The sequence below is a fragment of the Kordiimonas pumila genome (genome assembly GCF_015240255.1).
In the GTDB taxonomy this organism is placed as follows: Bacteria; Pseudomonadota; Alphaproteobacteria; order Sphingomonadales; family Kordiimonadaceae; genus Kordiimonas; species Kordiimonas pumila.
Genome location: NZ_CP061205.1, coordinates 2865921 through 2957500, shown reverse-complemented (window position 1 = coordinate 2957500; position 91580 = coordinate 2865921). Strand labels below are relative to the sequence as shown.

The window sequence follows — 91580 nt, the reverse complement described above, 5'->3', positions numbered from 1 at the left end:
AAGGTGTGGCGTGAGCCATGCTGGAGATATCAGAAGTGAGAATGCTGACATGAGTAGCGATAAAGAGTGTGAGAGACACTCTCGCCGAAATCCCAAGGGTTCCTGTGCAAGGCTAATCCGCGCAGGGTGAGTCGGCCCCTAAGGCGAGGCTGAAAAGCGTAGTCGATGGGAAACAGGTTAATATTCCTGTACCTGGTGGAATGTGACGGATACTGTAAGTTGTTCTTCCTTATTGGATTGGAAGGGCCGCGAAGGTGTCCCAGGAAATAGCACCACCATATAGACCGTACCCTAAACCGACACAGGTGGGATGGTAGAGCATACCAAGGCGCTTGAGAGAACTGTGCTGAAGGAACTCGGCAAATTGCCTCCGTAACTTCGGGATAAGGAGGCCCACCATTGAGGCAACTCATTGGTGGGGGCACAAAAGAGGGGGTGGCGACTGTTTACTAAAAACACAGGGCTCTGCGAAGTGGTGAACACGACGTATAGGGTCTGACGCCTGCCCGGTGCCGGAAGGTTAAGAGGAGCGGTGAGAGCTGCGAATTGAAGCCCCGGTAAACGGCGGCCGTAACTATAACGGTCCTAAGGTAGCGAAATTCCTTGTCGGGTAAGTTCCGACCTGCACGAATGGCGTAACGACTTCCCCACTGTCTCCAGCACAGACTCAGCGAAATTGAATTCTCCGTGAAGATGCGGAGTACCCGCGGTTAGACGGAAAGACCCCGTGCACCTTTACTACAGCTTCAGTGTGGTATTAGGGACAACATGTGTAGCATAGGTGGGAGGCTTTGAAGCAGGGACGCCAGTCCTTGTGGAGCCGACCCTTGAAATACCACCCTTGTTGTTCCTGATGCCTAACGACGATCCATGAAACTGGATCTCGGACCCACTGTGGCGGGTAGTTTGACTGGGGCGGTCGCCTCCCAAATGGTAACGGAGGCGCGCGAAGGTAGGCTCAGACCGGTTGGAAATCGGTTGTTGAGTGCAATGGCATAAGCCTGCCTGACTGTGAGACTGACAAGTCGAACAGATACGAAAGTAGGTCATAGTGATCCGGTGGTTCTGAGTGGAAGGGCCATCGCTCAACGGATAAAAGGTACGCCGGGGATAACAGGCTGATACTGCCCAAGAGCTCATATCGACGGCAGTGTTTGGCACCTCGATGTCGGCTCATCTCATCCTGGGGCTGGAGCAGGTCCCAAGGGTTTGGCTGTTCGCCAATTAAAGAGGTACGTGAGCTGGGTTTAGAACGTCGTGAGACAGTTCGGTCCCTATCTGCCGTGGGCGCAAGAGACTTGAGAGGAGCTGCCCCTAGTACGAGAGGACCGGGGTGGACGGACCTCTGGTGGACCTGTTGTGGCGCCAGCCGCATTGCAGGGTAGCTATGTCCGGAAGGGATAACCGCTGAAAGCATCTAAGCGGGAAGCCCCCCTCAAGATTAGGTCTCTCTGAGAGCCGTGGAAGACCACCACGTTGATAGGTCAGGTGTGGAAGCGCAGTAATGTGTGGAGCTAACTGATACTAATTGCTCGATAGGCTTGTAGAGCCTCTCCATAGACAGAGATAAAATATCTTTGAATATAAAGGTTAAACAGCATGCAGCAGCTGAAAAGCTGCAAAACAAAACGCAAAGAACACTCTTTTGTTGATCTGGTGGTTATAGCAAGGTTGTCCCACCCGGTCCCATCTCGAACCCGGAAGTGAAAAGCCTTTGCGCCGATGGTACTTCGTCTTAAGGCGCGGAAGAGTAGGTCATCGCCAGATCTACAAAAGAGTGTTCAAAAACATCATCACAGTTCCAAACAGTTTATGAAACCGGCTCATTGCCGGTTTTTTAATTTAAGGCTTTATGCCTGATCATACGCGCGGGACCGAGCAGCCCGCCTCTTCAAAAGCATCGCTTCTGAAGATACTGTGTCGCCGTAAGGCATCAGAAAATCGCTACCGGCTTAAATACCGGATCACTTTCTTGACGCGGGATGGAGCAGCCCGGTAGCTCGTCAGGCTCATAACCTGAAGGTCGTAGGTTCAAATCCTACTCCCGCAACCAAATAAAGCCAGTTAAGTATATGACTTAACTGGCTTTTTCTTTTTGTTGTTTACAGCAAGATTCTCCCGCGTGTAGCCTTAAATGGCTAACACATTTCTATCACATTTAGCACATCTATCGCAGTCATGCTCATTTGGGGAGAGTTACTGGTGTCAAATGGAGTCCAACATAAAATATTAGGCGACAAAGTCGCCCTTTATCGTCGCCCTAATAGTTCAAGGTGGCATTGCTCAGCTTCTATCAAGGGTAAGCAGTATAGAAGCAGTACAAAGGAAGAAAGTTTAAAGGCTGCTAAAGACGTTGCTCAAGACTGGTACATGGAGCTGCTTAATAAAGACCGTTTTGGGGAACTCTCTTCTGGTAAAACCTTTCGTGAAGCCGCTAAGAAGTTCGAGATTGAGTATGAGGTTATCACAAACGGTCGGCGCAGCCCCAAATGGGTACAAGGTCATAAAGACAGGCTTCGCCTGCACTTGCTCCCTTTCCTTGGTAGTAAACCTCTTAAAGAAATTACATCTGGTGTAGGACAGGAATACTGGACTTGCTTCGGTTTAGTGGAGAGCATTTGATATGATCCTAGACTTTGGAGTTATTACATGTCTTCACATCGAGTATTGTTTACAAAAGAATTTAAGGAAGAAGCAGTTCGTCTTGCGTTAACGAGTGATCGTCAGCGACAGGATATTGCCTCAGATTTGGGCATAGGTAAATCCACTCTTTGCCGCTGGGTTAGCCAGCATCGTCATTCAGTCCAGCCGGATGCTGTTTCAGATGACAAGGATAAGGAGCTTGCCCTTCTGCGACGGGAAGTTCAACTTCTGAAGGCAGAACGCGATTTATTAAAAAAGGCTACAGCTCTTTTCGCCCGGGAAAGTCGGTGAGGTTTTCCCTTATTGATGCGAAGAGGGCCTGTCTGCCTGTTGAGCGTGCCTGTTTGTTGCTGAATGTCAGTATGAGTGGTTATTATGCCTGGAAGAAGAGGTCTGTCAGCAAGCGACAGCGCGATGATATGGTGTTGCTTGTCCATATACGCAGCTATTTTCGCCAGTCAAACGATACGTATGGCAGTCCCCGTATGGCAGCAGAGTTGCAAGCATGTGGGTTTTCTGTTGGCCGTCGGCGTGTTGCCCGTCTGATGAAAGAGACTGGCCTGCAAGCCAGACAAAAAAGGCGGTTCAAATGCACAACAGATAGCCATCATGATAATCCCGTGTTTCCTAACTTGCTGGAGCAAGATTTTACAGCTTCTGCGCCAGACAGGAAATGGGGTGTTGATATCAGTTATATCTGGACAATGGAAGGTTGGCTCTATCTGGCAGTTGTCATTGACCTTTATGCCCGTCGTGTTGTTGGCTGGGCCACAAGCAACAGGCTAAAAAAGGAGCTGGCCCTTGAAGCTCTGGACAAGGCTTTCATCCTCAGACAACCGCCTCCCGGCCTGATCCATCACAGCGACAGGGGCAGTCAATATTGCTCATACGAGTATCGCAAGCGTCTGAAAAAATACCGTATGACCGGCTCTATGTCAGCCAAGGGAAATTGCTATGATAATGCCGTGGTGGAGACATTCTTTAAAACCATTAAAACTGAACTTGTCTGGCGCACAAGTTTTGCAACACGAAAGGAAGCTACAAATATGATTGCACACTATATCGGTGATTTCTATAATCCCAGACGCCGTCATTCGACATTGGGATACTTAAGCCCCATTCAGTTCGAAAAAAGGGCCGCTTAAAACTGAAAATGCTCTCCACTAAACCGAAGCAAGCCCAATCTTTGGCACTATCGAAAATGTGCAGGAAGCCGCAACGACATGGATGTGGACATACAACAACGAACGGCCCAATATGGCCATCGGCGGCATCACGCCAAAGCAAAAACTCGCCAAGGGCATGCCCTTGGCTGCATAACGGTTCAACTTTTGAAACCCTCTATAAATGGGGGTATTACCCTGCCGCTAGATATGACAGTAAAATGAAAGCCAAAGCGCTTTAGCCTATTCCCTTATACAACATTATTTGAAAAGGGGAGATATAGATGAGGTATCAACATCCACTAACCACCACTATGAACGGGAGCCTGTTATTTTTCTTTTTCTTGATAGCAGCTGTTGTTTGCACCAATGTACTAACAAAACCAACCTTCGCACAGAACATAGAAAAACTACAACAAGAAGGCACTAAAAAGCTTGTCATTCAGTATCAGACTGATGTGATAAAGCGGGCAGAGTTTCGAAAATTTCTAGTTGAAAAACAGATGAAAAGCCTTTCAAAGCTCAAAACAGATGGGAAAATTCTCAACTATAGAATTTTATTCAGTTGGTATGCTCAACCTGAAGTATGGGATGCCATGTTGGAGCTAACGTTTGAAAGCCCTACAGACCTCGCACACTGGAAAAAGCTCGAAGAAACCATGCCTGGAGGTTTATCTCCTGAGGGCTTGGCTCTTGGTCACCCGGTATTAACTAGCGCTGCAGACTTGGCATGGGAGGAAGGTGATAATACAACAGTTAAAAACGATACTTCCGTTTATTACGTTATCCCCTATTCCTACAACAATGCAGCAGAATATATCGATTACGCTGCAGCTTACGTTATTCCCCAATACCGTGGCTGGTTAGAAGAAGGCCTTCTTAAAGGCTATGAGCTTTTACTGAACCGTCACCCAGTCGGCAAGCCTTGGGATGCACTAGTTATTCTACGGTATTCTGACATCGAAGCTTTCGGAAAACGCCAGCATGTGCTGGAAAAAGTACGCGAAGGTTTACGCCAAAAACCAAAATGGGTTTCCTATCATGCCCGAAAAGGCGATATTCGTTCTGAAACAGAAAACAGCATCGCTAGCCTTCTTTCAAACTAAAGCAAGAAACCCGATGTTCCATACATCGGGCTGCTACAGGCTGAGCCTGGACTTGCTTCGGTTTAGTGGAGAGCATTTTCAGTTTTAAGCGGCCCTTTTTTCGAACTGAATGGGGCTTAAGTATCCCAATGTCGAATGACGGCGTCTGGGATTATAGAAATCACCGATATAGTGTGCAATCATATTTGTAGCTTCCTTTCGTGTTGCAAAACTTGTGCGCCAGACAAGTTCAGTTTTAATGGTTTTAAAGAATGTCTCCACCACGGCATTATCATAGCAATTTCCCTTGGCTGACATAGAGCCGGTCATACGGTATTTTTTCAGACGCTTGCGATACTCGTATGAGCAATATTGACTGCCCCTGTCGCTGTGATGGATCAGGCCGGGAGGCGGTTGTCTGAGGATGAAAGCCTTGTCCAGAGCTTCAAGGGCCAGCTCCTTTTTTAGCCTGTTGCTTGTGGCCCAGCCAACAACACGACGGGCATAAAGGTCAATGACAACTGCCAGATAGAGCCAACCTTCCATTGTCCAGATATAACTGATATCAACACCCCATTTCCTGTCTGGCGCAGAAGCTGTAAAATCTTGCTCCAGCAAGTTAGGAAACACGGGATTATCATGATGGCTATCTGTTGTGCATTTGAACCGCCTTTTTTGTCTGGCTTGCAGGCCAGTCTCTTTCATCAGACGGGCAACACGCCGACGGCCAACAGAAAACCCACATGCTTGCAACTCTGCTGCCATACGGGGACTGCCATACGTATCGTTTGACTGGCGAAAATAGCTGCGTATATGGACAAGCAACACCATATCATCGCGCTGTCGCTTGCTGACAGACCTCTTCTTCCAGGCATAATAACCACTCATACTGACATTCAGCAACAAACAGGCACGCTCAACAGGCAGACAGGCCCTCTTCGCATCAATAAGGGAAAACCTCACCGACTTTCCCGGGCGAAAAGAGCTGTAGCCTTTTTTAATAAATCGCGTTCTGCCTTCAGAAGTTGAACTTCCCGTCGCAGAAGGGCAAGCTCCTTATCCTTGTCATCTGAAACAGCATCCGGCTGGACTGAATGACGATGCTGGCTAACCCAGCGGCAAAGAGTGGATTTACCTATGCCCAAATCTGAGGCAATATCCTGTCGCTGACGATCACTCGTTAACGCAAGACGAACTGCTTCTTCCTTAAATTCTTTTGTAAACAATACTCGATGTGAAGACATGTAATAACTCCAAAGTCTAGGATCATATCAAATGCTCTCCACTAAACCGAAGCAAGTCCACTTTGGGCTAGGGCGCTTTTTATGTGGTTATTACAATTGAGCATGACCTTGCTGGAAGCAAGTAGCCTTGGAAATATCGAGCTTCGACAAAGCGGCAGTATTCTCAATAATGAAATTATATTATTAAATAAGAAAATATATTTCAAAATAGAAAAATTTGCGCTACATTTCGATATATGATGAATTCAGGTGTTTATACATCAGTCGTTTTGCATGTGGCTCTTATGCTTGCCTCGACGGCTATTTTGACAAGGCAGATAAAGTGACATGTATAAATTGATAACTACGGTTATTTTTTGCTGGCTACTTGGGTTTGGCTGCAATGCAGAAACTCCTGAATTTACAACACCACCGGCACTTGCCTCTGATCAAGCGATTTTGGTGGCATCAACAGATGATATACCTACTCATATAGAAAACCCCAAACTGACCAAGATGGATGTGGATGTTTGGCTCGACGGTTTCGTGCCCTCAAGAATTAAACGTAGCGATGTGGCTGGGGCTATTGTGGTTATCGTTAAGGATGGCTTGATTTTGACCCAGCGTGGTTATGGCTATGCCGATATTGCTGCAGGGTTAAAGGTAGATGCTGAAACCACATTGTTTCGGCCAGGTTCGACGTCAAAACTAATGACATGGACCGCTGTGATGCAACAGGTCGAGCAGAGTACTATTGACCTAGATCATGATATCAACACATATCTGGACTTTGAGGTACCCTCCTTTCACGATGAACCAATCACAATGCGCAATCTTATGACACATACGCCAGGTTTTCAGGAGCAGCTTAAAGACCTGCTTCTATTTGATCCTAGGGGACGAATGGCGCTTGCTGAATTTCTCAAAAATGAAACTCCTCCACGTGTCTATAAGCCTGGTCAGGTGCCATCTTACTCCAATTATGGTGCGGCCCTTGCAGGATACATAGTGCAACGTGTTTCAGGGCAATCGTTTGAGGATTATATCGAGGATCATATTTTTCATCCACTTAGTATGAGCTATGCCAGCTTTCGCCAGCCCCTGCCACCTGCACTGCAAGTCAGCATGTCGCGTGGATACGACCTCGCATCATCATCTCCAAAAGCTTATGAAATGTTTCCGGCACCTGCAGGAAGTGCGGCAATGACAGGGCCGGATATGGCCAAATTCATGATCGCGCATCTACAGGGTGGAGAATATCGTGGCGTGCGTATTCTGAAGCCTGAAACTGCTCGCATGATGCATGATAACCCATTTACCACTATAAGCCCAAAACTAAACCGCATGCAGCTTGGCTTTTATTCTATGGACCGAAATGGGCATCGCATTATTGGGCATGATGGCGACACTCGTTTTTTTCACAGTGCAGTGCAGTTGTTTCCAGAAGATGGTGTTGGTATTTTTGTATCGTTTAACAGTGTGGGGCGAGATGGTGGTAGCCGCGCTATTCGTACTGATCTTTTGCATGGCTTTGCAGACCGTTACTTTCCCGGGTCTATCGGCGGAGATAACGCTGTGCCAGATACAGCGCATCGTGATGGAATGTTGATAGCTGGCCGTTACAGCAGTGCTCAGCGATGGCAGGTTGGGTATGCATCACTGCTTGATCTTGTCACTCAGTCTGTTGTGACAGTTGATGATTTTGGGAGGATTACTGCATCGGCGATAGTGGGTGAAAATGGACAATTAAAGCAGTTCGAAGAAGTTGAACCGTTTCTTTGGAGAGAAGTTGGTGGTACCACCTTGCTTGGTGCTAAAGTCGTTGATGAGAAGGTTACCATGTGGAGTTATGGTGATACTGCACCAATCGGCGCTTTTCTACCGGTTCCCGTATGGCGTAGTGCAGGTTGGATTAACCCCTTGCTGCTACTCTCTATAGGAGTTCTCCTACTAGCACTGCTGCTTCAACCGATTGTGGCACTTTTACGCCGCTGGTATGCTATTAAACCCGCAATAAACGACTTAAGACTGCCAAGGCGTTTGTGGGTACAGGGCAGCATTGCTGGGGCTGTTTTACTTATGTTGGGATGGCTGGGGACTATCGGTTGGATAGTGAGTGAGTTTTCATTTACATCAGCGCTAGACCCGTGGATTTGTGTGCTGCAAATCCTCAGTTTTATAGTGTTCCCTTTAGCTGCTCTTATGTCTCTGTGGTATATGTGTGCTTCTTTTGTCGCATTTAAAGGGTGGCAAAAAGGGCTTGTCTGCGCTTGGAATATTATGCGAATGCTGAGCTGTGCTACTCTTTTATATGTGGCTATAGTCTTCGACCTGATAGGAACAAGTTTGGCATTATAAAGTGCACACCACTTAATACTAAGGATGGATTCAGTCGGTCAGTGCAACACTGTGTCCAACTTATTAGCTGGTGTTTTAAATCCCAAGGTTTTCCTTGGGCGATTATTCAGTTTCTCCGCCATCTCATTGAGTTCGGCTTGAGAATATCCCGACAAGTAACTACCTTTGGGGTATTACCGCAGCAAAAATACTGCTGTGACAAGCATTTCTTGATCACAGCAGTATAGATTAATATTAAGGTTTTGCACTCAGTGCATCAAAGACTATTTGACCGTCAAATACAGTGTATAAAACCTGTGTTTTTAGAATGTCTGTTTTCGGGATTTCCCTGATATTCTTTGACAGGACTATCAAATCCGCAAGTTTGCCTTCTGTTATGGTCCCTTTGATATCCTCTTCATAGGAAGCCCAGGCCGGATTGATGGTGTAGGCTTCTATTGCTTGATCAACTGTTAAGGCTTCTTGAGTGTGCCAGCCGCTGCCTTGAGGGGCATCAAAGTCCATTCGTGTTGTGGCAAGGTATATATTTTCAAGGGGCGAAACGGGGGCGCCGTGATTGCCATCGTAACTGCCTGGCCAATCTGATACAATGTTTAGTCGCCAGCCTTTTTTAACCATGGTTTGCCACGCGAATGCTGTGTCCTTTTGATCGTCGTACAGCTTTTGGGGCATGGACTTTAGTTCACGGATGAGGTGGAAGGGCGTAACGTCTGCAATCATGTGCATCCTGCCCCCTCGGTCTATTTCTTCCATGCGGGGATACCAAGCATGAAGGATACGAAACCGTCGTTCGCGATTAGGATTGGCCTTCAAAGTATCTTCAAACCAGTCAAAGGTCAGTGCGTGACCCTTGTCGCCTGTTACATGCATTGCGATGTCCCAGCCAGCTTTGTCGGCGCCTAACACAGTGTTGCGGAGCTGTGTTACGTCGTGATTGCGGAAGCTAAGCGAACCAGAAAAATGGTCATTATTGGGATAGTGTCTGAACATCAGAAAACCGTCAAGAAACATTTTGACAGCGCCGTAGCTGATCATTTCATCTCCGCCTTGCGGTTTATAACCAAACGCATCAAACCTATTCCACACGATTGCTGGTAAAATGGGGTAAATACGCTGTTTCAGGGAATTTTCTTCCCGCAGGCTTGTGAAAATTGTTAAGTCTGTCATCGAACGCTCTGCATTCGTTTCGAAGACAGTCTTGTCAGATATATCAGGGATACGCACAATATCATGTAGACCGGTTAGGCCGTAGCTTGTTAGTTCTGCCACCATATTGCGGGCGCCAAACATAACTTGCTGGTGTGACCTTGGCGGTAGGGATGCTTTTGCTTTTTCGCCAGCCGTGCCAAACAGCATGCCTGTTAGCTCTCCTGTTTTTGGGTCATGCTGATAATGACCACCAGAAGGATCAGGTGTGTTTTTATCAATATGCAGAAGTTGAAGGCCTGCACTGTTGATAAAATAGGCCCCATCAAAACGTTTTAACAGCACTGGCTGGTTTGGCGTTAACGCGTCTACTGCAACAAGTGACAGTTCGAAACTTATGGACGCTCCATCTTTTCTGGTTGGGGACTTATAAGGATACGCAACATAATCCCCAGACTTCTCAGCCGCCCAGCCAGTTTTTGATGACCAATTGCCTCCTGTTATCCAGTATTCATCCGGGATACGCTCTGCCCGGTCTTTGATAAGAGCTAACATGGCTTCTTCTGTACTAACAGAGTTCAGGCGAAGCTCGTAAAAGGCATTGATGGCATTTTCCATGTGTGTGTGGGCATCAATGAAGCCGGGCAGTACCATTTTGCCATCAAGGTTAATAAGCTTTGTATCTGTGCCTTTCAGGGCCAAAACGTCTTCATTTTTCCCCACCTTAATGATGCGGTTGCCTTCAATGGCAACAGCTTGTGCTTCAGGGTTTGCTGGGTCAACTGTCCAGATAGTTGCATCATATAAGATCAAATCAGCATGGCCTTCAGTACTGAAGGATGGTAATGACAAAACAGAGGCGAGGCCTGTGATTATCGCGATCCTGGACACTATTTGAATGACATTCATCTTGGCCTCCATCAAGGTTTATAGGTTAAGATACGGAAGCTGTTTGCATGAGCAACAGGCTCTGGTGTTTCTGTGCTATTTGCATTAGGTGCTAACTGGGTAAAGTCAGATGTTACCAGAAATATCTTGCCGGTGCTTTGTTCCAGTTGCATGGTACGGGCACCAGGCTGTGTGCTGACATTGCCAAGCAATATAAGGTTGCCGGCTTTATCAAACTCTATAACTGTCAGTGTTGCATCGTCACCGTTGCTGCTAACAATGCGGCGGCGTTTATGGTCAACCGCAAGGCCGTCAACACCACGCCCGATCGGAACAGTATCTGTTATTTTACCTTCAGGCGTTAGGGCCAGCAACATTGGGGCTTTTGTGCGGCCACGGCAGGCAACAATCAGCTTGTTTATCTCATGCAGAAATTCAGCGGCAGCTGGTTGTTCACAGTCACCCAGCATAAAATGGTCTTTTTCCTCCAAAGTATCTGAGTTCAATTTCAGCATCAGGTCGCGGTCGCGCATAGGGGCGAAAACGGTACCGTGACCGTCAAAGGCGGGGTCGTCCATTTTTGTGCTGTTAAAGTCTTTTTGGGTAACTTTCTCACCACTTTTAGGGTCAAACGCATAAAGTGTCATGTGCCCACCTGCGCGGCGCCCGGTACCAATAATTACGTGTTTGGATGCTGGGTCAAACACGGTTCCGTTAAGGCCTTTAGGATCAACTTTTTCACGACTTAACACTTTTAATGAGGAAAGTTCGAGAAGCATAACCGTGCCGTCTGCCATGGCAACAAAAACGCGGTCATATTCTGGTAAAACAAGCGGGCCATTTGCACCAATGGAGTTGGGGATTGTTGTGATGGCTTTTTGGTTGTTTATGTCAAAAACAGTAAGGCCATCATCCCTGCGGGCAATAAACATGCGGCCACTTTTCTGATCAAGGCTCAAATAATCCCAGTCAGGGGTACCCCCGGGCAATGTTACTGAGTTTTCAAAACTGTATAGCAGGTCTTGTTCTTGTATGCTGGTATGTGCTGTTACAGTTATTGCTAAGCTGAGCCCAAGCGTGAGAGCTACTTTTTGTGCTCTTGCTTTGAATGTTGTCATGTTTGTCTCCCCATATAGTGATGCAGTATTTTAAAACCACACCACTATATGGGGGAAAGCTTGCACCTTGCTGACACAGCTCAGAGGGGGCTTGCAAGCACACTGTTTGAAGCAAGGTAGAACATATAGGCCCCGTAAAGTGCCAGCATGACAAGGCCTGATACCCGCCCAATAGACAGGCTTTTATAGCAGTAAGGCACAAGTATGAGCCCCGAACCCAGCATGACCCACATATCAACCGACAAAAAGCTTGGCGGCACTGGAATGTCGCCAAAAAGGGATGAAACCGCCATAATGGCAAGAATGTTGAAGATGTTAGATCCAATAACATTGCCAATCGCTACATCGCTGTGTTTGCGGATAGCCGCCATTAAAGAAGTTGCCAATTCAGGCAGGCTGGTACCAAGCGCTACAAGGGTAAGGCCAATCACCTCTTCAGGGATTTCAAAGTCACGCGCTATGGTGACTGAACCAGATACGAGAATATTAGCGCCAATCGAGATACCTAGCAACCCACCCAGAACAAGGATTGTTGCAAAGCCATAACTATCAGGATTTTGAGGTATCTCTTCAAACCCGATCTCAAAAGATGGGTCATTTTCCATACCAGCTTTTGCTTTGACGGCAGAATACAGCAGGAACAAGACAAAGCATGATAGAAGAATAAGGCCGTGTACCCAGTTAATAATGTCGAAACACGCCAAACTAATGAACAGTAATGTTGCGCCGAGCATCAAGAGCAGGTTCCGTCCGATTCGGGGTACATTACAGCATATGGGGGTAATGAGGGCAGGAAAACCTAACACCAAAAGCACATTGGCAATATTCGAGCCTACAATGTTACCGAGGGCAAGTGTTGGCGCACCGCTGACAACAGCGTCAATGCCAACTACCATTTCCGGAGCTGATGTGCCAAAGGCTACAATTGTTAAGCCGACAACAAGCTTTGAAATGCCAGCTCGTGTGGCGATTGAGGCTGCGCCGCGGACAAGATAATCCCCTGAAACAAGCAGCAAAACTAGTCCTGCAATAACCTGTAGATAAGCCATTATGCTTTAGTCCCTTACATATTTTGAAATATTTTGTGCCAGGCCTGAAACACTGACGATGCCTGCAAAACTACGTCGTTATGGTGTGAACGACGTAGTTTTGGGAGTGTGAAAGAATGGCGGCAAGTAGCTTAAGCGGAAACACCTGTCAGGGTTGGCAGGTTGGTTTCTTGTGTATTCAGATTAACGCTTCTATCTATCCGCACTGTATTGCCTTCAAATATGCAAACCAGAGTGTCACGGAAAGCAGTTTCTACAAACTGCCAGGTAAGTTCCAGTTTATTGGGGTTTAGCCAGCGTGCACCTGCTACTGCCCGCATGTAATCAGGGTGATATTGGTGATGCAGGCGATTGCCAGTTATACTGGTGTCTTGCTCTATATATGTTTCAAACCCGTTTTTGACAGTATGTACGCCGTTTTCATCACTGAAATTATAGATACAGCAATTGTCTATAAATTCGAAAGAAACCCAGTTGGCTGTCTGATCATTGTTCTGAAATTTATAGCGCTTCCCTGAGATGGTATTTTCAATTTTTGCTGGGGTCGTTGGCTTCAGTTCAGGCAGAACACGCAGGCTGGCTATTTTATGTTGCAGAGGCTTGGCACTTCCATCTGGCCACTGTGTGGTTCCAGTAACAAAAGCAGCAGGAAAGTGTTTCCATATGGTTGGCTTAAGCTTTGAACTGCCATCAATGGCAGAAAATATTGCAAGCGTTGCATTGTGTTCTGGGAATACAATAGATAGCTGGGTGAATAGCCCGAGGGCATAATAGGCATTCTTCGGCCCCATCCACCACTGATAGCCATAGCCGTATTCGTCTTCACCGACTGAATGTCTGCGGGTGGCGGCTTTGACCCAGCTCTTAGGCAGTATTTGGTTGCCATTCCACATACCGTTTTGGGCATGTACTGCACCAAGTTTTAAAAGACCAGAGGTTTGCAGGCTCAGGCCGTTTGCGCCCGTACTGATGCCGCCGGGGCTTGTATCCCATTCCCACTGGGTAATTTGAAGTGGGTCAAAGAACCGAGGGACAAGATACTCTTCTGCAGATTGTCCGGTTGTTTTTGAAACAATTGCAGACAACATATAGGTAGCTGCACTGGTGTATTTGAATTTTGTACCGGGTTTGTAAACGACAGGAATTTTGAAAAATTCTGCAACCCAGCTTGTATTAATCGGCCGCCATTTAGAGCCAGATGTTTCAACAGCGTGTCCAGTTTTCATCACAAGGAGATCACGCACTGTCATCTGTTTCATATAGTCGCTTGCATCAGCAGGCACATATTCAGGAAAGAAAGAAACAACCGTATCATCAAGACTAAAGCGTTTTTCTGCAAGTGCCAGCCCGACTGCTACAGCTGTCATGCTTTTTGTAGCGGAATGTGTCATATGGATACGGCTAGGGTTGTATGGCCACCACCAGCCTTCAGCAACAACGTGGCTGTTACGCATTAGCATAAAACTGTGCAATTCAAGCCCTTGCTGCTCTACATCGTTAAGAAAGGCGAGGATTGAATCAGAGGATATGCCCTGGCTTTCAGGGGTTGCTCTTGAAAGGCCATCATCAGGGGCGTGCATTATAGCGGGTTGCATAGCTGATAGAGCGCCTGTTTTACTTGCGCACCCACCGAGTATGGAATATACGGCCGCCCCCATTGCTAATGAACCAAAGTGCCTTCTAGTTAATAATGGCATTATTTTACCCTCCGCATGGCCTACCTACTTCAAAAATACAAAAAGAAGTATAGAAATAACAAAGGTTGCAAATGATAGCTTACATGGCGCTGTCACCGAATGAAAATAACCTATTGTTGTTAGATTATTCCGCGTCTTGCGCGGCGACAGCATGGTGACAGAGATAGGACTGTATACTGTTGTCAGGTTCTATGGGCCTTCCTTGTAATAAGTGAGAAAGAAGGCGTCTTTTGAATAATGCAGAACCGTTAACAACAGGGGAGTTGAAATGATAAAACAAGATATCCGAAAAATATTGCTGGCAACAGTTAGTGGTGTGGGTTTGGTAAGTGTATGTTCTGTGTCTGTTTCTGCGCAGAACAACGAAGGTGGTCTTGAGCTGGAAGAAATTACGGTAACAGCAGAGCGTTCTGGCTTTGGTACTGATGTGGTTCAGGCCGGTAGTTTCCGTGGTGCTCGTGTTATGGATACGCCGCTTACTGTTAGTGTTATCTCTAGGGATATGATTGAGACGCAACAGGCAGAGGGGCTACTTGATGCGCTGAAGAACACCGCAGGTGTTACATCGGCTCAAATTGCTACAACAACATATAGCAATCTTGCCATTCGCGGTATTGATGTTGAGAATCGTGGCAACTACCGCTTGAATGGAGCGCTGCCGATCATTAACTTGATCGACCTGCCGCTTGAAGATAAGGTGAGGGTTGAAGCTCTTAAGGGAGCATCTGCCCTCTATTATGGTTTTTCTGCACCGTCAGGAATTATCAACCTTGTTATGAAGCGCCCAACTGAGGAGCAGTATATGGCTGCCAAGGTTTCTGGTAGCTCACGGGGTGCCTTCACGGGCCATCTGGATTATGGTAATACATGGGGTGATGGCGTTTTTGGCGCTCGTGTGAACCTTGTTTATGGTCGTGTGGATTCAGGGATTGATAATACAAGTGGTAAGCGGTTTTTGGCATCTGGTGCCTTTGATTTTAAACCAACGGATAATCTGACATTCTCGCTTGATGCAGAGCGGATTTATAAAACAGCAGGTGAGCCTGGTGTTTACCGTTTAACGACTAAGCCGCAGCCAACTGTTGATGATCCGACGCCGCAAGTTGAGTTACCTGTTTTCCGGGATCCTACTTTGAATTTTGGCCCAGGTGACTGGGCTGATTATATCTCTGGTGAAACAAACGTATTGCTGGCGGCTAAATGGAAAATTAACCCAGCATGGGAGTTGTCGGCTAGTGCGGGTACATCGCGCCATTCACGTGATCGTAACTTTAACTATATTGATTTTGGCAACCCGTTGCCAGATGATATGTATAACCTGAACGTCGGGAAGGCTGCGGGGGCGCGTCATGTTAATAAGAATATTCGTACAGAGTTGGCTGGTACCTTTGAAACAGGAATAGTGGTGCATAATGTACTTTTTGGTGCAGGTCAGAATGTGCGTGACAGGTATAATTCTTCTACAGTGAACAATGCGGCACCCGATAGTCCATGCACATCAAGAGGTACTCTCTTTTACCAACAAAGCCTTACTAATCCAGTTGAGTTTCCATCTGTACCGTTCTGCGCTCCTAATTATGGTACAAACAATAGTCGTAACTCAAAGATTAACGATATAGGATACTATGTTTTTGACCGTATCTCTTTTGGCGAAATTGTTGATGTTCTGGCAGGGGCTAGGCGTTCTGATTACACAGAATCAGCTTTGCAAACAGGTGAAGTAAAGTTTAGCACTAAAGTCTGGTCGTTCTCTGGTGGGCTTGTTGTTAAGCCGACTGATTGGGTAAGTGTTTATGGTACCTATATTGAAGGGCTCGAAACAACTGCAGGGGCGCCGTTAACCGCTAATAATGCCGGAGAAGATTTGCCACCTACAGATAGTACTCAATATGAACTTGGTGTTAAAATTCAGCCTCATAAGGGCTTGCTTTTTCAGGCTGCTTATTTTGACATAAAGAGGGGATCTGCCTATGTGAATGCAGCTAATTTTTATGTGCTCGATGGCAGCGAGCGGTATCGTGGTGGGGAGATCAGCCTGTCGGGTGAAGTGACAGACCAACTCTCTATTTATGCTTCCGCTCTTCTTCTCAAGGCAAAGTATGATGAGGGTGCTGATACAGTTTTTCTAACAAACTCTGATGGGTCGCCTTTGCTGGGTGCTGATGGTAGTCAGCGCATCAATACTACGCTTGTCGGAAACCGGGTTGAAAATACGCCCAAGGTCACACTTTCCGTTGCCGCAGATTATAAACTGGAAGATCTTGTACCTGGCCTTAGTGTGAATGGTGCAGTTTATCATGTTGGAAACCGAGCTTTAAACCCTTCAAACAACGTTCTTGTGCCCAGCTATACAACGTTTGACCTTGGCGCTGCTTACACAGCAGAAGTTGGTTCTAGGCAAACAGTGTTCCGCATTAACTGGGTTAACGTTGGTAATACACGTTACTGGGCGTCTACCGGTGGTGACCTGCTTGCTCAGGCTGCTCCATCAACAATTAAATTCTCTGTTGGCACAGAGTTTTAAAACCTAACTTTTGCGTGAGGGAGCCCCCCTTACTCTTACTTCTCCCTCTCTCAGTTTTGAGAGGGGGATTTTTTGTCTCTCAATGACTGGAGTTTAACAGAGGCATGTTCGCACGACAGAATCTTGCAAGAATAGTCTGTTAACGTTTGAAGATTCCTGGCGGAATGATTTGTGTAAGGATATGTGATATGGATGTGAAATTTCTGCTGTTACCGGGTGATGGTATTGGCCCAGAGATCAGTGCCGCAACGCGTAAGGTGTTAGAATGTCTCGCTGAGAAGTGCAAATTCACCCTTCACCTTGAACAGCAAGACATAGGTCTTGCCAGTTTAAAGGCGCAAGGTAGCACCTTGCCAGATGACGTTATGCATAACATCTCTGTTGTAGATGGTGTTGTCCTTGGGCCGGTTTCTCATTATGAGTATCCGCCGCGCTCCCAAGGAGGGATTAATCCTTCTGCAGAGCTTAGGGTTGTGTTTGAGCTGTACGCAAATATCCGTCCATGTCGCTCACGGCCAGAACTTACAATTCTACGTAAGCCTATGGATCTTGTTATTGTGCGAGAGAATACGGAAGGCTTTTATTCTGACCGGAATATGTTTGCTGGCACTGGCGAGTTCATGCCTGACGAAAATATGGCTCTTTCTGTCCGTAAAATTACAGCAAAAGGGTCAGCTCGTGTAGCGCGTGCAGCATTTGATCTAGCGCGTGGGCGGCGCAAAAAGGTTACAGCTGTTCATAAAGCGAATGTGTTGAAGTTATCAGATGGCCTGTTTTTGCGCGAAGTACGGAAGGTTGCAGAACAATATCCGGATGTGGAATTGGAAGAAGTTATTGTCGATGCAGCGGCAGCCTTGATGATCCGTACCCCGGAGCGCTTTGATGTAATGGTAACAACCAATATGTTTGGCGATATCCTCTCAGATGAAGCTTCAGAACTGACGGGCAGTTTGGGCCTTGGTGGTTCAATCAATGCTGGAGACGGTATCTGTGTTGCGCAGGCACAGCATGGCTCTGCGCCTGATATTGCAGGGCAAGGTATAGCCAACCCCACGTCCCTTATTCTCTCAAGTGCAATGTTGCTTGATTGGCTTGGCCGTCGTCGGGGTGATGGTTTACTAATTGCTGGGGCCGCTGCACTTGAAGCTGCTGTTGAGCGGGTGCTTGACGATCCTAAAAGCAGAACACGGGATATAGGAGGCAGTCTGGGAACTGCAGGTTTTGCGGATGCTGTATGCGCTGCCATAAAGGCTGCACTGTGATACAGTATTCCTGTAACCCTGCAACAGGCGAGACGTTAGCTAAGTATGACATACAGAGTGCAAGCAATGTAGACATCCGCCTTTCAGCGGCAATTACCGCGCAAGTGGGTTGGCGACAAAAAAGCTTGTCACAAAGAGCTGAGCTTCTGAGAAGTATGGCTGACGTACTGCGTACCTATAAAGGTGAGTATGCGCGGATCATTACCCTTGAGGTGGGTAAGCCTATAAGAGAAGCTGAGGCTGAAATTGAAAAGTGTGCACTGAACTGTGACTTTTACGCAGAGCGGGCGCCTGAATGGCTTGCTGATACAAAAGTTGAAATCGAGGACTTAGAAAGCTTTGTTGTATATGACCCGCTAGGAATTGTTCTAGCAATTATGCCGTGGAATTATCCTTTCTGGCAGGTTTTTCGCTTTTTAGCACCTGCACTTGCTGCAGGTAATGGTGCTGTTTTAAAACATGCGGCAAATGTACCGCAGTGCGCATTGGCAATTGAAAGTGCACTGGGGGAAGCAGGATGCCCAAAAGGACTTTTCACTTCTTTGTTGATTGAAACAGAGCTGGTTGAAAACCTTATAAAAGACCCAAGGATTGCTGCTGTCACACTTACTGGATCAACGGCTGTGGGCAAGATCGTTGCTTCGCAGGCTGGCGCAGCCCTTAAAAAGCAGGTACTTGAGCTTGGTGGGTCTGACCCTTTTATCATTTTCGAAGATGCAGATATTGAGAAAGCAGCGATTGGCGCTGTTAAAGGGCGTTTTCTAAATGCCGGGCAAAGCTGCGTAAATGCAAAGCGCTTTATTGTGGTTGATAAAGTTGCTGATGCATTTGTGACGGCGTTCAAGGCTAAGACTGAAGCTTTAGTGATGGGTGACCCTATGTTACCTGAAACAGATATTGGCCCTATGGCCCGGGCAAACCTCCGTGACCAATTGCATAGTCAGGTTCAGCGTACACTAGCGGCTGGCGCAACGCTCGTTCTTGGTGGTGCACCTGTAGAAGGGCGCGGCTTTTATTATGCGCCAACAATTCTGGATAATGTAACCCTTGATATGGCGGCTTTCTACGAAGAAATCTTTGGGCCAGTCGCCGCCATTATAAGGGTACCAGACGAAGACACTGCCATTCGCTACGCCAACCAGACAGAGTTTGGCCTTGGCGCTTCTTTGTGGACAGAAAATAAGGTGAGCGCGAAAAAAATAGCTCGCCAGATAGATGCGGGTGCCGTGTTTATCAATAAAATTGTGGCATCTGACCCACATCTGCCATTTGGCGGTATTAAGCAGTCAGGATATGGCCGTGAGCTGGCAGATGTTGGCTTGCGGGAATTTGTGAACATTAAAACGCTCTGCGTTGAAAAAACTAAGGGTCGTAAGCTATGAAACATCCGCCTGTTATTTTAAGGCCTGCCATACTGCCATCAAAAGACCGTAGCGGGGGTATTCGTACCACGCCGCTTGTGACTGCCAAGGTTGGATCAGAGCAGATGCTGAACGGCTTGACGGTGTTAGCGCCAGAGGCCGCTGTACCGCTACATATTCATAACTGTGAAGAGAGTGTGCTGGTTGTTTCTGGGGCAGGTAAGGCGACCATAGACGGTGTAGAGCATGATGTTGCATCAGGTGATACAACATGGATACCTGCTGGCATTGAGCATTTTTTCAGTAACCCCTCCACCACAGAACCTATGATAATCTTTTGGACCTACACCTCTATTGACGCAACGCGCACCATTATAGCAACCGGCGTCACAACACGCATCGATGAAGAACATAAGCCGAGCTAAATACTGGATGGTTACGGAGGATAGGTGACATTATGGCAGCTAAGGTTCCTGTGCAGAACGATATCGCAACCAATACTATTGGTAAGCATATTTTTGGCTTAGATACAAAAGGATATCAGCTTGGTCGGCCTGAGTATCCTGAAGGGCTTTATGCGTATTTACGTAACCGGGGTGCTCTTTTTTCAAATTGCAGAGTGTTTGAAGTAGGCCCAGGAACAGGACAAGCAACAAGACGGTTACTGGCTGAAAATGTGGTAACTTTGGCTGCAATAGAACCTGATCCAGCTCTTGCTGGTAATTTACGCCATGCCTGTGGTGATGCACTGGCCCTTAAAGTTATAAATAGTGGCATTGAAAACGCCCCTCTAGAACAGGTTTCTTTTGATTTAGGTGTTGCAGCGACTTCTTTTCACTGGGTTGATCAGGCGAAAGGCTTGGCAGCCGCGATGCAACTTTTAAAGCCAAATGGCTATTGGGCCATGTGGTGGAATATTCTGCATGATCCGGTGCATGACCTTTTTAGTTTTGAAGTACTACCGCTTTTGAAAGGGGTGGATTTGCCGCCATCTTTAAGCGGCGAGATGCATGAACATTATGCACTACAAGTAAATGCTCGTCTGGATGACTTGAGAAATGCAGGCTTTGAAGCCACCGAGTATGAAGTGATAAGCACAGAAGTGCTGATGACTGCCAAACAAATGAGGGCACTTTATGCCACATTTTCCATGATTAGACGCCTTGATGAAACAGCCCGTGAAAAAACCCTTTCTGGTATAGAAGCGGTAGTCGAGAAAAAGTTTGGTGGTCATGTGAAGCGGGTTTTCCTGACGCCATTATATCTTGCTCGAAAGCCGCGTAACGTTTCATGATCTATAGTAACTACAAGTAAGGTATGGCTTTTATGCTTGAAGCACAGATATTGTCGTTGCCGTTGAGCTTAGGTAGTAAACTGGAGCGTATGCCATGGATACACCGTATTCTGGCTGAAAATCTTTTACGCCATGCCTCCATTAATGAAGATGCTTCAGTGGCAGCGCAGCGCTGGCTTGTGGAGGGGCATACAGATGTGGACCTGCCTTTCTACCCCGCTAGAATTATGATGCATGATACAACTTGTGGCCCGGCTCTTGTGGACCTCGCTGCACTACGGTCTACCATTGCGGAGCAAGGCGGTGACCCTGAAACAATTAATCCTGTACTTCGTGTGGATGTATCGACAGACCATTCTCTTGCGATTGACTATTTTGGCACACCCGATGCTCTGCAGCAGAATATGGCAGCAGAAATGCGCCGTAATAGCGAGCGCTTTTCGTTCATGAAATGGGCCAGTCGCACATTCGAAAACATGCACGTGTATCCGCCTGGTACAGGTATCATGCACACCATTAACTTAGAACAATTGGCCTCTGTTGTACAGGAAGGTGTGTGGCATGGTAGCAAGTGGTGTTTTCCGGATACTTTGATCGGTACTGACAGCCATACACCAATGGTTAATGGGATTGGTGTTCTGGCATGGGGGGTTGGTGGGCTTGAGGCGGAAAGTGTTATGCTAGATATGCCTGTAATGCTGCGTGTACCGGAGGTGGTGGGTGTTTATCTCTCAGGGTACTTAAATGAGGGTGTTACAGCAACAGATTTGGCTCTGACTATCACGAAACTCTTGCGAGATACGGCTGTAAATAGCCGTTTTGTTGAGTTTTTTGGCCCCGGGGTGTCCAGTTTGACGGCCGGTGAGCGATCAGTAGTTGCTAATATGGCCCCAGAATACGGCGGGGCGACCGGCTATTTTCCTGTTGATGAAAAAACCATAAAATATCTTCAGTCAACGGGTAGAGACCAAAGTCATATAGTTATGGTTGAAGACTATACTAAGCGGCAAAAGCTATGGTTTGATCCCGAGGCTACCCCTGATTACGACGAAGTGACTGCGCTTGACTTGTGTACTGTGCAGGCAAGTGTTGCAGGCCCGCACCGTCCGCAGGACTTACATCCTCTATCTTCAGCAAGCGAGATATTACCTTTGACTTCGAAAAAGGGGGAGCGTGCTAAATGGCCTCAAAAGCCTATCGTCCTTTCTGCTATTACAAGCTGTACCAATACAAGCGATCCGCGCCTTCTTGTTATGGCTGGCCTTGTGGCAAAGAAAGCCCATAAGCTGGGCCTTAGCCTACCTAAATGGATGAAAACCAGCTTTGCCCCCGGCTCCCCGGCGACTGCCATGTATCTGGAAAGGGCAGGAGTGCTTTCTGATCTCAATGCTTTAGGATTTGGCATTACCGGCTATGGCTGTACGGTCTGTATTGGAAACTCTGGCCCTCTCACAGAAATGTCCGCGTCTGCGATTGATGCAGGTGAGATTGAGCCTGTTGCAGTATTAAGCGGGAATCGTAATTTCTCAGGGCGGGTACACCGTCAAATAGAAAATTCGTTTCTGGTATCCCCTCCTCTGGTCATAGCATATGCGCTTGCAGCAGATTTTTCAGTGAATCTGACCAAAGGTCCAATAAGCCACACACCAGAGGGTAAACCGGTTTACTTGTATGATATCTGGCCAAGTGCAGCAGAGATAGACGCGGCGCTGACAAAAGCCTCTCATCCGGCTGACTATAGTAAAGCCTTTAAAACAGCAGAAGCTTCAATCGAATGGCGCACCTTAAAAACACCGAAAGGTGTACAGTACCCTTGGGACGAGGCGTCAACCTATATCCGTAGGCCACCCTTTGCTGCATACGGTAATAAACCGCGTATTGGCACATACACAGCTTATCCGCTTTTGGTTGTGGGGAATGATATTACAACGGATCATATTTCCCCTGCAGGCACGATTGCACCGACTAGCGATGCAGCGATGTGGCTGCAAGAATACGGCGAAGATATTGCTGACCTTAATGTATATTCAGCACGTCGCGGCAATTGGGAAGTGATGATACGCGGACTATTTAACAACAGGTCTGTTGTTAATATGCTTGCTGAAACTATACCCGCAGGACAAACAGTGCATGCACCTTCTGGTGAACTTATGCCCTTGTGGCTCGCGGCGGACCGCTACCGGCAAGGCGGCGATTCTGTAGTTATTGTTGCGGGTGAGCGCTACGGCATGGGGTCATCCCGTGACTGGGCTGCAAAAGGTGTCTACTTGCTGGGTGTAAGAGCTGTTCTGGCGCTTAGTTTTGAACGCATCCATCGGTCTAATCTTATTAATATGGGGATCATACCGCTCATTTTGCCTGTAGAATTGGCACCCGCTAATATGAAGCTTTGTTCTTCTGACACCATCAGTGTTGGCGCGGCTGAGGCCAATCTTACAACACATGCGGATATAGAATGTCGTATCATTAGCCAAAGTAAAGGCGAAAGAATATTTTTTGCCCGTGCTGCGATCGAAACACAGGCAGAGGTCGAAACCCTGAAGATGGGTGGAATGTTGCCGCGCCTTATTTCTGAAAAGCTTTCAAAATAGCCAAGAATGCAAGACATTAGGACTAACTCTATACCTGACAGCATGATGACAGATAGTTACGTTTACTCTGTTCCTTCAGTGAGTAAAAGCAGCACCAAGATGCTGGGTAACTAAAGGTTTTTAAGATTATGCTTTCAATATTGGCCTTTTCAATGGTCGCGACATTCATGACCTTAATCATGACAAAACGACTTTCGGCCTTAGTAGCCCTAATTCTTGTGCCTAGCTTGTTTGCCCTGCTTGGTGGTTTTGCTGCAGGCCTTGGTGATATGATGCTTGAGGGGGTGAGTAATTTAGCACCAACAGGTGTTATGCTTTTGTTTGCTATCCTTTATTTTGGTGTCATGATTGATGTAGGTCTGTTTGACCCGCTCATCAATGCTGTGGTGAAGCTGGTACATGGGGATCTTGTTAAAATCACGGTTGGCTCTGCTGTTCTTGGCCTTGTCGTCGCAATGGATGGCGACGGTACAACCACATATATGATTACCGTTTCGGCTCTTCTACCCTTGTACCGTCATATGAAAATGGATGTGCGGGTTATGGCCTGTATCTTGATTATGGCTGTTGCAGCAATGAACCTACTGCCATGGGGTGGGCCGACATCACGTGCGGCAACAGCACTTGGTATCGACCCGCGCGAGCTGTTTGTTTCGATGATACCAGCCATTATTGTTTCGGCTATCTGGGTTATCATTGTTGCCTATATCCTTGGGGTGAAGGAGCGGAAGCGTCTTGATTCAGCTGAAGTGGAAAGGCTTAGCAATGTACCCCTTACCCACTCTGAAATTGACGGTGATGATAGCGGTAAAGACATCAGGCGACCCAAATTGTTTTGGTTTAACATGACACTAACTGCTGGCTTGATGGGTACTTTGATATTTGGTGATTTGCCTCTGCCTGTTTTGTTCATGTTGGCCTTTGCAATTGCTATAATGGTGAACTATCCATCAATTGTGGATCAAAAAGAACGTATGGCTGCGCACGCTGGCAATGCCCTTGCAACAGCAGGGCTTGTGTTTGCGGCCGGTATTTTTACTGGGGTTCTATCTGGTACGCATATGGTGGATGCTATGGCAGGAACGGTGACAAATGCCATACCGGAATCTTTCGGGCCATATATGGCACCAATCACAGCATTTATTAGTATGCCTTTTACCGTACTTATCTCAAATGATGCTTTTTATTTTGGTATGCTACCTATCTTGGCCAAAGCAGCGGCAGAATTTGGCGTTACACCAATGGAAATCGCGCGAGCATCTCTTGTGGGGCAGCAGATACACCTTTTAAGCCCGCTTGTGGCTTCCACATACCTTCTAGTCGGGGCATCTGGTATTGAGCTTGGTGATCATCAGCGTTTCACAATGAAATGGGCTTTTAGTGCATGTATTGTATTTTTTATTGCATGCATAGTGTTTGGTATTTTCCCGTGGCGTGTGGGGTGAGGCTTTAAATTACTCACCCTGCATTGCTATTTTCCAACGTTCAAGAAAACGGTGGCGTTTAAGTTGGTCAAGATAAGTAAGCAGTGTTGGACCTATTCGCACAGGGCGCTCTACAATGGAGGCAGGGCGGTCAGCCTGATTAATAGCAACATCTTCACGCCCCAACCCCATGTGAATTTGAGCCAGCTCAGTTTGGCCAGCATGAGACAACAGGAAGTCAAGGAACAACTTAGCGGCATTTGGATGACGTGCTTCATTGGGAATAATGGCTATCCGCGATACAACCAAAGTATAATCAGATGGCAGGACAACTTTTATGTCTTGATTTCGTTCTGCAAGCGCAAGGGCATAAGAGCCAATCACATTATAGGCAATAGCTTGCTCGCCGTTTACCAGTTTATCAAGCAGAACACTACTGGACGCGTAAAGCGAAGGATCGGTAGCCCCAATTGCAGAGATCAAACTCCAGATATCATGATTGGCTTCGTAATCCTGAGTGAGGTGCAAATACCCAGCCCCCGAAAGTTGGGGGTCATATGTCGATATCTTTCCCTTGTAATACTCAGGGTGTTTTTTAAGAAGCTGCATGAAAGAATAATGAGATTGTGGTACATAATCAGAGTCAATCAGTTTGCTGTTATAGGCAAAAACAATTGGCTCTGCTGTAATGCCATAAGCTTCATTTTTCCACATTGCCCAAGGTGGTAGATTGGGCTTTTCAGGAGAAGAATAGGCTTGAGCATGTCCATCATTGACAAGTTTGATTTGCAAATCCATGGCAGAACTCCAGACCAGATCAGCAGAGGCTGTTTGATGCTGGCTAGAGGAAATAATTCTGTCATAGATATCTGTAGATCCAAGCTCGTGGTAGTCAATCTTCAGGAAAGGGTATGTTGTGCGGAAAGCATCAAGGAGTCCTTTAACTTCATTGGCATCTGTTGTCGAATAAATGACAATAGTTTGTTCGCGCTCAGCCGCTGTTATAATATCAGAATAAGAACGTGGATAACCTTTGGGCGTATGGTTTGCGGCTGTTAGAAATACTATTATGATAATAGCTAAAGGGAATTTAAAGAGATTTTGTGCAATGTTAGTAGAGCGATGCATGGTTAGGCCTCTCCCGCATTTTTGAGGATCATACCACAAAATCGTTTAAAGTGTATTTCTGTCGCTGTTCTGTCAAAGGGTTAATAATGGCACGTGTACTTTTGGTTGAAGATGATGAAGCCCTTTCAAGAGGGCTAACAGCCACCTTATGTGCGGAAGGTTACTCTGTTGACCCGGCACTGAACGGTGAAGATGCTTTAATGATGATAGCGGATGAACCCTTTGCAATTGTTATTCTGGATGTTGGGTTACCAGATATTTCAGGCTTTGAGGTTTTGAAAAAGCTACGAAAGAAAGACCATACTGTACCTGTTATTATGTTGACGGCCCGTGACGCCCTTGAGGATCGCATACACGGCCTAGACCTAGGAGCTGATGACTACCTACTTAAGCCTTTTGAGGCTGAAGAATTGTCGGCTCGGTTGCGTGCTTTGCTAAGACGGCCTTTGGTTGACAGTTCTCCAACTGTTTCTATAGGAAATCTGGAGGTTGATCGAGCTCGGTGTGAAGCCAGAATTAATGGTATAGATTTGGAATTGAGACGCAGAGAATGGGTTGTGCTGGAAAGACTTATTGTACACGCAGGAAAAGTCGTGTCGAAAGAACGCTTGGTTTCTGAGGTGTTTGGATATGATGAAGCCGTAGCACCAAATGTGATAGAGGTTTATATAGCAAGGTTGCGGCGTAAACTGGGGCCTACCGGCCCTAATATCCGCACGATGCGCGGGCTGGGCTATGTAATGGACATAGAATGAAATGGAAGTTTGCTGACTTAAGATCATCGTTAACATCAAGGCTGCTTGTTGGCCTGATTATGCCGACGGCGGCACTAGCACTTCTCTTGGGCGTTGGGGGTGCTTTTACTATCCAGAATATTGTTGAAAGCGTGAACGACCGGCTATTGTCTGCCGCAGGGCAGGCAATAGCAGATACTGTTGCACTTGAAGACGGAGAGGTAACGCTCGACTTACCGGTAGCCGCTTTTGGCATGCTGGAAAATGAAGAGCGCGATAATGTTTATTACAGCGTGCGGCGCGGTAAAGATCTTATCACGGGCTATAAGGATTTGCCCGTCATAGACTGGCAACCGACAATAAACAGTGAAACACGGTATATGTATTCCTCTTATCGGGGTCACTCAGTCAGGATTGTGGCAATTTCACGCCGAGTCCCACGGGTGGCAGAGCCTGTAATTGTGCAAATTGCCGAAACGCTTACCGCACGCACAAGCCTCCGAAACCAGATGCTGATTGCCCTGATACTGCTTGAGCTTCTACTTATAACCATTCTGGTATTTTTGCTCCCCGTTGCTGTGAAGTGGGGCTTGGCACCCCTGTCCCGCATCCAAAAAACAATAAATTCACGAGCGCCGACAGATTTTACCCCTATAGGCGAATATGGTGTGCCTATTGAAATGCGTAATTTTATTACAGCATTTAACGGGCTTATTACAAGATTGCAGGACGCCGTACAGGGTATTCGCCGCTTCACTGCAGATGCATCACACCAGATGCGCACCCCTCTTTCAGTCTTGCGGGCACACCTTGAAGTGATAAGGCGTGAAGGCTTGGAGAGCGCGGCCGGGCGAGAATCTTTTGCTGATGTAGAGGCCGCAACAGTTAAGCTACAGCGCCTTTTAACGCAGTTACTAGCACTGGCCCGGGCAGAAGGTGCGAAAGAACGTATTACCTCCTTTATGGAGCCTGTTGACCTTGTTGGTCTTCTGCGTGAGATAGCAGAAACTTATGTGCCCGCTGCCCTGAAGGAAAACGTAGAGCTACAATTTGAAAGTCCAGTGCACCAGCTACAAGTATCTAGTGTTGAGGTTTTTGCCCGAGAGCTCCTTGCAAATCTTGTTGATAATGCGATCAGGTATAACAATGGAAATGGCTTTGTCTGGCTTTCGATAAGGCTGGAGGAAAAGGAAGCAATCATTAGAGTTGAGGATAATGGCCCGGGTATTCCTGCAGAAGCAAGGGTCGACATCTTTAAAAGGTTTAGGCGTGTGCCTCGTGACCAGCAGGCGGAGGGCAGCGGCCTGGGGCTTGCTATTGTAGAAACCCTTGCAGAAGCGATTGGCGTAAAGGTGAGGGTGACAGATAGAGTGCCCGCACCGGGGCTATGTGTGGATGTACACTTTCCAATAATGCTGAAGAAGCCGCTCATGTGACAGCCACATGAAAGGCTGTACCCGTAGCATTAGGGCAAGGATAAATAGTTTCAGGAGAAGGTAGTGGCAAATCTTACTACACCACGGAATGGCTTTGTTTGTGTACTTTTAGCAACCACAATGGCTTTAACAGTTTCTTCTTGTGTTGAAGCAAAACCGCGTGAGGGAGAAGCTCAGTTTCGTGAGCTTTATAAAGAGCTAATTGAAACAGATACAAGCCTTTCAAGTGGCAGTTGTACACTTGCCGCAGAGCGCATGCAGGCGCGCTTGATACAAGCGGGCTTTGCAGACACTGAAGCGCGTGTTGTTGTGCCTGATAGCTTCCTAAAGCAAGGTAATCTTGTTGTTCACTTTGAAGGGGAGAATAAGGCCTTGAAGCCAGTTTTGTTTATGGCCCACATCGATGTGGTTGAGGCAAAACGCTCTGATTGGGAACGTGACCCTTTCACCCTTTATGAAGAGAACGGCTATTTTTATGCACGTGGTGCTGTTGATGATAAGGCAATGGCATCGTCGTTTGTGGATGCATTTGTCAGGTTTAAGAAAGCTGGTTTTAAGCCACAGCGTACCATGAAGCTTGCTCTGACATGTGGTGAGGAAACAGACTCGATTTTTAACGGAATTCAGTATTTGCTAGCAAAACAACCTGAAGCGCTTCAGGCCGAATGGGCTATTAACGAGGGTGGTAAAGGCGCGCTTGATAGCGATGGGAACTTTGTTTCCTTTGGTGTGCAAAGCGGTGAAAAAATCTATCAAGACTTTACACTGGTTACCACGGCCCCGGGAGGGCATAGTGCACGCCCTGTGGATGATAATGCAATCAACCGATTATCAGCAGCATTGGTGCGGATTGGTGACTATAAATTCCCGGTTGACCTGACACCGGCCTCCAAAGGTTTTTTTGGCCGCTCAGCAGTATTGTGGGACGGTGAACGCAAGGCTGATATGGCAGCAATTGGTGCAGGTACTGCAGATGCAGCCGTGTATAACCGTATCGCGAAAGCTAACCCGCTTTGGAATGCATTTCTGCGCACAACATGCATCTCAACACTTGTAAAAGGTGGCCATGCCCCAAACGCCCAACCACAGCATGTAGAAGCCAATATAAACTGCCGTATTATTCCAGGCGAGAGTATTGATGCAATAAAAGCGCAGCTTGAAAAATTGATCAATGACCCACTTATAGAAGTGAGCCTTGCTGATGCGCCCGGCCCACAATCAGATGCACCACCGCTTTCGCCAAAAATTATGGAGCCGATCGAAACAATTACAGCTGACATGTGGCCAAACGTTCCTGTTATCCCGACGCTTAGCAGTGGCGCGACAGATGGGCGTTTCCTTAATGCAGCCGGAATACCGACATACGGTGTTTCAGGCGTTTTTGTAAACCCAGATGGTAATGGTGTGCACGGTCTTAATGAACGGATCAGGGTTAGGTCACTACTGGATGCACGTGACTTTTTATACCGCCTGATGAAATCGTATGCTGTTACTGAATAAGTAAATATCATTATGATGACACGTAAAAGATTACTGCAGCTTCATCGTTGGTCAGGTGTTGTTTTTGGGGTTTTGCTACTTGTTCTGTCTGTTACGGGCACAAGCCTCGTTTTCAGGGACGAGATCGAGGGGCTTATTCATCCTTCTTTGACTGTTATCAAAGGCCCCAAAACGGTGCCTATACAGGCGGTTATTGCTAAATCTTATGAGCAGTATCCAACTGCAGCTATTCGCCGTGTGGTTATGCCTGATGACCCGGAAACTGCCATAATAGTACACATGAAAGACAATATGTCAGGTGACACCATTTTGCTCGCTGTTGATCCATATACAGCAAATGCTATTCGGGGTGGTGGTCTTTCAGCTTGGCCGATGGAGCTTTTATTCCATACTCATGATAGCTTACTCGCGGGCAGTATGGGCGAGTTTATTGTTGCTATTGAAGGCATTGCTCTTTTGTTTATGGCAATTACAGGCTTGTTTATTTGGTGGCCCGGCAAGAAGCGCCTGAAAAATGGTTTTAAGGTTTTCAAGAATGCAGGTATAGAGAGATTTGTGCGATCACTGCACCGTTCGGCTGGCGCCTGTGTTGCAGCTATTCTGATTATATCTGCTGTTACAGGTAGCTTGATGCTCTTTAAAGCAGACCTATACCCGGTTGTTGGTGCAGTTGCTAAGATTGTACCCCGTCCAAAACCTTCCATTGCTGCACAGCCAGAGCAAACTATGATGGATGTGGACACGTTCATTGCCAAGTCATTGCAGAACTATGGCTCGTCACGTGTGAGAGAGATCAGGCTTTTTGGTCAGTACGGGCAGGTTGCTGCTGTTTATTTACAAGACGAAAGTGTGCATCGCAAAAATGCTGCAAAGCAGATTTACTACAACCGCTATACAGGGGATGAGGTTGACCACTATATGCCTAAAGACCTGCCCGCCGCGACCACTTTCTTTGACTGGCTTTTCACTGTTCACACTGGTGAGGCTGCAGGTTTTTTAGGGCGTATGCTTATTTTTGTTGGCGGTTTAGGGTTAGTGTTTTTCGCTGGTAGCGGGCTGTGGTTATGGTCGCTCGGGATTGTTCAGAAACGGTCACGGAAGTTAAGGTCGTCATCTAGTAGGACCTGACACAGCTGATATGTAGCCAGAATGCAGGGATTAAATTATGAAAAATAGGATCACAAAACCCATTACGGTCGTTTTGGGTATGGCGATACCTGTTATAATGGGGCTAGGGCCTGCGACAGCCGGGCAACCTAGCTCTATGGGTGACATTACTCTGCGTGACTTTGCTGCCAAATGGATGATGCAACTCAGTGATATTGCGAATATTGGATACTATGCGGCAGCAAATGAAGCGCTTTTAGAGGCACCTGACAACCGCAGGCGTGTGGTCCTGATGGGAGATTCAATAACGTTCCACTGGGAACCAGAAAGCCTGCCAAAGGTTAAGGGGGTGCAACTTATCAACCGGGGGATCGCTGGCCAAAACAGCAGCCAGATGTTGCTCCGCTTTGAAGATGATGTTGTTGCTCTTGGCCCGAAAGCGGTTGTTATTCTGGCTGGAACGAATGACTTACGGTCATTCGTTGGGAGCCCGAGAGATGCTACCCCGCAGATGGTGGCGCGATTATCACGTAATATAATGGCAATGTGTGATATTGCCAATGCTCATGGCATATATGTTGTTTTATCAGCCATACCACCTGTGGGTGCTGGTCAAGACCCAAATAAACGGGACCCTGAGGCGATTCTTATAGCCAATGAATGGTTACACCAGTTTGCAAAAAAGCGTGGCTATGCTTTTGTGGATTATTATAATAACTTAGTTGGGGATAACGGCTATCTGGTGCCTGAACTTACCCATGATGGCCTACACCCCAATATAGTAGGCTATAGGCGTATGAGTTCAGTATTTCAGCGTAGTCTTGAAACGCTTTTTGTGAAGTGAACGTGTCATAATCTACTTGGTTTTTCACAAATTATTTTCGACTTTCTAGAAACATTAAAAGTCGAGCCATGTACCCTTGCTAGGGGCTATTCCAAAGATTCGTATGAATATAGCACTGAAGCCGCTTAGGCTATTATAACCCAAATCATAAGCAACGGTGGACACTTTTTCGCCTAATGATAATCGTGGTAAAGCTTCGTGCAGTCGCATAAGGTGTCGCCATGTCAAAAAACTTACTTTCATTTCTTGCCTAAAATGACGAGTAAAACTTCTGGTGTGTAGGAATGTACGACCTCGTGGGACTCTTCGTGTAATTTGATTTGCACGAAGGACGATGGATATGAACAGTGATGAAAGAGCGATCAGGCGCAAACTGTGTAGTCAGACATAGCGAAAATACTTGCCTGGGTTTAGGGCAACAGTTTTAAGTTATAGTCGTAAAGCTGTTGTCCCTGGTACGTGGTGCCTATATTGGCCTCTTCGAGAAGACATTGGGAGGTGGCAGTAAGGTAGATTGAGATCTAAAGTTACTAAAATTCATAAAAATATTAATAAATTATAAAATTTCATATAAAGTAATCGTTTTTCATGATAAGGTGATGCAGTTTTAAATTTTCATGCTTTAGGAACACTTTTCATGGAAGCGTATCAAAAGAATCCATTTTCAGGTCCAGTTACCATTTTTCAGGAACGTAGGCTACCTGAACAGGCTAAGCCAGTCGGGTATGCTGCGCTGATTGATGCTTATGAGCTTGCCGCTCCTATTCCCATAAGACTTGCAGCCATTGGGGCGCATCACCGGATCACGGAAGTTGATAACTGGTTGCTTCTTACCCCTCGTCACGATCCTGAGGCGTCTCTTGAAGGGCAGCTCATCTTTGCCCTCAAATATGAAGGCCTGGATCTGGCCGTTTTGAAACGTCTGTTTCTGACCGTTGGTGATGAGCCGATTGAAGTGATTGTTAAGGCCAGCCCAACAGGTGGCTATGCCCGGCGCATCTGGTTCTTGTATGAGTGGTTGACCGGGCGCAGGCTTCTCCTGCCCGACGCCCAAAATGGCAGTTATGTGCCTGTTGTTGATCCCAAACAACAGTGGGCGACAGGCGGCAAAACTGTATCTCGATATCGCGTGAAGGATAATCTGCCCGGCACACCTGACTTTTGTCCCATGGTTTTTAAAACAAAGTTGATTACCGACTTTATGGACATGGATCTGAAAAGCCAGGCTGAGAAAGCGGTCGCTGCTGTGCCCAAGGATATCATGGCGCGGGCGGCAGCGTTTCTCTTGCTGAAAGATTCCAAATCCAGCTATGTGATTGAAGGCGAAAATGCGCCGCAGGACCGCATTCAGCGTTGGGGCAGGGCGATTGGAGAAGCTGGTCTTCGCGCTCTTGATCTTGACGAGTTAAACCGGTTGCAGAGCATAGTCATTGGGGATCAGCGTTTCATTCGTATGGGCTTGAGAGCTGAAGGTGGTTTTGTGGGAACCCATGACCGGGATACGCAGGCTCCTCTACCTGATCATATTAGCGCCCGGCATGATAATTTACTGTCGCTTATTGACGGTCTTGTTGCCTTTGATCGGCTGGCAGCAGATATTGATCCAGTGATTGCTGCCACTGTACTTGCTTTTGGATTTGTTTATATCCATCCATTTGAAGATGGTAATGGTCGGATACACCGGTATCTGATCCATCATATTCTGGCACACCGGGGCTTTACGCCACCTGGCATGACTTTTCCCATATCTGCGGCCATTCTGGATGAGATTGATAAGTACCGGGTAGTACTTGAGAGCTATTCAAAGCGCCTGTTGCCGCTGATTGACTGGCGCCCTACAGCCTCCAATAATGTTGAGGTCATAAGTGATACAGCCGACTTCTATAGGTTCTTTGATGCAACACCTCATGCGGAATTTCTTTTTGGATGTGTGCAAAGGACAATTGAACAGGATCTGCCGCAGGAGGCTGCTTATTTGAAAAGCCACGATGTTGCCTTAACAGCCATCATGCGCCGGGTAGAAATGCCGGACCGGCTGGCAGAGAAGCTGGTACTCTTTGTTCGGCAAAACGGTGGACGTCTGTCTAAGAAGCGACGAGAACGAGAGTTTGGCGCGCTCACAGACAAGGAAGTTGAAAGCCTGGAAAGCATCATAAACGATGCTTTTGACTGATTATAATGGTGATCTTGTGTTGGGATCGGGGATCGCGCTTCAGGAAAGAAAATCATAGTATCCCATACGCTATCAAGTCACATCAAGTATGGGCAAATAATCCGTATACAACTTGAGTTTAACTCCAGCTCCCGCAACCAACTTAACTTGCTGAGCAAGTTCACCAGACCCTTCGAACGAAAGTTCGGAGGGTTTTGTTGTTCCAGATGACCCGCTGCCGCCGAGCGGCCCTGCGGCGCTTTGGTGTTTGCCAGTGCTGCTCAGCGCCAGTATCTGCGCCAGTTCGCCCTCTATATCAAACGTGAAGCCAGCCTCTGTCGGTGTGAGCGTAACTATGTCTAAGAGTGCGCGGATGGTCTCAAAGGCTTCCCTGTCATCTTTGTCAGCCTTAAAGCTATCCGCTAGGATTTTGACCTTCTCCCTGTAAAGCGTGCTCATATGCGGATGGAGGAGCATGGGTGGTTCTGAGCTTATGCCAGAGAGGCTGGCTTCAAGCTCTATCTTCTCTGCTTCAAGCACCTTCATCCGACTTGGACTTGCTTCGGTTTAGTGGAGAGCATTTTCAGTTTTAAGCGGCCCTTTTTTCGAACTGAATGGGGCTTAAGTATCCCAATGTCGAATGACGGCGTCTGGGATTATAGAAATCACCGATATAGTGTGCAATCATATTTGTAGCTTCCTTTCGTGTTGCAAAACTTGTGCGCCAGACAAGTTCAGTTTTAATGGTTTTAAAGAATGTCTCCACCACGGCATTATCATAGCAATTTCCCTTGGCTGACATAGAGCCGGTCATACGGTATTTTTTCAGACGCTTGCGATACTCGTATGAGCAATATTGACTGCCCCTGTCGCTGTGATGGATCAGGCCGGGAGGCGGTTGTCTGAGGATGAAAGCCTTGTCCAGAGCTTCAAGGGCCAGCTCCTTTTTTAGCCTGTTGCTTGTGGCCCAGCCAACAACACGACGGGCATAAAGGTCAATGACAACTGCCAGATAGAGCCAACCTTCCATTGTCCAGATATAACTGATATCAACACCCCATTTCCTGTCTGGCGCAGAAGCTGTAAAATCTTGCTCCAGCAAGTTAGGAAACACGGGATTATCATGATGGCTATCTGTTGTGCATTTGAACCGCCTTTTTTGTCTGGCTTGCAGGCCAGTCTCTTTCATCAGACGGGCAACACGCCGACGGCCAACAGAAAACCCACATGCTTGCAACTCTGCTGCCATACGGGGACTGCCATACGTATCGTTTGACTGGCGAAAATAGCTGCGTATATGGACAAGCAACACCATATCATCGCGCTGTCGCTTGCTGACAGACCTCTTCTTCCAGGCATAATAACCACTCATACTGACATTCAGCAACAAACAGGCACGCTCAACAGGCAGACAGGCCCTCTTCGCATCAATAAGGGAAAACCTCACCGACTTTCCCGGGCGAAAAGAGCTGTAGCCTTTTTTAATAAATCGCGTTCTGCCTTCAGAAGTTGAACTTCCCGTCGCAGAAGGGCAAGCTCCTTATCCTTGTCATCTGAAACAGCATCCGGCTGGACTGAATGACGATGCTGGCTAACCCAGCGGCAAAGAGTGGATTTACCTATGCCCAAATCTGAGGCAATATCCTGTCGCTGACGATCACTCGTTAACGCAAGACGAACTGCTTCTTCCTTAAATTCTTTTGTAAACAATACTCGATGTGAAGACATGTAATAACTCCAAAGTCTAGGATCATATCAAATGCTCTCCACTAAACCGAAGCAAGTCCAATGGCTGCCTAGTATTAACAAATGGACCCAGATACTCTCTTAATTCTGAGACCCTAAAAACCCATATTTATCTGATGACACACACATTATACAGAAACTTACGAGGTTTCTTAACAGGTCTGGCTGTATCAGGCACGCCCACCCCAGCTCTACACCGCTGCCTAAAAGCTTGCGGCGTGTTGCTGAGATGGGCGTGCTAAATTATTTCGAACCTATGGCTTTTTGGGCTCGTAACTCGACGCGACATTGGGGTCACCCTTGCCCTTATATTTGGAAATCAAGGGATACGGGTATATCGGGCGTTCACGGTAAGGCGTGCCTTGTGATTCGTCGAACATCACAATATCTGTGGGCCAGAGGAGTTTTTCCCCCCATTGGGTGCGAAGATCACGCCGCTCTTCAGTCTCGTCCTTGACGATAATCTTTGTTGGCCGTTCGTTTTTCTCAACCCACTTTTCGAGTTCAGTGAGGGCATCAAATTCGTATGGACCAGTTCCACCACTACCGTGCACCAAACCGGGGACAGTATAGAGTTGTATGAAATCAGCGACTTCTTTTCTGCCACCCATCTTTTGCTCAATATTCTCCAGCCAATCAATAGAGGCAGCTGGCGAAATAAGGGCATCGCCCCAGCCATGCACGATTATAATCTTGCCGCCGTTTTTCTTGAATTCGCTATAGTCTGGATTGCTAGCGTCGTAGATTTCGGCCATGTCTGCGAAATCATCCTTGCTTTTTTCATAGTCAAAATCCAACCAGTTGAAGTCGGAACCCCTTGCTTCGCGGTAGACCATATATTTAAGGCCCGTCCGTGACGCATCCAGAGTATAAGCAAGCGCTGGCGAATTGGGATAAAGCGCTTCAGGCCAATCAGGCTCTGAGCCGCGATCAGTTCCCCATGGGAATATTACGTTGCCTTTTTCGCCTATCGAGGGGGCATACATTTTGCGCAGCGATTCAACCTGTGGCTGGGTCAGGCACATATCCGTTTCTGGCCCTTCACACAGAAGTTCGACAGGATCCCAGTCGCATTTGCGTGGATCGTCAATAATCCCATCTTGCAAGCCATCAATTTTGTCGCAGGCTTTGGTTACAGCATCATGCACTTTCGGCAGTTTTGACGAATCCATTACAGCATTCTCACCGTCTGGATATGCTGCGCGCGCCAGCCATGGCAAATGTGCCGTGTTCGTTAACTGATAGTATGGAACCGGCGCTTTGGCGAAAATGCCGTCAAAATCTTTTGGGTAGCGCATAGCTGAAACGAGCCCAGCCGTTCCACCCTTAGAGAAGCCTGCAATATAAGAGTGTTTTGGCGGCTTACCGTAAAATTCTTTGACCAGTGCTTTACCAGCTTGGGCAACAACATGGTTAGCGCGGTAGGCAAAATCAATCCGGGCCTCAACATTATTATATGCCCAGACACCGTCGAAACCGACCGCCCCATAATGGCCGCCATCATTGGTTACCACTGCATACCCACGGGCAAGGCCGGGCATCAATGCTTCTTCGTTCAGCTGACCGCACCATCCTTCACAGGCGGCTAACAGAAACCGACCATTCCATTTTTCTGGTGGCGGCATATGCATCATGAATTTAATATTCGGGGTCATATAGCCCTCAACCGAACAATGCTCAGGAAACACTTTAAGCATCGGCGTTGGTGCGCCTTGGACCTGACCACGTTTCTTATAGTATAAGCGGCTATCTTCTGGCGTTTCCTGTTCTATAGCAACAGAAGCCCAAACAACGCGGCCGGGCACGTCAGCAACTTCTGTAAGAGAGAACTTGTTAAGCGCCATGCATTTGTTTGTATATTTAGGCTCAACGGCCGAAGTTGTTGCAGTAGGCTCGGTAGCTTGAGCCATTGAAGTTGATACCATCCCAAGGGCGGACATCAACACGAATAGATGTTTTCGCACTACATTCTCCTATATAATTTTATGGTAAAAGCATTTGGACTGAATGAAAAATGTCAGCAATTTTCGAAATTATCCAAACGTACATATGCTTTTACTTCCTTCAGCGGCGAATAGCTTATTTTCCGGGGTTAAGGGTTACTGATTTTACAATCTCAGCATCGGCAAGTTGCTGCTCTGTAAAGGGTAATCTGTATAGTTTCTTTTCAGAGAATAGCTTCAGCTGTGCTGTGCGACCCTCTGAATCTTTATTTTCAGACTGGCCATGACTCAGAAGTACATCTGCAATGACCTCGCCATTTTCCCATTGCACCCGCTCCAGGTACACTGTGCCGAACAGAATGAAAGGGAACCCATCTTTGGTTAAAGGGGCTGGCATTTCGCCGTTCAGCAAACCTTCTTGATATGACCCGCCATGCAAAGGGATGCGTTCGCCGTTTCCTGTCGCATACAAGGCATTGCCCCAAGGTTCATCGGCACTAAAGCCCAAGTCTCTAAGTTCACGTACAGAGGTAGCTAATGCTGCCACTAATTGCGGTGCTGTTGTCTCGTTAATATGAATCTGCGAACCTGCATAAGGGTCACCTGAAACACTGGTGGACAGGATAGAGTTGATCTGAACAGCTTTGGTCCAGAACACGTAGTGCAGAAGCGCGCCTTTGCTGTCTGAGTTGTTTTTTCTGTCCCACTTACTCAGTACATCACAGGCTGTTGCAACATCTTCTTCCGTAGAATTTGCGCAAAGAGCCAGTATTTCATCGAGGAAAGTTTCGGCTGCAAAGTTCCGGTTATCAAAAATAACATCCAGAGCTTCTTCTGGGGTAACAACGCCGTCTGCACTGATTTCTTTCATACGGATTGACGACATAATTAGCCTTGGGTCATAGCGAAGACCAGCTGCTTTTTTATCCCCCGGGCTAAGTTTGTTCAAATGGCGCCCAAAAAGAATGGAATGAGCCTCCTGAGCCTTTCCGTATTCGGTATATTTGTAACTGTTATTAGTATTTTGGATAATGCCCCGTGTGATTATGTCGGGATAAAAAGACCGGGGTGCGGCAAGTGCTTTGCCGTCACTATCGCGGAATGTACATTTGGACTGTGTACCATCCAGTATTTTGTAGGCTGCGGAACTACCCCCTACATGGCACTCTTCAATCTTTTCGTTGGTAATGGCGGGCACATTGCCTGCTACTACATACCCTGCATCTCCGTACCTATCCGCAAAAAGTAACTGCGAAAGAATTCCACGATTATCCGCGACAGCATCAACAAATTCGTCGGCATTTTTAGCGCGGGCTGCTTCAAGAAACTGGTCAATACCACTTGCGTTTCCTTCATTGGCATTCGTTATGGCATACCAACCAGCCGGTCTTCCCGGCCCGTTTGGTAATTTATAAGCCATACCCAGTTCGGAAAAAGCAAAATCAAAAGATTTTGTAACGACTTTGCCGTTTTTCTCAAGAACCTCTCTTGATACTGTTCGGATCTCAAGCGGTTTTCTTGTGCCGTCCATCAGGTATGTTGGGTTGTCATCAGACTCTTCCACATCCATCAATTGCAAGACATATGGTGTTACGGTAGCTGCATCCAAAATCGTCCAGGCAACATCTTTGTTAAAGCCTGTCATTGGGGCCGGAACACCAAGAAAAGAGGACCCTGCAAAATCAATTTCACCCGGTATGGTAAGATGAACTTGATGCATGTATATCCGCTGCTGATGCGGGCGGCGCTCCCAAGCTGAGTGTGGATTTGCAAACATCATGGCACCATCGCTGCCAACAACATTGCCACCATAAGCCCAACCATTACTGCCAAAGCCGCTCTCTACAACAACTGGCGCAGAGTGATTGGGGTGAAAAACTTCTGAAGTTTTGGTTGTTTTCCATGCGGAAGCAGATGTTATAAAGGATGAAGCGATATCCACTAGTTCCTTCATGACACCAAACGCCATTGCAGATCGAACGATATCTGTTTCCTTGAATTCAACCAGAGGCTCTTCTCCGCATATGCCTTCTTTTTCAGCCTCAGAGAGAGTCTCTACATAATAATTCAACCCCCGGGTTACGCCGCGAATGAGATCTTTTGTTTTTGGTTGCAGGTTTTCAAGTTCTGACAGCACCTGGTCTTCAGGTAATCGCATGCTGTAGATTAAGTCTGAATTGAGGTTTGTGGTCCTTAAAAAACCAACAGTGGCGAAGCCGTCTGGTCCGTAAACACGAGATCGTTCACCCCTGAGGGCCAGTGCGCGGCCAGAATTTTCACATAGCCGATCTTTCCCTAGCACATAACCATAACCAAAACCTAGGTCTTCATAATTATCTGCTGTAATATGAGGATTGTCGTATTCGGTCCATTTTATTTCAACTGAGCGGCCACCCGTTTCAGTGGGGGCGCTATTGGCACACCCGACTAAAGAGGAAGATACTAACGCACTTATGGCTATTTTTCTTAGAGAAACCATTACTGCCTCCTTGCTAATCAATTATTTTATTATGTGTAAATATTTTACCATTGGTGAATAATTTGTATATTATGAAGAAATAAGCTGTCAAGGTAAATTAGCCATTCAGGCTATTATACGGCCGAGCGGTTATCGGCCCTTTTTTGTATAGATTTTTAAGATTAGCCTGAGTATGGCATTAAAAAAACAACGACCTGCAAGGCCGTGGTTAACGTGGCCTTGCAGGTCTGTAGTTGATACGGTCTTATATTAGCTTGGCTTGGTCTAGTCTAGCTTACTGATCTACCGAATTGGCATCATATATAATGTGGCCATCAAATATAGTAGTAAGCACTTTTGTACCGGCAATGGCTTCAGGCTGCCCCTTTTCAGCTAGCTGTACTATATTGCGGTCAAGTATAATCAGGTCAGCTTGCATGCCTGCGTCTAAAGTTCCAAGAGTGTCTGCATGTGCCATCATTTTGGCACTACTACGCGTATAAGAAGCGATCGCCTGATGGATGTTCAGTCGCTCTGTAGCGTTTAAGACAATTCCGCCCGCTTCCCTAGTTACAGCGGTGGCCATGCTGACAAACGGCATAGGATCGCGGCTACCTACTGGTGCGTCACTTCCAAAAACCGGAATACCACCAGCTTCTAACACGCTTTTAAAGGGATATGCCTCTTTTATATAGGAATGGGCAGGGTTATATAGGTCATTTCTACCAGAAACCTTATCTATAAATGGTATGACCGTCATTTCATAATCTGGTAGTGGGCTGGCCCAGACATAAGTGAAAGCCACAAAGGTGCCTAATTTAGACAAGCGCTCGACGTCTTCTTTTTTCCCTATTTGCAGGTGTGCAATGCTTTGAGTTAGCCCTTTGCTCTTTGCCTGCTCTGCTACAGCTTCAAAAGCATCGGCAGAGACTTTTACAGCACGATCTGCAATGGCGTGAATATGCACATGGTAACCGGCCTCTGTTGCTTCACGTACCAGAGCTTTAATAACCGTTTCTGGTTGTGCCAAATGGCCATACTGTTTGATGCAACGTGACGGCGCATACCCATGCTTTTGTTTAAAGTTGGTAATGGCATTTAGTGTATTAAATACATCAGGGTTCCTTTGAACCTCTTGGCAATGTGGGCTTTGAAAGTCGACATATCCAATGACGTCTGTCTCACCTGTTTCTGGGTCAAGGTTAAAAAGGGGCTGTTCATAGCCGTCAATCATTGCGGCATTAGGCAATGAAGGCGGGTCGGCGCGGGGGTTTCCTTCAAGCACGCCGTCGGCGAAAATTTTCATGGCAGAGGTGTCAATATACTTTGCGCCGTCTGCTTTGTGGCGAAGTTTTTTCAGCTCATCAATCGCGGTCTTTGCAGCTGTGTCGCTATCCGGGTTTTTGCTATCCGGGTGTGCCACAAGGGCTGTTCTTAACCGAAATGTAAGCCCGCCATTTTCTGCAAGCCACAGGTAATGGTCAAGGATGGCCTCGGTCACTGCAGCATCCTGTATGGATGTAATACCAGTTTCTGCCATTTTTGCTGCCACCCTAGGCATTAAGCTGGAAGAGGGTGAACTAACACCGAGCATATCATTGTCCATATCAGCCCGAACGATGTTGCGGGCCCCTTCCATCATGCCACCTGTGGGTTCGCCTCTATCATCAACTGCAATAAGGCTTTTGTGGGCAGCGTATGTAGTTTTAAGGGTTTCAGCATTAATGGGTATGGCAGGGCTTTGCAATGCGAGTGAGTTTACAGCCCCGTGGTGACCATCATTACCCCACATGATAATTGGGTGTGTGCTAGATGCGGCATCCAGGGCAGCTCGAATTGTTGGATATTGGGTACTGGGCTGGTTTCCTTCAAAGGGGTTCCATTGCAGGACCGGGACCCATTCGCCGTCAGGTATATTATAGGTGCGAATACATTCCTGAATGACTGGTACTAACTCAGCCAGTGAATAGACAGATGCATCCAGATCACACATGTCTGGCCGCACAGAACCAAGCGCGTGAATGTGCATGTCGTGCAGTCCGGGCATTACCATTTTACCCTCTAGATCACGAACAAGGGTGTTGGGTCCTTTATGCTGCGCTATGTCTTCGGATGTTCCTGTGGCTATGATGCTGTTGCCTTTTATAGCAATTGCTTCTGTAACAGTGTGCGCTTCGTTTGCTGTGTAAATATATCCATTAGTTAGAATAAGGTCTGCAACGAGGGGAGGTTCTTGCTGTGCTGAACACCCGTTTAAGCATAATGCCAAGATGCAGGTAACTATATATAATGTATTGTATTTTTTCATTCTGTATTCCTTGCGGCCTGATTTTGGGCATTATCATGATATCGCAAGCCATAAGGATGCACCTCAGGCGAGCAGGCTCTCATCAGGTTTTATAAATAAACCTGATGAGTATCTGGACACAAGTATTTTTTACTATTTTACAATATATGTTATATTTGGTAATATATATTCGATCATTCATTGCTTTTTGTGACGAGAGACGCTTCTTTACAGACCTCAATTAGCTTGTGCGCAATACCGTTATTCATGTCGGTTAGGTCGGTAAGGCCGCTCATAAGGCATATGACGGCTGAAGCTTCCCCCTGTATATCAAGTAATGGGACTGCGATAGCGCTCATGCTGGGGTTTGCTGTGCCGGAAAGGCTGAAACCAGTAGAATAACCCTGTGTGCGCACTTTATTTAAAATGTCAGCCAGTTCGCGCTTTGTTTTTGGTCCTGTGTTTTCCAGCTTTTTGGCTTCCTTCAGGCCTTTATCGATTTGGATCTTAGTCATCTCTTCAGGCAGGTGTGCCAGAAATGCTAGCCCGGTAGCAGATCTCAGTGGCGGCAAAACCGCGCCTAAGGCAATTGAGGAGAATATATTCTCGGTACTTCTTTTAATACGAATAACAGTTGGGCCTTGATCGCCCCATATGTTCAAAAGTGACATGATGTCATATTCAGCAGTGAGTTCAGCCATGTGACGTGTTGCTATGTCCACTATGTCCAGCCTTGCTATTGCGGAAAGGCCAAGCTGTAGGGCTTGTGGGCCAAGGTCATATCTGCCACTAATGGGATCTTGGGCAATCAGACCAGTGCGGATAAAGCTTGTTAGGTATCTGTGTACCTTGCTGGCTGGCATTCCGGCAACATCACTTAACTCCTTAAGGGAGGCAGGCCTTAGAAAAGAGGCTACAGCATTTAACACACCGATGCCAACATCAATGGACTGAATGCCGCGTTTTTCTTCAGGGTTCAAGTGTGAGGGTTTGCCGCGTCTGCTCATAGGTTTTCATCTTTAAATATAAATTAAATTGGCTAATTGGAAATAATCTAACGGGATGGGCACTATAAGGTATTTGGTTGCAAAAGCAATATGTCTGCCTGCTTGTGTGAGTTACCAAAGGTGCAACAGGTAAGTTGCATGTTGTTACGGCGCATAAGCGACCAAATACTTAAGGCTTCTTAGTCGGCGCTGTTTGACTGGATGAGGACCATCTTTAAATACTGTTTGAGCGCTTATTTTATCAAGGAATAGGGTTTGTAGAAATGTGGGTCTGAGGTGCGGGTGTGCCTGAGCCCAGTCTTTTATACCGGTGATTAATTTTATACAATAATTTCTATATTAGTGAATATTAATATATTGACTTATGTGAAATAAATTACATAATAGCAAATCTAAACTTTGAGAATAGTGATGCATAATTCATAGCGTCAATATGTATTAGGGTAATGAATCTGGAGCTGAATATAGGTGTTTGCCGTTCTTGATGTTCGCTCAGGCACAGAGAAGTGCTCATGAAAATCAAAGGTGAGATGTAACCGGTCAATATCATCTTCTTGGCATCGCGATCAAATAAAGCCGAAGACCATTAAAAGGATGATTTAACAAAAGATTCGGAACAGCTTAATTGCATATAAATAGGGCATAATCATTCGTAGAAAATAGCATTGATTGGTTAAGGGAGGAATAAAATGAAATACAGAAAAACTTTATATGGTCGTACATCAATTGTAAGTATGGCCGTAATGTGCATGGCTGTTTCTGCTTCTGCGCAAGAAACATCTGATGGAGTTGGTTTCGAGCTAGAGGAAATAATTGTTACTGGTGAAAAAGTTTCCAGATCGCTCAAGGATACAGCTAGTTCCGTTACGGTTTTGACAGCAACAGACAATGGAAGCTCTTCGGTTGCTGAGTCAATCGCAGACCTTGCTAATATTGTATATGCAGGATCAGTGAGTACGCCTACAATTCGCGGGCAAGACACCCAAGGGCCTAACTTTGGTGGCGCGGCTTTCTTTGGCGGTACAGTGCCTCGTGCTTCTATCAATATTGATGGTCACTATCAGAATTTTTACGAATACTCTCTGGGCGGAACATCAGTGTGGGACCTGAAATCTATTGAAGTGTTTCGTGGTCCGCAAACAACGTCGCAAGGGGCTAACTCTATTGCTGGTGCGATCATTGTGAACACCAATGATCCAACTTTTGAGCCTGAAGCATCCTATCTGGCGGAATTGGCGAGCTACGATAAAATTCGGGGAGCTTTTGCTGTTTCCGGCCCCCTCGTTGCGGATGAACTGGCAGCGCGCGTTGCGATCGATTATTGGCAACGTGATACATTCATTGATTATATTAACCCGGCTTTTGTTCAGGGTGATACGGACCATGAATTTAGATCTTTTAGTGCGCGCACTAAATTATTGTGGACACCAAGTGCTATTGAAGGGTTCAGTGCAAAATTGACCTATTCTCACACATCTGGCAACCGGCCTACGTGGGAAATGGCAGGTGCTCCATATGAAGATTTGAATAGCATGTCGCCCGCTCTCCCGAGCTGGAAGCAAAATACCGATACAGGCATTTTGGATATCGAGTATGCCATTAGCGAGAGCTTAACGCTGGTTAACCAGTCCAGATATTCTGATCAGCACATTGTTCGCACTGCTGAGCCTGCTACAAATGGTTCAGCTGTGGTAAATCAGACTAATCTTTCAAATGAAACACGCCTGAACTATAATAGTGATAGTTCAGACCTAAGTGGTTTTGTTGGTGTGTTTGTGGAAAAAACAGATTCTGATGACACTCTGTCCCTCAGGGGCACCTCAGCATTTGAAGATGAAAAGAAGCACTTGGGTGTGTTCACAGAAGTTAGTTATGGCCTTAGTGACCGCCTAACATTTACAGGTGGCCTTCGTTATCAAAGCGACAGTGTTGAGCGTACAGGAACTGCATCATTTGCAACTGTTCCTCTAGATTACGACGAAGATTTTAATGTCTGGCTTCCAAAAGCGTCTATCGCCTACGATGTGTCAGATGAATTAACATTCGGTGTTCTGGTTAATAAAGGCTATAATCCAGGTGGGGTTAACCTAAGTTTCGCTGGTGCCAACTTCGTCTATTTTGATCAAGAAACCGCATGGAACTATGAGCTCTTCTTCCGGGGCCGTATGTTGGATAATCGTTTATCTATAAACGGTAACATCTTCTATACTGACTATACAGATTCTCAGCGTCAAATACCTGACTTCATTGGCACTATACCATATGGCGCAGTTGCGGTTAATGCTGACAGTGCTGAAGCTTATGGTCTTGAACTTGAGATGAAATGGCTGGTTTCAGATACCTTCAGCATAAAAGCGGCTGCGGGTTTGATGGAAACAAAAATTAGCGAGTTTACCACTCCGGGCGGTGCTGTGTATGTGGGCAATGATTTCCTTCGCGCCCCCAAATATAACTTCAATATTGGTTTTGACTGGGACCTGACCTCAAAGATGACGTTAACAGCCAAGGTACGGCACTCTGATGGTTATTACTCTGATGAAGAAAACCTGCCAGACTACGAGGTTAGCAGTTACACTGTTGCTAATGCCAACCTGAGCTATGTGCTGGATGAAGTGTTTGAAGTGTATGTTTATGCCAACAATATATTTGATGACCGTTCCCCAACTTCGCTAGAAAGCGATCGGGCAGCAGGCGGCATTGTGGCGGCACCACTTGATCCTCGTACCTTTGGAATAGGATTTAAAGGCAAGTTTTAACCGAAACCTACCTTGCTTATATAAACCATGGCTGCGGGTTGAGATGCCCGCAGCTTTTTCCTATGTATTAAAGGTGTTAGCGCTGGCTATCATTTTCATCATCATGCACCCTACCTTCTATCCAGTTTATGAGCGCTTTAGCGCTCTATGCAGACAGCATTAATATAGTTTCAAAGGACCTCTCAGTTTGAGGCACTGGAGCGCTGGTGGCACCCAGCGGGCAGGCTGCTGGCTTGGGGTTTGTCTTTGATACGCGCGGAGAGCTGTTGTGGGGTGTGGGTGCTCACAAGGCGCAACTGGCTTCAGATGGATGATTCAGCCAGCTACGTCTGATGAGATTTAAGTGGTTGCCAGATTACGGGCAAACGTCATTTGATAATTTGGCAATTTCAGCTTTAGTGCGCTCAAACCCGGCAATGGCCGCAGGGTCGGGCTCATATGTTTTAATTGAGGCATAAACGCCAATAACGCTATGACCCTGTTGATCATAAAAATTGATGCCCCGTGTGCGATATTTAGGGTCGTCTGTCGGTAGGTCACTTGCATATATAGAGGCAATAGTGTTGAGCTGGATATGAGAATGGATACCATTGCCCTCATCAGCATAAACATCCAGATACCCTTCTTCGGGGTTTGGCTGTGTTACGGGCACTTTATCGTGCACAATAAATGCATGTTGGCTTGAGGGAGTGAAAAGAAGACGTACCATTGTATCTTTTCCCCATGCATCGATTGACTTCCAAAGCTCTTGCGCCTGCTCGCCATTAATCCATGCGCCTACCGCCATTTTGGCTGGTAAGCTGCTTACTGCGGTGAATTCAGGGACCTTCAGGTCACGCGCTACAATGGTAATTGGATCGCCAGGGTAGTCTGTAACCTCTTGCATTATTCGGGTTTTTTGGGCTGTCGTGGGGCAGAGTTTTAACGCATCGTTCCCATGATCATGGGCAAAAGCACTGCCCTGTATAACCACTGCTGAAAGCATGATGCTGGCTGCAGTGTTCATTGTTCCAAAAAATAGTCTCATGAGCTTTCCTTATCTTTGAAAATTTGAGTGCTAAACGCACTTGAATTCTGAAATGGGGGCGTGCTCCTCCATCTCGTTTTGAACAGTGTGATAATCACTCTTGCGAAATATTAATTTTATCTATATGACAAAATATTGCACAATATACAATAATTTTGTATATGATATTATTATGTTTTGAGTGCAATGGATTTTAGTATCAGGATGATTATGACAAACTCTTCGACCATAAATATTGAGAAATGTATTGACGATAGGCCGGTTGGTTTTTTGTCGGTGCGTGGTGATCATGCTTATGCTTGGGGTGTGATGCATTATCTGTGCGGTTATCAGATAACCAGTCGCCTCAAGAGATTTGGCTTACGCCTGAGTTTTACATACTAGTGACTGAAGCCTGTTTCCTCCCATACGGATATCAGGTGGAAAGCCCTGACATGCCCCGTCAGGGCTTTCCTATCACTGGGACCAGTTAAGCGGGATGCGGTTCTTTTACGGTGTCTATCAAGGTGCGTACGTAATGAGTTCTTGGAGTACGCATAAAATACAAGTTGAATAATAGGATGAATATGACAAATTCTTCGCCCATAAATATTGAAAAATATATTGATGATAGGCCGTTTGGTTTCTTTCAGGTAAAAGTGGTTTTTCTGTGTGTTTGCATAGCGTTACTAGAGGGTTACGACACACAGGTAATTGGGTTTGCTGCCCCCGGTATCGCGGCAGAATGGTCTGTATCGCGTGCTTCCCTGGGGCTGGCATTTTCATCTAGCCTATTTGGCCTTATGCTGGGCGCGCTGTTTTTGGGGCCTGCAGCGGACCGCTATGGAAGAAGAATTCTGACAATAACCTGTTTTGGTTTTGTGGGTTTGTTCACTCTCTTAAGTGCCTATGTCACATCTATTGACCAACTGGTGGTTTTACGTTTTTTAACGGGGCTTGGAATTGGTGGCACAATGCCTGGTGCTATTGCGCTTGTGTCAGAATATTCTCCGAAGCGGTACCGTGCGCTCAGTGTTACAATAATGGCTTGTGGCTTTCCGTTGGGGTCTGTTCTTGGGGGTATAGTCGCAGCCCCGCTGATTAGTGAGTTTGGTTGGCGGTCTTCCTTTATTTTAGGCGGTGTATTACCAATTTTACTGACAGTGCTTTTATTTTATTTTTTACCAGAATCAATAAAGTTTTTGGCGGCAAAACCATCAAAGGTAAAAGAAGCATCAAAACTTCTCGCATGTGTAGACAACACCTATACACCGCGTGAAGAGGAAATATTTGAGGTGGCTGTTGGTCAGGCACGGCACGTACGTTTTAAAGATATTTTTTCTGAAGGCCGGTTGGCAGGGTCTCTCATTTTATGGCTGCTCTTTGCGCTTAACCTGCTGATGTTATATCTGATGATAAGCTGGTTACCCACGATTTTGACAGAGGCAGGCTTTAATCTCGAAAAAGCAATCATTGCGATGTCATTGTTTAGTGCAGGGGGCATCGTTGCCAGTTTGTTTTTGGGCCGTGTTGCTGATCGTTCTTCCCCGTATATTGTTTTGCTTTGTGTCTATATATTTGCCGCATGTATTACAGCGGTCATGAGCATGTCAGGCTTGCCTGCTTCAGTGCTTCTGGTTTTGGTGTTTTTCGCAGGGGTCGGTATTTTGGGGCCACAGCTAGTATTGAATGCGCTAGCGGCTAACTTTTACCCCTCAAATATTAGGAGCGCAGGCGTTGGTGCCAGCCTGTCAGCAGGCCGAATCGGAGCGATTGTAGGCCCCCTAGCAGGCAGTGTTGTTATGAGCCTTGGTTTACCTCCAACACAAGTATTCCTGATGCTCACTGTGCCGTCGCTTATTTGTGCTGTGGCTATTTGGCGGCTTGGAAAAGAAAAAAGCAGTGATGTGTTGCAGCCAAGGGCAATCCGTGAATTTGACCATCTTATGTGTGGTGTAAAAGACATAAATTTAACGGCTGAAACATTTAAAGCATTAGGCTTTACAGTAGGCCCGGTTACACCTCTTGAGGGTATAGGTGTTGTCAATTCCCGCATTTTACTGACGCCAAAACAGAAGAACTTGGCAAACTATATAGAATTTATGCAATTGGGCGGTGCACAAGGCGAGATCCCATCGTTTTTGCAAAAATGGCTTAAGGGTAGCTTGATAGGAAAAGAGGGTGCCCACTCCTTGATTATGCGTACAGATGATGCCCAGAATACGTATAATCATTTTGAAAAATTGCATAAGGAAAATCCTCAAGGTGGTTTTGCACCTTATTTGCTCAAGATGGACTTTGACCAAGATGGCCCTGATGGAGAGATGTATTCGGTTGGTTTTAGTAACTGTATTATGCCGGATCTTGAGCCGCCCCTGTATGTTTCTACGTCAGAAATACGCACGCTGGATTTTTACTTGAACACACAGTGGCGCACCCACAGGAATGGCGCGATTTCGTGGACAGAGACAATCGCTATCTCCGATGAACCTGAAACAACAGCTATGGAGCTTCAGGAACTGTGGGGCGGCGAAATTGCTAAAGTTAACAGTGGTTGTTTTGTCTGCGGCCCGAGTGAAATGCCTTTAAAGGTTTTCTCAAAAAAAGCGTTTTGCGAGGAATACGGGGATACCGTTATAGCTGATATAGGTTATTCGGTGAAAAATGCGTATATTGCAGGGGTTCATATTTCGGTCGAGAACCTTGAGCAGACAAAGGTTTTTTTGAAAAGCCAAAAGATAAAAACACAAACAAAAATAGATAAGGTCATTTTACCTGCTGATTTATGTCATGGGTTCTTCATTTGTTTCGAGCGTAATAAAGATATAGGGAAAGTATAATGCATATTGAAAAACAGACAGATACAGCGTGGATCTCTTTGCAGGAAACCCATAAGAAATTTACGCAGATACGGCACGATATACACCGGCACCCAGAGACGGCATTTGAAGAATTTAAAACGGCAGATCTTATCGCTGAACAACTTCAATCATGGGGTATTGAAGTGCACCGCGGGTTTGCGACAACTGGTGTTGTTGGCATTTTAAAAGCGGGTGACGGCGATGATGCCATCGGTCTGCGCGCAGATATGGATGCTTTGCATCTTGATGAAATGAACAGCTTTGACCACAAGTCAGTTCACCAGGGTCGAATGCATGGCTGTGGCCATGACGGCCATACGACAATGTTATTGGCTGCCGCTGAGTATTTAGCAAAAAGTAAAAACTTTTCCGGGACGGTGTATTTTATTTTTCAGCCCGCTGAAGAAAATGAAGGCGGCGGCAAGGTGATGGTGGAAGAGGGTCTGTTTGATAAATTCCCTGTGAAAGCTGTTTTTGGCATGCATAATATTCCGGGTATTCCTCTTGGGTCATTTGCGGTTAGGCCGGGCGCTATGATGGCGGGTTATGATCGGTTTGATATAACGATAAAGGCAAAAGGCGGCCATGCAGCCATGCCGGACAAGTTTATTGACCCCATTGTGATAGCAACAGACTTGGTAGGCGCTATTAATACAATTGTTTCAAGAAACATGAATCCGATGCACTCTGCTGTTGTGAGTGTGACGAGGATTGCGGCGGGAGAAACATACAATGTCATCCCAGAAACAGCGACACTTGCTGGTACAGTGAGGTATTTTAACATAGATGATCAAGCACTTATCCAGCAACGGCTTGAAACATTGGCTGTGAATATTGCAAAAGCTTACGGTGCTACAGCTAAGGTTGAATATCGGGTCGGCTACCCACCAACATTGAATAGTGTGGATGAAACTGCGATCTGTACAGATGTGCTTATTGATGTATTTGGCGCCGATAAAGTTGATAAAGAACCTGAGCCTTTAATGGCGGGGGAAGACTTTGCCTTTATGTTGCAAAAATCACCGGGGTGTTATGTTTGGGCGGGTAATGGTAGCGAAGGGCCACATTCCTGCATGGTGCATAATCCAAACTATGATTTTAACGACGAACTGATCCCTTTAGGCGCGTTATACTGGGTCAAGCTGGCGGAAAAGCTTTTACCAAGCGATTAACTGAAGCGGATACATCTGAGGTGTTGGAGTTAACGCCAAACCGTATCGATTTTGATGCCTCTCTCATCATATTTGAATGCCTCAAAAAGCGGAAACGCGGTCACTTCCGGGCTGTACCAGTCCCTTGAAAAGTATTGGAAACACTGGATATAGTGCACGGTGTCCGCCGTTTGCAGAAACATCTCATTCCACAACTACACCTTTAATTATTTCCTGAGAGATAGGGCCAATAGACCTACTATCCATACTATTTTGAGCACCTAAAACAAGAATACCGGATAGAGGCTTAAGCGCATATAAATTTAATAATTGCTCTTCTTTTCTGACTAAGTGAACTGGACGGCCATCAAGGCCTAATACTATGTGGTCATTTATAAATAGTGTAGAATTTATTATTGATAACACATCTCCTACAGAGGAAATCTGCTTTTTTAGTATAAGGTCATCACTTCCAGCTTTTGTAAATATTACAAAATCACCAGCTTTCGATTTTAAACATCCTGATTGAATGACTTCAATGGTATCGCCATGCATAATAATAGGAGAAGTTGACCATCCTCTATCTTCATAACGGTCTGGTAAACATTCGTTGGTGTACCCCGTCAGATCTAGTTGGACATATTAGGGGTGTTGCATAAGAGAGTGTTTTCGGGTTCCTCTGAGCGACGAAGGAACGAAGATGACACGCAAACACTCTAACAGAGCAGCACACTGCCACCAGAGCCAATCGAGCTGAACAGGTGGAGTTCGTCGGGCGCTTACTTTATAGAGGGTTTCAGAGGTAGAACTGTGTTAAGCAGCCATGGGCATGCCCATGGCTAATTTCTGTTTTGGCCTCACGCCGCCGAGCGCCATATTGGGGGTATTACCGTAGCTAGGTGATGATTAGCTCTTCAAAGTACGTGCCTTTTTCTCGTTCAGATACTGCGGCAGAACGAAAAGTGTCAAGAATTGCCTGAAGTGCTGTATTCACAGTTTATGCCCCCGAGTGATCACTGTTAACAGGTTGCGGATATTAAGCATAGAGTCAACTTATTCTGGCTTGAAATTGCCGAATTCTATAGTCGGCCTCCACCTCCCAGTATTTACATTTTAAATGGTACAGCCTCCGCCTTTTTGCATCGCGTCCGCGTATGCCTCTTGGCCACCATGCGGGGCGTAGTTGCGGGGGAGGGCGCGGCTGTGACCGTACAGGCTGTTTCCGAAGTAGGGGCTGGTTATTTAAGCTGTTATAAAGGCAGCTAGAGTAGCACAAAGGATAGAACGGCGGTTCATGGTTGCTCCCCAAATTCATTTTGGTTATTTCAATACCATTTAATTTGTACAGCTTTATTATATAATAAGGCTGTTAAATTTTTAATTAAAACAGAATTTTTTTCTTTTAAGCTTAGCTGTTGAGGTGCGTTATCGACTTAAAGAGGGAGAGGAAGCGCAGGCTACAGGATTTAATTTTCGCCTTATAGGGTGTATTGATAGCTCTCGTGAAACTTCAAATCTTAGAACAGAGCTATTTCCGCCAGCGGATGGGGTAACTGTTATTTGTTGATTAAACAGTTTAATAAAGAGAAGTATAAAATATGGGGGGTATGGGGTAGAGATGTTTATAGTTTTTTAGGCGTGAGTTGTAGATATAGTTAATTTCAAAATCTGTATTGTAGCTTCTGATGTTTAAATTATTTAAGATTTTTACTGCTGCTTAGGGTTGGCTTTTATGAAGCGTCTTATATGTATTCAGTTTATTGATACCATAAAGTGTTTGTGGGTTATTCCTTGTATACTGTTAGTTGCCGCTTGCACGGATGACGACGTAGGAAAGTTTCCGACACAACCTTCACATGAAACCCTTGTGAGGGTTGAGCAGGGCGAAGTGGTAGGCTTTGTCAATGAAAATGGTGCCAAGGTGTGGTTGGGCATACCCTATGCTGCTGCTCCGGTTGGGGATTTAAGGTGGCGGGCCCCCCGTCAGTCTGAAAGTTGGGCGCATGAACGCTTGGCATTAGAGCAGCCGTCTTGGTGTATACAGATGACAGGAGCTCTTGATAAGCTTTATGGTATTGAAACTGGAAATATTGTTGGTAGTGAAGATTGTTTGTATCTCAATATTTATGCGCCAAGCAGTGTGGGCACGGAAAAACCTGTACCGGTCATGTTCTGGATACACGGTGGGAGTAATGTGTGGGGGCGCGCTGAAGAGTATGATGGTTCTGTACTGGCACAAAAGTATGGTGTGGTTGTTGTTATTGTACAGTACCGGCTAGGCCCCCTTGGCTGGTTTGCTCACCCTAGTATACGGGGTGATGCAAAAAATGTTGAGGACAAGGCTGCAAGCTTTGCAATCCTCGACCAAATTGCAGCCCTTAAGTGGGTTAAGAATAATATTGCTGGCTTTGGGGGCGATACTCAAAATATTACAATTTTTGGTGAAAGTGCTGGGGCTGCAAATGTTGAGGGGCTTATTACATCTCCACTAGCTGTTGGCCTTTTCGAAAAAGCAATAGCTCAAAGTGGTGCTCCACGAAGTGTGTCTATTGAAGTAGCTCAGTCAGGCGGCTCCTATGTTAAGAATGGTTCGCTTCAAATTATGTCTGAGCTATTTGATGGAAGACAGCCAACACCTGAAGAAATGCGCCAGCTAACGCCTGAGCAGCTTTATAGTGCTTACGCTGCTGAGAGCCATGCTATTCAGGCGCCAACAATGATTGCGGATGGTGTTGCTATTCCTTTGCGTAACGCGGCTGATGCGCTGGTTCAGGCTGTTAAGGAAAGAGATATACCTTTCCTTTTTGGTTCAAACAAAGATGAATCCAAGTATTTTTTCGCTTTTAATCCTAAGATGACAGATAAACAGTTTGGATTATTCCCAAAGGCCAAGGATACAATATTCTATGATGCTATATCAGACCATGCAGATGATGCGTGGCGGGCTTTAGGTGTGGACGAGGTTGCCTTTAGCTTAAGAGAACAAAGTGTGCACCATGCTTATACATATAGGTTTGATTGGGATGAAGAGGGTACTCATTATCTGTCAGATTTTAGTTATTTGCTTGGGGCGGCACACACGATGGAAATCCCCTTCGTATTTGGTGTTTTCGATGGGTTCTTAGGGCGGCTTTCTGAAATTTCTTTCAAGCCTGCTACGGAGGAGAGTCGATTAAAGCTATCTGAGGCTATGATGTCATATTGGACCCAGTTTGCTTATACGGGATCTCCAGAAAAAGGCCGCAGTCAGACCCTCCCTCTGTGGCCAAATGTTGCCTCAGGAGATACCATTCTTACTCAGGTTCTAGATACAGAACAGGGTGGGGGCATAAGGGCAGAGCATAGTATGAAAACGGTTGATGATGTTGTGAGTGGCATTAAAGATGATCCCAGACTTAATAGGGGTGATACCCGCTGTATTATTTCGCGCGAACTGGGAAATATTTATGGCCGTGGCAATCAGGAACTTGCAAACCTTTATAAGCAGTATTGTTAATGCATCATCTGATGCATTAACTGAGAGTGAATACTCGCTAGTTTCTTAGACACTCTGGGCTTTCCAGTTTTGCAGCCGTTTGACCTCGAGGGGTGACAGCATCACGTTGTTACCATGCTTGCATTTTGGGTTATAGAAAACTCGATATAGTCAAAGACGCCCTGACGGGCCTCACGGTCTTTGTAGGTCCGTCGCCTGACCCGTTCCCGCTTGAGGAGTTGGAAGAAGCTCTCCGTGACCGCATCACGCTTGAACTCTTTCGTATAACCAACACTTGATGACATACATAAACTCCTTGCTTCATTTTTTACCAAGCAAGGTGCCTACAAACCTAGGGGCATCTCAGGCGTATAAAAAAGCTCCAGTAAACTAGGTCCTGTATTTCCAGTAAGTCAATAAACACATACAATTTTTGATATATGCCACCACTATTTTGATGGTATCAGTTTTGTTGTGAAGTTTATCGTTCAGTATAGAGTGTTTTTGCTAAAGCGCTTTCGGCGTGTTTCAGGCTGTCTATAACATTAAAATGATGCTTGTCCGCTTCTTCGTGGTACAGGATATTTGTACCGGCTTTTGACCACATCTTTGTCATATCTTTGCTTTGCCTAATAAATTCAGGACGTTCGATACTGCCAACGGCGCATGTAAAATCAATATGTTTTATTGGCTGCTGGAATATGGGGCTTTCTTGTGTGGCTTCCTCAGGGGTAATGCGCAGGTCATTATTCATGGCTGTTTTGCACAAAGGGTTCAGGTCATAAAGGCCGCTAATGCCCACAATTTTTTGAACGCGTGTAGAAACCGATGTGGTGAGCGGTGTATTCATGCAGCCCATGCGAAACGCCAGGTGCCCACCTGCTGAATGCCCGCTGATATGAATAGGCCCCTTCACACGAAGAGCTGCCGAGGTAATGGCAAGGCCTATTTGCTTAGTAATGTCGCTTATATGAACATGGGGGCATAAGTCATAAGACGGCAGCATAATTGCCCAGTTTTTTTGTAGCGCGCCTTCAGCAAACTGCGACCAGGATGATTTATCGAATTCGAGCCAATAGCCACCGTGTATGAATATGGCAAGGCCAATTGGTTTTTTTTCTGGCATAAACAAGTCATACTTTTGACGAGGGCTATTGCCGTAAGGCACATCAAGCAACGCGTTTGAATAATGATTCCGGAATGCGGCAGCATCAATAGGCCAGGCGGCTGCTATTTTATACGCATCAGGGATATAAGCTGCATTAGAGTAAGCATCGTCCCAGTCAATAGTGTTTTGCATATAAATTACTCCGCTTGTCTTAATTTCAGTGTTTTAAGCACCTCATGCCCGTGAAGGCTAAACTATAATGAGCATATGATAAATTCATTATATTTTAAACATAAATATTTTAAGCTTGAAATATAATGAAACGTCCTCATACTGGTGTTTAACAGAATCATTGATATTTGGATGTGAGGGTGGTTATGCGTATTGCTTGTTTAGGGGGCGGTCCTGCGGGGCTTTATTTCGCGATTAGTATGAAGCTGCGGAACCCGGAACATGAGATCGTCGTTTTTGAACGCAACCGACCAGACGATACTTTTGGTTGGGGTGTGGTGTTTTCAGCAGAAACACTCGTAAACTTTGCTCGAAACGATAGTATAAGCTCGTTTGAGATAGAGCAAAACTTTGCTTATTGGGATGATATAGCTGTTGTACACGGTGGTGTGCGCACCGTATCTACAGGGCATGGGTTTTGCGGTATTGGCCGTATGAAACTGCTAAACATATTGCAGGATAGGGCTACATCTTTAGGGGTGCAGATCGAGTATCAAACTGACATCGCTTCTACAACAGCTTTGAAAGGCTACGACCTGATCGTTGCGGCAGACGGGCTAAACTCGAGAGTGCGAACTGAGCATGCTGGTATTTTTAAGCCTGATATTGATGTACGGCAATGCAAATTTGTCTGGTTAGGCACAAAGCAAAAATTTGATGATGCCTTTACATTTATTTTTGAAAAAACAGAGCATGGCTGGGTGTGGGCGCATGCCTACCAGTTTGATAATGAGACCGCGACATTCATTGTAGAATGCAGCCAGAAAACGTGGGATGCATATGGCTTTAGTTCATTAAGTCAGCAAGAGTCCATCAAGATATGTGAGCGTATTTTTGCAAACCACTTAGGTGGTCATAGTCTTATGAGTAACGCAAACCACATTAGAGGGTCCGCATGGATTAGCTTCCCACGTGTGCTATGCGAAAAATGGTCTACTGACAATATTGTGCTGATGGGGGATGCGGCTGCAACTGCCCATTTCTCTATTGGGTCCGGTACAAAACTCGCTATGGAAAGTGCTATTGCACTGGCAGAGTATGTGCACACTGAGCCAACACTTGAGAAAGCTTTTGTGCGGTACGAGGATGAGCGCCGGTTAGAGGTGTTAAAACTGCAATCTGCGGCTCGTAATTCGCTTGAGTGGTTTGAAAATGTTGAACGATATCTGGGGCTTGATCCAGTACAGTTTAATTATTCGTTGCTCACCCGTTCACAGCGTATTAGCCACGAAAACCTGCGGTTAAGGGATAAAAGCTGGTTGGAAAGTGCAGAGACATGGTTTCAGCAAAATTCAGGAGGTGGTAAAGCCGCAAAAGCCCCCATGTTTGCACCATTCAAATTGCGCGGCATGGAGTTGAGAAACCGGATTGTTGTATCGCCGATGGCGCAGTATAAAGCGCATGATGGCTGCCCTACAGACTGGCATTTGGTACATTACGGCGAGCGAGCAAAGGGCGGCGCAGGCCTTGTTTATACGGAAATGACCTGCACATCAGCAGAGGCGCGCATTACACCCGGTTGCCCGGGGCTTTATGCACCGGAGCATGAAGCCGCATGGCGGCGTATTACAGATTTTATCCACAGCGAAACGGAAGCAAAGGTAGCCGTGCAAATTGGCCATGCTGGGCGTAAGGGTTCAACACGGCTTGGCTGGGAGGGCATGGACCAGCCCTTAACGTCAGATAATTGGGGCTTGATATCAGCGTCCGCTATTCCTTGGTCTGAAAGCAGCCAAACACCGCGTGTTATGACGCGCGCTGATATGGAAAAAATTATTGCTGATTTTGTTCAGTCGGCTGAAATGGCAGAACGTGCGGGCTTTGATATGCTCGAATTGCATTATGCACACGGTTATCTATTATCGTCTTTCTTAAGCCCGTTAACAAATAAACGAAATGATGAGTACGGCGGCAGCGTAGAAAATCGCTTGAGGTTCCCGCTTGAGCTTTATCATGCTGTTCGCGCAGTTTGGCCTGAAAATAAGCCTATATCTGTTCGGATTTCGGCGCATGACTGGGTTGGTGAAGCAGGCATTACGCCAAATGACGCAGTCGTTATTGCACGTATGCTGGGCGAGGCTGGTGTTGACATTATTGATGTTTCGGCAGGACAGACATCAAGGCAAGCAAAGCCTGTTTATGGGCGTATGTTTCAGACACCTTTCTCTGACCAGATACGAAACGAAACCGGCCTCAAAACGATGGCTGTTGGTAATATCTATGAAACAGATCATGTGAATTCTATTTTGATGGCAGGTCGTGCGGACCTTGTGTGTCTTGCACGGCCTCATCTTGCCGATCCGTACTGGACTTTGCATTCAGCTGCTGCGCTCGGTGAGAAGGACGTTTGTTGGCCAGCGCCGTATCATGCGGGCCGTGATCAATTGTATAGGCTTGCTGAACGGGCAGAGGCCAACAATGCGGAGCGTGTTTGATGCAAGGACCTGTTGAGAGAAAACACGTTCTGATAACAGGAGGTGGTACAGGCGTGGGTGCTGAGCTTGCTAAGGTGCTGTCTTTGGCCGGAGCAAAGGTTACTATTGCTGGGCGCAGAGCTAATGTCTTGGAAGGCGTATCCTCTAAATTACAAAGGGTTACGCCTGTTATTGCAGATATTACATCAGAGGAATCTGTTGTAGATATGTTTGAGCAGGCAAGGACTGTGAACGGCCCTGTTAGCATTGTTATTGCTAATGCAGGCGCGGCGGAAAGTGCACCTTTTTCAAAAATAGATAGGCAGCACTGGGATGCCATGCTGGCCGTTAATTTGACGGGCACTTTTCTGACCATGCAGGCAGGCCTTAAAGATATGCTGGACCAAGGTTGGGGCAGGATGCTTTCCATAGCATCGACGGCAGGGCTTAAGGGCTATTCCTATGTAGCGCCTTACTGTGCCGCCAAACATGGGGTCATTGGCCTTACGCGTGCCCTTGCCGCTGAAATGGCGGGTCATAATATAACAGTAAATGCCCTATGCCCAGGTTTTGTCGAGACACCGCTTCTTGAGCGGTCCATAGAAAATATTGTAGCTCAAACCGGCTATACGCCAGACAAAGCCCGCAAAACTCTGGCCAGTGTTAACCCACAAAAGCGCTTTATTATGCCAGAAGAAGTAGCTGCAACAGCACTGTGGTTATGCAGTGATGCAGCAAAATCAATTACAGGGCAGGCAATATCTATTTCAGGAGGGGAAGTAACATGAATAATACCGATCTGGTGGTGCAGCATGTAAGTGATCAGGATGTTCATAGCATCTCCAAGGAGCGGCTTCGTCTGTGGCTTCGCTTATTGCAGGTTAACAAAATCATTGAAAATGAAATTCGAGAATTTTTGCGCACCGAACACGATACAACCTTACCTCGTTTTGATGTGATGGCAGCTCTCTATAAAATGAAAAAGGGGGCTAAAATGTCAGAGCTTAGTCAGGCCTTAATGGTCTCAAACGGTAATGTCACAGGGATTATAGACCGCTTGGTTACAGAGGGACTTGTTATCAGGGCTGCTATTGAAGGTGATCGCCGTTCAACCCGTGTGCAGCTTACAAATGCTGGTAAAAAAAGATTTGAAAAACAAGCTGCCGCTCACGAAGCAAAAGTGAACGAATTGTTCAGCGCTGTAAATTATGATGATGCAGCGGGCATCATTACAAGGCTTGACCGCCTCGTGCATGAAAAGGGGGAGTAAGACTATGATTAACCGTAACCCAAAACATTTTCTGCTCGAGATACATAACAAGGTTGCTGTTGTTAGGTTGAATAATCCTGACCGGAAAAACCCGCTTACCTTTGAAAGCTATGCTGAGCTCAGAGACATGTTTCGAGATGCTGTCTATGACGATGAAATAAAAGCTTTTGTGTTTGCAAGTAACGAAGGAAACTTTTGCTCTGGCGGTGACGTGCATGATATTATTGCGCCGCTCGTTGCTTATGACATGCCAAAACTTTTAAAGTTCACCCGCATGACAGGAGATCTGGTAAAAGCCATGATCCATGCGCCGCAGCCTATTATTGCGGCCATAGAAGGTATTGCTGTTGGTGCTGGTGCCATTGTAGCAATGGCGTCTGATATACGCCTAGCGGCTAATAGTGCAAAAACGGCTTTTCTTTTTAATCGTGTAGGCCTTGCTGGCTGCGATATGGGTGCGTGCGCAATTTTACCCAGAATTATTGGGCAAGGCAGAGCCGCAGAGCTTCTATATACTGGCCGCACCATGACAGCAGAAGAGGGCTGTACCTGGGGGTTTTTCAGCAGAATTATTGATGCCGCCACGCTTGAAGCTGAAGCCCTTTCTTTGGCAGAGCGTATAGCGAGCGGCCCTAGCTTTGCGAACATGATGACCAAAACCCAGTTGAATCAGGAATGGTGCATGACCCTTGATCAGGCGATTGAGGCAGAGGCGCAAGCACAGGCGATTTGTATGCAAACAAAAGACTTTGAGCGTGCTTATAAGGCTTTTGTAGCCAAAGAAAAACCTGTCTTTGAGGGAGATTGACATGGCTGATACAACTTTCCTTGAGTGGCCATTTCTTGAAGAAAAACACCGAACTCTGGCCGCTAAGCTAGAAGCATGGGCGCAGATTAATTTACCTGTCGATCATAGTGATGTTGACCGTGCCTGTAGAGAGCTTGTTAGCCTGCTCGGGTTGGCGGGCTGGCTAGACTATACATCAGTAAATCCTGATACGGGTGATGCAATCGATGTGCGAAGCTTGTGTATTATTCGGGAAACGCTAGCGCGTCATGACGGGTTAGCAGACTTTGCTTTTGCAATGCAGGGGCTAGGGACAGGTGCTCTGTCGTTATTTGGAACACTAGAGCAGCAAACGCTGCTTAAAGGAACACGATCAGGAATGCTGGTGTCTGCTTTTGCTCTGACTGAGCCGGAAACAGGCTCTGATGCGGCGAGGTTGGCAACATCAGCGGAAGACTGCGGTGATTGTTATGTTCTAAACGGTGAAAAAACCTGGATTTCAAACGGTGGGATCGCTGATTATTATACTGTCTTTGCCCGGACAGGAAATATTGCTGGGGCAAAAGGTATTTCTGCTTTCATGGTGATGGCAGATACGCCCGGCCTTGAAGTTGTGGAACGGCTAGAGGCGGTTGCGCCGCATCCATTAGCACACCTTAGGTTTAATCATGTGAAAGTGCCAAAATCTGCCCTAATAGGTGAAGAGGGGCAGGGCTTTAAAATTGCGATGTCAGTTCTTGATGTTTTTCGGGCAAGTGTTGGTGCTGCGGCGCTTGGTTTTGCACGCCGCGCGCTTGAGGAAAGCCTTAGCCGAGTGACTAGCCGTAAAATATTTGATGCCCCGATGGCAGATTTACAAATGGTGCAGGGGCATATTGCTGATATGGCCCTTGAGATAGACGCAGCAGCATTACTGGTTTACCGGGCGGCATGGAAAAAAGATAGCGGCGCCGTACGTATCACGCGTGAGGCCGCTATGGCGAAGCTTTATGCAACAGAAGCAGGCCAAAGAGTTATTGATCAAGCGGTGCAATTACACGGAGGAGACGGTGTACGCCGGGGAACAATTGTTGAATCCCTTTACCGTGAAATTCGTGCTTTGCGCATTTATGAAGGGGCATCTGATGTTCAGAAAGTTGTTATTGCCCGTAGTGTGATAGCAAATTGAAAGGGTGGTGAATATGCTAGGTCCTAGTGCACATATAGATACATTTACGCGTGATAATTTACCACCGTTTGAGTATTGGCCAGAGTTGAACCTCGATCATGAAAATTTTCAATACCCTGAGTATTTGAATGCTGGGGTTGAGTTGACGGATAAAATGGTTGAGCGTGGTTTTGGTGATCATATTGCCCTTATTGGGCATGGTAGGAAGCGCACTTATAAAGAGCTAACAGACTGGACAAACCGTATCGCCCGTGTGTTGGTTGAAGACTTTCGTATTCAGCCAGGAAACCGAATATTAATTCGTTCGGGCAATAACCCTGCAATGGTTGCCGTATGGCTTGCTGTTACCAAAGCCGGAGCCGTTGCTGTAAACAGTATGCCGATGCTGCGATCAAACGAACTGAATAAAATTATTGATAAGGCCGAGATCAAACTGGCGCTCTGTGATGTGCGCTTGACGGAAGAAATTATGCCATGTCTTGAGGTAACCGGCCTTGAACAGGTTATTACCTTTGACGGAACCTCTAATTTTAATGCAGAGCTTGATATGCTTGCGCTTGATAAACCCGTTACCTTCAACGCTGTCATGACCGGACGGGATGATGTAGCGCTGCTTGGCTTCACCTCTGGGACAACAGGGGCACCAAAAGCAACCATGCACTTCCACCGTGACCTTATGATTATTGCCGATGGGTATGCAAAAGAAGTTCTGGCTGTAACGCCAGATGATATTTTTGTAGGGTCGCCGCCGCTTGCTTTTACCTTTGGTTTGGGGGGGCTTGCAATTTTCCCGCTTCGTTTTGGGGCTACGGCCACGTTGCTTGAAGATGCCACCCCAGCAAGGCTTATTGAAATTATTGAAACCTACAGCGCTACAATTTGTTTTACAGCGCCTACAGCATACCGTGCGATGATGGCTGCTATGGAAAAAGGCGCTGATCTTTCTTCGCTTCGTATCGCTGTTTCTGCCGGGGAAACATTACCTGCTTCAGTTTATAATGAGTGGTCTCAAAAAACCGGTAAACCCTTGCTGGATGGCATCGGTGCTACGGAGATGTTGCATATCTTTATTTCGAACCGGCTTGACGATTCAAAACCAAGTGTAACAGGTAAGGCCGTTACCGGGTATGAAGCCAAAATTGTTGATGATTGCATGCAGGAATTACCGCGCGGCGCGGTGGGGAGGCTAGCTGTTCGTGGGCCAACAGGGTGTCGCTATCTAGCTGATGATAGGCAGGCTGTTTATGTTGCTGGTGGCTGGAATATTACAGGCGATACCTTTTTTCAGGACGATGAAGGCTATTTTCATTTTGCTGCGCGCAATGACGATATGATTATTTCATCGGGCTATAATATTGCTGGCCCAGAAGTTGAAGACGCACTTCTAGGTCATGCTGCAGTTCTCGAATGTGCGGTGGTGGGTGTGCCAGATAATGAACGCGGCCAAATTGTTGAGGCCCACGTAGTTTTACGGGCAAATTATACAGCATCTGATGAGCTTCGTGTTGCCCTGCAAAGCCATGTCAAAAAAGCAATTGCACCTTATAAATATCCACGGTCAATTGTGTTCAGAGATGCTTTGCCCAAAACCCCTGCGGGGAAAATAAAACGTTTTGTTATCAGGGATGAAAGCGCATGACAGCCTTTATACGAGAGCAAAAGGTTGGTTTCCAGCACTGTGATCCGGCAGGGATTGCCTTCTACCCGCGCTACTTTGAAATAATTAATGCGACCATTGAAGAATGGTTTGAAACATGTGTTGGTTTTTCATTCGGTGATATTCACTTTGTGAGGGGTGAAGCTGTTCCAACAGTTCATATTGATATTGATTTCAAAACCCCAAGCCGACTTGGCGATATGCTGTGTCTTAAGCTTCAGTTGGTGAAAATAGGGACATCCAGCATTGAGTTGCAGATAGAGTGCACATGCAAGGGCGAGATGCGGTTTAAGGCCAATCATATAATTGTATATGCGAAAGCGGCACTTGGGAAAACAAGCCCGTGGCCAAAGGATTTGCTCGCAGGCCTCGAAAATCAGCTTGTACATAGTTAAAGATAGGAAAAGTTAATGACACATATGCATTTGCTCCCTGATGGTTGGAAGCAGCCCATTGGTTACTCAAATGGCATGGTTGCTTCTGGCACGATGATATTTCTGGGGGGGCAGATTGGCTGGAATGAAAATCAGGTTTTTGAAGCCCAGACCTTTGCCGAACAGTTTGAGCAGACTTTAAACAATATTGCAGTTTTATTGAGTGAAGCAGGTGCTGCCCCAAAAGATTTGGTGCGCCTTACATGGTTCATTACTGATAAGAGCGAATATCTTGCAAACCTTAAAGAAATTGGCCGTATTTATCGGTCGATTTTTGGTGCGCACTATCCGGCAATGTCTGTTGTGCAAGTAGCTGATCTGATAGAAGACGCTGCAAAAATTGAAATAGAAGCGACCGCTGTTATTAAAGGTGATTTTTGATGCCAACTATATCTGATATCGCACTGGAGCGCCTCGATACAACTGACCCTTTAAGGCATAAACGAGCAGAATTTTCGCTCCCTGACGGCGTGATATATCTTGATGGTAATTCGCTTGGTGTTTTACCTAGTGCCGTGAAGCAAAGGGTGCAAAAAACAGTTGAGGAAGAATGGGGCGTCAGCCTAATTCGGGGCTGGAACAAACATGAGTGGATTGATCTGCCTATTACTGTTGGCAATAAGATTGCCCGGTTAATTGGGGCAGAAGCAGGCTCGGTATTGGCTGCAGATTCGACCAGTCTGAATGTTGCTAAAGCGGTATTTGCGGCTTTTTCTCTCAACCCGGAACGCAGGGTTATTCTATCCGATAGCGGCAATTTCCCAACAGATCTCTATATTACTCAAAGCGTTGTGGCCCAGATGGGTGAAGGCTATAGCCTCAAGATTGTCGCACCCGATGAAGTATATGATGCAATTGATGAAACTATCGCGGCAACCCTGATAACAGAGGTAGATTACCGTACTGGCAGAAAGCATGATATGGCAGCTCTAACAGCCCGCGCCCATGATGCAGGTGCAATTGCTGTGTGGGATTTGTGTCATTCAGCGGGGGCTTTGGAAATAGACCTGACAGGTGTTGGCGCTGATTTGGCTGTTGGGTGTAGCTATAAATATTTGAATGGGGGGCCAGGGTCGCCTGCCTTTATTTATGTTGCGCCAAAGCACCAAAAACAGGTTAAGCCAGTATTGACCGGTTGGATGGGGCATGAAAAGCCTTTTGCTTTTGATCTTGCCTATATACCAGCAGAGGGTATTAGGCGCATGGCAGCGGGCACGCCGCCAGTGCTTGCCTTGTCTGCGTTAGATGCTGCGCTAGATGCATGGGCAGATGTAGACATGCGGCAAGTTCGTGAAAAGTCTATCGCTCTTTCAGAATTATTTATTGCTGAAGTTGAGGAACGGTGTGTTGGGTTGGGCCTTGAGCTTGTTAGCCCCCGGAATGCTGCTGAACGCGGCAGTCAGATATCTTTCCGCTGTGCAGACGGCTACGCAGTCATGCAGGCCTTGATTGCCCACGGTGTAATAGGAGACTTTCGTGCACCGGATATCATTCGGTTTGGCTTTACCCCCCTTTATGTTGGGTACCACGATGTAGCCAAGGCCGCAGAGACGCTTGAGATGATATTGAAAACGAAAGAATGGTGTAAGCCCATCTACAGGGTGCAGGAGAAAGTAACGTGACAAAAGCATATAACCCAGGCGAAGAAGGGGCACATATGACATTTGAAGACAAAATGTCGTACGGTGATTATCTACAGCTTTCTAAAATCCTAGAGGCACAGGGACCTCTTTCAGATGCCCACGACGAAGTGCTGTTTATTATCCAGCATCAAACATCGGAATTGTGGATGAAGCTGGCCTTGCATGAAATGAAGGCTGCCAAAAAAGCTATTCAGGCAGACAAGCTACAGCCATGTTTTAAGATGCTGACAAGGGTGGCGCGTATTTTTGAGCAGTTAAATTCTGCGTGGGATGTGCTGCGCACAATGACACCAAGCGAGTATACAACCTTTCGTGATTCACTGGGTAAATCATCCGGCTTTCAGTCGTATCAATATCGGGCAATTGAATATGTTGCGGGTAATAAAAATGCAGCGATGTTGCAGCCACATGCTCATACAGAGACTATTTATACCTATCTTGAAATACTATTGAACGAGCCAAGCATATACGACGAGGTGCTGCTGCTACTGAAACGGCGCGGTTTTGATATTGATGATAAAATGCTCTCGCGGGACTGGTCTGGCGCTTATGAAGCGAATGACAGTGTTGCTAAGGCATGGCTTACTGTTTATGCAAAACCAGAAGAGTATTGGGACCTTTACGAGCTTGCGGAAAAGTTGGTTGATTTCGAAGACTATTTTCGGCGGTGGCGCTTTAACCATGTAACCACTGTTGAACGTGTTATGGGTTTTAAGCGTGGCACGGGGGGGACATCGGGTGTGGCATATTTACAAAAAATGCTCTCTGTCGTCCTGTTCCCTGAGCTGTGGAACATCCGGACGTCGCTTTAAATCAGCCTGGCCGGGTAAAACCGGCCTGAAGCTTATTCGCTAAATGACTTTAAGCGGTATTTCTGTGGTGTATTTTACCTCTGTAAGGGCAACGCTTGAATTGATATCAAGAACACCGGGAAGCTGCGAAAGATGCTCTCTGAAAAATTCTTCGTAGGAATCAATATCTTTTGTGACAATACGCAGTAAAAAATCAGTACGGCCCATCATTACGTAACATTCTGTTACTTCTGGGAATGAGCGTATTTTATCTTCAAAATCGCCTACGCCTTGCCTGCCATTTGCACTTAATTTCACCTCAGTATAGATCACAACATTAAAACCCAGTTTTCTACGATCAAGAATGCCAACTCTACGGTTTATATAGCCTTCATCCTCAAGGCGCTTAATACGCCGCCAGCAAGGTGGCTGCGACAGATTGATCCTTTCTGCAATTTCTGATGCGGTAAGGCTTGCATCTGATTGAATGAGGGAAAGGATTTTGCGGTCCAGTTTGTCGAGTTCTGCCATTTGGGTGGTCCTGAAAAACGTATGAGCTATGCTTGTTATGATTATAATATCAAATTCTTGTATAAATAATACTGTATTTTTTATTATTAAGTATAAATATAATAGATTTATGGTCTTGTCGTAAAATCACTGCTCTGTTTTACGAACACGCTTTATTGCATGCCGCAGAATGTGATAGGAACGTGCCTGTATAAAATAAGAGGATAGTTTCCTCCCACTTCTGAAGAAAAACGGTGTCATGAAAATACCGCGACAAAAAGAAAGGTAATATCCGTGAAAGTAACAGGTTTAGGGGCAGTTGTAACAGGGGGGTCATCTGGCCTTGGTGGGGCAACAGCAGAGGCACTTGCTGCGGCTGGAGCAAAAGTAACTATCTTTGACGTTAACGAAGAAGCTGGTCTTGCTCAGGCCAAGAAAATTGGCGGCAAATTTGTTAAAGTTGATGTAACAAACGAAGAAAGCGTCATTGCCGGCCTTGATGCTGCCGAAGCCGCGCACGGTACTAGCCGCATTCTTGTGAACTGCGCGGGTATTGTGATGGGGGCTAAAACTGTAGGCCGGGAAGCCAAGCCTTTTCCTATGGACCAGTTTCGTAAGGTTATAGATGTGAACTTGATTGGCAGTTATAATGTGCTGTCAAAATTCGCGGCGCGCCTTAGCACTGCGGAGCCTGTTGGTGAAGAACGTGGCGTTATTGTAAATACAGCAAGTGTAGCGGCGTTTGACGGTCAGATTGGCCAGGCTGCTTACTCTGCCTCTAAGGCAGCGATTGCTGGTATTATGCTGCCGGTTGCGCGTGATTTGGCACAGTTTGGTATTCGTGTCTGTGCTATTGCACCCGGCATTTTCTGGACACCAATGCTCGCTGGTATGAGCCCTGAACTTCAAGAATCCCTCGGTAGCCAGGTGCCTTTCCCTAGCCGTATGGGTAAACCAGAGGAATATGCGCTGCTTGCAATGAGCATCATTGACAACCCAATGCTGAACGGCGAGACAATCCGTCTTGACGGCGCTATACGGATGGCGCCGCGCTAGTCAGTACAGCAATCTATTCTATGAGATGTTTAAAACCCCGGTTTTTACCGGGGTTTTTTGTATGTCAGGATGATTTTATAAGAGGGAGAGCGGCTTTGAAGTCTGCTGTGCCAGCCTGTTCAAGCCATTCAAAGAGCACCATGTCACTATCAACAATAGTAATGCCTTTTTGGTGTAACCTCGCTAAACCGATGCGAGATTTTTCTTCAGTACGAGCAGCGGTAGCATCTGCGACAACAAAAATATCAAACCCCATATCTACAAGGCCAAAAGCTGTTTGCAATATGCAAACATGTGTTTCAAGTCCGCAGAGCACAATCTGATTAATGCCTTGGTTTTTGATAGAGATAAAGCGGTGGTTCAGCGCTTGATCGGCTACACAAGAAAAGTGAACCTTTTCGAAGGTGTCTTTTGCTTCAAAGTGTTCGCGTAAGATAGGGGGAGTAGGCCCCAAGCCTTTAACATAATGCTCACTCAGCGTTTTGCTTACATGGAGTTGCTGTGCAATTTGAAGTAGCCTGAGACATGTGCTTTGCACAGTGTTGATAGTAGGAATAAGGGGAAGAAGGTTTTGCTGTATGTCAATTACAAGCAGGTGCGATGTTTTTTTATGAAGCAAGCTGGTCAAAGTATGATCTCCCCTTAAATGCCTGTTTTAATCCAATGCTTTGGTTTTTTCGCCCCATGATTGCAGGACATGGTTTTCAAAACACTCTGCTACAGGGTGCAGGCTTTTTGGCAACTGATAGCGTGGTTTAAAAAGCGCAAGGCGTCGGCGGTAATCGAAGCCAGTTAGGGTGACAGCTTTTACATTTTCATTCAAAAGGCTTTCGGGAACTAGAGTGCCGCCTATACCCGCGGCGACCATTGCAATTGCTCGGCTGTCATTGGGGGTTCTATACACTAGTCTTGGACGGATGTTTTTGTCTGTGAAATACCGGCTGGTCTCTGATAATACCTCGCATCTGCTACGAACAATCATGTATACTTCAACAAGGTCTATTGCTGAAACTGCAGTTCTGGACGTAAGGGCATGGTCTTTGGGCAAAATAAACTTATAGGCTTCGTCAAAAAGAGGCAGGGCCTTGCTTTCATCTTCACCCCTATGAATGGAAAGCGCATAATCAAGGCTTCTGTCTTCTAACCGGTTGGTCAGCTCTTGTTCGGTGCCGTCATATACTTCGATAGTGATTTTAGAATCTATTTTCCTGAAATCAGCCAGCAGGTTGCCAACAGCGCGGTTGGAAAGTGTAGTAAGAATGCCAATACGTAACACCGGGGCACTAGCAACCTCGTCAAGAGCTTGTATGGCCATATTGCATTCATGGAGAATGGCTTTTGCGCGTGGCAGGAAACGAGTGCCGGCATCTGTCAGAAATACGCGTCTGTTCGTTCGTTCAAAAAGCGCTTGGCCTACTTGGGCTTCCAGCTTTTTAATACCAGCAGATAGGGTTGGCTGTGTGACAAACACTCTGTCAGCGGCACGAGTAAAGCTGCCAGTTTCCACAACAGCTAGAAAGTAACGCAGTAAATATAAATCCATCATAGACAATATCTATCAATTCTATTTTTTTCTTCAATTTTACCAATACCACGGCTTTCTCTATAGTACCAGACAAGAAGGAACAAGCACGTTTGTTTTGTGCTTAAGGGGAAGTTTTCTACATGGCCGTAATACAGTCTACCATTCAAGTTGGTGGTGCGGACTTTGACCGCAATTTTGACCATATGCAAACTCAGGTTAACGACCTGAATGAAAAGATATCCACAATTAGCTTGGGTGGGCCAGAGCGTGCCCGCGAAAAGCATTTAGCTCGTGGTAAGTTGTTGCCGCGTGAGCGCGTAAATGCACTTCTGGATGAAAGTAGTCCTTTTATGGAGCTTTCTCAGCTTGCAGGTTACGGCATGTATGATGCTGACATTCCTGCAGGCGGTGTGATTGCAGGTATTGGTAGGGTTGAAGGCACAGAGTGCATGATTGTTTGCAATGATGCGACAGTAAAAGGCGGTACCTACTACCCGATTACGGTTAAAAAACACTTGCGAGCACAGGAAATAGCACGGGAAAACCATTTGCCTTGTGTGTATCTGGTCGATAGTGGCGGTGCCAACCTTCCTAATCAGGATGAGGTTTTTCCAGATCGGGACCATTTTGGCCGCATTTTCTATAATCAAGCTAATATGTCTGCTGTTGGTATCCCTCAAATTGCTGTTGTGATGGGTAGTTGTACAGCTGGTGGAGCTTATGTGCCTGCCATGTCTGATGAAAGTATCATTGTTCAAAATCAAGGCACGATTTTCCTTGGTGGTCCGCCGCTTGTAAAGGCTGCGACAGGTGAGATTGTCTCAGCAGAAGATTTGGGCGGCGGTGATGTGCATGCTCGCACCTCCGGTGTGGTTGATCATTTGGCACGGGATGACCATCACGCGCTGGGTCTTGCGCGCTCTATAGTTGCTAACCTGAACCGCCGCAAAGATGTGCAGGTTACTCTAAAGCCTGTCAAAGAACCACTTTATGATACGCGTGAAATATACGGTGTTATCCCAAAGGATACCCGGCAACCTTACGATGTACGCGAAGTAATCGCGCGCATTGTTGATGGCTCTGAGTTTGACGAGTTTAAAAAGCTGTACGGCGAAACGCTGGTGTGTGGCTTTGCCCATATTTATGGTTATCCGGTTGGGATTGTTGCCAACAACGGGGTGTTGTTTTCAGAAAGTGCCCTTAAAGGCGCGCACTTTGTAGAACTGTGTGCACAGCGTGGTATTCCGCTTGTGTTCTTGCAAAATATCACTGGTTTTATGGTCGGTCAAAAATACGAAAATGGTGGTATTGCCCGCGACGGTGCCAAAATGGTAACGGCTGTGGCTTCTGCCAATGTGCCCAAGTTTACCATCCTGATTGGGGGTAGTTTTGGTGCAGGTAACTATGGCATGTGTGGTCGCGCTTATCAGCCGCGTTTCCTGTGGATGTGGCCTAATGCACGGATTTCTGTGATGGGCGGTGAGCAAGCCGCAACTGTACTGGCGACGGTTAAACGCGACGGTATGGAAGCTCGCGGTGAAAATTGGCCCGCGGAAGAAGAAGAGGCCTTCAGGAAACCAATACGCGATATGTATGAACATCAAGGGCACCCTTATTATGCCAGTGCCCGCCTTTGGGATGATGGAGTAATTGACCCTGCCGATACCCGCCGTGTGCTTGGCCTAGGCTTATCTGCCAGCATGAATGCCCCCATAGAGCCAACACGCTTCGGCGTGTTCCGGATGTAAGGAGTAAGCTATGGTAGACACTCTTATAAGCACAATTGATGATGACGGTGTAGCAACTGTGACTCTGTCTCGGCCTGATGTGCACAACGCGTTTAATGATGATCTGATATGGGAACTGAATAACAGCTTTACCACGCTTGGTACTAACCCTGATGTGAGAGCAATTATTCTAACAGGGGCGGGCAAAAACTTTTCTGCTGGTGCAGACCTTAACTGGATGAAGGCGGCAGCGAATTACAGTGCAGAACAGAATATGCGTGATGCCAAGCAGCTTTCCGGTATGTTGGGAACTCTCGATACATGCCCAAAACCAACTATAGCAATAGTGAACGGCGCTGCATACGGCGGCGGTGTTGGGCTCGTGGCATGCTGTGATATTGTGATAGCAGTTGAAAGCGCAAGTTTTGCTTTGTCTGAAGTGCGGCTTGGTTTAACGCCAGCCACTATTTCACCGTATGTTGTAGCAGCTATTGGTCAGCGTGCCGCAAGACGTTACTTTTTAACGGCTGAGCGCTTTGGTGCCGAAGAAGCCCGCCGTATTGGCCTTGTCCATGAAATCGCACCGTCACTACAGGAGGCAAGTTGCCTCTCGAGTAAAGTGATCAAACACATTCTCGCGGGTGCACCTATGGCCCAACAGGAAGCAAAAGCCTTGATCCGTGATGTGAGCGGCGAAAAAATAACGGAGGATCTTACAACTGAAACAGCCCGCCGTATTGCCGCCCGCCGCGCCAGTACAGAGGGCCGTGAAGGTGTAACGGCCTTTTTAGAAAAGCGCCCTGCAGCATGGAGTGTGAAGTCATGAGTAACCGTATACAAACACTTCTCATTGCAAACCGCGGTGAAATTGCCTGCCGAATTATGAAAACCTGCAAGCGTTTGGGGATTCGAACCGTTGCCGTTTATTCCGATGCGGACGCGCGGAGCATGCATACACAGATGGCAGATGATGCTGTGCATATTGGCGGCGCCGCTGCTACAGACAGCTATCTGTGTGCGGATAAAATTCTGGCGGCAGCCAAACTTACGGGCGCTGACGCTATTCACCCGGGTTATGGGTTCCTTTCCGAAAACCCCGGTTTTGCTGAAAGTTGTGCTCAAAACGGTATTATCTTTGTGGGACCCTCAGCGGATGCGATGCGTGCTATGGCACTTAAAGGTGCCGCTAAAAAGCTGATGGAAGATGCGAATGTGCCTGTAGTTCCCGGTTATCACGGCGATGATCAGTCTGTTGAAACGCTTTCAAAAGCGGCTAGGGAAATTGGTTTTCCTGTACTCATTAAGGCGGTGGCTGGTGGCGGCGGTAAGGGTATGCGCACGGTCATGCAGGAAAGCGAACTGGTTGCGGCGATTGAAGGCGCGCGGCGCGAGGGTAAAAACTCGTTTAGCAATGATACCCTTTTGATCGAAAAATATATTCAAAAGCCACGCCATATTGAAATTCAAGTGTTTGCAGATAGAAGTGGCCACACAGTTCATTTGTTTGAACGCGATTGTTCCCTACAGCGCAGACACCAAAAGGTTATCGAGGAAGCGCCAGCCCCCGGCATGACTGCGGAAATGCGCGCTGCAATGGGCAGTGCAGCGGTTAAAGCTGCGGAAGCTATTGGCTATGAAGGTGCGGGTACTGTTGAATTTATAGTGGATGTCGAAAACGGCCTTCAAGACGCCCCTTTCTATTTCATGGAAATGAATACACGATTACAGGTGGAGCACCCTGTAACCGAAATGATAACCGGCCAGGATTTGGTGGAATGGCAACTGTATGTTGCAGAAGGTAAGCCACTACCGCTTGATCAAAAGGGTGTTAATGCGGCTGTAACCGGCCATGCGGTGGAAGTGCGGCTGTATGCCGAAGATCCGTACCACGATTTTATGCCTTCAACGGGTACTATTGCTTTGTTCAACCCTGATGCGCCGACTAGTTCAAACCAGCGTATTGATGCAGGTGTGAAAGCTGGAGACGCTGTTACCATATACTATGACCCGATGATCGCGAAGCTGATCGCAAAAGGGGAAGACAGAGAGAGCGCTATTGCGGCTCTTATTGCACTGGTACAGGAAACGCCTATTACAGGGCTTGCTACCAACCGTGACTTTCTAATGCGTTTACTGGCTCATAAAGGGTTTCAGGACGGTGATGTGCACACAGGGTTTATTGGCACACACAGTGGCACACTTCTGGCAGAGCCTGTGCCATGTGCCAGAGATTATGCCGTCGCGGTTTTTGCCCTTGCCGCAAGCCGCCAAAATGGCGCTGACCCTTGGGACGTCAATGATACTTTCCGCATGAACCTATCAAATGAAGAGCCCTTCTGGTTTGAAGCAGCCGAAGGCGAAAGCCTTAAGGTTGTGCTGCAAAAAGACAACCGGCAGTATAAAGCCACTATAGGCGATCAATCATTTGTTGCTGATATTGTTAGCTATGGTGATAACCGCCTTCGCTATGTATTAGACGGACAACGGAACAGCGTTTTTGTTGATGCTGGTACGGGCCATGTCACGCTCATTACCGCAGATACAAGCCTTACCCTCAAGCGCCGCACCTATGACGCGGGGAGCGATAATGATGCTGATGGTCCTGGTACGGTCTTGTCACCGATGCCGGGTAAAATTCTAGATGTTAAAGCCTCGAACGGCGACCTGGTTTCAAAAGGTCAGGCACTTCTCGTTCTTGAAGCTATGAAAATGGAACAAACTATTGTCGCACCGCGAGATGGTTTGGTCGCAAATCTTAACCTGAAATCCGGCGATCAGATTTCAGGAGGCGCTATCCTCCTGACAATCGAAGACGCATCATGATTCACCCTAATCTACAGAGGTATACATACCATGTTTGAGTTTCCGCACCTCAAGTTTGACCACAGCGAAGAAATAACCATGCTGCGTGAAACGGTTGCCCGTTTTGCTGATGATGAAATTATGCCGCGTGCAGAGGCTATTGATGCTGAAGGGCATTTTCCAGCAGACCTTTGGGAGAAAATGGGCGAGCTTGGCATTTTGGGGATGACGGCCCCAGAAGAGTTTGGCGGCGCAGATATGGGCTATTTGGCGCATGTTATTGCCATGGAAGAAATCAGCCGGGCCTCTGCCAGTATTGGTCTAAGTTACGGTGCGCATTCTAATCTGTGTGTAAACCAGCTCACAAAAAATGCCAGTGCAGAGCAAAAAGCCAAGTATTTACCTAAGCTTATCACAGGTGAGCATGTGGGCGCTTTGGCCATGTCTGAGCCGGGTTCAGGTTCTGATGTGGTGTCTATGCGTTTGAAAGCTGAAAAGCGTAATGACGGCTTTTTACTTAACGGAAGCAAGATGTGGATTACAAACGGCCCGGATGCAGACGTACTGGTGGTTTACGCAAAAACCAATATGGAAGCAGGTCCAAAAGGCATTACAGCCTTTATTATTGAAAAAGGCATGGAAGGTTTCTCAACAGCGCAGAAGCTTGACAAGCTTGGCATGCGTGGTTCGCACACGGGCGAACTGGTATTTGAAAACTGCTTTGTGCCTTTTGAGAATATTGTTGGTGAAGAAGGCCGAGGTGTTAATGTTTTGATGTCCGGGCTTGACTACGAGCGTGTCGTGCTTTCTGGTGGTCCGCTAGGTATCATGCGTTCTTGCCTTGATACGGTTATTCCTTATGTTCATGATCGCCAGCAGTTTGGTAAACCAATTGGCACCTTTCAGTTGATGCAGGGCAAACTCGCTGATATGTACTCGGTTTGGGGTGCAGCACGGGCTTATGTTTATGCTGTGGCAACCGCATGTGATCGCGGTGAAACAACCCGTAAGGATGCAGCAGGCTGTATTTTGTTTGCGGCAGAAAAAGCAACATGGATGGCAGGAGAGGCTATTCAAACACTTGGCGGCAATGGGTATATTAACGAGTACCCGGTAGGGCGTTTTTGGCGTGATGCCAAGCTTTATGAAATTGGCGCAGGCACGTCTGAAATTCGCCGTATGCTGATTGGGCGTAGCCTGTTCGACGAAACTGCTTAAGAAAAGAGGATACCTGATGAGTGTAGATGCACGTGTGGAAATTGTTGAAGTTGGTGCGCGTGATGGGCTGCAAAATGAACAGGTATCCTTTTCTACTGACCAAAAGCTTACGCTTTTAACAAAGGCTATGGATGCGGGCTTGAAGCGCCTTGAGGTGGCAAGTTTTGTTCACCCCAAACTTGTACCCCAAATGGCGGATGCTGAAGCTGTTGTTGCGGGCCTCCCTGATGATAATAGTGTTGAATATATTGGTCTTGTTTTAAATAAGCGGGGCTATATGCGGGCACTTGCAACCCGGGATGGCAACAAGCGCGGCGTTGATGAAGTTGGCTGTGTAGCAACGGCATCAGATGGCTTTGGGCAAAAAAATCAGGGCCAGACCCGTGCGGAGTCTGTTGAGGTTGCTAAAGAAATTATTCAGCTGGCACACCGCGACGGTGTGAAGGCACAGGTGACAATCTCTGTTGCTTTTGGCTGTCCTTTTGATGGTGAAATATCAGCACAAGCAGTGGTTGATATGGCTAAAGAACTGGCAGCAGCAAACCCGCGCGAGATTGCAATAGCTGACACCATTGGTGTTGCAACCCCCATGCAGGTGTATGATCTGTTTAGTGCGCTAAAAGCAGAGCTGCCTGATGTTCCCCTGCGGGCGCATTTCCATAACACTCGAAATACCGGTATCGCAAATGCATGGGCTGCCTATCAGGCAGGGGTTAGAGTTTTGGACAGCTCAATCGCGGGCCTTGGGGGCTGCCCTTTTGCGCCTAGGGCTACGGGTAATATTGGTACGGAAGATCTTTTGTACATGCTTGATAGGTCGGGAGTGCAAACAGATGTTGACCTTGATGCGCTTATAAATTTGTCTGCATGGGTGGAAGAAATACTTGGCAGGCCTGTGCCGTCTATGGTGGCCCATGCTGGTGGTTTTCCGCGGCTACCCTAGCTATCTAATTGCTTATAATGGGGTTTCCATTGCAGTTTTTAAAAGATCTATCAGTTTTTTGATTTTGGGCAGCAAGTGCTTTCTATGGGGGTAAACGGCCCATATAGGTTCGTCGTTGATGCGGTTGTCATCCAACACCAGTTCAACCTCGCCGCTATCCAGATGTTTTTTAATGTAATGCTCTGGTAGCTGACAAATACCCATATCTCCTAAGACGGCTTCAACAACACCGTCACCGCTATTGCAGCGCCAATTTCCTTTGGGCTGAAAATTTACTTTTTCCCCGGATGTTTGGAAATGCCAAACCGGGTTTGTACCCAGTAAGCAATTATGGTTTCTCAGGTCATTGATAGAGGAGGGGTAACCATTTATTTTAAAGTAGTTTTTTGATGCACAGGTGCATAAACGCCTTGATCCCAGTTTGGTGGCAATCAGTCTTGAATCTGGCAAATGACCGGTGCGAATAGCCAGATCAAATCCTTCACCGATCAAGTCCACCATCTTGTTGGAAATGTCTATCCAGATAGATAAATCTTTAAAGTCCTGAACATATTGCCGTGCGATAGGCATGAGGAAATGATGGGCAATTGCAGGGGAGCACGTTATGCGCAGCTCACCGCGGGGGGCGCTGTCTGCCGCAATCATGGCAAGGGCTGTGTCACGGTCTTCAATAAGTTGTCTAAAAGGTTCAAGTAAAACTTCCCCTCTGTATGTAAGCGCCAGTGAACGAGTGGTGCGGTTAAAAAGGCGGGTCTGTGTTTTTGTTTCAAGCTTTGCTACAGCGCGGCTGATATGCGCATTTGAAACTCCTAAAGCCTTTGCCGCTCCTGTAAAGCTGCCAGCTTCTGCGACTGCTACGAATTCTTCCACACCGTCCCATTGAGGCATTTATTATTTCCATACAGTAATTCAGTTTTTACATATGTAACATTTGTACTAAGCCTGTAACAATTATAATCTTACGCAAATTTAGTTTTATTCAGTTTAGAAAAGGCAACATAAGCATGAAAACGAAAGCTGCGGTAGCATGGGGCGCGGGTAAGCCTCTTAGCATTGAAGATGTTGATCTTGAGGGCCCAAAGGCTGGCGAAGTACTGGTTGAAGTGAAGGCGACAGGCGTGTGCCACACAGATGCTTTCACATTGTCCGGTGATGACCCAGAGGGTGCGTTTCCGGCCATTCTTGGTCATGAAGGTGCGGGTGTTGTGCTTGAGGTGGGTGAGGGTGTTAAAAGCCTTAAGCCGGGTGATCATGTTATTCCGCTCTACACACCAGAGTGCCGCGAGTGTGATTACTGTCTGCACCCCAAAACCAACCTGTGCCAAAGCATACGCTCAACACAAGGGCAGGGGCTGATGCCAGATGGTACCAGCCGGTTCAGTATCGATGGCAAACCGATCCTTCACTATATGGGCTGTTCAACATTCTCTAATCACACAGTTTTACCAGAAATTGCCCTTGCAAAAGTGCGTGAAGACGCGCCGTTTGACAAGATTTGCTACATTGGTTGTGGTGTTACAACGGGTGTAGGTGCTGTAGCGTTTGACGCGAAAGTGGAACCGGGCTCAAATGTGGTTGTGTTTGGCCTTGGCGGCATCGGCTTGAATGTTATTCAGGGTGCGCGGATGGTGGGGGCTAACCGCATCGTTGGTATCGATATCAATGAGAGCAAAGTGGAAATGGCCAAAAAGTTTGGCATGACCCATTTTATTAACCCCAAGAAAACTGAAAACCTTATTGAGGCGATCATGGACCTCACTAACGGCGGCGCAGACTATAGTTTTGAGTGTATTGGTAATGTGAACACCATGCGTCAGGCACTTGAGTGCTGCCACAAGGGCTGGGGCGAAAGCATCATTATTGGCGTGGCGGGCGCTGGGCAGGAAATCTCCACCCGTCCGTTCCAGTTGGTTACTGGCCGTGTTTGGCGTGGGTCTGCCTTTGGCGGTGCGCGTGGCCGCACTGACGTGCCCAAAATCGTTGATTGGTACATGGACGGCAAGATCAATATTGATGATCTGATCACCCATAAAATGCCATTGAGTGATATCAATAAGGCGTTTGACCTGATGCATGCGGGCGAAAGCATCCGTAGTGTGGTAGAATTCTAATGTCCTATGAAGTTATCAGCGAAACGGCATCATTTGGTGGTGTTCAGGGGTATTATAAACACACAGCGGAAACGTTGAAGTGCGACATGCGCTTTTCTGTTTATATGCCGCCGCAAGCACAAGAAGGTAAGGTGCCGGTTCTCTGGTACCTTTCTGGTCTTACATGCACGGAAGATAACGCAACCGTTAAGGCTGGTTTTCAGCGTGTGGCAAGTGAGCTTGGCCTAATGATCATATGCCCAGATACCAGCCCGCGCGGCGAGGGTGTTCCAAATGTAGAGGAATATGATTTTGGGCAAGGCGCAGGCTTTTATGTAGACGCAACAGAAAAGCCGTGGGCTGAGCATTTCAAGATGTATAGCTATATTACAAAAGAACTGCCTAGTGTTATTGCCGCGAATTTTGCTGCGGCAGATATGGAAAAGCAAGGTATTACCGGTCACTCAATGGGGGGGCACGGGGCCTTAACCCTCTTTTTGAAAAATCAGGATGTTTATAAGTCTGTTTCTGCATTTTCACCTATTGTTGCACCGATGAAATGCCCTTGGGGGCAAAAAGCACTTCCTGGCTATTTAGGTGATAATCCAAACGTATGGGCAGAATATGATGCTTGTGCATTGCTGCGAAAGCTTGGCTCGGTGGATACTGAAATTTTGATAGATCAGGGGCTTGCTGATAATTTTATGGAGGGCCAACTGAAGCCAGAGCTGTTTGAAGATGCATGCGAGGCTACAGGGCAGCAATTGAAGTTACGACGACATGAAGGGTATGACCATGGCTACTTTTTTATAGCAACATTCATGGAAGACCACTTGAGGCATCATGCTGGAGTATTAACTGCATAATACGCACCTTTCATTATAAACTTTAAAAGCCTGCATGATGTTTCATGCGGGCTTTTTTTAAAGCGAAATTCTTTGGGTTTTGGCTTTTGTAGGCTGGCTGATTCAAAAAATACTATAAAGTATTTTTATTTATATAATTTAAAAATTTTTTTAAATAAAAATAATTTTTATTCTAATTTATTGATATAGTTATTTGATATATAAAGATAAATATTTTTTATGCATAAAATACTATACAGTATGTATTTTCAATGATATTTCTGAGTTTGGCCGGGGAAGCCAGTTTTTAATATTGGAGAGATCATCGATGGTAGCTATTGCCTTTGAGGACCGCGTGGAGGTATTCGCGCTTGGTCATAAAACCAATGTTCATGTGGCGGGTAGCGGGCGGCCGGTCATATTATTGCACGGTTCGGGCCCCGGTGTTTCTGCTTGGTCAAACTGGGCAGGCTTGATCGGGGAACTTGCAGAAAACTACAAAGTATATGCCCCTGATATTGCGGGCTTTGGGTATACCGAACTGAAAGATGGTACCAAGTATGACATCAAGTTCTGGGTGCAGCATCTGGTTGCTGTGATGGATGCCCTTGAAATTGAAAAAGCCGTACTGGTTGGTAATTCTTTTGGCGGTGCCCTTTCTATAGCCATGGCCTTGTCGCAGGCTGACCGCGTTGAAAAAATCATGCTGATGGGAACGCCGTGCGGTGAATTCCAAATATCTGATGGGCTTTATGCCGGGCTTACGTATGAACCGTCGCTTGAGAATATGCGCAAGCTTGTTGAAAACTTCCCTTATGACAAAGGCATCATCACGGACGCGATGGTAGAGGCGCGTTATGAAGCCAGTATCAGAGAAGGGGCACATGAAGCCTTTCGTAAGCTTATGCCGCCGCCAGAAGAAGGCCGGGATACAATTGTGAAGGGCTTCCCGCAAAAATATCTGACCGGCATTAAATGTGAAGCCCTTGTGGTGCATGGCCGGGAAGACCGGGTTGTGCCGCCTGAGTGCGGACGCCGCATTTTTGAGGCTATCCCACGGGCAGAATTACATATGTTTGGCCAGTGTGGCCACTGGGTCCAGCTAGAGCGAAGCCAGCAGTTTAAAAAATTGTTGAGTGATTTTTTGGCTGCATAGGGAAAGCATAACCAATGAATGTGAATAGGCTGGAACGTGTGGTTTATGATCTGGGTGTAAACCGGGATGCAAAGCAGAAGTTCCGTGAAGATGCAGCACGCTTTCTTGCGGGATATAACCTGACGGCAGAAGAGCAGGAACTGATTACCACTTTTGATGTGAAAAAGCTTGCGGAGCTGGGCGTTAGCCCGCTCGCGCTTATGGGGTACTGGATTCAGGTGGAACCAACGCGGCATATGGGCACCTATATGAAGCGTATGCAGGGGGAAACATAAAATGGGACAGGTCGTTGGTGGTTTTCTGGTGCCGCATGCACCGCTGATATTCACCCATAAAGGGCGCGGTGATGCCGCGCAAGAACAGCGCGTCATGGATGCTTTTTCTTATGTTTCAAAGCGGATCGCGGAACTTGAGTGCGATACAGTGATTATTGTGGGGGCAGATCACTTTATCCTGTTTGGCCCAAGCAACTTGCCCAAAATGTTAATGGCAGTGGGTGATGTGCAGGGGCCGATCGAAAAATTTCCGGATTTACCGCGTTATGACCATGCGGTTGATGCCGCGCTGGCAGAGCATATTCTTCAGCACGGTGAGGAAAATACGACAGACTGGTCTGTGGCAAAATCCATCGTTGTTGATCATGCGATCACGATCCCACACTTTTTGCTGGTGAAGCCGCTTGAGGCGGTCAAAACTATCCCAGTTTATCTGAACGCAGCGGTGGAACCCCGCATTAACCTGAAGCGTTGCTTTAGGCTTGGGGCAGAAATTCGCGCTGCGGTCGAAGCCTTTCCTGATAATCGCCGTGTGGCTGTGATCGGGTCTGGGGGCTTTAGCCACTGGGTTGGCAGTGCGCGTATGGGCAGTATCAATGAAGAATTTGATCGCAAGTTGCTGGGGTGGATTGAAGACAGCAACTTTGCCCCTATTCTGGACCTTCCTGATGATGTGATCCTTGAAAATGGCGGCGAAGGGGAACTGGAAATTCGCCAAATGCTGTGTGCGCTTGGATCGGTGAAAGACCCGGTTTGTAAGTTGATCGCTTATGAGCCCGTCAAGGCCTGGATCACAGGCATGGCTTTTGTTGAAATCACCCCAGCCAGTGGTTCTTGAGGATATAGCGATGGATGACAGCAAACAGTGGCAAGCCCAGTATGCAAAGGCCGTGAATAATCAGCACCTGAAAGGTTTGATTGATGTAGATACGGGTGCTGTTGATCGCCGTATTTTCTGGGATAGAAGCATTTACGAAACTGAACTAGAGCAGATATTTGCGCGGTGCTGGTTGTTTTTGGCCCATGAAAGCCAGATCCCCAATAAGGGTGATTTTGTTACCACCTATATGGGGGAAGATCAGGTTATTGTTATTCGGCAGTTGGATGGCAGTATCAAGGCGTTTTTAAACAGCTGCCCGCACCGGGGCAATAGGGTGACATTTGCGGGGCAGGGCACGGCACGCGGGTTTATTTGCAATTATCACGGCTGGGCTTTCGGTACAGACGGTAGCCTGAAAGGAATGCCGCAAGCTAAATTATATGCAAATACACCGGGTTTTAAAAAATGTAACCACGGCCTGATGCAAGTAGCGCAGCTTGATACCTATAAGGGCCTTGTCTTTGCAACGTTTGATACTGAAGCCCCTTCCTTGCGGGATTATTTAGGCCATTTTGCATGGTATATGGATGTGCTGCTGGATAATGATGAAGGCGGTACGGAATTTTTGCCGGGCTGTGTGAAATCTGTGATGAAAGCAAACTGGAAGTTTGCTGCCGATAATTTTGCGGGTGACATTTATCATGCAGAATGGACCCACGATAGCGGTGCGCAAGCTATCGCGAACGCCCCGGTAAAGCTCGCTCGTCAAGATCAGGCTATTCATGCTTCTTCAAACGGGCATGGTATTGAAACCAGCCTTGATAAATTTGGTAACACCAGAACGCTGGGTGAGCCGGTGATAGAGGATTATCTTCGCAGCCGGTGGGATATTTTTGAGGCACGGTTAGGTGCTGAACGTGCGCGCATGATTGGTGCTATTTCATCCGCAACTGTATTCCCAAATTTTTCATTTTTACCGGGGCAAAACACATTCCGTGTTTGGCAACCCAAAGGCCCAGATAAAATAGAACTTTATAGCTGGACACTGGTGAATAAAAACATGCCAGCAGAGGTTAAAGAAGCGTACCGCCGTGGCAGTATGATGACATTCTCCCCGGCCGGTGTGTTTGAAATGGATGACGGCGAAAACTGGGAATTTTCAACCCGCGCCAATGCTGGGGTGATTACTCGGAAGCAAAAGCTTTGTTACAGTATGGGGTTAGGGTCAGAACTTGCGGATACTGATTTTCCGGGCATTATCCACCGAGGCTCATTGAATGATGCCAATCAGCGGCTTTTTTATCAGCGCTGGCAAGATTTAATGACCACCGGCAACTGGCATGACCTGCCGGACAGAAGCGCCCGCCAGCAAAGGGAGGTGGGCAATGATGATCGCTGATATAACGACGGTGGATGCCACACGGCAGAAAGTTGTGCCGAGCTTGCATCATACCCTTGAGCAATTTTTATATGCAGAAGCCCGGCTTCTGGACAGCGAAGCCTATGACGCTTGGTTTGCTTTGGTAACAGAGGATATTCATTACTGGATGCCGTCTATGGAAAACCGCTACCGGGATGACCGCGAAGGCGTTTTTCATGAAAGCCGGATGGCTTTTTTTGATGATTATCATAAAGATCTTGCCCGTCGAGTGAAACGCTTTGGTGTGCCAACCGCATGGACAGAAAACCCACGCGTGCGGCACCTTCACACGATTAGCAATGTTGAGGCATTCCACACAAAAAAAGCCAACGAATATGAAGTACATTCGGTTTTTGTAAATTACCGCAACAGCCGCGAAACAGACACCGAAACCATCTTTGGGCGCCGGCAAGATATTCTGCGTGAAGTAAGCGGAAGCCTTAAAATTGCTCGCCGCACCATTCTGGTTGCACAGAATGTGTTGTTGGCCAAAAACATCAACACATTTTTTTAAGGGGATCAGGCATGGGGTGTCTTGAAAATTATGTGGTGGTGGTAACAGGGGGCGGAACAGGCATTGGCCTTGCGGTTGTTGATAAATACTTGACTGAAGGGGCGCAAGTGGTTGTGCTGCAACGCGGCCAAAAGGGTATAGATGCGCTTCGCAGGTCATACGGTGACAGCGTACCTGTTGTGCAAGGGGATGTAACCAATTACCGCGATAATGAACGTGTGGTGCAAGCAGCCCTTGATCACTTTGGCAAACTGGATGTGTTTGTCGCCAATGCGGGTGTTTATGATTTTTTCAAGCCGTTTGAGGATATGCCAGCAAGCGAGCTTGAAAAGACTTACAATTATATTTTCGATATCAATGTTAAAGGCAACTTATACGGTGCCCATGCGGCAGCAAGCGCCTTGAGGGCTAGTAAGGGTAGCCTGATATTTTCTGCTTCCAGCAGTAGCTTTTATGCGGGCGGGGGTGGTGCCGTTTATGTGGCATCGAAGCATGCCCTTGTAGGCCTTGTAAAACAATTGGCCTTTGAATTGGCACCCGATGTGCGGGTAAATGCTGTGGCCCCCGGCGGTACGAACACGCCCCTCGGCGGTGTGCCGGACAGTGAAGGTAACACCCAGCGCCTTGATGCAGTACCCGGTTTTGCAGACATGGTAGCCAAAACCGTGCCACTTGGTTTCTTATCTGAACCGCACCACCACACGGCTATTTACACGCTTTTGGCTTGCCGCGAACAGTCTGGGTTTATGACCGGTGCCATTATCCCCAGTGACGGCGGGCTTGTAGTGCGCGGCGGTGGTCGCCGACGCCCCAAAAATAGTGCAGAGTAAGGACACACAATGACAGATGCAGCTTACATTGAGCAAAAGCTTTCCGCGATGAAAGCACGGATGAGGCTTCCACTTATTGTAGCTCCCATGTTTTTGGTTTCAACACCGCTTATGGTTACTGAAGCCTGCCGGGCGGGCATTATGGGAGCGTTTCCTGCCCCGAATGCGCGCACGGTGAATGATTTGAAGAATTGGTTAGAGACCATAAAAACCACGCTTACGGCTGCAGAGCAGGCAGGGGAGAAGCCAGCGCCGTGGGCGATGAATATGGTAACCCACAGCAGTTATAGTCGTATGGATGATGAACTGGCGTTAATTGCTGAATATCAGCCAGATATGATTATCACGGCTTTAGGCGGGCCACAGAAAGTAGTGGCGCCAGTGCATGATTATGGCGGGCTGGTTTTTGCAGATGTGAACAGCCCTAAATATGCTCGCAAAGCGGTTGATGCAGGAGCGGACGGCCTTATCCTTATATGCAGTGGTGCTGGCGGACATACAGGCAGTTATTCCCATTTTGCGTTTATAGAGGAAGTAAGATCTTTCTTTGATGGGCCGGTCATTCTGTCTGGGGCGATTGCTAATGCCCGTGCCATTCGGGCGGTAGAAATACTAGGTGCGGACTTTGCCTATATGGGGTCAACCTTTATCGCGACACCTGAAAGCATGGTGGTGGATGACTACCGCGATATGGTGGTGCGATGCAAGATGGAAGGGTTAACACAATCAAAAGCAATTACTGGCGCACTCGGTAATTGGATGAATGAAAGCCTTGAAAAAGCAGGTTTATCACCGGAAGACATGACCCAAGCCGCAAGAATAGATTTCTCTGGCACAATAGCAGACCAGAAAAGCTGGAAAAACATTTGGAGTGCTGGTCAGGCTATTGGGCAAGTTACAAAGGTGCAGCCAGTTAGGGAAATCATTCAGCAACTTATCTCCGATTATGAGGCAGTGTTAACGGCTGAAAAGCAAATGCTCGATATACGGCAAAACCGCATTAAAGCTTTTTAAACAGGAGCATACCATGCCACATGCAAAGCCCTTATTTGTGAACCCGGTTGAAATGCTATTAGCTGCGGCAGATACGCACAGTACTAGAATAGCTTTTGTTGAAGGGGATAGGCAGATCAGTTACCGTGATTTTGTGGCGGGTGCGATTGTTATTTCAGATATAATTCACTGGCAGGCGGAGGGAGCTATGAAAGTAGCTGTTGCTTTACCTAACTCTGCTTTGTTTGTGGCCGCTGTGTTTGGGGGCTGGTTCGAGGGCTGTAAAGTTTCTGTGCATAATGTGTTGCAGCCACCGCCTGCGTTGGTTAGCCAGATGAACATGGTTATGCCGGATGTTATCCTAACAACCACTGACTATGTCGACAAGTTTAGCGCCCTTGAGAGCACTATACGCTTGGTTATTTTAGAGCAGACGGTTTTTCAAAATAACAGAAAGTATCAGCTTGGCTTCAACCCTGCAAAGATTAGAGAGGCGACTGATACATCGCTTTTTCTCTTTACTGGGGGGACAACAGGCAAGGCAAAAGCTGTTGAGCACACGTTTAAAAGTGTGATGGCCTCGGTTATTGGGATGGAGCATGCATGGCCCACAAATACAGGGCAAGAAACATGGCTTAGTATATCACCTATGTTTCATGTGTACGGTTTTTTATTTTGTGCATTATGCCCAATATATTCCAGAGCCACAAACGTAATGGGATACCCTTTTCAGACAGATAGCTCTATCGCGGCGATGAAAAGCCATCAGGTCACAGTTCTGTCTGGTGGTCCACCTGCCGTTTATGCAGCCTTACTTGCAAATGAACAGTTCAATAGAAATGCCTATAAGGCTTTACGTATTTGTGGTGGTGGCGGTGCGCCTTTCTCTGAAGCTTTACTCCATATGTGGCTCAGTATAACCGGTGTTCCAATTACGGAAGCCTACGGTATGACAGAAATGGCGCCGATTACCTCAAATGGGCCGGATGACGGCAATGTACCGGGGAGTGTGGGTAAAGCAGGTGCGGGAGTCAAAATAGAAATTAGGCATCATGATACACGCAGTGTTCTTGCTGCAGGGGAAATTGGGGATGTGTATGTCTCTGGCGAACAGTGCATGGTGGCATATTACAATAATTCAGCGGAAACTAATGCTGTATTATCAAATGGTTGGCTTGAAACTGGGGATGTAGGCTACGTTAATGCAGAAGGTTATTTATTTTTAACGGGCCGCACGAAAGAAATGATCAATGTATCCGGCTATAAGGTGTATCCCCGTGAAATTGATGATTTGCTGCTTGCACTACCAGAAATTAAAGAGGCATGTACTCTCGGTATTCCAGATGAAAGAACTGGTGAGGCAGTGGTTTCATGTTTGACTTGTGAAACTGATATTTCTGAGGAAAAGGTCCGGGCATTTTGTGCAGAGAGATTAGCCGCTTATAAAATCCCTAAGTATATTTTTGTAGTAGATACCATTCCGAAAACACCAGCAAATAAGCAAGACAGGCTCTCTCTTGCAAAAATGTTGGCTGCTAAAAAGGCTTTTAAAAATGGATAATATACAAGCTGCGGCAACTGTTGTTTTAGAGGCAAGAAGGGCTGGCCGCCCAATTCCTCAAATCAGTGTAAGTCATAAAATCGTATCGTTGGAAGACGGGTATAATGTTCAAAAGCTTGTAAAAAGCCAGTATGTTGCGGATGGTCGCATCATTTCTGGTCATAAAATTGGTCTCACCTCGAAAGCCGTGCAAACTCAGCTTGGGGTTGGGGTGCCGGATTTTGGTACACTTTATGAGGACATGGCCTATGAATCAGGAAGCTATGTGCCCGCTAGCCGATTAATGCAGCCGAAAGCAGAGGCTGAAATCGCTTTTGTACTGGCAAAAGACATCAACCAGCAAATGGCTATGGATGATTTGCCAAGCTTTATAAGCCATGCTTGTGCTGCAATTGAAATTGTAGATAGTGCGATTGAAGGGTGGAAGCTTTCTATCGGAGATACTATTGGGGATAATGCTTCTTGCGGCCTCTATGTGCTTGGTAATGACCGAGTAAAACTTCCCAATGCTGATTTGGCGGGCTGTATAATGTCGATGTCTGTGGACGGCAAAACTGTATCGACTGGTAAAGGATCAGACTGTTTAGGGCATCCCTTAAACGCTGTGCTTTGGTTGATAGAGGCGTTAACCACACGAGGTGAAAGCCTGAAAGCTGGGGATATAATTCTGTCTGGCGCCCTTGGGCCTATGCACTCCCTTAAAAAAGGTGATCACGTGTTGGCGAGTATTAGTGGTTTCTTGCCTGTTGGCTTCACTCTTGTTTAAGGAAAACTGAACGTGGCAAAAATTAAGTGCGCTATCATTGGCTCAGGAAACATTGGTACTGACCTGATGATAAAAATACTGAGATCAGATGGCCCGCTTGAAATCGTCGCTCTTGTTGGGATTGATGCCACATCAGAAGGTTTGGCGAGAGCTTCTCGTATGGGAGTTCATACTGTCGATACAGGTTTTGATGGCTTGGTTGCCTACCCGGTTTTTAAAGAGATTGGTATTGTTTTTGATGCCACATCTGCGGGCGCACATCAATATCATGATAGTCTTTGTCGCCATTACGGGAAAACAATGATTGATCTAACACCCGCTGCAATTGGGCCTTATACTGTACCGGTTGTGAATATGGCAGCGAACCTAAAAGAGCCAAATGTTAATATGGTGACATGTGGTGGGCAGGCAACAATTCCAATTGTTGCGGCTGTGAGCAGCGTTTCCCATGTTTATTATGCCGAAATTGTTGCCTCTATCGCATCAAAGTCAGCGGGACCTGGCACCAGAGCAAATATTGATGAGTTTACGGAAACAACAGCACGGGCGATTGAACAGGTGGGGGGGGCCGATCGGGGTAAAGCTATTATTGTTCTTAATCCGGCAGAGCCACCGCTTTTAATGCGGGATACAGTGTTAACTCTGTCTAAGAGTGCTGATGAAACGGTTATTGAAACCTCTATCGAGGCAATGGTGCAGCGGGTGCAAGAGTATGTGCCGGGTTACCGCCTAAAACAAAAGGTTCAGTTTGAACATTTTAGGTCTAATAATCCGCTTACAATTCCGGGCTTTGGTACTTTTGAAGGCCTAAAAACCTTAGTTTTTCTCGAGGTTGAAGGGGCAGCTCACTATTTGCCTGCGTATGCTGGTAACCTTGATATTATGACATCTGCAGCACTGGGCACCGCGACACAGATTGCAACATTGATGCTAAAAGCAGCAGCATAGAGGGAATCCAATGCAGAAGAAGCTTTATATACAAGACGTCACGCTGCGTGATGGCATGCATGCAATTCGTCATAACTATAGCATTGATCACGTTAAAAAGATTGCTAAAGCACTGGATGCTGCTGGAGTAGATGCTATTGAAGTGGCTCACGGCGACGGCCTTAGTGGTTCTAGCTTCAATTATGGTTTTGGTAGCCATACGGATTGTGAATGGCTGGAAGCAGCTGCTGAGGTTATAGAAAAGGCGGTTCTTACAACCTTGTTGTTGCCGGGAATTGGGACCATCCATGATCTAAAGCAGGCATACAGCCTCGGCGTGCGATCTGTTCGTATTGCCACACACTGTACGGAAGCTGATGTTGCCCGGCAGCATATAGAAACAGCCAGATCCTTGGGAATGGACACAATTGGTTTTTTAATGATGAGCCATATGTCTGCCCCCGATGTTTTGGCGCAGCAAGCTAAACTCATGGAAAGTTACGGTGCAACAACAATATATGTTGTGGATAGCGGCGGCGCACAGAATATGGATGATATTGCCGCGCGCCTGCAAGCTTTTGATAAAGTTTTGAAACCTGAGATAGAACGCGGCATCCATGCCCATCATAACCTTTCGCTGGGCGTGGCAAATTCGATTGTTGCAGTACAGAATGGCGCTGTTCGTGTTGATGCCAGCCTTACCGGCATGGGCGCGGGAGCAGGTAATGCGCCCCTTGAAGTATTTATCGCAGCGGCTGACCGGTTAGGGTGGCAGCATGGCTGCGATTTATTTGCCTTAATGGATGCAGCAGAAGAACTTGTTCGCCCCCTGCAGGACAGGCCTGTAAGAGTTGATAGAGAAACCTTAAGCCTTGGTTATGCCGGCGTGTATTCCAGTTTCTTGCGTCATGCAGAAAAGGTGGCACAAACATACGGCCTTGATGTTAGAGAAATTCTCGTCGAACTAGGTGCCAGAAAGATGGTGGGCGGGCAAGAGGATATGATTGTGGATGTGGCGCTCGATTTACTGAAAGCTAAAGAAGCCTAAATAGTTACAAGTTTTTGCCACAGATTTCTTGCGCTTGCTTTTCTGACATCAGTTGAATGAATACTGGTGGAAAGGAGAGATTCACCCAAAAGATAAGCGAGTGCCATATTAGCTCGCACTGTGGCTTCTTCTTCGGCAAACTCAAGATCAAGAAATAGTCTTTTGGTATAGTCAAATCGTACCCGGTCAACATCAATAATAGTTTGAAGGGCAAGGGCATCGCGTCTGGCCCAACTACGGATCGCTAGTTCTGTTTCCCAGCCCAATTTTTCTGGTGCCGTTCGTGAGGGTAGCTCTAGCAAATCGAGCAAGCGCTGTTTTGGGTCACGTGATGAGGTGTTGATGCGGGTAATGATGCCAAATGTGGTATTGGCCATCCACATATCCAGCATCTTTTTAAGTAGCTCACCCCGGTTTTGGAAATGGTGATAAAAACTGCCTTTGGTCACGCCGAAATTGCGTGCGAGAACATCAATCGAGACGCCTTCAATGTTAGATTTTGCAAGCAGGCGAAGGGCTGAATGCACCCATGTTTCCTCGTCTAGTTTTGGGATCTTTTTTTTAGCGGTCACCTTGGTTCCCATACCTTTTATTACCTGCATATAAGCTAGAGTATTGTCGATTTTAAAATCTAGCAAAGAAATACTGTGTGGCCTAGTATTTAATCTGAAAAGTATGTTCTTTTACAGTGTGTTAATCCATAAATTTAATGCGGCACGCAAAATGGTTAAGTTTATCAACCTTTATGCAAAGCTGTAGTTTTGCATAGCTGTAACCTTATCCGTTATGGTGGGTTATTTCTGGAAGGGCACAATATGCGCAGGGTTTTTAAAATAGGGCTATTTATAGTAGTCCTGATGGTTGAGTCATTATCTACCCATGCTGCAGAACCTGATGATGTTTTTGTAAATGTGCTCGGCGGGAAACTCCATTTCAAGGTTTATAAAGGCAATGAAAAGGTTGTGCTGCTTGAATCTGGGGCAGGCTTTGGTGCCGAAGAATGGGATACGTATGCACCTGACCTTGCTGCAGCAACGGGTGCTACTGTCATAAGCTATGACAGGGAAGGTAAAGGCGAAAGTGATGGCTTAGACACTGACTACGATGTGCATAATGAAATGGTGCGCTTACACGGCGGCCTTTATGCGCTTGGGTATTCTGAAAACCTGTATCTGGTGGGGCATTCTTACGGTGGGTATCTGATTCAGCTATATTCCAACATATACCCAGGTGATGTGAAAGGGCTTGTTTATGTGGATGTGGTTACCACTAAAGGTATAGACGCGTTTGGCGCTGGTGAATTGCAGAGCAGGGTGCTGAAACGCAACGATGTAGCCGAGCCTGATAAAAAGCAGCTTAGCAACCTACGTATGGGGCATGGTTATGTTAGAACCCACGAAATAATGCGGCAATACCCTGTTGTTTGCGGTGTTCCTGTTGCTGTTATAACGGCAGGTAAGGTCTCAAGCGGCTTGGATAGTGCAATTGTCGCTGGTTGGCAGGAAGGACACAGTGCGCTTGTTGAGCATAGCAACGGTAAGCATTTGTTTGCAGAGAAGAGTGGCCATATGGTGCCGTGGGATCAGCCGGACATAATAACAGAAGCGGTGCAATATGCTTTGGATGCAGGTGCTGATGCTAATGCAGTTCTTGGTGAACATGGTAAGCGGTGTAGCATGGGTGAAAGTGAATGATGGAGTAAAGTAATGCCATTTTCAGATATTCTTATAATTTTAGGGTTGTTATCAGCTTTATTTGCTTTTTTGTTCTGGCCGCACAAAAAGCCTTTTGTGTGGGGTTTTTTTTCACTTTCTGTGATAGGGGCTGCTATATCGCTGTATCACCTGCATTGGCAGGCGGTTCTTGGTGCTTGTTTACTGTTTGTTTTTATGCTGGTTTTCAGCTTTGTTAAAGATAAACCCACTTCAGTGTTATCAAGGAACCTAATGTTAGGGGGTGGTTTGATTTGTACTTTTTGTGCTGTTTTACCATTCTATTTTTTCCCAATTTTTTCTTTGCCAGAACCAACCGGTAGCTATGCCGTCGGTATGCAGGAATATGAGTTGGTTGATGAAAGCCGCAAGGGTGTTTTAGGGGAAGATAAGGATACGGCGCGGCGCATAAAAGTAAGGATTTGGTACCCAGCAAAAACTGTGGCTGGTTTGGATAAAAGCCTCTACTGGAGCCGGGCACAGGGGCTTTATCAAGGGGTTAGTCTGGCAAAGAATTTTGGTGAGCCAGCGTTTATATATATGCATTTGTCTTCAGTTGGAACAAACAGTTATGAGGCTGCACCTATAGCAACAACTGATAAACCGTTCCCTTTTGTCGTATTTAGCCATGGATTTTGGAGTTATCTGTCACAAAATACGGCACTTATGGAGCAACTTGCAAGCCATGGCTATGTTGTTGCTAGTATGTCTCATATAGGCGATTCATCTACAGTATTGTTCTCTGATGGAACGAAGGCGGTACCGTATTTTGAGGCGACAGATGATGAAACTGCTGGGGCCAAGGACGATGCCTTGGTAGGCGCGCTGACTGCCTTCATGGGGTCAGATACACACGGTGCGCGTGTTGCGGCCATTCCTGCCTTAGAGAAAGTAGTTAAAGAGCACCGGCTTTACGAAAGTT

The 91580-nt window shown here is 46.7% G+C and carries 74 protein-coding genes, 1 tRNA gene, 2 rRNA genes and 2 pseudogenes (2 of these 79 cut by a window edge); 56 read left to right on the top strand and 23 right to left on the bottom strand.

From position 1 onward, the window contains the following. The 7 genes from ICL80_RS13045 to ICL80_RS13010 all read left to right on the top strand — a co-directional run. Nucleotides 1–1550 (top strand): 23S ribosomal RNA (locus tag ICL80_RS13045) (it extends 1198 nt beyond the left edge of the window). A 102-nt stretch (nt 1551–1652) separates the two neighbouring features. Next, nucleotides 1653–1767, top strand: a 5S ribosomal RNA gene (gene rrf / locus ICL80_RS13040). An 85-nt stretch (nt 1768–1852) separates the two neighbouring features. Next, nucleotides 1853–1999 (top strand): hypothetical protein, encoded by a 147-nt coding sequence (locus ICL80_RS13035; RefSeq protein ID WP_194212963.1) that lies wholly within the window; start codon nt 1853–1855, stop codon nt 1997–1999. Further along, nucleotides 1977–2053 (top strand) — tRNA-Met (locus ICL80_RS13030). Before ICL80_RS13035 ends, ICL80_RS13030 begins: the two co-directional genes overlap by 23 nt. A 149-nt stretch (nt 2054–2202) precedes the next feature. Then, nucleotides 2203–2622, top strand: a complete 420-nt coding sequence (locus tag ICL80_RS13025; RefSeq protein ID WP_194212961.1) for a hypothetical protein — start codon at nt 2203–2205, stop codon at nt 2620–2622. A gap of 27 nt (nt 2623–2649) precedes the next feature. Then, nucleotides 2650–3788, top strand: a protein-coding gene (locus ICL80_RS13020) for an IS3 family transposase (protein ID WP_392389792.1) whose coding sequence is annotated in 2 segments (ribosomal slippage) — nt 2650–2920 and nt 2920–3788 — 1140 coding nt in all. Because the reading frame shifts where the segments join, the coding sequence is not laid out codon by codon here. Nucleotides 3789–4090: 302 nt separating this feature from the next. Next, nucleotides 4091–4912 carry a hypothetical protein gene (locus tag ICL80_RS13010; RefSeq protein ID WP_194212959.1) on the top strand — a complete coding sequence of 274 codons (822 nt, stop codon included), beginning with the start codon at nt 4091–4093 and terminating at the stop codon, nt 4910–4912. Between the two features lie 84 nt (nt 4913–4996). Here ICL80_RS13010 and ICL80_RS13005 read toward each other — a convergent pair. Continuing rightward, nucleotides 4997–6135 (bottom strand): IS3 family transposase gene (locus ICL80_RS13005; protein WP_392389792.1). Its coding sequence is split into 2 segments (ribosomal slippage): nt 4997–5865 and nt 5865–6135, totalling 1140 coding nucleotides; the frame shifts between segments, so codons are not numbered across the junction. Between the two features lie 327 nt (nt 6136–6462). On the opposite strand from ICL80_RS13005, the gene ICL80_RS13000 reads away from it, so the two are divergent. Continuing rightward, a complete protein-coding gene (locus ICL80_RS13000; protein ID WP_194212957.1) occupies nt 6463–8472 on the top strand; it encodes a serine hydrolase domain-containing protein in 2010 nt (669 codons plus the stop codon). Nucleotides 8473–8510: 38 nt separating this feature from the next. On the opposite strand, the pseudogene ICL80_RS12995 reads toward ICL80_RS13000, so the two are convergent. The 5 genes and pseudogenes from ICL80_RS12995 to ICL80_RS12975 all read right to left on the bottom strand — a co-directional run. After that, nucleotides 8511–8645: pseudogene (locus tag ICL80_RS12995) on the bottom strand (IS30 family transposase); the annotation flags it as partial. Nucleotides 8646–8706: 61 nt separating this feature from the next. Then, on the bottom strand, nt 8707–10527 hold the full coding sequence (locus tag ICL80_RS12990; RefSeq protein WP_194212955.1) for an amidohydrolase: 1821 nt from the start codon (nt 10525–10527) through the stop codon (nt 8707–8709). Between the two features lie 11 nt (nt 10528–10538). Beyond that, nucleotides 10539–11624, bottom strand: a complete 1086-nt coding sequence (locus ICL80_RS12985) for a YncE family protein (RefSeq protein WP_194212953.1) — start codon at nt 11622–11624, stop codon at nt 10539–10541. Between the two features lie 80 nt (nt 11625–11704). Continuing rightward, nucleotides 11705–12673: a calcium/sodium antiporter gene (locus tag ICL80_RS12980; RefSeq protein WP_194212951.1), complete on the bottom strand. Its 969-nt coding sequence runs from the start codon at nt 12671–12673 to the stop codon at nt 11705–11707. 131 nt (nt 12674–12804) lie between these two features. Next, complete coding sequence (locus ICL80_RS12975) at nt 12805–14370, bottom strand: serine hydrolase domain-containing protein (RefSeq protein WP_194212938.1); 1566 nt, start codon at nt 14368–14370, stop codon at nt 12805–12807. 268 nt (nt 14371–14638) lie between these two features. Between ICL80_RS12975 and ICL80_RS12970 the strand changes: the two genes are divergently transcribed. The 7 genes from ICL80_RS12970 to ICL80_RS12940 all read left to right on the top strand — a co-directional run bounded on the left by ICL80_RS12970 (nt 14639) and on the right by ICL80_RS12940 (nt 24847). After that, complete coding sequence (locus ICL80_RS12970; protein ID WP_194212936.1) at nt 14639–16894, top strand: TonB-dependent siderophore receptor; 2256 nt, start codon at nt 14639–14641, stop codon at nt 16892–16894. 194 nt (nt 16895–17088) lie between these two features. Then, on the top strand, nt 17089–18156 hold the full coding sequence (locus ICL80_RS12965; RefSeq protein ID WP_380083321.1) for an isocitrate/isopropylmalate dehydrogenase family protein: 1068 nt from the start codon (nt 17089–17091) through the stop codon (nt 18154–18156). Next, the gene (locus tag ICL80_RS12960; RefSeq protein WP_194215865.1) at nt 18156–19538 is read left to right on the top strand and encodes an NAD-dependent succinate-semialdehyde dehydrogenase; all 1383 of its coding nucleotides are present in this window, start codon (nt 18156–18158) and stop codon (nt 19536–19538) included. The genes ICL80_RS12965 and ICL80_RS12960 overlap by 1 nt, the downstream gene beginning before the upstream one ends. Further along, nucleotides 19535–19942, top strand: coding sequence for a cupin domain-containing protein (locus ICL80_RS12955; RefSeq protein WP_194212932.1), 408 nt, complete (start codon nt 19535–19537; stop codon nt 19940–19942). The genes ICL80_RS12960 and ICL80_RS12955 overlap by 4 nt, the downstream gene beginning before the upstream one ends. Before the next feature lie 32 nt (nt 19943–19974). Continuing rightward, nucleotides 19975–20811, top strand: a complete 837-nt coding sequence (locus ICL80_RS12950; RefSeq protein WP_194212929.1) for a class I SAM-dependent methyltransferase — start codon at nt 19975–19977, stop codon at nt 20809–20811. A 32-nt stretch (nt 20812–20843) separates the two neighbouring features. After that, nucleotides 20844–23402, top strand: a complete 2559-nt coding sequence (gene acnA, locus ICL80_RS12945; protein ID WP_228073515.1) for an aconitate hydratase AcnA — start codon at nt 20844–20846, stop codon at nt 23400–23402. 128 nt (nt 23403–23530) lie between these two features. Then, entirely contained in the window at nt 23531–24847 is a 1317-nt protein-coding gene (locus ICL80_RS12940) for a CitMHS family transporter (protein ID WP_194212925.1), read from the top strand. Nucleotides 24848–24856: 9 nt separating this feature from the next. Here ICL80_RS12940 and ICL80_RS12935 read toward each other — a convergent pair whose 3' ends face one another. Then, on the bottom strand, nt 24857–25954 hold the full coding sequence (locus tag ICL80_RS12935) for an ABC transporter substrate-binding protein (RefSeq protein WP_194212923.1): 1098 nt from the start codon (nt 25952–25954) through the stop codon (nt 24857–24859). Between the two features lie 86 nt (nt 25955–26040). On the opposite strand from ICL80_RS12935, the gene ICL80_RS12930 reads away from it, so the two are divergent. From ICL80_RS12930 to ICL80_RS12910, 5 genes are all read left to right on the top strand, one after another. Further along, complete coding sequence (locus ICL80_RS12930; protein WP_194212921.1) at nt 26041–26709, top strand: response regulator transcription factor; 669 nt, start codon at nt 26041–26043, stop codon at nt 26707–26709. Beyond that, nucleotides 26706–28124 carry a sensor histidine kinase gene (locus tag ICL80_RS12925; protein WP_194212919.1) on the top strand — a complete coding sequence of 473 codons (1419 nt, stop codon included), beginning with the start codon at nt 26706–26708 and terminating at the stop codon, nt 28122–28124. The genes ICL80_RS12930 and ICL80_RS12925 overlap by 4 nt, the downstream gene beginning before the upstream one ends. A gap of 120 nt (nt 28125–28244) precedes the next feature. Next, nucleotides 28245–29624 (top strand): M20/M25/M40 family metallo-hydrolase, encoded by a 1380-nt coding sequence (locus ICL80_RS12920; protein ID WP_194215864.1) that lies wholly within the window; start codon nt 28245–28247, stop codon nt 29622–29624. Between the two features lie 12 nt (nt 29625–29636). Continuing rightward, the gene (locus ICL80_RS12915) at nt 29637–30752 is read left to right on the top strand and encodes a PepSY-associated TM helix domain-containing protein (RefSeq protein WP_194212916.1); all 1116 of its coding nucleotides are present in this window, start codon (nt 29637–29639) and stop codon (nt 30750–30752) included. A gap of 37 nt (nt 30753–30789) precedes the next feature. After that, on the top strand, nt 30790–31575 hold the full coding sequence (locus tag ICL80_RS12910; RefSeq protein WP_194212914.1) for a GDSL-type esterase/lipase family protein: 786 nt from the start codon (nt 30790–30792) through the stop codon (nt 31573–31575). Between the two features lie 54 nt (nt 31576–31629). Here ICL80_RS12910 and ICL80_RS18285 read toward each other — a convergent pair whose 3' ends face one another. Further along, nucleotides 31630–31947, bottom strand: a complete 318-nt coding sequence (locus ICL80_RS18285) for a helix-turn-helix domain-containing protein (protein ID WP_194212911.1) — start codon at nt 31945–31947, stop codon at nt 31630–31632. Nucleotides 31948–32212: 265 nt separating this feature from the next. Here ICL80_RS18285 and ICL80_RS12900 point away from each other — a divergent pair, with 265 nt between their 5' ends. Then, nucleotides 32213–33748 (top strand): Fic family protein, encoded by a 1536-nt coding sequence (locus ICL80_RS12900; protein ID WP_194212909.1) that lies wholly within the window; start codon nt 32213–32215, stop codon nt 33746–33748. 72 nt (nt 33749–33820) lie between these two features. Here the strand turns inward: ICL80_RS12900 and ICL80_RS12895 are convergent, their stop codons facing one another. The 6 genes from ICL80_RS12895 to ICL80_RS12870 all read right to left on the bottom strand — a co-directional run bounded on the left by ICL80_RS12895 (nt 33821) and on the right by ICL80_RS12870 (nt 43168). Next, complete coding sequence (locus ICL80_RS12895) at nt 33821–34273, bottom strand: hypothetical protein (protein WP_194212907.1); 453 nt, start codon at nt 34271–34273, stop codon at nt 33821–33823. Nucleotides 34274–34316: 43 nt separating this feature from the next. Continuing rightward, a protein-coding gene (locus tag ICL80_RS12890; protein WP_392389792.1) for an IS3 family transposase occupies nt 34317–35455 on the bottom strand; the annotation gives its coding sequence in 2 pieces (ribosomal slippage) (nt 34317–35185 and nt 35185–35455; 1140 coding nt in all). Between the two features lie 272 nt (nt 35456–35727). After that, on the bottom strand, nt 35728–37437 hold the full coding sequence (locus tag ICL80_RS12885) for a tannase/feruloyl esterase family alpha/beta hydrolase (RefSeq protein WP_194212903.1): 1710 nt from the start codon (nt 37435–37437) through the stop codon (nt 35728–35730). A gap of 115 nt (nt 37438–37552) precedes the next feature. Further along, nucleotides 37553–39895: a penicillin acylase family protein gene (locus tag ICL80_RS12880; protein WP_194212901.1), complete on the bottom strand. Its 2343-nt coding sequence runs from the start codon at nt 39893–39895 to the stop codon at nt 37553–37555. A gap of 274 nt (nt 39896–40169) precedes the next feature. Continuing rightward, nucleotides 40170–42182: an amidohydrolase gene (locus ICL80_RS12875; RefSeq protein ID WP_194212899.1), complete on the bottom strand. Its 2013-nt coding sequence runs from the start codon at nt 42180–42182 to the stop codon at nt 40170–40172. A 173-nt stretch (nt 42183–42355) separates the two neighbouring features. Then, nucleotides 42356–43168 (bottom strand): IclR family transcriptional regulator, encoded by an 813-nt coding sequence (locus ICL80_RS12870; RefSeq protein ID WP_194212897.1) that lies wholly within the window; start codon nt 43166–43168, stop codon nt 42356–42358. Nucleotides 43169–43857: 689 nt separating this feature from the next. On the opposite strand from ICL80_RS12870, the gene ICL80_RS12865 reads away from it, so the two are divergent. Beyond that, the gene (locus ICL80_RS12865; protein ID WP_228073512.1) at nt 43858–45924 is read left to right on the top strand and encodes a TonB-dependent receptor; all 2067 of its coding nucleotides are present in this window, start codon (nt 43858–43860) and stop codon (nt 45922–45924) included. 355 nt (nt 45925–46279) lie between these two features. Here the strand turns inward: ICL80_RS12865 and ICL80_RS12860 are convergent, their stop codons facing one another. Next, nucleotides 46280–46951: a ChuX/HutX family heme-like substrate-binding protein gene (locus tag ICL80_RS12860; RefSeq protein WP_194212894.1), complete on the bottom strand. Its 672-nt coding sequence runs from the start codon at nt 46949–46951 to the stop codon at nt 46280–46282. Between the two features lie 566 nt (nt 46952–47517). Here ICL80_RS12860 and ICL80_RS12855 point away from each other — a divergent pair. Together ICL80_RS12855 and ICL80_RS12850 are read left to right on the top strand one after the other, a co-directional pair. After that, nucleotides 47518–49770 carry an MFS transporter gene (locus tag ICL80_RS12855; RefSeq protein ID WP_194212892.1) on the top strand — a complete coding sequence of 751 codons (2253 nt, stop codon included), beginning with the start codon at nt 47518–47520 and terminating at the stop codon, nt 49768–49770. Beyond that, nucleotides 49770–50963 (top strand): M20 aminoacylase family protein, encoded by a 1194-nt coding sequence (locus tag ICL80_RS12850; RefSeq protein ID WP_194212891.1) that lies wholly within the window; start codon nt 49770–49772, stop codon nt 50961–50963. Before ICL80_RS12855 ends, ICL80_RS12850 begins: the two co-directional genes overlap by 1 nt. A 183-nt stretch (nt 50964–51146) precedes the next feature. Here ICL80_RS12850 and ICL80_RS12845 read toward each other — a convergent pair whose 3' ends face one another. Beyond that, entirely contained in the window at nt 51147–51569 is a 423-nt protein-coding gene (locus ICL80_RS12845; RefSeq protein ID WP_228073884.1) for a S26 family signal peptidase, read from the bottom strand. A 1240-nt stretch (nt 51570–52809) separates the two neighbouring features. On the opposite strand from ICL80_RS12845, the gene ICL80_RS12840 reads away from it, so the two are divergent. Beyond that, a complete protein-coding gene (locus ICL80_RS12840; protein ID WP_194212886.1) occupies nt 52810–54438 on the top strand; it encodes a carboxylesterase/lipase family protein in 1629 nt (542 codons plus the stop codon). 45 nt (nt 54439–54483) lie between these two features. Here the strand turns inward: ICL80_RS12840 and ICL80_RS12835 are convergent. After that, nucleotides 54484–54683: pseudogene (locus ICL80_RS12835) on the bottom strand (IS3 family transposase); the annotation flags it as partial. Between the two features lie 215 nt (nt 54684–54898). Beyond that, nucleotides 54899–55717 (bottom strand): alpha/beta hydrolase, encoded by an 819-nt coding sequence (locus ICL80_RS12830; RefSeq protein ID WP_194212885.1) that lies wholly within the window; start codon nt 55715–55717, stop codon nt 54899–54901. A 185-nt stretch (nt 55718–55902) separates the two neighbouring features. Between ICL80_RS12830 and ICL80_RS12825 the strand changes: the two genes are divergently transcribed. Genes ICL80_RS12825 through kynA form a run of 10 tightly spaced genes read left to right on the top strand, consistent with a single transcriptional unit; the run spans nt 55903 to nt 65941 of the window. Next, nucleotides 55903–58191: a bifunctional salicylyl-CoA 5-hydroxylase/oxidoreductase gene (locus ICL80_RS12825; protein ID WP_194212884.1), complete on the top strand. Its 2289-nt coding sequence runs from the start codon at nt 55903–55905 to the stop codon at nt 58189–58191. Next, entirely contained in the window at nt 58191–58958 is a 768-nt protein-coding gene (locus ICL80_RS12820; protein ID WP_194212883.1) for an SDR family NAD(P)-dependent oxidoreductase, read from the top strand. Before ICL80_RS12825 ends, ICL80_RS12820 begins: the two co-directional genes overlap by 1 nt. Then, nucleotides 58955–59440 carry a MarR family winged helix-turn-helix transcriptional regulator gene (locus ICL80_RS12815; protein WP_194212882.1) on the top strand — a complete coding sequence of 162 codons (486 nt, stop codon included), beginning with the start codon at nt 58955–58957 and terminating at the stop codon, nt 59438–59440. The genes ICL80_RS12820 and ICL80_RS12815 overlap by 4 nt, the downstream gene beginning before the upstream one ends. A gap of 4 nt (nt 59441–59444) precedes the next feature. Then, nucleotides 59445–60248 carry an enoyl-CoA hydratase family protein gene (locus ICL80_RS12810; protein ID WP_265588760.1) on the top strand — a complete coding sequence of 268 codons (804 nt, stop codon included), beginning with the start codon at nt 59445–59447 and terminating at the stop codon, nt 60246–60248. Between the two features lies 1 nt (nt 60249). Continuing rightward, a complete protein-coding gene (locus ICL80_RS12805; protein WP_194212881.1) occupies nt 60250–61395 on the top strand; it encodes an acyl-CoA dehydrogenase family protein in 1146 nt (381 codons plus the stop codon). Nucleotides 61396–61408: 13 nt separating this feature from the next. Continuing rightward, nucleotides 61409–63034: an AMP-binding protein gene (locus ICL80_RS12800; protein ID WP_194212880.1), complete on the top strand. Its 1626-nt coding sequence runs from the start codon at nt 61409–61411 to the stop codon at nt 63032–63034. After that, nucleotides 63031–63447 (top strand): acyl-CoA thioesterase, encoded by a 417-nt coding sequence (locus tag ICL80_RS12795; RefSeq protein ID WP_194212879.1) that lies wholly within the window; start codon nt 63031–63033, stop codon nt 63445–63447. The genes ICL80_RS12800 and ICL80_RS12795 overlap by 4 nt, the downstream gene beginning before the upstream one ends. A 15-nt stretch (nt 63448–63462) precedes the next feature. Then, a complete protein-coding gene (locus tag ICL80_RS12790; RefSeq protein WP_228073510.1) occupies nt 63463–63867 on the top strand; it encodes a RidA family protein in 405 nt (134 codons plus the stop codon). Continuing rightward, nucleotides 63867–65108: a kynureninase gene (kynU, locus tag ICL80_RS12785; protein WP_194212878.1), complete on the top strand. Its 1242-nt coding sequence runs from the start codon at nt 63867–63869 to the stop codon at nt 65106–65108. Before ICL80_RS12790 ends, kynU begins: the two co-directional genes overlap by 1 nt. Continuing rightward, nucleotides 65105–65941, top strand: a complete 837-nt coding sequence (kynA, locus tag ICL80_RS12780; RefSeq protein ID WP_194212877.1) for a tryptophan 2,3-dioxygenase — start codon at nt 65105–65107, stop codon at nt 65939–65941. The genes kynU and kynA overlap by 4 nt, the downstream gene beginning before the upstream one ends. Before the next feature lie 39 nt (nt 65942–65980). Here kynA and ICL80_RS12775 read toward each other — a convergent pair whose 3' ends face one another. Continuing rightward, on the bottom strand, nt 65981–66451 hold the full coding sequence (locus tag ICL80_RS12775; RefSeq protein ID WP_194212875.1) for an Lrp/AsnC family transcriptional regulator: 471 nt from the start codon (nt 66449–66451) through the stop codon (nt 65981–65983). A 273-nt stretch (nt 66452–66724) separates the two neighbouring features. Here ICL80_RS12775 and ICL80_RS12770 point away from each other — a divergent pair, with 273 nt between their 5' ends. Continuing rightward, nucleotides 66725–67486 (top strand): SDR family NAD(P)-dependent oxidoreductase, encoded by a 762-nt coding sequence (locus ICL80_RS12770; protein ID WP_194212873.1) that lies wholly within the window; start codon nt 66725–66727, stop codon nt 67484–67486. 64 nt (nt 67487–67550) lie between these two features. On the opposite strand, the gene ICL80_RS12765 is transcribed toward ICL80_RS12770, so the two are convergent. After that, on the bottom strand, nt 67551–68114 hold the full coding sequence (locus tag ICL80_RS12765; protein ID WP_194212871.1) for an isochorismatase family protein: 564 nt from the start codon (nt 68112–68114) through the stop codon (nt 67551–67553). A gap of 27 nt (nt 68115–68141) precedes the next feature. Beyond that, a complete protein-coding gene (locus ICL80_RS12760) occupies nt 68142–69032 on the bottom strand; it encodes a LysR family transcriptional regulator (RefSeq protein ID WP_228073508.1) in 891 nt (296 codons plus the stop codon). A 119-nt stretch (nt 69033–69151) separates the two neighbouring features. Between ICL80_RS12760 and ICL80_RS12755 the strand changes: the two genes are divergently transcribed. Genes ICL80_RS12755 through ICL80_RS12735 form a run of 5 tightly spaced genes read left to right on the top strand, consistent with a single transcriptional unit; the run spans nt 69152 to nt 75701 of the window. Further along, nucleotides 69152–70759 carry a carboxyl transferase domain-containing protein gene (locus ICL80_RS12755; RefSeq protein ID WP_194212868.1) on the top strand — a complete coding sequence of 536 codons (1608 nt, stop codon included), beginning with the start codon at nt 69152–69154 and terminating at the stop codon, nt 70757–70759. A gap of 10 nt (nt 70760–70769) precedes the next feature. Then, nucleotides 70770–71564 carry an enoyl-CoA hydratase/isomerase family protein gene (locus ICL80_RS12750; RefSeq protein ID WP_194212866.1) on the top strand — a complete coding sequence of 265 codons (795 nt, stop codon included), beginning with the start codon at nt 70770–70772 and terminating at the stop codon, nt 71562–71564. Continuing rightward, complete coding sequence (locus tag ICL80_RS12745) at nt 71561–73561, top strand: acetyl/propionyl/methylcrotonyl-CoA carboxylase subunit alpha (protein ID WP_194212865.1); 2001 nt, start codon at nt 71561–71563, stop codon at nt 73559–73561. The genes ICL80_RS12750 and ICL80_RS12745 overlap by 4 nt, the downstream gene beginning before the upstream one ends. A 30-nt stretch (nt 73562–73591) precedes the next feature. Continuing rightward, entirely contained in the window at nt 73592–74758 is a 1167-nt protein-coding gene (locus tag ICL80_RS12740; RefSeq protein WP_194212863.1) for an isovaleryl-CoA dehydrogenase, read from the top strand. Between the two features lie 16 nt (nt 74759–74774). After that, nucleotides 74775–75701, top strand: a complete 927-nt coding sequence (locus ICL80_RS12735) for a hydroxymethylglutaryl-CoA lyase (RefSeq protein WP_194212861.1) — start codon at nt 74775–74777, stop codon at nt 75699–75701. Nucleotides 75702–75713: 12 nt separating this feature from the next. On the opposite strand, the gene ICL80_RS12730 is transcribed toward ICL80_RS12735, so the two are convergent. Then, nucleotides 75714–76589 carry a LysR family transcriptional regulator gene (locus tag ICL80_RS12730; RefSeq protein ID WP_194212859.1) on the bottom strand — a complete coding sequence of 292 codons (876 nt, stop codon included), beginning with the start codon at nt 76587–76589 and terminating at the stop codon, nt 75714–75716. 116 nt (nt 76590–76705) lie between these two features. On the opposite strand from ICL80_RS12730, the gene ICL80_RS12725 reads away from it, so the two are divergent. The 13 genes from ICL80_RS12725 (at nt 76706) to dmpG (ending at nt 88946) form a co-directional block, all read left to right on the top strand. Then, the gene (locus tag ICL80_RS12725; protein WP_194212857.1) at nt 76706–77812 is read left to right on the top strand and encodes an S-(hydroxymethyl)glutathione dehydrogenase/class III alcohol dehydrogenase; all 1107 of its coding nucleotides are present in this window, start codon (nt 76706–76708) and stop codon (nt 77810–77812) included. Then, nucleotides 77812–78657, top strand: a complete 846-nt coding sequence (gene fghA / locus ICL80_RS12720) for an S-formylglutathione hydrolase (protein ID WP_194212855.1) — start codon at nt 77812–77814, stop codon at nt 78655–78657. Before ICL80_RS12725 ends, fghA begins: the two co-directional genes overlap by 1 nt. Nucleotides 78658–78964: 307 nt before the next feature. Next, nucleotides 78965–79792 (top strand): alpha/beta fold hydrolase, encoded by an 828-nt coding sequence (locus ICL80_RS12715; protein ID WP_194212853.1) that lies wholly within the window; start codon nt 78965–78967, stop codon nt 79790–79792. 14 nt (nt 79793–79806) lie between these two features. Continuing rightward, complete coding sequence (locus tag ICL80_RS12710) at nt 79807–80067, top strand: extradiol ring-cleavage dioxygenase (protein ID WP_194212851.1); 261 nt, start codon at nt 79807–79809, stop codon at nt 80065–80067. 1 nt (nt 80068) lies between these two features. Continuing rightward, nucleotides 80069–80905: a DODA-type extradiol aromatic ring-opening family dioxygenase gene (locus tag ICL80_RS12705; RefSeq protein WP_194212849.1), complete on the top strand. Its 837-nt coding sequence runs from the start codon at nt 80069–80071 to the stop codon at nt 80903–80905. Nucleotides 80906–80915: 10 nt separating this feature from the next. After that, nucleotides 80916–82286, top strand: coding sequence for an aromatic ring-hydroxylating oxygenase subunit alpha (locus tag ICL80_RS12700; protein ID WP_194212847.1), 1371 nt, complete (start codon nt 80916–80918; stop codon nt 82284–82286). Beyond that, nucleotides 82273–82821: a 3-phenylpropionate/cinnamic acid dioxygenase subunit beta gene (locus ICL80_RS12695; protein WP_228073506.1), complete on the top strand. Its 549-nt coding sequence runs from the start codon at nt 82273–82275 to the stop codon at nt 82819–82821. The genes ICL80_RS12700 and ICL80_RS12695 overlap by 14 nt, the downstream gene beginning before the upstream one ends. Before the next feature lie 11 nt (nt 82822–82832). Then, a complete protein-coding gene (gene hcaB, locus ICL80_RS12690; RefSeq protein ID WP_194212838.1) occupies nt 82833–83651 on the top strand; it encodes a 3-(cis-5,6-dihydroxycyclohexa-1,3-dien-1-yl)propanoate dehydrogenase in 819 nt (272 codons plus the stop codon). A 9-nt stretch (nt 83652–83660) separates the two neighbouring features. After that, nucleotides 83661–84665 carry an NAD(P)H-dependent flavin oxidoreductase gene (locus ICL80_RS12685; RefSeq protein WP_194212836.1) on the top strand — a complete coding sequence of 335 codons (1005 nt, stop codon included), beginning with the start codon at nt 83661–83663 and terminating at the stop codon, nt 84663–84665. A gap of 13 nt (nt 84666–84678) precedes the next feature. Next, on the top strand, nt 84679–86205 hold the full coding sequence (locus tag ICL80_RS12680; RefSeq protein WP_194212834.1) for a class I adenylate-forming enzyme family protein: 1527 nt from the start codon (nt 84679–84681) through the stop codon (nt 86203–86205). Further along, nucleotides 86198–86971, top strand: coding sequence for a 2-keto-4-pentenoate hydratase (locus tag ICL80_RS12675; RefSeq protein ID WP_194212832.1), 774 nt, complete (start codon nt 86198–86200; stop codon nt 86969–86971). The genes ICL80_RS12680 and ICL80_RS12675 overlap by 8 nt, the downstream gene beginning before the upstream one ends. 6 nt (nt 86972–86977) lie before the next feature. Then, nucleotides 86978–87919 (top strand): acetaldehyde dehydrogenase (acetylating), encoded by a 942-nt coding sequence (locus tag ICL80_RS12670; protein WP_380082431.1) that lies wholly within the window; start codon nt 86978–86980, stop codon nt 87917–87919. A gap of 10 nt (nt 87920–87929) precedes the next feature. Then, the gene (dmpG, locus tag ICL80_RS12665; protein WP_194212817.1) at nt 87930–88946 is read left to right on the top strand and encodes a 4-hydroxy-2-oxovalerate aldolase; all 1017 of its coding nucleotides are present in this window, start codon (nt 87930–87932) and stop codon (nt 88944–88946) included. On the opposite strand, the gene ICL80_RS12660 is transcribed toward dmpG, so the two are convergent. After that, nucleotides 88943–89518, bottom strand: coding sequence for a TetR/AcrR family transcriptional regulator (locus ICL80_RS12660; protein ID WP_194212815.1), 576 nt, complete (start codon nt 89516–89518; stop codon nt 88943–88945). The genes dmpG and ICL80_RS12660 overlap by 4 nt on opposite strands. A 285-nt stretch (nt 89519–89803) precedes the next feature. On the opposite strand from ICL80_RS12660, the gene ICL80_RS12655 reads away from it, so the two are divergent. After that, complete coding sequence (locus ICL80_RS12655) at nt 89804–90640, top strand: alpha/beta fold hydrolase (RefSeq protein WP_194212813.1); 837 nt, start codon at nt 89804–89806, stop codon at nt 90638–90640. A gap of 267 nt (nt 90641–90907) precedes the next feature. Further along, nucleotides 90908–91580: the 5' portion of an alpha/beta hydrolase family protein gene (locus tag ICL80_RS12650; RefSeq protein WP_194212811.1), read on the top strand. The gene runs 623 nt beyond the window's last position; the window shows 673 of its 1296 coding nt (coding positions 1–673); the start codon lies at nt 90908–90910; its stop codon lies beyond the right edge, outside the window.

Bases quoted from the DNA above. Each gene is read 5' to 3' on its own strand.
- ICL80_RS12695 (WP_228073506.1), top strand. From the start codon at position 82,273: ATGATGATCGCTGATATAACGACGGTGGATGCCACACGGCAGAAAGTT.
- ICL80_RS12865 (WP_228073512.1), top strand. From the start codon at position 43,858: ATGAAATACAGAAAAACTTTATATGGTCGTACATCAATTGTAAGTATG.
- ICL80_RS12680 (WP_194212834.1), top strand. From the start codon at position 84,679: ATGCCACATGCAAAGCCCTTATTTGTGAACCCGGTTGAAATGCTATTA.
- ICL80_RS12790 (WP_228073510.1), top strand. From the start codon at position 63,463: ATGACACATATGCATTTGCTCCCTGATGGTTGGAAGCAGCCCATTGGT.
- ICL80_RS12815 (WP_194212882.1), top strand. From the start codon at position 58,955: ATGAATAATACCGATCTGGTGGTGCAGCATGTAAGTGATCAGGATGTT.
- ICL80_RS13010 (WP_194212959.1), top strand. From the start codon at position 4,091: ATGAGGTATCAACATCCACTAACCACCACTATGAACGGGAGCCTGTTA.
- ICL80_RS13035 (WP_194212963.1), top strand. From the start codon at position 1,853: ATGCCTGATCATACGCGCGGGACCGAGCAGCCCGCCTCTTCAAAAGCA.
- hcaB (WP_194212838.1), top strand. From the start codon at position 82,833: ATGGGGTGTCTTGAAAATTATGTGGTGGTGGTAACAGGGGGCGGAACA.
- ICL80_RS12685 (WP_194212836.1), top strand. From the start codon at position 83,661: ATGACAGATGCAGCTTACATTGAGCAAAAGCTTTCCGCGATGAAAGCA.
- ICL80_RS12795 (WP_194212879.1), top strand. From the start codon at position 63,031: ATGACAGCCTTTATACGAGAGCAAAAGGTTGGTTTCCAGCACTGTGAT.
- ICL80_RS12895 (WP_194212907.1), bottom strand. From the start codon at position 34,273: ATGAAGGTGCTTGAAGCAGAGAAGATAGAGCTTGAAGCCAGCCTCTCT.
- fghA (WP_194212855.1), top strand. From the start codon at position 77,812: ATGTCCTATGAAGTTATCAGCGAAACGGCATCATTTGGTGGTGTTCAG.
- dmpG (WP_194212817.1), top strand. From the start codon at position 87,930: ATGCAGAAGAAGCTTTATATACAAGACGTCACGCTGCGTGATGGCATG.
- ICL80_RS12955 (WP_194212932.1), top strand. From the start codon at position 19,535: ATGAAACATCCGCCTGTTATTTTAAGGCCTGCCATACTGCCATCAAAA.
- ICL80_RS12705 (WP_194212849.1), top strand. From the start codon at position 80,069: ATGGGACAGGTCGTTGGTGGTTTTCTGGTGCCGCATGCACCGCTGATA.
- ICL80_RS12925 (WP_194212919.1), top strand. From the start codon at position 26,706: ATGAAATGGAAGTTTGCTGACTTAAGATCATCGTTAACATCAAGGCTG.
- ICL80_RS12880 (WP_194212901.1), bottom strand. From the start codon at position 39,895: ATGGTTTCTCTAAGAAAAATAGCCATAAGTGCGTTAGTATCTTCCTCT.
- ICL80_RS12745 (WP_194212865.1), top strand. From the start codon at position 71,561: ATGAGTAACCGTATACAAACACTTCTCATTGCAAACCGCGGTGAAATT.
- ICL80_RS12825 (WP_194212884.1), top strand. From the start codon at position 55,903: ATGCGTATTGCTTGTTTAGGGGGCGGTCCTGCGGGGCTTTATTTCGCG.
- ICL80_RS12715 (WP_194212853.1), top strand. From the start codon at position 78,965: ATGGTAGCTATTGCCTTTGAGGACCGCGTGGAGGTATTCGCGCTTGGT.
- acnA (WP_228073515.1), top strand. From the start codon at position 20,844: ATGCTTGAAGCACAGATATTGTCGTTGCCGTTGAGCTTAGGTAGTAAA.
- ICL80_RS12740 (WP_194212863.1), top strand. From the start codon at position 73,592: ATGTTTGAGTTTCCGCACCTCAAGTTTGACCACAGCGAAGAAATAACC.
- ICL80_RS12850 (WP_194212891.1), top strand. From the start codon at position 49,770: ATGCATATTGAAAAACAGACAGATACAGCGTGGATCTCTTTGCAGGAA.
- ICL80_RS12700 (WP_194212847.1), top strand. From the start codon at position 80,916: ATGGATGACAGCAAACAGTGGCAAGCCCAGTATGCAAAGGCCGTGAAT.
- ICL80_RS13000 (WP_194212957.1), top strand. From the start codon at position 6,463: ATGTATAAATTGATAACTACGGTTATTTTTTGCTGGCTACTTGGGTTT.
- ICL80_RS12875 (WP_194212899.1), bottom strand. From the start codon at position 42,182: ATGAAAAAATACAATACATTATATATAGTTACCTGCATCTTGGCATTA.
- ICL80_RS12750 (WP_194212866.1), top strand. From the start codon at position 70,770: ATGGTAGACACTCTTATAAGCACAATTGATGATGACGGTGTAGCAACT.
- ICL80_RS12755 (WP_194212868.1), top strand. From the start codon at position 69,152: ATGGCCGTAATACAGTCTACCATTCAAGTTGGTGGTGCGGACTTTGAC.
- ICL80_RS12980 (WP_194212951.1), bottom strand. From the start codon at position 12,673: ATGGCTTATCTACAGGTTATTGCAGGACTAGTTTTGCTGCTTGTTTCA.
- ICL80_RS12940 (WP_194212925.1), top strand. From the start codon at position 23,531: ATGCTTTCAATATTGGCCTTTTCAATGGTCGCGACATTCATGACCTTA.
- ICL80_RS12855 (WP_194212892.1), top strand. From the start codon at position 47,518: ATGACAAATTCTTCGCCCATAAATATTGAAAAATATATTGATGATAGG.
- ICL80_RS12910 (WP_194212914.1), top strand. From the start codon at position 30,790: ATGAAAAATAGGATCACAAAACCCATTACGGTCGTTTTGGGTATGGCG.
- ICL80_RS12950 (WP_194212929.1), top strand. From the start codon at position 19,975: ATGGCAGCTAAGGTTCCTGTGCAGAACGATATCGCAACCAATACTATT.
- ICL80_RS12775 (WP_194212875.1), bottom strand. From the start codon at position 66,451: ATGGCAGAACTCGACAAACTGGACCGCAAAATCCTTTCCCTCATTCAA.
- ICL80_RS12975 (WP_194212938.1), bottom strand. From the start codon at position 14,370: ATGCCATTATTAACTAGAAGGCACTTTGGTTCATTAGCAATGGGGGCG.
- ICL80_RS12990 (WP_194212955.1), bottom strand. From the start codon at position 10,527: ATGAATGTCATTCAAATAGTGTCCAGGATCGCGATAATCACAGGCCTC.
- ICL80_RS12710 (WP_194212851.1), top strand. From the start codon at position 79,807: ATGAATGTGAATAGGCTGGAACGTGTGGTTTATGATCTGGGTGTAAAC.
- ICL80_RS12915 (WP_194212916.1), top strand. From the start codon at position 29,637: ATGATGACACGTAAAAGATTACTGCAGCTTCATCGTTGGTCAGGTGTT.
- ICL80_RS12860 (WP_194212894.1), bottom strand. From the start codon at position 46,951: ATGAGACTATTTTTTGGAACAATGAACACTGCAGCCAGCATCATGCTT.
- kynU (WP_194212878.1), top strand. From the start codon at position 63,867: ATGCCAACTATATCTGATATCGCACTGGAGCGCCTCGATACAACTGAC.
- ICL80_RS12820 (WP_194212883.1), top strand. From the start codon at position 58,191: ATGCAAGGACCTGTTGAGAGAAAACACGTTCTGATAACAGGAGGTGGT.
- ICL80_RS12985 (WP_194212953.1), bottom strand. From the start codon at position 11,624: ATGACAACATTCAAAGCAAGAGCACAAAAAGTAGCTCTCACGCTTGGG.
- ICL80_RS12935 (WP_194212923.1), bottom strand. From the start codon at position 25,954: ATGCATCGCTCTACTAACATTGCACAAAATCTCTTTAAATTCCCTTTA.
- ICL80_RS12805 (WP_194212881.1), top strand. From the start codon at position 60,250: ATGGCTGATACAACTTTCCTTGAGTGGCCATTTCTTGAAGAAAAACAC.
- ICL80_RS12730 (WP_194212859.1), bottom strand. From the start codon at position 76,589: ATGCCTCAATGGGACGGTGTGGAAGAATTCGTAGCAGTCGCAGAAGCT.
- ICL80_RS12675 (WP_194212832.1), top strand. From the start codon at position 86,198: ATGGATAATATACAAGCTGCGGCAACTGTTGTTTTAGAGGCAAGAAGG.
- ICL80_RS12870 (WP_194212897.1), bottom strand. From the start codon at position 43,168: ATGAGCAGACGCGGCAAACCCTCACACTTGAACCCTGAAGAAAAACGC.
- ICL80_RS12655 (WP_194212813.1), top strand. From the start codon at position 89,804: ATGGTTGAGTCATTATCTACCCATGCTGCAGAACCTGATGATGTTTTT.
- ICL80_RS12970 (WP_194212936.1), top strand. From the start codon at position 14,639: ATGATAAAACAAGATATCCGAAAAATATTGCTGGCAACAGTTAGTGGT.
- ICL80_RS12900 (WP_194212909.1), top strand. From the start codon at position 32,213: ATGGAAGCGTATCAAAAGAATCCATTTTCAGGTCCAGTTACCATTTTT.
- ICL80_RS12810 (WP_265588760.1), top strand. From the start codon at position 59,445: ATGATTAACCGTAACCCAAAACATTTTCTGCTCGAGATACATAACAAG.
- ICL80_RS12800 (WP_194212880.1), top strand. From the start codon at position 61,409: ATGCTAGGTCCTAGTGCACATATAGATACATTTACGCGTGATAATTTA.
- ICL80_RS12735 (WP_194212861.1), top strand. From the start codon at position 74,775: ATGAGTGTAGATGCACGTGTGGAAATTGTTGAAGTTGGTGCGCGTGAT.
- ICL80_RS12725 (WP_194212857.1), top strand. From the start codon at position 76,706: ATGAAAACGAAAGCTGCGGTAGCATGGGGCGCGGGTAAGCCTCTTAGC.
- ICL80_RS12830 (WP_194212885.1), bottom strand. From the start codon at position 55,717: ATGCAAAACACTATTGACTGGGACGATGCTTACTCTAATGCAGCTTAT.
- ICL80_RS12920 (WP_194215864.1), top strand. From the start codon at position 28,245: ATGGCTTTAACAGTTTCTTCTTGTGTTGAAGCAAAACCGCGTGAGGGA.
- ICL80_RS12930 (WP_194212921.1), top strand. From the start codon at position 26,041: ATGGCACGTGTACTTTTGGTTGAAGATGATGAAGCCCTTTCAAGAGGG.
- ICL80_RS12760 (WP_228073508.1), bottom strand. From the start codon at position 69,032: ATGATGGATTTATATTTACTGCGTTACTTTCTAGCTGTTGTGGAAACT.